88 protein-coding genes and 1 rRNA gene (1 of these 89 running past the window's edge) are annotated in these 115343 nt (G+C 45.0%); 3 read left to right on the top strand and 86 right to left on the bottom strand.

What is annotated here, in order from left to right; genetic code table 11:
• The 7 genes from AC50YO_RS17845 to AC50YO_RS17875 form a co-directional block, all read right to left on the bottom strand.
• A 16S ribosomal RNA gene (locus tag AC50YO_RS17845) occupies positions 1-206 on the bottom strand; the annotation flags it as partial.
• 380 nt (positions 207-586) lie between these two features.
• Complete coding sequence (ligA, locus tag AC50YO_RS17850) at positions 587-2581, bottom strand: NAD-dependent DNA ligase LigA (RefSeq protein WP_494849576.1); 1995 nt, start codon at positions 2579-2581, stop codon at positions 587-589.
• 68 nt (positions 2582-2649) lie between these two features.
• Positions 2650-4992 (bottom strand): DNA helicase PcrA, encoded by a 2343-nt coding sequence (gene pcrA, locus AC50YO_RS17855; protein WP_494849276.1) that lies wholly within the window; start codon positions 4990-4992, stop codon positions 2650-2652.
• A 189-nt stretch (positions 4993-5181) separates the two neighbouring features.
• Positions 5182-5874, bottom strand: coding sequence for a heptaprenylglyceryl phosphate synthase (gene pcrB / locus AC50YO_RS17860; protein ID WP_494849278.1), 693 nt, complete (start codon positions 5872-5874; stop codon positions 5182-5184).
• 64 nt (positions 5875-5938) lie between these two features.
• Positions 5939-8461, bottom strand: a complete 2523-nt coding sequence (locus tag AC50YO_RS17865; RefSeq protein ID WP_494849280.1) for a U32 family peptidase — start codon at positions 8459-8461, stop codon at positions 5939-5941.
• Positions 8462-8638: 177 nt separating this feature from the next.
• Positions 8639-10537 (bottom strand): copper amine oxidase N-terminal domain-containing protein, encoded by a 1899-nt coding sequence (locus tag AC50YO_RS17870; protein WP_494849281.1) that lies wholly within the window; start codon positions 10535-10537, stop codon positions 8639-8641.
• Positions 10538-10581: 44 nt separating this feature from the next.
• Entirely contained in the window at positions 10582-11694 is a 1113-nt protein-coding gene (locus tag AC50YO_RS17875) for a S1C family serine protease (protein WP_494849282.1), read from the bottom strand.
• Between the two features lie 384 nt (positions 11695-12078).
• On the opposite strand from AC50YO_RS17875, the gene AC50YO_RS17880 reads away from it, so the two are divergent.
• Positions 12079-13047, top strand: coding sequence for a sugar phosphate isomerase/epimerase family protein (locus AC50YO_RS17880; protein ID WP_494849283.1), 969 nt, complete (start codon positions 12079-12081; stop codon positions 13045-13047).
• A 178-nt stretch (positions 13048-13225) separates the two neighbouring features.
• Here AC50YO_RS17880 and AC50YO_RS17885 read toward each other — a convergent pair whose 3' ends face one another.
• The 8 genes from AC50YO_RS17885 to ftsE form a co-directional block, all read right to left on the bottom strand.
• Complete coding sequence (locus AC50YO_RS17885) at positions 13226-13447, bottom strand: hypothetical protein (RefSeq protein ID WP_494849285.1); 222 nt, start codon at positions 13445-13447, stop codon at positions 13226-13228.
• A 407-nt stretch (positions 13448-13854) separates the two neighbouring features.
• Positions 13855-16740, bottom strand: coding sequence for an excinuclease ABC subunit UvrA (gene uvrA, locus AC50YO_RS17890; protein ID WP_494849286.1), 2886 nt, complete (start codon positions 16738-16740; stop codon positions 13855-13857).
• Between the two features lie 28 nt (positions 16741-16768).
• A complete protein-coding gene (uvrB, locus tag AC50YO_RS17895; protein WP_494849288.1) occupies positions 16769-18760 on the bottom strand; it encodes an excinuclease ABC subunit UvrB in 1992 nt (663 codons plus the stop codon).
• 259 nt (positions 18761-19019) lie between these two features.
• Positions 19020-20318 carry a PDZ domain-containing protein gene (locus tag AC50YO_RS17900; RefSeq protein ID WP_494849289.1) on the bottom strand — a complete coding sequence of 433 codons (1299 nt, stop codon included), beginning with the start codon at positions 20316-20318 and terminating at the stop codon, positions 19020-19022.
• 94 nt (positions 20319-20412) lie between these two features.
• A complete protein-coding gene (locus AC50YO_RS17905) occupies positions 20413-21864 on the bottom strand; it encodes a S41 family peptidase (RefSeq protein WP_494849290.1) in 1452 nt (483 codons plus the stop codon).
• A 135-nt stretch (positions 21865-21999) separates the two neighbouring features.
• The gene (locus AC50YO_RS17910; RefSeq protein ID WP_494849291.1) at positions 22000-23172 is read right to left on the bottom strand and encodes a murein hydrolase activator EnvC family protein; all 1173 of its coding nucleotides are present in this window, start codon (positions 23170-23172) and stop codon (positions 22000-22002) included.
• A gap of 11 nt (positions 23173-23183) precedes the next feature.
• Positions 23184-24101, bottom strand: coding sequence for a permease-like cell division protein FtsX (gene ftsX, locus AC50YO_RS17915; protein ID WP_494849292.1), 918 nt, complete (start codon positions 24099-24101; stop codon positions 23184-23186).
• Positions 24091-24777 carry a cell division ATP-binding protein FtsE gene (ftsE, locus tag AC50YO_RS17920; RefSeq protein ID WP_494849294.1) on the bottom strand — a complete coding sequence of 229 codons (687 nt, stop codon included), beginning with the start codon at positions 24775-24777 and terminating at the stop codon, positions 24091-24093. Before ftsE ends, ftsX begins: the two co-directional genes overlap by 11 nt.
• A gap of 264 nt (positions 24778-25041) precedes the next feature.
• Between ftsE and AC50YO_RS17925 the strand changes: the two genes are divergently transcribed.
• Positions 25042-26475, top strand: a complete 1434-nt coding sequence (locus tag AC50YO_RS17925) for a VanW family protein (RefSeq protein WP_494849296.1) — start codon at positions 25042-25044, stop codon at positions 26473-26475.
• A 92-nt stretch (positions 26476-26567) separates the two neighbouring features.
• On the opposite strand, the gene argH is transcribed toward AC50YO_RS17925, so the two are convergent.
• The 61 genes from argH to fabZ all read right to left on the bottom strand — a co-directional run bounded on the left by argH (position 26568) and on the right by fabZ (position 103833).
• Positions 26568-27983 (bottom strand): argininosuccinate lyase, encoded by a 1416-nt coding sequence (argH, locus tag AC50YO_RS17930; protein ID WP_494849297.1) that lies wholly within the window; start codon positions 27981-27983, stop codon positions 26568-26570.
• A 95-nt stretch (positions 27984-28078) separates the two neighbouring features.
• On the bottom strand, positions 28079-29314 hold the full coding sequence (locus AC50YO_RS17935; protein WP_494849299.1) for an argininosuccinate synthase: 1236 nt from the start codon (positions 29312-29314) through the stop codon (positions 28079-28081).
• Between the two features lie 45 nt (positions 29315-29359).
• Positions 29360-30316 carry an ornithine carbamoyltransferase gene (argF, locus tag AC50YO_RS17940; protein WP_494849300.1) on the bottom strand — a complete coding sequence of 319 codons (957 nt, stop codon included), beginning with the start codon at positions 30314-30316 and terminating at the stop codon, positions 29360-29362.
• 39 nt (positions 30317-30355) lie between these two features.
• The gene (argD, locus tag AC50YO_RS17945; protein ID WP_494849301.1) at positions 30356-31552 is read right to left on the bottom strand and encodes an acetylornithine transaminase; all 1197 of its coding nucleotides are present in this window, start codon (positions 31550-31552) and stop codon (positions 30356-30358) included.
• Positions 31553-31575: 23 nt separating this feature from the next.
• Positions 31576-32361 carry an acetylglutamate kinase gene (gene argB, locus AC50YO_RS17950; protein ID WP_494849303.1) on the bottom strand — a complete coding sequence of 262 codons (786 nt, stop codon included), beginning with the start codon at positions 32359-32361 and terminating at the stop codon, positions 31576-31578.
• Between the two features lie 27 nt (positions 32362-32388).
• Complete coding sequence (argJ, locus tag AC50YO_RS17955; RefSeq protein ID WP_494849305.1) at positions 32389-33627, bottom strand: bifunctional ornithine acetyltransferase/N-acetylglutamate synthase; 1239 nt, start codon at positions 33625-33627, stop codon at positions 32389-32391.
• 30 nt (positions 33628-33657) lie between these two features.
• Complete coding sequence (argC, locus tag AC50YO_RS17960) at positions 33658-34707, bottom strand: N-acetyl-gamma-glutamyl-phosphate reductase (protein WP_494849307.1); 1050 nt, start codon at positions 34705-34707, stop codon at positions 33658-33660.
• Between the two features lie 142 nt (positions 34708-34849).
• A complete protein-coding gene (locus AC50YO_RS17965) occupies positions 34850-35749 on the bottom strand; it encodes a YitT family protein (protein ID WP_494849309.1) in 900 nt (299 codons plus the stop codon).
• Positions 35750-35864: 115 nt separating this feature from the next.
• Positions 35865-36972 (bottom strand): peptide chain release factor 2 gene (gene prfB / locus AC50YO_RS17970; protein ID WP_494849310.1). Its coding sequence is split into 2 segments (ribosomal slippage): positions 35865-36899 and positions 36901-36972, totalling 1107 coding nucleotides; the frame shifts between segments, so codons are not numbered across the junction.
• Between the two features lie 131 nt (positions 36973-37103).
• Entirely contained in the window at positions 37104-39611 is a 2508-nt protein-coding gene (gene secA, locus AC50YO_RS17975; RefSeq protein ID WP_494849311.1) for a preprotein translocase subunit SecA, read from the bottom strand.
• Between the two features lie 220 nt (positions 39612-39831).
• Entirely contained in the window at positions 39832-40377 is a 546-nt protein-coding gene (gene hpf / locus AC50YO_RS17980) for a ribosome hibernation-promoting factor, HPF/YfiA family (protein ID WP_494849313.1), read from the bottom strand.
• Between the two features lie 227 nt (positions 40378-40604).
• Positions 40605-40802, bottom strand: a complete 198-nt coding sequence (locus AC50YO_RS17985; protein WP_028608231.1) for a cold-shock protein — start codon at positions 40800-40802, stop codon at positions 40605-40607.
• Positions 40803-40937: 135 nt separating this feature from the next.
• The gene (locus AC50YO_RS17990; RefSeq protein WP_494849314.1) at positions 40938-41645 is read right to left on the bottom strand and encodes a phosphocholine cytidylyltransferase family protein; all 708 of its coding nucleotides are present in this window, start codon (positions 41643-41645) and stop codon (positions 40938-40940) included.
• Between the two features lie 12 nt (positions 41646-41657).
• On the bottom strand, positions 41658-42809 hold the full coding sequence (aepY, locus tag AC50YO_RS17995; protein ID WP_494849316.1) for a phosphonopyruvate decarboxylase: 1152 nt from the start codon (positions 42807-42809) through the stop codon (positions 41658-41660).
• Entirely contained in the window at positions 42810-44111 is a 1302-nt protein-coding gene (aepX, locus tag AC50YO_RS18000; protein WP_494849318.1) for a phosphoenolpyruvate mutase, read from the bottom strand.
• A 15-nt stretch (positions 44112-44126) separates the two neighbouring features.
• On the bottom strand, positions 44127-45254 hold the full coding sequence (locus AC50YO_RS18005; RefSeq protein ID WP_494849319.1) for a phosphonoacetaldehyde reductase: 1128 nt from the start codon (positions 45252-45254) through the stop codon (positions 44127-44129).
• A 36-nt stretch (positions 45255-45290) separates the two neighbouring features.
• Positions 45291-47357: a sulfatase-like hydrolase/transferase gene (locus AC50YO_RS18010; RefSeq protein WP_494849321.1), complete on the bottom strand. Its 2067-nt coding sequence runs from the start codon at positions 47355-47357 to the stop codon at positions 45291-45293.
• 35 nt (positions 47358-47392) lie between these two features.
• Entirely contained in the window at positions 47393-48562 is a 1170-nt protein-coding gene (gene neuC, locus AC50YO_RS18015; RefSeq protein ID WP_494849323.1) for a UDP-N-acetylglucosamine 2-epimerase, read from the bottom strand.
• Positions 48562-49224: a class I SAM-dependent methyltransferase gene (locus tag AC50YO_RS18020; protein WP_494849325.1), complete on the bottom strand. Its 663-nt coding sequence runs from the start codon at positions 49222-49224 to the stop codon at positions 48562-48564. The genes neuC and AC50YO_RS18020 overlap by 1 nt, the downstream gene beginning before the upstream one ends.
• Before the next feature lie 28 nt (positions 49225-49252).
• Complete coding sequence (locus tag AC50YO_RS18025; protein WP_494849328.1) at positions 49253-49933, bottom strand: WbqC family protein; 681 nt, start codon at positions 49931-49933, stop codon at positions 49253-49255.
• A complete protein-coding gene (locus AC50YO_RS18030; RefSeq protein ID WP_494849333.1) occupies positions 49930-50967 on the bottom strand; it encodes a DegT/DnrJ/EryC1/StrS family aminotransferase in 1038 nt (345 codons plus the stop codon). The genes AC50YO_RS18025 and AC50YO_RS18030 overlap by 4 nt, the downstream gene beginning before the upstream one ends.
• Before the next feature lie 59 nt (positions 50968-51026).
• Positions 51027-51716, bottom strand: a complete 690-nt coding sequence (locus AC50YO_RS18035; RefSeq protein WP_494849334.1) for an acylneuraminate cytidylyltransferase family protein — start codon at positions 51714-51716, stop codon at positions 51027-51029.
• Positions 51717-51718: 2 nt separating this feature from the next.
• The gene (locus tag AC50YO_RS18040; RefSeq protein ID WP_494849336.1) at positions 51719-52768 is read right to left on the bottom strand and encodes a nucleotidyltransferase family protein; all 1050 of its coding nucleotides are present in this window, start codon (positions 52766-52768) and stop codon (positions 51719-51721) included.
• A complete protein-coding gene (locus tag AC50YO_RS18045) occupies positions 52765-53397 on the bottom strand; it encodes an acetyltransferase (protein WP_494849338.1) in 633 nt (210 codons plus the stop codon). Before AC50YO_RS18045 ends, AC50YO_RS18040 begins: the two co-directional genes overlap by 4 nt.
• Positions 53397-54467 (bottom strand): N-acetylneuraminate synthase, encoded by a 1071-nt coding sequence (gene neuB / locus AC50YO_RS18050; RefSeq protein WP_494849340.1) that lies wholly within the window; start codon positions 54465-54467, stop codon positions 53397-53399. The genes AC50YO_RS18045 and neuB overlap by 1 nt, the downstream gene beginning before the upstream one ends.
• Positions 54464-55135, bottom strand: a complete 672-nt coding sequence (locus tag AC50YO_RS18055) for a PIG-L deacetylase family protein (RefSeq protein ID WP_494849342.1) — start codon at positions 55133-55135, stop codon at positions 54464-54466. Before AC50YO_RS18055 ends, neuB begins: the two co-directional genes overlap by 4 nt.
• Positions 55136-55178: 43 nt before the next feature.
• Positions 55179-56354 (bottom strand): LegC family aminotransferase, encoded by a 1176-nt coding sequence (locus tag AC50YO_RS18060; RefSeq protein ID WP_494849344.1) that lies wholly within the window; start codon positions 56352-56354, stop codon positions 55179-55181.
• Positions 56355-56376: 22 nt separating this feature from the next.
• A complete protein-coding gene (locus tag AC50YO_RS18065; RefSeq protein WP_494849345.1) occupies positions 56377-57384 on the bottom strand; it encodes an NAD-dependent 4,6-dehydratase LegB in 1008 nt (335 codons plus the stop codon).
• Positions 57385-57393: 9 nt separating this feature from the next.
• Positions 57394-59655 carry a motility associated factor glycosyltransferase family protein gene (locus AC50YO_RS18070; protein WP_494849347.1) on the bottom strand — a complete coding sequence of 754 codons (2262 nt, stop codon included), beginning with the start codon at positions 59653-59655 and terminating at the stop codon, positions 57394-57396.
• Positions 59656-59772: 117 nt separating this feature from the next.
• Entirely contained in the window at positions 59773-62028 is a 2256-nt protein-coding gene (locus tag AC50YO_RS18075; protein WP_494849349.1) for a motility associated factor glycosyltransferase family protein, read from the bottom strand.
• Positions 62029-62131: 103 nt separating this feature from the next.
• Entirely contained in the window at positions 62132-62461 is a 330-nt protein-coding gene (gene fliT, locus AC50YO_RS18080; RefSeq protein WP_494849351.1) for a flagellar protein FliT, read from the bottom strand.
• On the bottom strand, positions 62458-62850 hold the full coding sequence (fliS, locus tag AC50YO_RS18085; RefSeq protein WP_494849352.1) for a flagellar export chaperone FliS: 393 nt from the start codon (positions 62848-62850) through the stop codon (positions 62458-62460). Before fliS ends, fliT begins: the two co-directional genes overlap by 4 nt.
• 15 nt (positions 62851-62865) lie before the next feature.
• Positions 62866-64353: a flagellar filament capping protein FliD gene (gene fliD / locus AC50YO_RS18090; protein WP_494849354.1), complete on the bottom strand. Its 1488-nt coding sequence runs from the start codon at positions 64351-64353 to the stop codon at positions 62866-62868.
• A 15-nt stretch (positions 64354-64368) separates the two neighbouring features.
• The gene (locus AC50YO_RS18095; RefSeq protein WP_494849355.1) at positions 64369-64722 is read right to left on the bottom strand and encodes a flagellar protein FlaG; all 354 of its coding nucleotides are present in this window, start codon (positions 64720-64722) and stop codon (positions 64369-64371) included.
• A 168-nt stretch (positions 64723-64890) separates the two neighbouring features.
• Positions 64891-65688, bottom strand: coding sequence for a flagellin N-terminal helical domain-containing protein (locus tag AC50YO_RS18100; RefSeq protein WP_494849357.1), 798 nt, complete (start codon positions 65686-65688; stop codon positions 64891-64893).
• A gap of 121 nt (positions 65689-65809) precedes the next feature.
• Positions 65810-66046, bottom strand: coding sequence for a carbon storage regulator CsrA (gene csrA / locus AC50YO_RS18105; RefSeq protein WP_494849359.1), 237 nt, complete (start codon positions 66044-66046; stop codon positions 65810-65812).
• Between the two features lie 2 nt (positions 66047-66048).
• The gene (fliW, locus tag AC50YO_RS18110) at positions 66049-66495 is read right to left on the bottom strand and encodes a flagellar assembly protein FliW (protein WP_494849361.1); all 447 of its coding nucleotides are present in this window, start codon (positions 66493-66495) and stop codon (positions 66049-66051) included.
• Between the two features lie 92 nt (positions 66496-66587).
• Positions 66588-67499: a flagellar hook-associated protein FlgL gene (gene flgL / locus AC50YO_RS18115; RefSeq protein ID WP_494849363.1), complete on the bottom strand. Its 912-nt coding sequence runs from the start codon at positions 67497-67499 to the stop codon at positions 66588-66590.
• A gap of 35 nt (positions 67500-67534) precedes the next feature.
• Positions 67535-69067 (bottom strand): flagellar hook-associated protein FlgK, encoded by a 1533-nt coding sequence (gene flgK, locus AC50YO_RS18120; protein ID WP_494849365.1) that lies wholly within the window; start codon positions 69065-69067, stop codon positions 67535-67537.
• Between the two features lie 15 nt (positions 69068-69082).
• Positions 69083-69580 carry a flagellar protein FlgN gene (locus AC50YO_RS18125; protein WP_494849367.1) on the bottom strand — a complete coding sequence of 166 codons (498 nt, stop codon included), beginning with the start codon at positions 69578-69580 and terminating at the stop codon, positions 69083-69085.
• Between the two features lie 16 nt (positions 69581-69596).
• Complete coding sequence (gene flgM / locus AC50YO_RS18130; RefSeq protein WP_494849369.1) at positions 69597-69875, bottom strand: flagellar biosynthesis anti-sigma factor FlgM; 279 nt, start codon at positions 69873-69875, stop codon at positions 69597-69599.
• A gap of 121 nt (positions 69876-69996) precedes the next feature.
• Positions 69997-70404 (bottom strand): flagellar protein, encoded by a 408-nt coding sequence (locus AC50YO_RS18135; protein WP_494849371.1) that lies wholly within the window; start codon positions 70402-70404, stop codon positions 69997-69999.
• Positions 70405-70497: 93 nt separating this feature from the next.
• A complete protein-coding gene (locus AC50YO_RS18140) occupies positions 70498-71127 on the bottom strand; it encodes a ComF family protein (protein WP_494849374.1) in 630 nt (209 codons plus the stop codon).
• 300 nt (positions 71128-71427) lie between these two features.
• The gene (locus AC50YO_RS18145) at positions 71428-73824 is read right to left on the bottom strand and encodes an ATP-dependent helicase ComFA (protein WP_494849378.1); all 2397 of its coding nucleotides are present in this window, start codon (positions 73822-73824) and stop codon (positions 71428-71430) included.
• 140 nt (positions 73825-73964) lie between these two features.
• Entirely contained in the window at positions 73965-74429 is a 465-nt protein-coding gene (locus AC50YO_RS18150; protein ID WP_494849381.1) for a hypothetical protein, read from the bottom strand.
• Between the two features lie 235 nt (positions 74430-74664).
• A complete protein-coding gene (locus AC50YO_RS18155; RefSeq protein WP_494849383.1) occupies positions 74665-75393 on the bottom strand; it encodes a response regulator in 729 nt (242 codons plus the stop codon).
• An 8-nt stretch (positions 75394-75401) separates the two neighbouring features.
• Entirely contained in the window at positions 75402-76562 is a 1161-nt protein-coding gene (locus AC50YO_RS18160) for a sensor histidine kinase (RefSeq protein WP_494849385.1), read from the bottom strand.
• A 75-nt stretch (positions 76563-76637) separates the two neighbouring features.
• On the bottom strand, positions 76638-79358 hold the full coding sequence (locus tag AC50YO_RS18165; protein ID WP_494849387.1) for a stalk domain-containing protein: 2721 nt from the start codon (positions 79356-79358) through the stop codon (positions 76638-76640).
• A gap of 170 nt (positions 79359-79528) precedes the next feature.
• Positions 79529-83929, bottom strand: coding sequence for an Ig-like domain-containing protein (locus AC50YO_RS18170; protein ID WP_494849389.1), 4401 nt, complete (start codon positions 83927-83929; stop codon positions 79529-79531).
• A gap of 127 nt (positions 83930-84056) precedes the next feature.
• On the bottom strand, positions 84057-85259 hold the full coding sequence (metK, locus tag AC50YO_RS18175; RefSeq protein ID WP_494849391.1) for a methionine adenosyltransferase: 1203 nt from the start codon (positions 85257-85259) through the stop codon (positions 84057-84059).
• 160 nt (positions 85260-85419) lie between these two features.
• Complete coding sequence (locus AC50YO_RS18180; RefSeq protein ID WP_494849393.1) at positions 85420-85695, bottom strand: alpha/beta-type small acid-soluble spore protein; 276 nt, start codon at positions 85693-85695, stop codon at positions 85420-85422.
• Between the two features lie 114 nt (positions 85696-85809).
• Positions 85810-86295, bottom strand: a complete 486-nt coding sequence (locus tag AC50YO_RS18185; protein ID WP_494849395.1) for a hypothetical protein — start codon at positions 86293-86295, stop codon at positions 85810-85812.
• A gap of 91 nt (positions 86296-86386) precedes the next feature.
• Positions 86387-88474 carry a COG1361 family protein gene (locus tag AC50YO_RS18190; protein WP_494849396.1) on the bottom strand — a complete coding sequence of 696 codons (2088 nt, stop codon included), beginning with the start codon at positions 88472-88474 and terminating at the stop codon, positions 86387-86389.
• 260 nt (positions 88475-88734) lie between these two features.
• Entirely contained in the window at positions 88735-91320 is a 2586-nt protein-coding gene (locus AC50YO_RS18195) for an S-layer homology domain-containing protein (protein ID WP_494849398.1), read from the bottom strand.
• A 522-nt stretch (positions 91321-91842) separates the two neighbouring features.
• A complete protein-coding gene (locus tag AC50YO_RS18200) occupies positions 91843-95988 on the bottom strand; it encodes an S-layer homology domain-containing protein (protein WP_494849400.1) in 4146 nt (1381 codons plus the stop codon).
• Between the two features lie 288 nt (positions 95989-96276).
• On the bottom strand, positions 96277-97419 hold the full coding sequence (locus AC50YO_RS18205) for an MraY family glycosyltransferase (RefSeq protein ID WP_494849402.1): 1143 nt from the start codon (positions 97417-97419) through the stop codon (positions 96277-96279).
• A 103-nt stretch (positions 97420-97522) separates the two neighbouring features.
• A complete protein-coding gene (locus AC50YO_RS18210; RefSeq protein ID WP_494849404.1) occupies positions 97523-98284 on the bottom strand; it encodes a WecB/TagA/CpsF family glycosyltransferase in 762 nt (253 codons plus the stop codon).
• Positions 98285-98291: 7 nt separating this feature from the next.
• A complete protein-coding gene (csaB, locus tag AC50YO_RS18215) occupies positions 98292-99443 on the bottom strand; it encodes a polysaccharide pyruvyl transferase CsaB (RefSeq protein ID WP_494849406.1) in 1152 nt (383 codons plus the stop codon).
• Positions 99407-101530 carry a DUF5693 family protein gene (locus tag AC50YO_RS18220; protein ID WP_494849408.1) on the bottom strand — a complete coding sequence of 708 codons (2124 nt, stop codon included), beginning with the start codon at positions 101528-101530 and terminating at the stop codon, positions 99407-99409. The genes csaB and AC50YO_RS18220 overlap by 37 nt, the downstream gene beginning before the upstream one ends.
• A 69-nt stretch (positions 101531-101599) precedes the next feature.
• Positions 101600-103315 carry a phospho-sugar mutase gene (locus AC50YO_RS18225; protein WP_494849411.1) on the bottom strand — a complete coding sequence of 572 codons (1716 nt, stop codon included), beginning with the start codon at positions 103313-103315 and terminating at the stop codon, positions 101600-101602.
• Positions 103316-103401: 86 nt separating this feature from the next.
• Positions 103402-103833, bottom strand: a complete 432-nt coding sequence (fabZ, locus tag AC50YO_RS18230) for a 3-hydroxyacyl-ACP dehydratase FabZ (protein WP_494849414.1) — start codon at positions 103831-103833, stop codon at positions 103402-103404.
• A 482-nt stretch (positions 103834-104315) separates the two neighbouring features.
• On the opposite strand from fabZ, the gene AC50YO_RS18235 reads away from it, so the two are divergent.
• Positions 104316-106499 (top strand): hypothetical protein, encoded by a 2184-nt coding sequence (locus AC50YO_RS18235; RefSeq protein ID WP_494849417.1) that lies wholly within the window; start codon positions 104316-104318, stop codon positions 106497-106499.
• Positions 106500-106618: 119 nt separating this feature from the next.
• On the opposite strand, the gene AC50YO_RS18240 is transcribed toward AC50YO_RS18235, so the two are convergent.
• The 10 genes from AC50YO_RS18240 to AC50YO_RS18285 form a co-directional block, all read right to left on the bottom strand.
• Entirely contained in the window at positions 106619-106939 is a 321-nt protein-coding gene (locus AC50YO_RS18240) for a DNA-directed RNA polymerase subunit beta (protein WP_494849419.1), read from the bottom strand.
• A gap of 14 nt (positions 106940-106953) precedes the next feature.
• Positions 106954-107781, bottom strand: coding sequence for a flagellar hook-basal body protein (locus AC50YO_RS18245; protein WP_494849422.1), 828 nt, complete (start codon positions 107779-107781; stop codon positions 106954-106956).
• Between the two features lie 32 nt (positions 107782-107813).
• Positions 107814-108680 (bottom strand): flagellar hook-basal body protein, encoded by an 867-nt coding sequence (locus AC50YO_RS18250; protein WP_494849424.1) that lies wholly within the window; start codon positions 108678-108680, stop codon positions 107814-107816.
• A 160-nt stretch (positions 108681-108840) separates the two neighbouring features.
• Positions 108841-109842 (bottom strand): rod shape-determining protein, encoded by a 1002-nt coding sequence (locus tag AC50YO_RS18255; protein WP_494849425.1) that lies wholly within the window; start codon positions 109840-109842, stop codon positions 108841-108843.
• Between the two features lie 136 nt (positions 109843-109978).
• Positions 109979-110266 carry a sporulation transcriptional regulator SpoIIID gene (gene spoIIID / locus AC50YO_RS18260; protein WP_494849427.1) on the bottom strand — a complete coding sequence of 96 codons (288 nt, stop codon included), beginning with the start codon at positions 110264-110266 and terminating at the stop codon, positions 109979-109981.
• Between the two features lie 159 nt (positions 110267-110425).
• Positions 110426-111178: a peptidoglycan DD-metalloendopeptidase family protein gene (locus AC50YO_RS18265; RefSeq protein WP_494849428.1), complete on the bottom strand. Its 753-nt coding sequence runs from the start codon at positions 111176-111178 to the stop codon at positions 110426-110428.
• A 58-nt stretch (positions 111179-111236) separates the two neighbouring features.
• Positions 111237-112361 carry a stage II sporulation protein D gene (gene spoIID, locus AC50YO_RS18270; protein WP_494849429.1) on the bottom strand — a complete coding sequence of 375 codons (1125 nt, stop codon included), beginning with the start codon at positions 112359-112361 and terminating at the stop codon, positions 111237-111239.
• A 97-nt stretch (positions 112362-112458) separates the two neighbouring features.
• The gene (locus AC50YO_RS18275; protein ID WP_494849431.1) at positions 112459-113631 is read right to left on the bottom strand and encodes an ABC transporter permease; all 1173 of its coding nucleotides are present in this window, start codon (positions 113629-113631) and stop codon (positions 112459-112461) included.
• Positions 113573-114328: an ABC transporter ATP-binding protein gene (locus AC50YO_RS18280; protein ID WP_494849578.1), complete on the bottom strand. Its 756-nt coding sequence runs from the start codon at positions 114326-114328 to the stop codon at positions 113573-113575. The genes AC50YO_RS18275 and AC50YO_RS18280 overlap by 59 nt, the downstream gene beginning before the upstream one ends.
• Positions 114328-115343, bottom strand: the 3' portion of a protein-coding gene (locus tag AC50YO_RS18285) for an efflux RND transporter periplasmic adaptor subunit (protein ID WP_494849433.1). Its footprint extends 376 nt past the window's final position; only the last 1016 of its 1392 coding nucleotides appear in the window; its start codon lies beyond the right edge, outside the window; its stop codon occupies positions 114328-114330. The genes AC50YO_RS18280 and AC50YO_RS18285 overlap by 1 nt, the downstream gene beginning before the upstream one ends.

The following is a 115343-nucleotide window of genomic DNA, read 5'->3' on the forward strand; positions in this document are numbered from 1 at the left end:
ACTCGATCATGCGACCAAGTTGTGTATCCGGTATTAGCATCCGTTTCCGAATGTTATCCCAGTCTTACGGGCAGGTTACCCACGTGTTACTCACCCGTCCGCCGCTAGATTGATTGAAAGCAAGCTTTCAATCAATCCCGCTCGACTTGCATGTATTAGGCACGCCGCCAGCGTTCGTCCTGAGCCAGGATCAAACTCTCCATTTAATCGAGTCTTCATTTATCAGCCAAAAGCTGATACGAAGATCTCGGAAGTGTTGATTGCTCATAACTTAACTAGCTATGTTAAAACTTTGTTTGGATTCGACGTGATCCATTTGTTCAGTTTTCAAAGAACTTGTTTGTCACATTTTGTCGGTGACAAGATGTTATACTATCAGGTTTCTAAGACGTTGTCAACAACTTATTTCACATTTGTTTGTGTGTTTGTTGTTAATTTGTTTGTCTCAGAAGCGACAAGAAATAATATACCATGCCTGTCCTTGAATTACAAATTGTAAAATTTGACAAACGATATCACGTATTTACTTGTAATAAAAAAAGCGCCTTATCTGCTCGAATAAGCAGACAAGACGCCCTTTCTATCATTACCCTTGATTTAATAATTGAAGCAGCTCTGCCTCATCCTCAATGATCGTAATACCAAGCTCACGTGCCTTAGTCAGCTTGCTTCCAGCACTTTCGCCCGCTATAACAAAGTCCGTCTTCTTGGATACACTGCCTGATACTTTTGCGCCACAGGCCTCTAGCTTCTTAGCTGCCTCGTCTCTCGACATTAAAGAAAGGGTTCCCGTCAATACAACTGTTTTCCCGCTAAATAGATGATCTTGTCGAATGACGGCTTGCTGCTCAGCCTCCGCCTTAACGCCATATTCAAGCATACGGGAAATGCTGTCTCGCATGATCGGATCGTTGAAATAAGTCACGATACTCTCTGCAACAATCCCTCCGATATCCGGCAACCCTACGAGTTCATCAACCGATGCCTCCATAATAGCGGTTAAATTGCCGTAGTGATCAGCCAGCATCTTTGTAGTTGCTTTTCCCGTGTTCGGAATACCTAGCGCGAACAAGAATGCGGCCAAATCCCGCTCCTTGGACTTCTCAAAGGCAACGATCAGCTTCTTCGCTTTCTTATCGCCGAATCGCTCCAGCTTAATAAGATCGTCATAATCCAATGCATATAAATCAGCTGGGTCTCTTACACCGCATTCCCCATACAGCTGCTCAGCTGTCATAATGCTAAAGGTCTCGATATCCATCGCATCACGCGAAGCAAAGTGCGTAATCCGGCCAATAATCTGCGGGCGGCAGCCTAGCTTATTATGGCAGAATAGATGAGCCCCACGCTGGACAAGCTCCGTTCCACAGGAAGGACAGATTACAGGAAACACGATTTCTTGTCCCGGCTCCTCATCTACTTTACCAAGAATCTCAGGTATAACATCATTCGATCTACGGATGGAGACGAGCGTTCCTAATGCAAATTTGAGATTCTTGCGCTCAATATCACCAATATTATTAAGTGTACAGTTTTGAACCGTAACCCCCGCCAGTTCGACAGCTTCAACTCGCGCGACTGGAGTTATTTTGCCCGTGCGCCCTACCTCCCATGAGACGGACTCCAGCACTGTAGCCGTTTCTTCCGCCTCGAACTTGAACGCAACTGCCCAGCGCGGGAATTTATCTGTATAGCCAAGCGCCTCTCTCGTACGCATATCTACGACCTTCACAACAGCACCATCTATTAAGTAATCAAGGCCTGAACGGCGCTCTGCTATCGTAACCAGCTCATTCTGAACCTCTTCTATCGTATCTGCGTAGACCGCATAGGGATTTACCTTAAATAAATTACGCTGCAGAAATTGATGCATCTCTTGATGGTCTGTGAACGAGATGCCGTCCGCATAACCAACGTTATAGAAGTAAGCATCAAGCTTCCGCTCAGCAGTAACTTTGGGATTGAGATTGCGAAGGGCGCCTGCTGCGGCATTGCGGGCATTCTTAAGCGGCTCCACAGCCGTCTGATTATAACGCTCCAGAACAGACAGATTCATAATGCCTTCACCCTGCACCTCAATAATGCCTTCTGTAAAAGGAATAGAGAGCGGCACCGAACGAATCGTACGCACCTGCGCTAGAATGCCTTCGCCTACTGTACCATTGCCGCGAGTGGACGCCTGAACAAGCTGACCATCCTCATAGGTCAGATTAAGCGTCAAGCCATCGAATTTCTGCTCAATAACATACTTTGGAGCTGGGAGAGGCTCCTCCTCAGGATGCTTGGCGTTATAATCTGCTATTCCTTTCAGTACACGCTGATTCCATACGAGCACATCTTCTACGCTCTGTGCCTTATCCAAACTCCACAAGCGCGCACGATGCTTATACGGCTCAAAGCCTTTCAGCAACTGATCGCCTACTCTTAGTGTAGGTGAGTCAGGCAGAACAACACCGCTGCTCTTCTCAATTGCGACCAGTTCATCATACAGCTTGTCATAATCTGCATCATTGATTGAAGGCTGATCAAGCGTGTAATATTTATAGTTATGTGCGGATATCTCCGCTGCAAGCTCTTTCATACGCGCTAGCTGCGCTGTTGTTGCCGTTCCTTCCAAATGAGCGTCCACGGAGGCTCCCCTTCCTATAATTAAACTTTCGTGATCGGCGCAAATCCGGCCAACAGCCTTTTAACTCCAACTGGAGCTGGAAAAGCAATCTGAAGCTCCATATCATTGCCTGAACCTTTTATTGATACAACTACGCCTTCGCCCCATTTGCCATGAGCCACTCTGTCACCAGCTGCGAACTGTCGATCACCTAAACCGCTGGCAGCACTGCCACCTTGCGCGGCTTTTGCTGCCGCATCAAGCGGAGTACTCACGCGAACACCTGCACCGGCAACTCCCGGTGCGCGTACTCCTGCTCCCGGAGAACCAAAGGATCGTCCTGATCCGAAGGAGCTGCCCGAGCTAGCTGCACTGCGGCTTCCGCCAAAGCTTGCACCCGAACGGCCAATCGTGCCAGCAGGAGATACGCCTGTTTTTACGCTATCAGGGATCTCTTGAAGGAATCGCGAAGGAAGGTTCGAGCTGGTACGGCCGAATAAAGTCCGCATTCTTGCGCATGTAAGAAACAGTTGCTTCTCAGCACGAGTAATACCTACATAAGCAAGACGGCGCTCTTCTTCAAGCTCTTCATTATCATTCAGTACGCGACTGTGCGGGAATACACTTTCCTCCATGCCAATAATAAAGACAACAGGGAATTCCAAGCCCTTGGCACTGTGCATCGTCATGAGTACGACGGAGTCCTTAGCAACGGCATTGCCTTCTTCGTCTGCTTTATCCATTGAATCAATATCAGCAATAAGCGCCAGATCCGTTAGGAAAGCGATTAACGTCTTATCCTCATTGCGCTTCTCGAATTCCAGCGTCACAGACAGGAACTCATCAATATTTTCTAATCTCGCTGTTGATTCCAACGTTTTCTCACGCTGAAGCTCCATTCGATATTGGGTCAATTCCAGCATTTTCTCAGTCAGCTCGGTTACAGACAAATAATCAACCATTTGTGTCAGGTTATCGATCGTATCCCGGAACTCGTGAAGAAGCCCTTCGGTTCTTGCATTAATGTCGATGCCCTGCATATTTCCTAGCACTGAATAAATAGAAGTTCCACGGCGGAAAGCCTCCTCTGCCAGCTTGCCGACAGTCGTATCGCCAATTCCACGCTTAGGAACATTGATAATACGCTGCAGGCTGATATCATCATCCGGATTGGAGATCAGCCGCAAGTAAGCAAGCAGATCCTTGATCTCTTTGCGATCATAGAACTTAATTCCTCCGACAATCTGGTAAGGGATATCCGACTTAATCAAAATTTCCTCTATAACCCGAGACTGGGCATTCGTACGGTACAAAATCGCATGATCCTCGAATTTGCTGCCGCCATTCACATTTTTACGAATCTCGCTGGTCACGAAATACCCTTCATCATGCTCAGAGTCCGCCATATATACATTGATCAGGTCGCCTGCACCTTGATCTGTCCACAGCTTCTTCGGCTTGCGGCCAGTATTCAGATTAATAACGGCATTCGCAGCATCCAGAATGTTGGAGGTCGAGCGATAGTTTTGCTCCAGCATAATCGTCCGGGCTTCCGGGTAGTCGCCTTCGAAGTTGAGAATATTCGTAATATCAGCACCGCGCCACCCGTAGATGGATTGATCGCTATCCCCTACTACACATATGTTATGATGCTTGTCAGCCAGCATGCGGCATAGCATGTATTGCGCTCTGTTCGTATCCTGATACTCATCTACATGAAGATAACGGAACTTGTTCTGATAGAACTCCAGCACTTCCGGCACTTCTTCGAATAGTTGAATTGTCAGCATAATCAGATCATCGAAATCGAGGGAATTGTTGCTCTTCAGCCGCTTCTGGTACATCTTATATACTTTGGTCACAATATCTGTAAAATAATCGCCAGCCTTCTGTTCATAGCGCTCTGGCGTTAATAATTCATTCTTCGCTCCGCTCATCGCAGCCTGTACCGCTTTGGGCTCGAATTTCTTCGTGTCGATATTCAGATCCTTCATGCAATTGCGAATGACAGATAATTGATCAGCCGAGTCCAATATAGAGAAGTTAGAGGTGAATCCGATACGATCAATATCTCGACGCAAAATACGGACGCACATCGAGTGAAAGGTCGATACCCAAATATCCTGTCCGCTTGGCCCGATCAAGGTTGCAACCCTGGCCTGCATTTCCCGTGCTGCCTTATTGGTAAAGGTAATCGCAAGTATACTCCAAGGAGCGACACGCTTCTTTTCAATTAAATAGGCTATACGATGAGTCAGCACGCGCGTCTTGCCGCTGCCCGCTCCCGCCATAATCAACAACGGCCCATCTGTTGCCTGAACCGCATCCCGCTGAGGGGGATTCAACTTCTGAACCGCCTGTTCGATACTAATTGGATTAAACATAATCGTACTCCTTTAAAGGTTTGTTCGCATTTGTTCGCCTACTTCCAGTGTAGACAACGGCCTGCCTAGTGTCAATTTGAGAAATGAAAAAAATAATGGCAGAGGGCACTCAAAAAAAAGCTGTACCAGCAAGCATCCGTTTATCTCTTGATGCCTGCCAGAACAGCTCTCCTTTCCCCTACTACTGAACTACACGCGCACCGCGGCAACTGTAGATAACGCCGCTTCCAGGTCGGTATAGATCACATTTCCAACCACAATCGTATGTGCCGCTTCTGCTGCTTCCTTTGCTTTTTCAGCGCTGTCGATACCTCCGCCATAGAACACTTTTGCTTGACGCACTGTGTTCCGAGCTTGCTGTACGAGCCGCAGATCTCCGAAGCAGCCACTATATTCAATATAGACGACGGGCAGCCTCATTAATCGATCCGCCATCTGGACATGAGCAATAAATGCGGGTTCATCCAGATTCGCTTGGGCACCCGTAATTCGTGCTGCAGTAGACTCGCTATTCAATATAATATATCCTTGTGCTGCCGTCTCTTCCCATGGAATAAAAGCACCGTACTCCTTTAGTCCATCCGTCTGACGGCCTGTAATCCATTCAGAGCGATCCGTGTTCAGCACGATAGGGACGAAATAACCATCAAAGCCTGGAACGGCCCCCTCCATAGTGGACACTTCAAGTGCACAATCAACCTCATATCTCCGAATACGGGACATAAGATCAACCGTGTTCTCAAATGTTACACCGCTGGAGCCCCCTACAATAATCGCATCTGTACCCGACATACATATAGCATCTAACGCTTCATCCGATATTTCCCGTTCCGGGTCCAGCTTAAACACATGTCTCCAACCTGCAAACCATGCTCCGTCCATCCGCTCTTGTACCTCACTTCATAGGTTCATGAATCAGCCATTTATTCGCGGCCGCCCGATTGTCTTACTTCTTCACCAGTTGTCCGCGCGTTACGCCTAGCTGGTTCGTTGCTTTCAACGTCTTCCATACCTTTGTTCCGCTAATGCGTCCATCAAGGGCATCCCGGTACAACTCAAGCACCTCGCGTACCTTTTCCGGCGTCTCCTCCAGGAATTCAACGCGGTAAGATGGCACTCCCAGCTCTAGGAAATTGCGAATATATTCAGCGCCCGATTGCTCGATCGCATTGTAAACCGTGTTACGGCAGCCTTCATCGACACGTACAGGATGAGCCATACCGATCCGATCCTGAAGGGATGCGTGATGGTCCTCACATGGACGGCCACAGTTCGTAAAGTCTGTGCCTTCGCTCATGAACGTACAATAGACGCAGTGCTCTGTATGGAACATCGGCAAATGCTGCTGAATAACAACCTCTAGCTGTGATGTATCCGAATGAGTAAGCAGGTCTACCATCTGTTGAATATTCAGGTCATAAGAAGGCGTGATCATATCTAAGCCCGCTTCTGCGAACAATTCGACTGCCTTATGATTCGCCACATTGAGCGAAAAATCACCAATCAAACGTGGGAACGGCTGATCCGGATTGGCAGTCCGCGCACGCAGGTAGTAGTATAAAGCACCTGTGTTACGAACAAGCACTGCGTCTGGCTGAAGCTTCAATATATTCGCATGGTAGCCATTCTCTCCGGGCATATGAATGCGCGGCGTTGCCAGAGCAATCGGCTTACCAGCAGCTCTTGCTACTTCAATAGCTGCCGGGAACTGCTTAATAAATTCAAAATCAGCATAAATCATCTCGACATCCGTCAGCACGGCTGCGCGAACCTGATCCACATTACGGCATAACGCCGTTAGCTTTGGAGCCGCAGCGGGTTCATTCTTAGGAGCATGACTCGCCAAATGGCTGTCATCCAATGGATCAATCAGATTCTTCACATAAATAGGAGGCTTCGGACGTTCTCCTGTCAGAAGCTCTACCGCTTCGCGGCGCATCCTGTTCAGCTCACGAATCGGGACGATCAGATCACCCTCAAGGGTAACCTCCATATGATCCAATTGATAGACCGTTCCACCCAATCTGCCGAGCTGATCCTCAAGCAGTGCCGCATCCATCGGACGCTTCGCCGCTTGCTCAAGCAATAGCTCAGAAGCTACTTCCACCGTCGTACCCTTTTGCACATCCGTCCACCAAGTACGAAGCGGCTCCCCTAACACGCCTTCTACTTTCAACTGCAGAGGGAATACACGGTATGGCTTCTCTGTCTCGAAGGAAGCCCGGAGCCGCTTATCGAGGGCAGGGTCATTGGTTTTCCACACACGGTCACCCACATGCACCTTGCGCAGATCAACGTCGTTGCGTCCGGGAACGAGCTCAAGCAGCGTGCCTTCCTGCGCTTCGCCTTCAATCTTGACGCCCTGTCTGCGGATATCATAGACACGTCCGCCTTCTTCCTTCTTCGTTGGATCGCCCGCATCGAACACAATGCCATCACCGCGTTTGAGCGGCGCATCCAGACGAACGGTTACTGCATCGCGCAAAATACGCTCTACTCGGCCGATATAGACGCCACGGCTTTTGGGGAATGTTCCCTCAACAAGCATCTTATTGTTCGTTCCATCCAAGAAGCCATGCGTGAAGCCGCGCGAGAAGCTCTGCTGCAATTCACGAACCTCTTCCTTCGAAGGGGCAGATAAATCGCCATCAAAATATTTATCAATCGCCTTGCGATATTTGCTTACAACGTTGGCTACGTATTCTGGGGTTTTGAGACGCCCCTCTATCTTGAAGGAGGTCACTCCCGCTTGTATGAGATCAGGTACAAGATCAATAGCGGCCAAATCTTTTGGCGACAGCAAGTACGCTACGTCACCCATTGGCTTAACCTCTCCATCAACCATCAGGTCATAAGGCAAACGGCAAGCCTGAGCACACTCGCCCCGGTTGGCAGAACGTCCTCCCCACATCTCAGAGGTTAGACATTGTCCCGAATAGGACACGCATAAAGCGCCATGTACAAACACTTCCATAGGAAGCTTCGCCTGCTCGCCAATCTTGCGGATCTGCTTCAAGTTGTTCTCACGCCCAAGCACAACACGCTCCAAACCAAAAGGCTTCGTGAATTCCACGGCCTCTGGCGACGTAATCGTCATCTGGGTAGAGCCATGAATCGGGAAGTCCGGCGACAGCTCACGAATAACTTTAACAAGACCCAGATCCTGCACAATAACAGCATCTACACCTGCATCTATGCACATCTGAATGAGCTGCTTCGCATCGCGAAGCTCGTCCTCAAATACAAGTATATTAAAAGTCAAAAAACCCTTCACACCATAGCTATGCAAAAAAGCCATAATCTCTGGCAGTTCCTCGCTGCGGAAGTTGTTCGCACGAGCGCGGGCATTAAACTTCTCTACGCCAAAAAAAATCGCATCCGCGCCATTAGCTACCGCCGCACGCATGCAATCCCAATCGCCGGCTGGTGCCAGCAGCTCAATATCTGCTCTCTTTATATCAATAGTCATTCTTTATTTCATCCTCCAATGTTACACCTGTTACTGCTAGTGTAACAAACCGAAGCGTCAGATGCCACCACACATTACTGGCAGATGCTCATACTTACTATGAAAATAAAGACAGCCAGCCCCTGTTATAGGGCCAGCTGTTTTTATTAGTAGAAGATAATAGACTTCAAAGCATTATTAAAAGAGACGAACTGATTTCAACGCATCATCAATACGCTGCAATGCGCTTGCTGTCGCATTGGAGTCATTCAGGATGAATCTGAACATCAATACATTTCCTTTATGCTCCACCATGTAAAGATATTCTGTCTGAGGAACGCCCGTAGGTTCTAACTGGGCAACGACCAGCTTGCTTGCTGTTACTCCGGCAACGCTCGCAATGCCATTCTCCTTAATCTGGTAGCCTTCCTTCGCCAGCTCTTTTGCATAGAATGCCGCTACACTAGCGCGATCTGCGTCCTCGAATACTTCAACGTTCAAATAACCAATATTGTAGGTATACCATACGCTTTCTAGTTCAAAGTTGTTCTCCACACCATACCAGTAAGCAGGAATTTCGATGGAGTAACCGTAGGTATTGCTTTTTTTCGTTACTTTTTTCGAACGGTCCACATTGTCATAATCATCTTCAACTAATCCAAAGTTATCTTCTACATACTTTGTATCAATATCAAGGGACGCCATAATTTGTTGGAAAATGGTATTTCCTTGCGTTCCCAGCTTACTAGGGTACAGATAGAATACAGAGTAACGGTATTCGCCAACAATTAGAAATACTTCATTAGTCGTGAACCAGTTCTTTTTGTCTGTTGTATACTCATAGCTCAATACCTGTGCTGTACCATCTTTTAAAGCAATGGTGGATTTATTAATGTTACGGATATAATCCGATTTGAAATCCTGCGTCACATTCGTCTCCCGACGAGCCGCCCATTTCTCCGAAGTATCATTATCAGTTAGCGAAGAAATATCAAAAGCTAAATACCCATTCGCACTAACAAACTGAGGATTAGTTTCATTTCTATTAACATACCAACCTGTAGGCAATTTAACCGTCAGACCATAATCCTTGTCATGAATAGTTAATTGTCCATCTACTACCTTCGTAATATCCTTCAATGTCTTGTCTGAGTTATCGAAGGAAGGAGTGAAGCTGTTCAGCAACGATTGATAAGAATCAAGCACGGATTTATTCGTTCCGCTTACGCCGCATATCACGATATAAAGCATGTCATCTTTTTGAATCCCACGGTACTCATACACGACTTCATCTTTTTTCACTCGTGTAACCAGCTTCTCAAAGCTGAGTCCGCCCACGTTAATGGTACGCTTATCAAGCGTAATCTCATCTTCATCTGTCCATGCGTACAGCTTCTCACGGATTTCCTCAGTCGTTAGTTCACCGCTAACCTGCTCGCTCGCTACAATAACGCTAGATGAACTTTTGGCATTCGACCATAGGACGAAGCTCCCATCATCCGCTTGATCCAGCAGGACCAAGCCCGGAGGGTAGTTCATAGACCAGCCTAGGTAGCTGTCGCCTACTTTTGTTTTACCGTAATCAGAATCAATTGTCGTTTCTCCTGATCCTGTTTTCTGTGAAGCCACGCCAGTAATAACGGTTTCTTTCGTCGCATTGTCCTTCGTGATAGTCGCACCGAATGCCTCTACAATGACCCTTACCGGAACCATTGTAGTCCCCTTCAAGATAACAGGAGCTACCGCTACCGTCTTCGCTGAACCATTTACTTTGACTGTCTTGCTGCCAATCGTTACGATAACTTTCTTATCGTTATAAGTTAAAGTAATCACTTTATTATTCTCAAGCTTCAAGCCTGCGCCAAATGCCTTTGTAATTACACTCAAAGGAACCATTGTTGTACCATTCTTCTCGAATGGAGCTTGTACCGTTATAGATTCACCGTTAATGGTTACAGAGGATCTTCCTGTTTTCAATCTGACTTCAACCGCCGTGCTCGATGAATCAGCCGCGAATGCTGCTGCTGGCAGCATCGTGGCAACCAGCATAACAACAAGCAGCAAAGCCAAAAGTGATTTCTTTTTAATCGTGTTCAATTAAAGCAACTCCCTTAGTTTGTATTAGATCAAATAGTGCAATTTTATCCAGCTGACAACGTCAGCTTGCGTGTTACGAGATCGCCATCAATCATCATCATGATGTCAATCTGCTGTCCAGGCAGGTAGCCCTTCAAAATCTCATTAAGCTCTACGATGGAGGAAATTTGCTTGCCCGCCACCGAATATAAGACATCGCCTACCTGAATGCCCAATTTCTTGGCCGATTCGGACTTCACTGCTTCAACCGTTAACGGATCAGAGGTAGGCAGCCCGACGATCGCCGACCAGCTCTCTTCCAGATCCATTCCGAGCGATGCCCGCTTAACCGTACCGTATTTGAAGAAGTGATCGGTTACATACTTGACAGTGTCCATGGGAATAGAGAAGCCCAAGTTATCAATGCTTGCATCGACAAATTTCATCGAATTAATTCCGATAACCTCACCTTTCATGTTCACTAGCGGTCCACCGCTGTTACCTGGATTAATAGCTGCATCGGTTTGAAGAAGCTTATAATAAGAAGATACCGACCGATTCATGCCGCTTAAAATTCCCGTCGTAGCAGTGTTGCGCAAGGTGAAGGATACTGGCGTACCGATCGCAATGACCGTTTCGCCCACTTCAGATTTCAATGGCGTAGATGCAAACTTAGCCACAGGCAGCTTCTTTGCATTAATTTTGACAAGCGCCAAATCACTGATTTCATCTATGTTCGATTTCTTACCGCTGTATTGCTTGCCATCCGCCATAACTACGGTAATGTTCGTCATATCCTTAACGACATGTGCATTGGTCAGAATCCAACCGTCCGCTTTCATTACAACGCCCGTGCCATGCGACAGAGCGTAACGGTCGTCACCTCCACCGCCTGATGACTTCCCAATAATCGCTACTACAGAAGGCGATACCTTCTTCACGACAGAGGGGACATCGTCCGGCTTGTACGTATAAGTTTTGCTAGAGGCATTGAACGTACCCGAGCCTCCCAAGGTGCTGGTCAAAGACGAGGCCTTTACATAAACCTCTCCATTAATTTTGACCGCCTTCATAGATACGGAGCCCGTGCTTGTCCCTCCAGCTGCCAATGCTGTTCCTGCTGCTAGTACTCCTCCAATAACAATAATGGCACAAGCGCGAAGCAAGCCTTTTCTCACTCTCTCACTCTCCTAAATTATTCTTTAATTTATCATGATTTAACATAAACTTTTGATAGTATATCATATATTTAACATGGATAATGATAGAATTTTTGGAATGTCGACATTATGTGAGTATTTTTCTGTCAGCACCCGCTTGAGCGCACCCCATATTCGCCTGCTTCCATTCATAACCTTTAGCGGCTACCGTGAGTATTATAGTTGTAGCTGCATTTTGATACAGAACGATTCGTCATTTAACTAACCTGCATAGCATTTGTCTAGTTTATATGTGATTTTGGCATTTCTTTCGTAATCATAAGGTAAGAAATAAGAGTGAATGATATAATAACGCCAGATTAACCATTTCGATTGATGCATATATAGGAGGATGAATAAATAATGAAATTAGGGGTATTCTCAGTTTTGTTCGCACAAAAACCATTCGAGGAAACACTGGATTATATTGCTGCCAAAGGACTTGATGCAATAGAGATTGGCACTGGGGGCTATCCAGGAAATGCACACTGTGATCCTGACACATTACTTGCTGATGAAGGCAAGCTGAAAGCGTTTAAACATGCTGTGGAATCCCGTGGTTTAATGATAAGTGCGCTGAGCTGCCATGCTAATCCACTCCACCCGCAAAAAGCACTAGCAGTTCCCGATGACGCTCTAATTCGTAAAACAATTGAGCTTGCTAATCGTCTGGAGGTGCCTGTAGTTAATACGTTCTCTGGATGTCCAGGTGATCATGAGGATGCGAAATATCCGAATTGGCCGGTTGCTCCTTGGCCTAATGATTTTCAAGAAGTGCTTAAATGGCAATGGGAGCAAAAAATTATACCATATTGGTCTGAGATCGGATCAATCGCTGAACAAAGTGGTGTGAAAATCGGCTTAGAGCTCCATGGCGGCTTTTCCGTTCACAGTCCGGCTACTATGCTTCGCCTTCGTGAAGCAACAGGCAAAGCGATCGGCGCCAACCTTGATCCTAGCCATATGTGGTGGCAAGGTATTGATCCGGTGCAAGCTATTCATATTCTCGGACGAGAAGGAGCGATTCATCACTTCCACGCGAAGGATACAACAATCGATCCGATCAATGTTAATCGTCACGGTGTGACTGATATGCAATCTTATTCCCTGATGCTTGATCGTGCTTGGCAGTTCCGTACAGTCGGTTATGGACATGATATGAAGGTGTGGGCTGACATTATTAGTGCACTTCGACTTGTGGGGTATGATTATGTGGTTAGCATCGAGCATGAAGATGGCTTAATGTCCGTAGATGAAGGCTTCACAAAAGCTGTCCAAAACTTGCAGCAGGTATTAATTAAAGATCCGATTGGTGAAATGTGGTGGGTTTAGTTCTGCGAACGGCTCTTATATAGTTACAACGAAAACCCTTCGAATTGAATTCGAAGGGTTTTCGTTATAGAGATGATTAATGAGTAGCTGATCGAATTGCTTTTTTAATATCTTTGTATAGTGTTCGCTATACAACAAAAAAAAGCCTATCGACTAAGCCGACGGGCCCTTCTTGTTCTTATGCCAACCAGAATTTGAAAATCATGATGTAATCAATGTAGAGGAACAATCCCAACGATACAACCGTAAAACCGATCGCAAAAATATTCTTCTTCGAACGATCGGACAAAAGCCGGAAAAGACCGATTGCAATAAGGATTGTAAACGCAAGCATAAACCAATCGAACGTATTGATATTGCTAGTCGACTGTGCCGCCGCCTCTTCTGCTGCCAAAAACATCGAGTGACCCCCTTTTATTCGCACGTAGCCTATATTACTTCTATGTTAGCTTCAACTTGCTTCCGATGCAAGTCCGATTCTGCTTTCGTAACAAGTTTGTCACGATTTGCTAATTTAACAATTCATTATGATGAACTGCCAAGCCTAAGGATCTTCTGAATAGCTGCTCTCCTGACCCCGATTAATCTGCCCTGCAAATATAAAATGTCCATCTCTTCCAACATTTATAACAGCATCCATACACAAATCAATGTTTGGTCATTTAGACGCGCTATTCCCATTTCAGTTACGCCAAAGAAGTTAATAGGGTTAGCACCAATAAACAACCAGGTTAACGTATAAAAAAACCTTGGTACTAGTGATTTAATACTAATACCAAGATAACTTTTTGTACATATTCAACTAATCTATTCTACTGCTCCAGCGCCTACGCCTATTTGCGACTTATGCTTGGCTACAGTTCGTTCGTAATCACGTGCCATAATGGGCTTCAAGTATTTGCCCGTGTAGGAGCCATCAACTTTGATTACTTCTTCTGGTGTTCCGGAAGCAACGATCATTCCTCCGCCATTGCCGCCTTCTGGACCAAGATCGATCAAATAATCAGCTGTCTTGATGACGTCTAGGTTATGCTCGATAACAAGTACAGATTCGCCTGATTCAACCAGTCGATGCAGAACAGTGAGCAGTCGATCTATATCATCCACATGCAAGCCTGTTGTAGGCTCATCAAGAATATACAGTGTCTTGCCTGTGCTGCGACGGTAAAGCTCTGAAGCCAGCTTAACGCGCTGCGCTTCCCCACCAGACAGCGTAGTAGCTGGCTGTCCAAGCTTCATATAGCCTAATCCAACATCCAGCAGCGTCTGAAGCTTACGATGAATGCGTGGAATATTCTCGAAGAACTTGCAGCCATCTTCGATGGTCATCTCTAGCACCTCGGCAATATTCTTGCCCTTGTACTTCACTTCAAGCGTCTCGCGATTATAGCGTTTGCCCTTGCAAATCTCACATGGCACATAAACATCAGGCAGGAAATGCATCTCGATCTTAATAATGCCATCTCCTCGACAGGCCTCACAGCGCCCGCCCTTCACATTAAAGCTGAAGCGTCCCTTCTTATAGCCACGCACCTTGGATTCATTCGTCGTCGCATACAAATCACGTACATCATCGAATACTCCCGTATACGTGGCAGGGTTCGACCTTGGAGTACGTCCAATTGGAGATTGGTCAATATCAATAACCTTCTCCAAATGCTCCAAGCCGCGAATTTCTTTGTATACGCCAGGGCGAGTCCTCGCTTTATTCAAGTCGCGCGCAAGCGTCTTATATAAAATTTCATTCACAAGAGTCGACTTGCCTGAGCCGGATACACCTGTCACCGCTGTAAATATTCCGAGTGGGATCTTTACATTGACTCCTCGCAGATTGTTCTCCTTCGCACCACGAATCTCCAGCCATCTATCGCTTGGCTTCCGGCGTTCAAGCGGTACTTCGATGAACTTTCGGCCGCTCAAGTATTGTCCCGTAAGGGAATTGTCATCCTTCATAATCTCGGCAGGGGTACCCTCAGCAATCACCATGCCGCCGTGAATACCGGCTCCGGGACCAATATCAATAATATAATCAGCAGCAAGCATCGTATCTTCGTCATGCTCGACGACGATCAGCGTATTGCCGAGATCCCGCATATGCTCCAGCGTCTCAATGAGACGGTCGTTATCCCGTTGATGCAGGCCGATGCTTGGCTCATCCAATATATACAAAACGCCCATTAAGCTCGAGCCTATCTGTGTTGCCAAGCGAATCCGCTGTGCCTCGCCGCCAGATAATGTACCAGCTGCACGACTCATGGACAAATACTCCAGCCCTACATTAACAAGGAATCCAAGGCGGCTGTTGATTTCCTTAAGGATTAGTTGACCGATTTGGCGTTCTCTCGCATCAAGTGACAAAGAGTCAAAGAAACGTTGTGCTTCACCGATCGAGAGCGACGTCACATAAGCAATATTCTGAGTATTGATTGTGACGGCGAGGCTCTCCTTCTTCAGCCGCTGGCCTTTGCAGCTGCCGCATGGCTTCGCACTCATATAGCCTTCAATATATTCACGCATCGAGTCAGAAGCCGTATCGCGATAGCGACGCTCCAAGTTGTGTACGATGCCTTCGAAGGGCACATAGGCTTCCTTCCGATGACCGAAATCATTCTCATAAAGAAAACGTACCCGTTCCCCGCCAGTACCATACATGAGCTTCTTCATTTGCTCTGCAGTAAGCTCTTCCACCGGCACATCCTTAGGAATGCCATAGTGCTCACAGACAGAGCTTAGAAATTGCGGATAATAATTGGATGTACTGCCTGCCCAAGCCGAAAAAGCCGCCTCATTAATTGATTTGGTGCCATCCGGGACGAGCAAATCTGGATCGACGACCATCTTGACCCCTAACCCATCGCATTCCGGACAAGCGCCATAAGGGCTATTAAAGGAGAACATTCTCGGCGCCAGCTCTTCTACGCTGAAGCCGCATTCCGGACAAGCAAGATTAGAGCTGAACAGCAGCTCCTCTTGATCCATGATATCAATAAGAACGCGGCCATCCGCCAGCTTAAGCGCTGTCTCTATCGAATCCGCCAAACGGACTTCTATATCTGATTTGACAACGATACGGTCAATAACCACTTCGATGCTGTGCTTTTTGTTTTTCTCCAGCTCAATCTTCTCACTGAGCTCTCGAATCTCACCGTTCACTCTTACGCGGACATAGCCCTGCTTCTGAATATCCGACAGCAGCTTCAGATGCTCGCCTTTACGCCCGGAAATAAGCGGCGCTAATATTTGGAGCTTCGTCCGCTCAGGGTATTCCATAATCCGGTCGACCATCTGCTCAACGGTCTGTGAGGTAATTTCTATTCCATGCTCAGGGCAATGGGGCTTGCCGATTCGAGCAAACAGCAGTCTTAGGTAATCATAAATCTCGGTTACAGTACCGACTGTAGACCGAGGATTACGGCTCGTCGTCTTCTGGTCAATAGATATAGCAGGGGATAAGCCCTCTATAGAATCGACATCCGGCTTCTCCATCTGTCCAAGAAACTGTCTGGCATACGCAGAGAGTGATTCTACATAACGGCGCTGCCCTTCTGCATAGATAGTATCAAACGCCAATGAGGATTTGCCAGAACCGCTAAGCCCTGTAAGCACAACAAATTTGTCGCGCGGTATGGTAACATCAATATTCTTCAAATTATGGGCGCGCGCACCCTTTACAACGATTTTGTCGCTAGCCAATCTAATGTCCTCCTCCTACTACCCTCGTCTAACCTTCAACACGCAGTTCAAGCAAAGCGTCACGCAGCTCGGCAGCCCGCTCGAATTGGAGATTCTTCGCGGCATCCTTCATCTCTGCTTCCAGCCTTTGGATCAAGGATTGGCGATCCTTCTTCGACATTTTGTCGGTGCCAACCCCGGTCAAATAATCCGCCTTCTTCTCCGCGACCTTCGTCGCCTCGATCACATCATTGACCTTCTTGCGAATCGTCTGCGGCGTTATGCCATACTTCTCATTATGGGCTAACTGGATCGTTCTCCGCCGCTCCGTCTCTTTGAGTGCTTTATCCATGGAATCCGTTATTTTATCGCCATACATGATTACGCGGCCTTCACTGTTACGTGCCGCCCGACCAATCGTCTGAATCAGGGATCGCTCCGAACGCAAGAAGCCTTCCTTATCCGCATCAAGAATAGCGACAAGAGATACCTCTGGCAAATCAAGCCCTTCCCGCAACAGATTAATACCGACCAGCACATGGAAGGTACCTAGCCTTAAATCACGTAGAATAGCGATCCGTTCCAGTGTCTTAATATCCGAATGCAAATAACGCACCTTGATGCCGATCTCTTTGAAATAGTCCGTTAAATCCTCCGCCATCTTCTTCGTAAGCGTCGTTACGAGTACACGCTCATCCTTCGCTATCCGATCCCGAATCTCTACAAGCAGATCATCGATCTGGCCTTTCGTAGGCCTCACTTCAATAATAGGGTCAATTAGACCAGTTGGCCTGATAATCTGTTCCACCATAGTTGGACAATGCTCCAGCTCATAAGGTCCTGGCGTAGCAGATACGTAGACAAGCTGTTTTACCTTTTTCTCGAATTCTTCAAACTTCAAAGGCCGATTATCCATCGCCGAAGGGAGACGGAAGCCATGATTGACCAGCATTTCCTTACGTGCTCGGTCACCATTGTACATCGCCCGAATTTGCGGCAGCGATACATGCGACTCATCAATAACGACCAGCATGTCATCCGGAAAATAATCCATCAGCGTGTAAGGCGTTGCCCCCCGCTCTCGGAAGGTCAATGGCCCTGAATAGTTCTCGATCCCGGAGCAAAAGCCCATTTCTGCCATCATCTCCAGGTCATAGCGCGTCCGTTGCTCCAGTCTTTGCGCTTCAAGCAGCTTGCCATCCTCTCTTAGCTCAGCCAGCCGTTCCTCTAATTCTCGCTCTATATTCACAAGAGCAACCTTCATCGTCTCTTCTTTGGTAACAAAGTGAGATGCCGGAAAAATAGCGACATGCTCGCGCTCGCCAACAATCTCGCCAGTTAATACATCGATCTCTGTAATCCGTTCAATCTCATCCCCGAACAATTCAATTCGCATCGCCCGCTCATTATTGGCAACAGGAAATATCTCAACAATATCACCGCGGACACGGAACGTTCCGCGAACAAAGTTAATATCATTGCGCTGGTATTGAATATCGACAAGCTTATGAAGAATCGCATCTCGAGACTTCTCCATCCCTACTCGCAGGGAAAGGACCAGGCTTCCGTACTCCTGCGGCGAACCGAGGCCATAAATACACGAGACGCTCGCTACAATAATAACGTCACGCCGATCGAATAATGCACTGGTCGCTGAGTGGCGAAGCTTATCAATTTCATCGTTAATGCTCGAATCCTTCTCAATATAAGTATCCGTCGATGGGATATAAGCCTCTGGCTGAAAATAATCATAATAACTGACGAAATATTCAACGGCATTATCCGGAAAAAACTGCTTGAACTCACTGCATAGCTGAGCAGCAAGCGTCTTATTATGTGCAATCACCAATGTAGGCCGATTCAATTCTGCGATCACGTTCGCGATGGTGTAGGTCTTGCCTGTACCTGTCGCACCGAGCAGCGTCTGATGTCTTTCGCCGCTTTGGACGCCTGCCAAAAGCTGGCGTATCGCTTCAGGCTGATCGCCTTGTGGTGTATATTCCGATTGCAAATCAAATTTCTTGGGTATTGGCTCCACCATTATTTCCATCCTCCGTCCCCATATTTCTCTATCCATCATTATAGTCAAAATTCCGCAAAACAAGCAGAAAAAGTTATTTAAAGCAGTTCGAAGCGAATGTTTGTTCCCACCAATATTATAGTCTCATAAGAGTGCGATTGCAATTCTTAGTTATAAGACCACACTTACTAGGTTTGGATGGGCTAAACATAGTTCATAAAAGGGAAAAGGCTCGTTCCTAAGCGCTTGCACTTAGAACAAAGCCTTTCCTATCATCTATTTAGTGTGGTTTGGAAGCTCCATTGTTATCTCCAAAAGGGGATGCTGCTCCTCGACGATTCGCAGTCCTTCTTGTGCGAAGCAGATCAAATAATGAAGAAGGCTCAGCCGAAGCGTAATAGTTCGCTTGCTCATCCGGTACCAAGATTACGCCAAGCTGATGATGCTCTCCCGCATAACGTGCCCGCTGAACAAACTTCACTTCGCCTGCAAGATTGAGCACCTCCAGCTTGCAAAGCGCAGAATTGCTTTGCAAAGCTTCATGCAGGTCTTCCTTTGTAAAGACACGATTGCCGTTGACCTTGGCAATAATTTCACCAGCAGCCAGGCCTAATGCCTCTGCAGGCGTTCCCGGAACAATACCCAGAATGCGCAGGCCGCGCTGATCATTCACGAACAACGGACTTTGCCGCGCTTCGAATGAACGGCTTCTCCATATAATGACTTCATGAAGCAATAGCGAGCAGAGTGCCGTGAGCGGCAGAAGTACCGGCAGCCACCATGCCAACAATGCAGCGCCTGTAAGCAACAAGCTGAACAATAGCAGCCCTTTGGCTGCATGGCGTGCTTTCTCACGCGGCAGCATAGAACGGGTCAGTTCGCTAAAGCCTATAATCATTGGCAGGGCAATCACCGCCCAGCCTTGTGATCCATTCATTCCAAGGAGAGTATCCCACGGCAATCCGCTAGCTTCACCGCTTGCAGAAGGAACTAGCAGCAGTAGCGGTACCGGCCAGAATCCTTGCAGCATATAACCGCCGACCAACTTGCCTCTTTTGCCTTCCAGAAATAACGGAGTTGCGAGCTTATCCCCTTGCTGTTTAACCAGAAGCGCTTCAGCAAGGTGGAGCAGAGCAACCAACAGAAAGAGGCCGACCATGTCAATCTGCTCTAACGACCTTGCCATCGCACCTAACCAGTTGCTTTGATCAGCTAGAGCCGTCCAGCCCACTATCCATTGCAGCAGACCAAGAACACCAGCGCCATAGGCAAAACACAGATAGCGGATGCGGAACAGCATGAGTATGAAAGCCGTGCACCAGAGCCAAATTACGGCTTCTGAAGTTAAGCTTATGCCAATAAATACACTAATAATAGATGCGCCTATCCCTACTCCCAGTCCAGCGAGCAGAGCACGGCCTAATAGTCTAGGCCATTGATGGAGCTTGACGGCAAATAGCTGCCTCTCAAGGCGAATCTGCCGGGTATATTGCAAAAGAATAAATAAAACTGAAATATAGTAGAACGGCTGCGCCAGCATTTGTATGGCCGCCCATTCAAACTGTCTCAGTAACGCCATTGCTGTATCCACCACTTACACTCCCATCCCTTGCAAAAATAAAAGGCTGACTCCGAAGACAGAGTCAACCTTCTATTCATTCGACATGAGCACTCTATTTCCTGCCAACCGCCTTGAACGCTTCATGCAGCTGCTTGTCGTTCTTCTCATCCTTCAGCCACTTGATAACCGCTTGCTCCAGCGCCTCTGCCGTCTTCACATCAATAGCTCCTGTTGCCGGCAAGCCAGCATCGCCTTGGAACCGTTGAAGCGCAAGCTCCGTCTCCAAACTGAAATAACCGTCCTTGCGCTTAGGCTCATAACCCAATCCTTCAAGCATAACCTGTGCGCTCCGGACCTGATCGCCCAGCATATCTTTATGAAGCGTATTTGCAATTGAGATTCGAGCTGCCGTATATAACTCTGACGGAAGCACCTCTATCGTTGGTTTGATGCCTTTCTTATGAATCCAATTCCCATTCGGCGTTAACCATTTGGCAATTGTCATCTTCACTAGGCTTCCGTCTCCAAGCGTCTTGTTATAGCTAACCTGAACGGTTCCCTTGCCAAAAGTCGTCTCGCCGATCAGAACGGCATTGGCTTTCTCCTGCAGGGCCCCTGCTAATATTTCTGACGCGCTGGCACTGCCCTTATTAATTAAGACAGCAAGCGGATAAGGCTTCTTCTGTCCTTGGGAAAGGGTGCGTTCACGTTCTCCATCCCGATTCTCAACCTGCACGACCGGCTCTCCGTTTGGCAAGAATGTTTCAGCGATCTCCACAACGACCGGTAAAACACCCCCAGGATTATTGCGCACATCAATAACGAGACCCTTGAGCCCCTTATTTTCTAGCTGTGCCAGCTCCTCCTTGAAACGTTCTGCGGTATTCAAAGAAAACTGCCTTATTTCAATAAGGCCTATTCCATCATTGCCAATACGGGCATATACCGTCTCAACGTCAATATCATCTCGAACTAGAATAAGCTCGATTGCCTCTGCGAAGCCCTCTCTCTGAATTTGCAGCTTGGCTTTCGTGCCTTTCGGGCCGCGAATTTTCCCCACTGCATCATTCAAGGTTAGTCCATCGAGCTTATCTCCGTTCACCGACAAAACAACATCCTTGGCGCGAAGTCCCGCCCGTTCTGCAGGAGATCCTTTAATAGGAGCAACGATAACGACCTTCCCTGTCTCCAGAGTTACCTCAGCTCCAATGCCTGTGAAGGAGCCTTCAATAGATTCAGAGAAATGCTGCGCGGTGTCCTTTTCCATATATACGGAATACGGATCCTGAAGCGAGGTCATCATTCCTCTTACCGCACCGTCAACCAACTCGCCCCGATCTATTTCTTGAAAATATTTCGTTTCAATTAAATTCAGAACCGCGTTAATTTTGGATAGCTCACCTTTATTTAATCCCGTCCGCTCGCTTGTAGCCGCGGTTGCAGTTAACCGATGGGCTTCCCCGCTTTTCAGGATCGGTTGGTCGGTCACGACCAACGTGACTAACACAGCAGCAATCATTCCCATTAGAACGAAAGCGATAACTGTACGTCCTCTAAACTGCATGCTCGATACCACCTTCTTATTTGACCTGCTTTTTCGTGAACCATCCTAGTATATGACAAGCCCTCCATTTTTATTTGCTGTATGCGGCAAATAAGGCAGCCAAAATGGCTGCCTCTAGTTTGTGAAATCGCTAATTTATTTCAAATATGAGCTTGGATTAGTCGGAACTTGATTCTTACGAACTTCAAAGTGAAGATGAGGACCTGTTGAGTTGCCGGTGCTGCCTACTTCTGCAATCTTCTGGCCTTTCTTAACTGTTTCACCTTTTTCCACTTTAATACCGCCATTGCGAATGTGCCCATACAACGTCCACAAGCCATTGCCATGATCGATAATGACACAGTTGCCATAACCGCTCCAAGTCTGTGCTACGATCACAACGCCTGCCTCAGCGGCGTAAATATCCGTACCCTGCGGTGCTGCAAAATCCATGCCTGCATGAAGCTTTTTACCGCCGGATATTGGGTGAATCCGATAGCCGAAGCCTGAGCTGACCCGATAATTATCCCGAATCGGCATGCCCAGCTTGCCGCCTGTATATGGATTTTTAATTTTATTCTTTTCCTTTTGAAGCTGGGATACTTTGGCCGCCAGTTCAAGCAGCAGTTTTTCCTGCTCTTCACTGATGTCCTCTAGATCCTCTAGTTCCTTGTTGTAGCTTGCGATCATAACTTCTTTTTCTTTTTCTTTATTTACAAGCTGTGCTTTGTATTTCTCCAGCTTCGTATACATCGTCTTCACTTCACCCAGAGCTACCTCAACCTGCGCCTTCTTCTCTACGACCAGCTCTTTGTCTTTCTTATGCTGCTCAAGAATATTGCGGTCCTGACTCAGGATAGACTGCAGCGCATCGAAGCGATCAATGAAATCCGTAAAGCTTGTGGAGCTAAGAAGCACGTCCAAATAGGAGACGAATCCATTCTCATACATCAGTCTTAGCCGCTGCTGAAGCAGTTGGTCACGATCTTCAACACGCTGTTCAGCCTCGACGAGATCTGTACCTGCCTGCTGGAGCTCAACTTCTTTATCCTCTACTTGGCCTTCGACACGTGTCAGATTAATAACAACGTCATCCAATTCCTTCAATAGCTTCTTGATGGCTTGCTCGGCATTTTCTTTTTGAACAACAATTCTTTCTTTTTGGTTCTCGGCATTTGCTGCCTCTTGCTGCGCTTGCTTAATTTGTTTTTTGGCGGACGCCAGATCCTTATTGATCTGATCCATCGATGAAGCGGCATGACTGCCTACAGGCTGCAACATAAATACGGTCAACATCGTTATGACAATAAATAGTTTCTTCACTCTCACCTAGCCGCCACCTACACTTTCAAATATTTTCTTACGGATAAGGTACTGCCCCATACACCGATCACTGTACCAAGGGCGATCAATAATGCACCGACCTGGAAACCGTACTGTTCAACGGTAACCAGCTTCATCATCATTAGCCCCAGCTCCACCTGAGTTAGGCGAACCAGTTCTCCATACGATACCAGGAGAGCTGCCGCAGTCAGTACCGATGCAAATATGCCTATTAATGCACCTTCTATAAAGAACGGCCAGCGTATGAACGAATTTGTCGCTCCAACCAGCTTCATAATTCCGATTTCTCTACGTCTAGCGATAATTGTCATCTTAATCGTATTGGATATAAGGAACATCGCGGTCACTCCAAGCCCAATCACAACGACCAGACCGATATTACGAACGGCATTCGTTATTTTGAACAGCGTCTCAACCGTGCCTTGGCCATACTTCACACTTGTTATAGGCAGCATATCGTCAGCCTTGTTAATTTCGTTGATTCTCGTAGCTGCTTCATCAATCGTCTGAGGGTCGAACACTTCTACCGTGAAGGAATCCGGCAAAGGATTACTTTCCTTATCATAGCCGTCAAGCAAATCATCGCCATCGGCTCCTAGATTGTCACGCAGCAGCTCTAATCCTTCTGCCTTCGAGACATAGATTACTTTGCTTACCTCAGCCAGATTGCCGATCTTGTTCTTGAGCTCACTTACCTTCTGTTGATCTACACTAGTCTGCAAATACACCCGTATTTGCACCTGACTTTCAATATCTGAAGCCAAGCTGTTGACATTGAGTGCCAGCAGCATGAACACGCCTAGTAAAAAAAGTGAAATAAAGATGGAACTAATTGAGGCAAATGACATCCATCCATTGCGAATGACATTCTGAACCCCTACTCGAAAGTGACGAAGTAAGGTTCTAAATTTCATAACCATACTCCCCTCTTGCTTCATCGCGGACAATATCGCCATTCTCGATAGCAATAACTCGCTTGCGCATCGTGTTCACTATTTCCTTGTTGTGCGTTGCCATCACAATCGTAGATCCTCGGAAGTTAATCTCCTCAAGCAGGTTCATAATTCCCCAAGATGTCTCTGGATCCAGATTCCCGGTAGGCTCGTCCGCTACAATAACCGAAGGATTATTGACGATCGCCCTTGCAATTGCTACCCGCTGCTGCTCACCGCCAGATAACTGCGCAGGCAAGCTGGCATGCTTATGCTTCAAGCCAACAAGCTCCAGTACTTCCATCGTTCTTTTCTTAATAATGCGCCGAGGCGCCTCGATAACTTCCATTGCGAACGCAACATTCTCATAAACGCTGAGCTTAGGCAATAGCCTGAAATCCTGAAAAATAACGCCGATATTACGGCGAACATATGGGATTTTGCGAGGCTTCAGCTTGCCTATATTGAATCCATTTACGGATATTTGACCTTTCGTTGGAACCTCTTCGCGATAAATCAGCTTCATGAATGTAGATTTGCCGGCGCCGGATGGACCAACCAGATAAACAAACTCATTGCGATCTATGCGAACGGATACTCCCCGCAGGGCGTGTGTGCCGTCGGTGTACGTTTTCCAAATGTCTTGCATCTCTATCACATTATCACATCCTGTTTTTTGTCAGTCTTACTAATTCGACAGGAATGTATCAAATCCTTCACAATGGGGTTTATTTCCTCGTTTTTCACAATTCTCATAAACAAATATTCTCAGTTAATTGGAATTATCGAACAGGAATTTCGACAAACACATGCTGTAATTCAACGGATTGAACTCTTAAAAAGAGAAGGGGAAATTTGGACCAGCCAGCTGCATATAGATGAAACATTGTCTAATTTATGGTGGAAGAAGGGTGGTCCTCTTTTGAAAAAGTTGCACATTGGATTCATTGTCCTCACAGCATTGCTGCTTGCAGCCACCGTCGGTTGGGGAATGCTCTGGTATTATTCCGAGCAGGAGACCGTTCCAAAGGGAGTAGCCGCAGGCAGCTTGTCCATCGAGGGCAAAAGCATTGATGAAGCTCTTCAGCTTCTGGAGGAATATGAGAGCCTGCTGAATAATCGTAGTCTGACGGTCGAAGCGAATACCGTTGCAGAAGGCAGCAAGCAATGGACAGCCGCGGAGATTGGGTATCATGCCGAATTCTTAGAAGCGAGAGCAAGCTTATTAAAGCTTCGCGAAGGCCATGTGTGGGAAAAGGCGAGGTACCGCTACCGTTTGCAGAGAAACTATAAGCTGCAGCAGAGCTTCAGCCCCTCTGTATTCGAAGCGCTTATCCGCAAGCAATGGGGCTGGATCGATAGTAATGAACCGAGGGATGCGGTACGCCGAATTACAGCGCAAGATCAAATCGAATACGAAGCTCATGTAGATGCCTATCGAATCGAATATGCCAAGCTAACGGAACGGGTTAAATCATGGGTTATAGTTGAGCCTGCTGCGCTCCCGAATCCACCTGATTCATCTCAGGTCATTCCGCTCCCTATTCAGATCAAGCAACCGACAATTACGCTGGAGAAGCTAAAAGAAGAAGGAATCGACCGCAAGATCATTCAGTTCTCCACAAGCTTTGCCTCAAGCGCCGAGGGGCGTGCCCACAATGTATCCTCTGCTGCCAAAGCATTGAATGATTGGCATCTGGCTCCCGGAGAAGTATTCGCTTATAGCGATCTCATCGCCTTAGCTGAGAAAGAATATGGCTTCAAGGAGGCCCCCGTTATTCTGAACGGCAAGCTGGTTCCCGGAATCGGCGGGGGCATTTGTCAAGTATCGAGCACCCTGTACAATGCCGTTCTTCGCAGCGGTCTGGAGATTGTAGAAAGGCGCAATCACTCGCTTCCCGTTGCCTATCTCCCAATTGGTCAGGACGCAACCTTTGCTGATGGCTATATTGATTTTCGATTCCGCAATTCAACGGGCAAGCATTTGATCATTCGTACGGAGACAGACAATCGGCAATTGACGATCAAGCTGTTCGGCACACTGCCGGAGGATATTCGGTATGAGATCGAATCTGTTACCGTCAAGACGATAGAGCCCACTCTCCAGAAGGTAACGAATTCATCGCTGGCAGATGGAAAACAAAGGATTATTCAGCAAGGAAAACGGGGATATGTGGTAGAGACCTACCAGATTCTTTTGAAAAATGGGGAAGTTGTCTCACGCGAACGAATCTCGCGCGATACCTACAAAGCCCAACCGACGATCATTCACGTCGGTCCAGGAACGAATGCACCCGCTGCTACGCCAGCCCCAGCCAAGGAACTATTGGAGGATGGGGTGAACAGCGGCGGCTAGGTGATATGCTCTACAGCTCAGAGATGACATATTACGCACAAATAAGGCCTCAGAAGGAAGAGTTGCTCTTCCCTCTGAGGCCTTTGCTCTTATTAACGACTACGCTCAGCGTATTCGATTACCCATTCGGCTGTCTTCGCTATTTCCAGCTCTGCACGGCCGATAGCGCTCTCCACCTGCGACTTCGCAGTGCCGCCGTATACGTTGCGAGCATTAACAACCTGCTCCGGCTGCAATACAGCATAGATGCGATCATCGAACAGCTGTGAGAACTGCTTGAATTCTTCCAGCGTAAGATCGAGCAAATATTTATTCTGCTCGATGCAATAGAGTACCGTTTTGCCGATAACTTCATGCGCTTGACGGAATGGCAGCCCTTTGCCAACGAGGAAGTCGGCAATGTCTGTTGCATTCGAGAAATCCTGATTCACTGCTTGGCGCATCTGGTCTTTATTCACCTTCATCGTCGCAATCATCGGAGCGAACAATTGCAGGGCGCCTTGCATCGTTTTCACAGTATCGAACATGCCTTCCTTGTCTTCCTGCATGTCCTTATTGTAAGCAAGCGGCAGCGATTTGAGAACGGTCAACAGGCCAACAAGGTTGCCGTATACACGTCCGGTCTTGCCGCGCACAAGCTCTGGCACATCCGGATTCTTCTTCTGCGGCATAATGCTGCTGCCCGTACAGAAAGCGTCATCCAGTTCAACGAACCGGAATTCCGTGCTTGACCATAGGATCAGCTCCTCGCTGAGCCTGGAGAGATGCATCATGATGATCGAAGCATGGGAAAGAAATTCAAGAATGAAGTCACGGTCACTAACCGCATCAAGACTGTTCTCATATACGCGATCGAACTTAAGCTGGCTCGCCACGAAATGACGATCAATTGGGAAGGTAGTCCCAGCAAGGGCACCAGCACCAAGCGGCAGTGTATTAATACGCTTGTAGCTATCCTGCAGACGCTCAAGATCACGCCCGAACATCGAGACATAAGCCATTAAGTGATGCGCGAACAAGATAGGCTGTGCCCGCTGCAAATGCGTATAGCCCGGTACAATCGTATCGATGTTTGCTTTTGCTTGCTCAATAAGCGAGGACTGCAGCTTCTGCAGCAGATCAACGAATTCAACGACTCTCTTACGCAAATAAAGATGCATATCAGTTGCCACTTGGTCGTTGCGGCTGCGTCCCGTATGCAGCTTGCCGCCAACTGGGCCAACGTCGTCAATCAGCGTCTTCTCGATATTCATATGAATATCCTCATCGGAGATCGAGAATTCGAGATCATTGCGCTTGATCCGTTGAAGGACGCGATGAAGCCCATCCTTAATAGCTTCTACATCGTCTGCTGGCAGAATGCCCTGCTTGCCGAGCATCGTTACATGCGCCAAGCTGCCTTGAATATCCTCTTCCGCAAGCTCTTTATCGAACATAATTGAAGCTGTATATTCTTCTACCAACTGGTCGGTCTTCTTCGTGAACCGGCCACCCCATAATTTACTCATTTGCTCGCCACGCTCCCTCCCGATTGCCGCACAGAGCCGCCGCACGAATGGATGGTCCTTCATTCATGCGACGGCTATTAACAGCGCTCGGATTATTATTTCTTGCTTTGTTCCACGCCGGAGGATACTTTCAGACGAAGTGCGTTCAAGCGGATGAAGCCTGTAGCATCGCCTTGGTCATAGGCTTGCGATGGATCTGCCTCCATCGTCGCGATATCCGGGTTATATAAGCTAACTGGGCTTTGTACACCTGCGCCAATTACATTGCCTTTATACAGCTTCAAGCGCACGACACCCGTTACATTCTTCTGGGATTCTGTAACAAGAGCTTGCAAAGCTAGACGTTCTGGTGCGAACCAGAAGCCATTATATACAAGCTGGCTATATTTCGCGATCAGAGAATCACGCAAGTTCATTACTTCACGATCCATCGTGAGCGATTCCATCTTGCGGTGAGCGGTGAACAGGATCGTACCGCCCGGAGTCTCGTACACGCCGCGGCTCTTCATGCCAACGAAACGATTCTCTACCATATCAACCCGGCCGATGCCATGCTTGCCGCCAAGCTCATTGAGCTTATCCATTACGCCAAGCGGGCTTAATTGCTCACCATTCACAGCAACGCAATCCCCAGCTTCGAACGTCAGTTCAATATATTCCGCTTGATCAGGCGCTCTCTCTGGCGAAACGCTAAGCACGTACATCTCTTCATTTTCTTCCGCGCTTGGATCGAACCAAGGATCCTCCAACATGCCGCTCTCAAAGCTAATATGAAGCAGGTTGCGGTCTGTCGAATAAGGCTTGGCTGCCGAAGCAGTAACCGGAATATCATGTTTTTCTGCATAAGCGATCATCTCTGCGCGGCCCGGGAACTCCTCACGGAATTTCTCTTCGCGCCATGGAGCAATAACAGCAATATCAGGTGCCAGAGCTGCAACAGCCAGCTCAAAACGCACTTGGTCATTGCCTTTGCCAGTTGCGCCATGCGCAATTGCTGTCGCGCCTTCTGCACGAGCGATATCTACCATGCGCTTCGCGATCAAAGGACGGGCAATTGACGTGCCGAGCAAGTACTGCCCTTCATACAAGGAGCCTGCTTGGAACATCGGATAGATAAAGTCTTTTGCAAACTCGTCACGAAGATCATCAATGTAGACCTTCGATGCACCTGTGGCAAGGGCTTTGGCTTCCAGACCGTCCAATTCATCCTTTTGCCCGATATCAGCCGTGAATGCAATAATTTCTGCATCATATGTTTCCTTCAACCATTTCAAGATGACGGATGTATCTAGTCCGCCAGAGTATGCCAGTACGATTTTTTCCTTCGCCATTCCTCTTGCACCCCTTCATTCTTATAAGTAAGTTTATCGTTATAACTACATGATTGCTGCCATGATTGCTTTTTGAGCATGCAAGCGATTCTCCGCCTGATCATAAATAATCGAATGCTTCCCGTCAATAACGCCTTCACTTACTTCCTCGCCGCGATGAGCAGGCAGGCAGTGCATGAACTGATAATCTTTTTTCGCATATTTAACGAGTTCTTCGTTTATTTGATAATTCGCGAACGCAAGCTCGCGTTCCTTCTGCTCTTCTTCCTGCCCCATGCTCGCCCATACGTCTGAATAGACGATATCCGCATCTGCGATAGCTTCCTTCGGATCATGAACAAGTTGAATCTGCGCTCCTGTCTCAGAGGCATGGTCCTTCGATTGCTGAATCATGTCGGCATCCGGCTCATAGCCCTCTGGCGTTGCAATCGAAATATTCACTCCAAGCTTAGCAGCACCCATCATCAGGGAGTGTACCACATTGTTGCCATCGCCGATATAAGCAACCTTCAGTCCTTCAAGCCGTCCCTTATGCTCCAGAATGGTCTGGTAATCCGCAAGCGCTTGGCAAGGATGCGAGAGATCAGTTAAACCATTAATAACCGGAATCGTAGCTCCACGAGCGAGTTCTACCACTTTACGGTGGGCAAATGTACGAATCATAATTCCATCGAGATAACGCGACAGCACCTGAGCTGTATCCCAGATTGGCTCGCCTCGTCCGATTTGCAGATCATTGCCGCTAAGGAATAGACCTTGTCCGCCAAGCTGATAGATCCCTACCTCGAAAGAAACACGGGTACGAGTAGACGACTTTTCAAAAATCATGCCGAGCGTCTTGCCTTTGAGCAAGTGATGGGTCTCGCCAGCCTTTTGCATCTTCTTCAATTCAATGGCCAGGTCGATCAAATACCGAATTTCCTCTGGCGTGTAATCAACCATCATTAGAAAATCGCGGCCTTTCAAGCTCGCGGCCAATTGTTCTTTTTGTGTATCCTGCATAGCTATGTTCCTCCTCCAAACCTAATCTAAACAGCCCTGTTACGCACCAGCTTCAGCTAACAGTTCGAACAATATAGCTACAGCCTGATCTATTTCTTCTTTCGTTACCAGCAAATTCGGCAGCAAACGGATCACATTAGGACCTGCAGAAATGACAAGCAGACCTTTGTGTTGGGCTGCGGTAAGAATAGCTCCAATCGGCTCCACGCATTCAATTCCTACAATCAAGCCTTTTCCTCGAACTTCCTTCACGAAGGGATTATCGCTAAGCTTGCTGCTGAGCTGCTCCATCAAGTAATTGCCCATCTCTGCTGCCCGCTCCGGCAGGCGTTCACCGACAATCGTTTCGACTGTTGCTTTGACAGCTGCAGTCGCAATCGGCGTACCGCCAAAGGTTGAACCGTGGCTTCCTGGACCGAATGCGTCACGAAGCTTCTCCTTCGCTACAGCTGCTCCGACAGGGAAGCCGCTTCCGAGGCCTTTTGCCAAGGTGAAAATATCCGGTTCAATGCCATAATGCTCATAGGCAAACAGCTTGCCTGTGCGTCCCATGCCTGTCTGAATCTCATCGACGATGAGCAGAATGCCATTCTTCTGGCATAGCTCTACGAGTGCCTCTATGAAAGCAGGATCAGCAGGATAAATCCCGCCCTCCGCCTGAATCATCTCCAGCATGATCGCTGCTGTGTGATCAGATATGGCTGCCTCTACTGCCGCAATATCGTTAATGGGAATATATTTGAAACCTTCAGGCAGCGGCGCAAAGCCTTCCTTGACCTTCTCCTGGCCAGTTGCCGTGAGTGTTGCCAAGGTTCTTCCGTGGAAGGAGTGCTCGAACGTTATAATTTCATAGCGGCCATTATTCAATACCTTTTGCTGATAACGGCGTGCCAGCTTAATTGCTGCTTCATTGGCCTCTGCTCCCGAGTTGCAGAAGAATACAGCATCGCCGCAGCTATTGGCTGTAATAAGCTGAGCCGCTTCTTCCTGATTAGGAATGCGGAATAGGTTGGAAACATGCCACAGTTCATCCAACTGCTTCACAAGCGCTTCCTTAATCTGACGCGGCGCATGGCCGAGATTCGTAACCGCAATACCGCTCATGAAATCGAGGTAACGGTTTCCTTGATCATCCCACAGCCAGCTTCCTTCACCCTTTACAAGAGCAATCGGATATCTTGCATATGTAGGCAACAGCGATTGGTCTGCTGCTGCGGCTAATTTCGAATCACTCATCATTTTCCCCGCCCTTCATTCAATTACTGCACAATCCTCGTACCAACGCCGCCTTCTCGAACGGCTTTGCTCAGAACACCTGACTCTTCACCGCTGACGATAACTACCTCGCGTACACGGCCCTGAATGCACTGCACAGCTGCACGAACCTTCGGAATCATGCCGCCGTATATTTCACCGCTTGCAATCATCGCTTCGATATCTGCGACCGTTGCGGTTGGCAGAACTTTTTTCACGCCATCAATCGTCCGCATAATACCCGGCACATCCGTTACAACGATCATCTGCTCTACGCCAAGGTGCGAAGCAACAGCGCCTGCCGCAGTATCTGCATTGATGTTGTAGCGTTGTCCTTCGGCGTCGATGCCGATCGGTGCGATAACAGGCATATAGCCCATGGCCATAATGCCCTCAATAATCTCGGCATTCACATCCGTCACATCGCCAACGAAGCCGATCTCTGCCGAATTCGCTACTGGCTGTGCCTGAATGAGCAGGCCGTCGACACCCGATAAGCCGAGCGCCTTCGCCCCATTGGATTGAATTTTGCGCACGATCTCTTTATTGATGCGACCAGCGAGCACCATCTCCACTACGTCTAGGACATCCTCATTTGTTTTGCGAAGGCCGTTCACGAATTCCGTCTCAATGCCAAGCTTCGTCAGTGTATCCGATATGGCAGGACCTCCACCATGGACGATAACGGGATGAATACCGGACTGCTGAAGCTCACGCAGCTCCTCGAAAAAGGATTCTGGAAGTGCGGCCAGCGTACTTCCTCCGCATTTCATTACAAAACGTTGTGCCATTATGAATGATTCTCCTTTATAAGAGCATTACGTGCGGTAAGCCGCATTAATACGAACATAGTCATAGGTCAAGTCACAGCCCCAGGCAGTGGCCTCGCCTTGTTCCATATGAAGATCAACCTGAATGACGACGGTGTCGCCCTTTAGATAAGCAAGCGCTGCTTCTTCATCAAATGCAACCGGCCGGGATTGCTGCAGCGTCACAATGTCGCCAAGCAGCACATCAACCGTTTCCGGATTAACAGGCTGCCCTGCACGGCCTACGGCTGCAATAATGCGTCCCCAGTTGGCATCAGCGCCGAATACAGCTGACTTCACCAGCGAGGAGCCAATAACCGTCTTAGCAATCGCTCGTGCCGATTCATCACTCACTGCTCCGCGCACTTGTACTTCTACAAGCTTCGTCGCACCTTCACCATCACGCGCAATCGCTTTCGCCAGCACCTCGCATACATAACGAAGCGCAGCAGCAAAAGCTGCCCAGCCCTCATGCTGCGGGTTCAGCTCACGATTGCCTGCTAGTCCGCTGGCCATTGCAACCAGCATATCATTCGTACTGGTATCTCCATCGACCGTTATCATATTGAACGTGTAGTCGGTCACTTCACGCAGCAACAGCTGCAGAGAATCACTGCTGATGGCCGCGTCTGTCGTAACGAAGCCCAGCATCGTTGCCATATTAGGATGAATCATGCCTGAGCCTTTGGATGCTCCCGCTACATGGACCAGCTTGCCGTCAATCTCAACAGATACGCATACCATTTTTTGCACGAGATCGGTCGTCAATATCGCTTGGCAAAAACCATCAGCCCCATTGCGGTCTGCCGCCAGCTCCGCAGGAAGCAAATCGATGCCAGAGCGAACCTTATCCATCTTCAAATTCTCACCAATGACACCTGTAGAAGCAACAGCTACATGCTGTGCCGGTACACCGATCGATTCAGCAAATCTCGAACGCATCTCATAAGCATCGTCTTCCCCTTGCTTGCCTGTCACCGCATTGGCATTGCCGCTATTAACAATTACAGCACGCAGTTTGCCTTCGGCACCGAGACTTTCGCGAGTCACCTTCAAAGGCGCTGCTTGAAAAGCATTGGTTGTATAAACGCCCGCTGACGCTGCCGGAACCTCACATACGATAGCACCCAGATCATGACGTGTAGATTTTTTTAGACCGCAGTGAAGTCCTCCGGCTTTGAATCCTTTAGGAGTCGTAATCGATCCTTCTGCGACAACCGAATACGGCGTTGATTGCACCTGTCCCATGATACATCCTATCTCCTTCGCTCTATTTACTTATGGATAAACCGGAACAAACTGCAAGCCCAGCGTCTCATCCCAGCCCATCATCATATTCAAGTTCTGAATGGCTTGACCTGCTGCACCCTTAACCAGGTTGTCGATAACCGATACGATGGTCACCCGACCCGTCCGGTCATCTACAGCAAATCCGATATCGCAATAGTTGGAGCCCCATACTTCCTTCGTCGCCGGCCATTGGCCTTCTGGACGAATTCGAACGAATGGACGACCTTCATAATAATTCTTATATAAATTTATAAAATCCGCTGTGTTGTGTTCCCCTTGCACAGTAGCGTATGTCGTTGCCATAATCCCGCGTGTCATTGGAACAAGATGTGTTGTGAATGTTGTTACAACCTGTTGTCCAGCCACGTCGGAGAGAACCATCTCGATCTCAGGAATATGCTGATGCTGATTCAGCTTGTAAGCTTTGAAGTTTTCGTTAAGCTCGGAATAGTGCGTGCCAAGACTGGCCCCGCGTCCCGCTCCAGACACGCCAGACTTCGCATCAATAATAATGGTTCCCGGATCAATCCAGCCCGCTTGAAGGGCAGGTACAAGTCCAAGTACAGAAGCTGTTACATAACAGCCTGGATTGGAGATAAAGGATGCACCCGGTACCTTGTCACCGTACACCTCAGCCATGCCATAAACGGCTTGCTTCAAATAGCTCTCGTCAGCAGCTTCTTTCTTGTACCATTTCTCGTAAAGGGCAGTATCTTGGAGGCGATAATCCCCAGATAAATCAATTACCTTGAGCCCAGCATCCAGAAGCTGAGGTGCAAGCTTGGTCGCTATGCCAGCAGGCGTAGCTGTGAAGACAACATCTGCCTTCTCCTTAATGGCCTGAGGATCAATATCATCAAGCAAAGCCGTATGAATATTCGTCAAATGCGGATAGCCTTCCGTAATTGGCGTTCCCGCGCTTGACGAGGAAATAACGGATGTTACCTCTACTTGTGGATGAGAGGCCAACAACCGAATAAGTTCAACGCCGCCATAGCCTGTTGAACCAATTATCGCAACCTTTACTTTCTCGCCCATATGCATCTTCTCTCCCTATGAGAATCATCTAATACTCTATTCTACATGATTCAACAGCTCATGAAAATATCGTTTATTTCGTATTATTATACATCGCAACTTATATTAATACAATGCAGAAAAAGCAGCTTTTTGCATCCATTTACTCCAGCTTGAAGCCTTGCCCTATCACTTCCGACGTACTGCTAATAATTACAAAAGCCGAGGAATCAACAGCCTTTACAAGCTGCTTGAGCTTCGCAACCTCTGTCTGTCCTATAACGACCATAAGAACGGTTCTGCCTTCTCCTGTATATCCCCCATGTCCATCCAGCTTGGTAAGACCTCGATCAAGATCATGCAGAATGACCTCAGTCAGCCTCTCTGCTTCTGCGCTAATAATAAAGGCTACTTTGGAGACAGGAAGGCCGCTCTGAATAATATCGATCGTCTTGCTCGTAACATAAAGCCCAATCAAGGCATAGAGAGCTATCTCTGGAGATATGATGAACCCGGCCGCAATAATGACACAGCCATCGAAGCATACGACAGCGAGTCCAAGCGGCAGCCCCGTATAACGATGCAGAATCTGTGCCGCCAGATCAAGGCCCCCGGTAGAGCCTCTCCCGCGGAATACTAAGCCCAGTCCAAGGCCTACACCTATACCGCCATAGATCGCCGCGAGCAAAGGGTTATCCGTCGGTGCGGGCCAGTTAGATGTAACCAGAACAAATAACGGCAGCAATATAGAGCCAATTGCCGTCTTCAATGCAAATCTTTTGCCCAGCAGCCATAGACCTGCTAGAAACAAAGGGATGTTGAGAGCCCATTGCGTCAGGGCTGGTGTAATGCCGCTTACTTTCTGGACGAGTATAGACAGGCCTGATACGCCTCCTGAGGCGATACCGTTCGGTACGAGAAAGAGATTGAAGCTGATTGCCACAACCATTGAACCAAGGACGACCTGAAGCCCTTCCCAGATTTTCTGCGCTCTTGCCCCCTTAGGACGTCCGTTCCACTTTCTTCTTGCTGCAGCGTTGTCGCTGGCGTTAGGCTTTGCCATCTTGCTATCTCCTCGCGAGTTCTTCTAGATGCTAACTATTCGAATTTTTTATTCAAAAAAGGAAGAGCTCTCCACCCTATCTGTGTGGGAGCTCTTCCTTTTACCTATTCAGCTCTTACTCCTGACGAATCTGGCTGCGCAGATAGCCGTCGATGAAGGCATCAATGTCGCCATCCATAACAGCACCAACATTGCCTGTCTCGACTTGCGTCCGATGATCCTTCACCATGCTGTAAGGATGGAATACATAAGAGCGTATCTGGCTGCCCCAGGCGATATCCGATTGCTCGCCCCGAATTTCAGCCAAATGCTTCCGCTGCTCTTCAATCTTGCGTTCATAGAGCTTCGAACGAAGCATATTCATCGCCCGTTCACGGTTCTGAATCTGCGAACGTTCCTGCTGGCAGGCAACTACAATTCCCGAAGGAATATGTGTAATCCGAATCGCAGATTCTGTCTTATTGACATGCTGACCGCCGGCGCCGCTTGCACGGTACGTATCGACCTTCAGATCCTCACTGCGAATTTCGATATCAATATCATCCGTAATCTCAGGAACTACATCACATGATGCGAATGAAGTATGCCGACGACCTGAAGCATCGAACGGAGATATTCGGACAAGCCGATGTACGCCTTTCTCAGCCTTCAAGTAGCCATAAGCATTATATCCCTTGACCGCAATAGTTACGCTCTTGATTCCGGCCTCATCACCATCCTGGTAATCCAATACCTCGACCTTGAATCCTCGCTTGTCAGCCCAACGGGTATACATACGATAGAGCATTTGACCCCAGTCCTGCGACTCTGTGCCGCCCGCACCAGGATGAAGCTCAAGAATGGCATTGAGCTTATCATAGGGCTGATTGAGCAGAAGCTGCAATTGAAAGCTATTCACCTTCTCAACAAGTGCTGCTATGCCAACCGTGAGATCCGCTGCCAGCGACTCATCACTCTCTTCCTCAGCCAGCTCAACCATCGTCTGCAAGTCTTCCTGCTCGCTGTTCAGCCGTTCGTATTGATCAACCACAGACTTCACGGCATTCATCTCAGCAATTAGGGCTTGAGCCGATATATTATCATCCCAGAAATCGGGATAAGTCATCTTCTCTTCAAAGTTCGCAATCAATTCGAGCTTAATATCTAAGTCAAAGAGACCCCCTGAGTTCTTGGAGTCGCTTCGCTACTTCGCGCAAATCTTGTTTTATCGAAATGTCTATCATAGTGCTGCTTCACCTCAATCTTAAGTATAATCATGCTAGGAAAGCATGATGGAGACTGCACGAAACGCGCCATGTCGGCGCGTTTCGTTGTTGTATTACGATATGCTTCTCCGAAGCTTCAAGTGACAGGTTTATTTATTGATACCATGGCACTGCTTATACTTCTTGCCGCTGCCGCAAGGGCAAGCATCATTGCGACCTACACGCTCTTCACGCTTCACAGGGCGCTTCTCTTGATCTTCCGGGCTGTTCGTTGTCGTCTGGCCTTGTGCTACCTCTTGACGCTCAAGGTTGCTCTCCACGCGAGCCTTCATAATATATCTTGCGACTTCTTCCTGAATGCTCGCGATCATTTCCTTGAACATCTCGAAGCCTTCGAATTGGTATTCGCGAAGCGGATCTGTACCGCCGTAAGCCCGCAAATGAATACCCTGACGCAATTGATCCATCGCATCGATATGATCCATCCATTTGCTGTCTACAGCACGCAGAACGACGACCTTCTCGAATTCACGCATCGTCTCAACGCCCATCTCTTCTTCGCGTTGATCATAATAAGCGACAACCTTATCATAGATAAGGTCGATGATCTCATCCTTCTCTTTGCCCCATAGCTGTTCCTTCGTGAACGTATCTTCTGGAAGCAGTGTTGCATGAATGAAATCAACGATGGCTTGCAGATCCCACTCTTCAGGAATATCCTCCGCTGTATGGGCTTCAACCGTATGATCAATAACCGGCTTGATCATCTCCATGACAACCTCGCGAATATTATCCGAGGCAAGAACATCACGGCGCTGCTTATAAATAACCTCACGCTGCTGGTTCATAACATCATCATATTGAAGGACGATTTTACGTGTATCGAAGTTATTACCCTCTACTCGTTTCTGAGCGGATTCAACAGCACGAGAAATCATGCGGCTCTCAATTGGCTGATCTTCATCCAAACCGAGGCGATCCATCATGCTCATGATATTCTCGGAACCGAAACGGCGCATTAATTCATCTTCGAGAGAGAGATAGAATTGCGACGAGCCTGGGTCACCTTGACGTCCCGCACGTCCACGAAGCTGATTGTCGATTCGACGGCTCTCATGGCGTTCTGTACCGATAATATGAAGACCGCCAAGCTCTGCCACACCGTCACCAAGCAGAATGTCAGTACCACGGCCCGCCATATTGGTAGCGATCGTTACGGAGCCCGCTTGTCCTGCACGAGATATAATCTCTGCTTCTTCCGCATGGAACTTGGCATTCAATACTTTATGCGCGACGCCGCGACGCTTGAGCATATCAGCCAGCTTCTCTGAGTTCTCGATCGAGATTGTACCAACAAGTACAGGCTGGTTCTTGCTATGGCGTTCAACGATTTCTTCCACAACCGCTTTGAACTTGCCGCCCTCGCTCTTATAGACTACATCCTGCAGATCCTTACGGATCATCGAGCGATTCGTTGGCACCTGAATAACATCAAGGCCATATATACGTTTGAATTCTTCTTCCTCTGTCTTCGCCGTACCGGTCATGCCGGAAAGCTTGCGATACATCCGGAAGTAGTTCTGGAATGTAATAGTTGCGAGCGTCATGCTCTCGTTCTGAACCTTAATCTGTTCCTTCGCTTCAATCGCTTGATGCAATCCATCGCTATAGCGACGTCCTGACATCAGACGGCCAGTGAACTCATCAACAATGATAACTTCTTCCTCTTGCACGACATAGTCTACATCACGCTTCATAATAACATGAGCTTTCAGCGCTTGTTGAATATGATGGTTAAGCGTAACGTTAGCATGATCGAATAAGTTCTCAATATGGAAGGCTTTCTCTGCTTTGTCGACACCGGCTTCTGTCAGCATAACTGTACGAAGCTTCACATCAACGGTGAAATCCTCCTCTGCCTTCAAACGGCCAACTAAACGGTCAGCGGCAAAATAAAGCTCTGTCGACTTGGCAGCTTGTCCAGAAATAATAAGCGGCGTACGCGCCTCATCGACGAGGATGGAATCCACTTCATCTATAATCGCATAATAGAGCGGGCGTTGAACCAATTGCTCATTGTAGAGCACCATATTGTCACGCAAGTAGTCAAACCCAAACTCATTATTCGTTCCGTACGTAATATCGCATGCATAGGCTTCCTGCTTCTCGTCATGAGACAATCCATTTCTGTTGCAGCCGACTGTCAAGCCAAGGAAGTTGTACAGCTGTGCCATCAGCTCGCTATCCCGCGATGCGAGATAATCATTGACCGTAATAACATGAACGCCCTTGCCAAGCAAAGCATTCAAGTAGACAGGAAGGGTCGCAACGAGCGTCTTACCTTCACCGGTTCTCATCTCGGCAATTTTACCTTCATGAAGAACCATGCCACCCATCAATTGGACGTCAAAGTGGCGCATTCCCAACGTACGCTTTGAAGCTTCACGAACGACAGCAAATGCTTCTGGCAAAATCTTCTCAATTGCCTCGCCCTTCTCCAGACGTGCTTTGAATTCTTCTGTCTTGTTTCTTAGCGCATCATCCGATAAAGCCGATACAGTGGACTCTAATCCGTTAATTTCTTCTACCGTGCGCGTGAGGCGCTTGACCTCGCGCTCGTTCGCATCACCGAATATTTTTTTCACTAGTCCGAGCATGGTCTTCCCCTTTCGTATAACGCCTGTTTGCCTTAAATTGTAACAGTTTGTAGAGCCCTCCGCAACGAGTCCTTCTCATTTCCAGCATTAAGCATTTGCCTCGCCTCGCTATTAACCGCGCTATAAGCAATAAAGAAAATAAAGAGCCCCTTCTCCGACTGGAGAAAAGGCCCGGTTGTTTGTATGGTAATATATATCATATGCCTTAATAAGTATCAAATTAGTCCTGCTCAATCAATCCGTATTTCCCGTCGCTCCGTTTATAGACCACGTTTACTTCCTTATTGTCCACGTTGGAGAATACGAAAAAGTTATGTCCAACCATGTTCATTTGCAGAATCGCTTCTTCAACATCCATTGGCTTGAGTGTGAAGCGCTTCGTACGAACAAGCTCCAAATCATCCTCTTCCTCCAGAAGTCGTACAGCAGAGGAACCCTCATCCTTAAACAGTGATTTCACACCGCCTGCATGACGAAACTTACGATTGATCTTCGTCTTATGCTTACGGATCTGACGCTCTAGTTTGTCCACTACAGTATCTATTGAAGCGTACATATCCTCACTTTTATCTTCCGCTCTCAATAGTACACCTACTAGCGGAATCGTAACCTCTACCGCATGCTGCCCTTTTGTTACCGATAATGTAACAGTAGTCTCGGAGACTGGATCCTCAAAGTATCTCTCCAAGCGGCTCAGCTTCTTCTCGGCGTAATCTCGTAATGCCTCTGTCACCTGAAATCGTTGACCTCTAATGATGTATTGCATGGGGCATTCCTCCTTTACATATTCTTATTATAGCATAGTCAAAAGCTGAATTCCAACTCGTTTTCAGTTTATTGTGAATTTTCTGAAAACATTTCTGTCGAACGCTGTAGATACTATACTTACCCTAATAATCCATTATGAAAACACAAAAAAGCTCCGGGTTACCCGGAGCTTATCGGCACTTGTCAATATGAAACCATATAATGTGGCTGTACCAGCCTGAATGATTACAGTTTGACTACGTTTGCAGCTTGTGGACCGCGAGCGCCTTCTACGATGTCGAATTCAACCGATTGGCCTTCTTCGAGTGTTTTGAAGCCTTCAGTCTGGATAGCGGAGAAATGAACAAATACGTCGCCGCCTTGCTCAGTCTCGATAAATCCATAACCCTTCTCTGCGTTAAACCATTTCACTTTACCCTGCATTCATAACAGTCCCTTCATCTTCAAATACTGTGAGGCGTCTTATAAGGTATGGCCCACAATTCGAATATATCACCTAGGACACAAGATTGTCAATATTTCCTTGTAAGCGAATTCATTTTGAATACAGAACTTATCTTAGTACTGATTTAAACAGGCAGAATAGTCCGCTTTTGTATCGATTTCCTGACAAAATCCATCAAAATAATGGGGCTTCAACTGTATCGTAGAACTCAATAGTTCGTTTAGAGCATTTTCCGCATATACGTTCATATCCCCACGTATAATGTAAGTTTCGATACGATCCATCCATTGTGTTATTGCAGTAAAATCCAGCTTATAAATGGGTAATAGAAACCTGCAGTTATCAAAGATATCAATAGAGATTTGTAGAACATATTCACTTACAATTCGAGCCTTGAAATCTTTATCAGGCAGTTCATCACCTGAATCAACCAATACCTCATTCTTATGAGGAGACGAAAGAAGCGCTCCTACAATCTCAGAGTCGTAAACTAAATCTCCATGAAGAAGTAAACAATCTGAATCTATGTACTCCTTGATCAAGTACATCGAGTAAATATAATTTGTCGTGCTGTACTTCTCATTACGAACAAATTGAAAATGACCGCGATCAGCATAATTACGCTGCACGTATAGCTCAATCTCTTGATGATACCGCCCGGTCGTTATAATAAAATCTCGTATATTATTATGAAGCAAAGAGTCAATTTGCCTGCTCAATACGGTATGTCCCTCACCCAGGGGAAGCATGCACTTTGGCTGATTTTCAGTTAATTCCTCCATTCGAGAGCCTGTACCGGAATTAAGAATAATGGCTTTCATTAAACACCTCTGTTAATTATGACTTGCAGCAGACGCAATAAATTTCATGAATTCTAGTTTGTTCTCTGCAGGGGTAGCTTCAGGTCTGCCCAGCTCTTTCCTAGATGCGGTATTTACTTTTATCTCTATTAAACAAGAGCCGATATGATCTCGTAATTGTTTAATTACTTTACCTAGCTGCTCTTCTCCTTCTACCGAAAAGACCCTCTCATAGCCACATGCTTTTGCTATTTCCTCTATCAGGATATTGCCCCCACTATTTGGTTGTCCACCTACCGATTCATGCACACCATTATTAATAACAATATGGGTATAAGCATTACCGGCAAATTGGCCGTTCACCGCTAATGCTCCCATATGCATTAGCATAGCTCCTTCGCCATCTATACAATAGACAGGGAGACTCGGCTTTGCAAGAGAGATGCCTAACGCAATCTGGGAGCTGTGACCCATTGATCCGACTGTAAGAAAATCGCGATTGCTTTCCATCCCCTTTTGCTTCCTTAACTCATACAGCTCTCTTGATGTTTTGCCCGTTGTAGATACAACCACAGCATCTTCTTCGATGGAATCTAAAATAACTTCAATAGCTCTTTCACGAGTCATTGACAAGTCATTTCCTGCACCCGCAGTTGCAACAGCCGTGGCAGTAAACGTGTTCTTCTTCACAACAAGCGCATACGGTTGCTGCTGCTCCGTCATATATTTCAGAGCCCCGTCAACTATTTCTTCAACTTCTTCCATTTCCATTTGAGAATCAATTACTGAATAATTAACACCAAGTAATTGAAGCATTTCTAGTGTGAGCAGTCCTTGCCGCTTATGCTGCGGCTCGTCCTTCATATTAGGCTCAGCTCTCCATCCGATTATCAGCAATGCGGGAATTTGATATACCATAGAATCAGTCAAAGAAACCAATGGATTAACAATATTGCCAAGTCCAGAATTCTGCATATATACAGCTGACACCTTCGATGTTGCTAAGTAATAACCAGCTGCCAATGCAAGCGCATTGCCTTCATTAGCAGCGATAACGTGTTTAGATGGAGCAGACCGCCTGCCTATAACCTCACATAAAGGCTGTAATAAAGAATCGGGTACTCCGCTAAAAAATTCAATCCCAGCGTCCTTCAACCGATTATAGAATTGCTCAGGACATAGCATCTAATTGCCTCCCGGAATCAACGTAAGTATCTTTTGAATAGGCATACACACCTCATCACATTCCAACGATCTCTCATGAGTGAGAATTTTGGTAGCAGCATCCATCATCGCGGGATATGCACTTCTAATCAAATGATTCGCATATATAACTACGTTAACACCAAGCTCTTTGAGTTCTTCCTCGTACATATGATTAAAGCTTGTCGGTACAACAACAAGAGGAACGCGATTAGCAAATTTGGCATACTCTCTACAAAACGCTTTAATTTCTTCGCCATCCTTCTCTTTGCTGTGAATCATAATTCCGTCAGTACCCGCTTCAATATAGGCCTGGGCTCTTGCGAGCGCGTCATCCATGCCCGCTCTAAGAATTAAGCTCTCAATGCGTGATATGATCATGAAATCGTCAGTTACTAAAGCTTTCTTACCTTCTCGTATTTTATGTGAGAAGTTTTCTATTGTATCTTGACTCTGTTCAACGTCTGTACCGAATAAGGAGTTTTTCTTCAAGCCGATCTTGTCTTCTATAATAATCGCCGAGACCCCGAGACGCTCCAGCGTCTTAACTGTATATACAAAATGCTCTACCAATCCGCCTGTATCCCCGTCCAGAATAATAGGCTTGGTTGTTACTTCTAATACATCATTAATCGTATTCAGCCTTGAAGTTAAATCGACTAATTCAATATCAGGCTTTCCTTTGGCCGTTGAATCACACAGGCTGCTTATCCAAATAGCATCAAAGCTCTTAGGGCGATTATCTTCCTTAATAACCTTACTATTCTCTACAATTAGTGCCGTAAGGCCATTATGAGCTTCCATTACCGTTACCAAAGGCTTGATCGCCATTAATTTTTTCAGTACGCCTCTTCTAAAATCTGGTGTCGAACCTGATTGCTGCATAAGCTCTTCCAGTCTCTTTATCGATTCTGCTTCTGTATATTCTACTTCAATTAGCTTACCATCCCACAATTGTAGAGTTTCGATAACTCTTGCACGTGTATTAGACTGTACACCTGTTTTCCAATCGTTTCCGTGAATCACATAATCGGGCTTGTATTTCATAAGATTCGGAACATAATCCAATGAGCTTTGTTCAACAACTTCGTTTACACCTTTAATATTTTCAATCATCGTTTTCCGCTCTTCGTAAGAGAGAACAGGCATTTTTTTATAGGATGATACGACTTCATCTGTTAGGACACCTACAATAACATTTCCGTATTTTTGAGCTTCTTTGATTACATTAATATGCCCGTAGTGAATAATGTCCGCACTCATAGCAAGGTAAACGGTCTTCATATTGATTGCCCCATTCTAATAGATGTAGTTTAAAATTTGAATGATCTCTTCTTGCGAAAGTGCATAGGGATTATTATCTATTCGCCCTTTGGTGAAGCATTCTGAAGATAGAGGATAAATATCTTCTTCTAGCAACCCATAATCCCTGAGTCGTATAGATATACCTGCCTGCTCTGTAATAGCTTTTATTTTTCCCTCTAGTTCCTGAGGGGATTGTATTTGAAGTGCAGCGTATAGTGCCTCCTGGTCGGCTAAATAAGGTAGGTTGTAACTAAGCAGAGCCGAAAGAGTCATTGTTGTCGCTATACCATGCTCGATTCCATATCCTAATGTCAACGGATAAGCTATCGCATGACAAGCTGTTGTTCGTGTATGAGAGAACGCGAAGCCAGCGTTGAGACTACCCAGCGATAATCCGATTCTAGCCTTCTCCCTACAATCTTCATTAAAAACATAGTCTATGTTAGCCATAATTAAAGTAATAGCCGTCAATGAGTACGCCTGGGAACAAGGGTTACTCCCTTTCGCCCAATAAGACTCTACAGCATGACACAACGCATCCAATGAACTAATTACGGACGACCGCAGTGATAAACTAGATGTTAGTAAAGGATCTACAATGGCATAATCCGGATAAAGCAACGGATATTCCACCGAATATTTTTTCTTGTTTTCCTTATCCCATACCGTTGCCCATTTAGTCATTTCGGAACCTGAACCGGATGTTGTTGGAATCGCAACAATGGGCACCTTATCCGGCTCATAGCCTCCAGTGGCAATTATATTCCTTAGATCTGCAACCGATTGAATATCCATCTTTGCTATAGCTTTCATAACCTTCGCCATATCTAATACGCTACCGCCGCCTACTGCAATAATGGTATCGTATTTGCAATCTTTCGTTATAGCGTAAATATTCATTACATCCTGCAGATCAGGATGACTGGGGATATGATCTATTATTCGATAATCATAAGCCTCTAATATAGGCAGCAGGATGTCCTTACAGCCAGACTCTTCAAAGCTCCGATTGCCGCAAAAAACCGCTATTCTTTTACTAGATAATCCTTTAATGATATCTTCTAGCTTTTCAATCGATCCTGGGCCCCATACTGCTCTCACCGGATTATAGTAAATATCCATTTGATTGTGTCCTTTCTAAAAAGGCTATTACGGCACTTACGGCTGTTCCATGTTCATATCGTTTTTGATATGCTCATAGACAATTTCTTCAAACCTCTTAACCTTTTCTCCATACATGCTCGTTTCATCTATATCGGTCTTTCTATTGATTAATTTAGAATGATAATTCAAAAGATTTACCGATCCATCCACATGTACATTTTCCTTCGTCTCGAATCTGTACTCATGCTGTTCATCCGTAATAACCGCTTTATAGGTCTGATTGGGATGCAGTGATTCACTAAAGACATATTTTCGTTCCTGATGGCCTCCAAATACTATCGGTAATCGTCCATCTATACCGTTGATCTGACGATCCGTTATCCCACTAAGCTTCAATAGGGAAGGTAGAATATCTACCGTCTCCATAAACTCATTAGAATTCCCTTTTTGGATCCCTCTGCCTGTGATCATAAGCGGGACTCTTCTTCTACTTACGTGAAGGGTATAATCTTCTTCTTCCAGGAAGGACTGACCATGATCTGAATACAACATAACAAGAATTTCATCCTGGCTGTATTTTTTATTTATATAATCAAATAACATGCCTAAGTAGCTGTCTATTCTCTTAATTTCCAAACCGTACTTTACAATTTTACTAGGATCGTACTCCGTTAAAACTGTAGTTGGACCTTTTTTATTATTGTTCATACGCAAGGCGATATCCGTTTTCGTCTCTGTAGATAGATTAACTTCTATTTGATCAGGCACATGGTGAAGGTCTTCTAGGCAGATCCATAGAAAATTATTTTTGTCAGGGAAGGTTTCTAAATGCTCTACGGCGTCCATAATAACCTCTCGACAGTCCATTCCACCCAAAAAATTCTTGTATAGCATTCGATCAAAGCCTTTAGAATAGCCATATGTCGGGGTTACCCGCCAATTATTACAAATCTGGGCTGTGAAATATCCATTTTCTTTGAAATACTCTTGCATCAATTTCGTATCATTATCGAAGCTGCAGTTATAATACGGATGGAACAATCCATGATTCATCGTATATTGACCAGTCGTGATGCTTGCAACGCTTGGCAGAGTCCACTCGCTATTCGCATAACAATTAGCAGAACTAAATCCATTCTCAAAAAATGAAGCTACATTGGGCATTGCTTCTTGCATACCTTGTTTCTCTAAAAAGTCATACGCCAAACCATCTATAAAAATATTTAATACCAATGTGGGCTTCTTAACATTGTCTTTCATCGGGATTGGCTTTCCGATAAATATATCTTTATCAGATCGGACTTTCAAAGTCCCCTTTTCATTAAATCGCAAATAATGGTATTTGTTCAATGCGAGCTCATTTGTTTTAAAAGTAAACGTACGGCTATTCCATTCAAAATGAGCATTAGTTCCTTCAGTTATTAAAGATACAGGAACAATAGAAGAAGCCTCAAGCTTCAGTTCAAGGTCTGACTGGCATTCTAATTGCTCGCCTTTGAATATTTCGGTTTTGAATAAGTATCGGGTACCCTGATCTATATTAGTAGCAAACAGAGTGCCATTCATATTAACAAGCGCCTCTTCATTGGTACCTTTATTCATTGTTTTGCGAATAAGGCTTTCATTATTTTTATCGAGAGGGAATACTCTAGCATCACCCTCCTCTAGTATTCTAGTGATTTGCTTGATTCTACTCTGTACGGTATTGAATTCATCGCCTGCCATACTAAGCAAGCTCAAACTATTCTGGTCGAAGACTTCTTTTGCAGACTCTTTTTGCTCGACATGACTCGCGTATTTGATAGCAAGAGCACAATACTTTAAACTATTCCATTGGTCCCCCATCATCGAGTACACAATACCGCAGTTGAGATTCAATTCGCAGTTAAAGGGGAATCTGTCCAATCCCAATAACAGCTGCTCTACAGCTTCCTCGTATTGATTGCTCAATACCAAAGAATTAGCTTTCAAGGAGTATAGCGATGCGTCTTGTATGTAACTAGAATATTCCTCGATCTTTTTATTTGCGCGATCGAGTTCATTTTGATTCAGGTCCTGCTGTATGGATTGATTCAACTGTAGCAGCCTTTTAATCGTTTCCTCAATTATGCGTTGTTGCATCCTATAGCTCCTTTCTTGTAAGTAAAAGACTCTTACTAATATGTTATTTTTTTTGCCAGTAATGTACTTCTATCAGGAAGTGATTCTAATATCTCAAGTGTTTTCTCTACGGTATAACCGTCCCCATAGACATATCTGTCCTTTTCTATAGTCTTTCTATATTCTTGGTCATATAATGCTTTTGTAAGTGCATTTTGAACATCCTCTTCTATCGCAGGTACAAATTGAACATTTCCTCCTGAAAGTCTTCCTCTTTGTCTTTCCCCAACATTAATTGCAGGTAAGCTAAGATAGGGAGCCTCATGCAAGGCCAACGAGGAATTCCCAACTAAACATTTGGCATTTCTAAGCATATTTACAAAAGAACGGCGTCCCAGATTCTGATACATATGAACATTGGGATGGTTAGAATATTGCTGTAATATCTGTATAAGATCCTGAGATCCCGGGTCGCTATTAGGTGCCCCAACAAATAACTCCATTCCGGTCTGCATACATTGTTTTAAACAGATCTCCAATTCTTTTGCAGCATTCTCTATATTAGAACTCAGAGGATGATAGATCAGAACGATATAATCTTTCGCAGCCCCATCCCCCAACTCCACTACTAACTCCTCAATTGCCATATGGGGTTCCATCCGTAATCTGTCAATACCAGCACTGCCTACCGTATGTATTCGCCAAGGTTCCTCGCCAAGCTTGGTTATTCTATCTGAATGCTCTTCTTTCATGGTCAAATGAATATGACTTAACTTCGTTGTTGCATGTCTTACTTGTTCATCTACATTGCCGCCCTCAGGGTAGGTATTATCGCCACCCGCAAGATGGATGACAGGAATATTCATATAAGATGCAGTTAATGAACCAATAATAGATTCTTCTCTATCACCAAGAATCAACAAATAGTCAGGAGCTTCCCTCATTAAAGCCTGCGAAAGGGCATCCATAAGGATGGCTGAAGACTTTGCTTTTCCAAGCAATGAGTTAGAATATAACAGATTTTCAATACGTTCAACGATATGAAATCCATCCTTCTCAATTTGTTGAACAGAATAATTATGAAGAGGTGTTAAATGAGCACCCGAAACAATAATGCCCAAATTAAAATCAGGATGCCGATTTATTCCATCGAGTAAAGGATATAACAGATCATATTCTGAACGAATTCCTGTAAGTGCGATAATTTTTTTGCGTTTGTTAGTCATTATTGCTCCCCGCCCTTTACATAACTAACAACCCAGTGTTTTCCGTGAAACTCACCAAAGCTATAACCGAATTGCCCTAATTTTAGCTTCTCATTTGGGAAGCATTTTGTTAATTCCTCTTCTTCTAATATCATTACAATAGCACCCTCTTGCCCGGGAACAGTAGATTCAAACAGGCTATTGCCGAGTGCTTTACTATGAGTATGCGAGTAATCCCCTATAGCGCCCATCGTTCCGAGAAAAATACCACCTGGTTTTAATACACGATTAATTTCTTTCATAGCTGCATTGAAACCAGCCCAATCATTATAATAAAGTACCTGCCATGCAACTACAGCGTCAAAATGTCCATCTGGAAAAGGAATACTTCCATCTGATATTAATTTTAGATCTGCGGACATATCTAATGTTTCTAACACATTTTCCAAATTAGTAATTGCGCTTTGACTAATCTCGACACCAGAAACAGTGAAGCCTTTTCTACAGAAATGTAGAAGATCTGCTCCTCCACCAAATCCATATTCTAATAGTTCATTGTGCGTTGTACTACTAAATAAGCGATGAGAAATTCTTACAAGCACATCATTGGGATAAGTCATGCCAGCGGATGAACGATTATAAATATTATCCCATACATTGATATTTCGTTGTCTTGTATTCATAAGTCCCCCTAAAGTTGTTACAAAATAGTCAGCTTTCAAATAAATACGCGCTTATTTTAGACTCCTCCGTGTTCAATAGCATATCCAGCATGGACAATCCGCCAATAAACTCTCCATGAACTTGTTGATAAGCAGGAGGGGTTGATTCTAAATAGTCAATTTTAATATGGATATCTTCAAATGAGCTTTCATCTAAATATCCCTTCGAGCCGAATCCACTTATATAAATATTCGCATCTAATGTGCGGCAGATATCTAACACTAGATTTGATTTTGTTCCTGTGACTTGAAGATCTGATAAATTAACAATTTGAGTCGCAATATTTAACTGCTTCAGAAAAAATAACAAAAAGGCTTCATTGACTTCATGTAAAGTTTTATATTCTCGTTTATATAATGATTCTAGTTCCGCCTCATAGATTCCCCAGTTTGGAGAAGAGCTATAAGAACTACATATCGATTTCCAATGTTTATTTCTCCATTTGTCTGATGTTAATTTCTTATCTGCTATTGTATCTGTAAGCTGTCCTGAGACCGGGATGGTTAACCAAAATTCATTTGCTTTATTCCTAATTTGATTTCGGTTTTGAACACCATTTTTTTGAAATTGCACAGTATCCATAATCACAAAAACATCGGACATAGCTATTTTTCTAAAATAAGGCGGCCAAGGTAAATACTGACTTTGATGAATCGAAATCTTCCTCATATATACCTCCGTACCCTTTCACTTATTGCAGCAATATCGTCAACTGTTAATTGTTCATGTAATGGTAGTGATAATACCCGTTCGTTCCACCATTCCGCATGATCAAAGCTTCCTTCAAGGTGAAACACTTTATGCAATAATTGTGAACCAAGTGCCCATGCTCCAATTCCCTGTTCTCGCAAATGCTGAGCAATATCTGGTGCAGACCCTTGATTAAGAATTAGCTGATAACGAAAAGGAACCTCTGGCATAAGACGGGCTGGATAACCCAAGTGTAGATCATATTGTTCTACAAGTTGATCACGATAATTAATGATTTGCTTATAACGCTCTAACTGTACAATCAGCATAGCGCATTGAAAATCGGATATTGGGGCATGTATACGAAAAGGTATTTCCTGATTATGAGCAAATTCAGCATAGTCGGGATCAAAAAAGGTAGCAATTTTTCTATTAAAATGTTCATGATCAGTAACAACAGCACCACCATAACCAATCGTGAACAATTTAGTCGGAGAGAAGGACATGACTGCCAAATCGGTTCTGGGGTTTTTGGCTGGAAGAAACCTTTGGGCCATATCCTCAATCACGAAGAAGCCATGATTATGAAATAAGTCAACATCTTGTGACAAACCAAACATATGAGGAATGATAACAATTGACTTAGATTTCTTTGCTAATCGTTTTTGCAAAGCTGATTGAAGGCTGATCAATGGAAGGCTATCCTCCACATCAACAACGATTGGTTCTGCTCCTAGTGAACAAATAGCCTGATAAACAGAGGGACAAGTTATTGTCGGAATGATTACTTGCTTGCCTCTCCCTACTCCAGCAGCAATGAGAGCCGATTGAAGTGCAGCAAAACCAGAATTAGTAATTTTCCCAAATTTACTCCCCATAAACCTAGCCAAGGAGATTTCAGCGTCCACTTTTTTTTGGCGGCCGGAAAAATCACCTGCTTTTAATGACTCGATTGCCGCTTCCACACTTCTATCATCAAAACCAGGGAAACTATGACTAATTATTTTATTCATGTTAGCCACCAACTTCATTTGTATAATATTCTATTCACTATGGGGAATAACATCGTTCCTCAACTACGATTAGATGACATTAACCATTCACACAGTTGAAAATCAGCTAACGTATCAATATCTATTGATCTTTCTCTAGGCATGATATGTCCAATAGTAGCTGATGTTAAAAATGACTCATCTCTTGTAAATTGCTCAGTTGCAGCAACATAGACAGCCCCATTCAACGAATAGGCAGCAGGGAGATCCTGTCTAAGTATCCCCCCGATACTGCCCATTATTGGCTGCAGCTTATTTTCTTCACCAAGCTGAAACATCCAATAGGGGCTCTTATCAGGTTCCGTTACCGTAACAACTGCTCCAGATTGAGAAGCTTCACATAATTCAATGCATCTATCGATATCCTCAACTATTCTAAGAGGCGTCGTAGGCTGGAGAACAACAACATAATCATATCCTGGCACTTGTTCAATTGCGTGCAAAATAGGTGCCGTACCTGGTGTGTCATCTTGTGCCAGAGCTGCAGGACGTCTGAACGGTATGTCGCATCCACTTTCTAATGCTGTATTCATTATCATTTCGTCGTCTGAGGTTAAAATCAATCGGTCTAAATATTTGGACTTTTTAGCTTCCTCTATCGTCCATGCAATGAGCGGTTTTCCAGCTAGAATACGAAGGTTTTTTCCAGGTACCCCTTTTGATCCTCCTCTAGCCGGAATGATTGCCAATACCTTCTTACTATTTATCATTGTTATATCATTCCTTCTACATATTCCATATTGGCACGCTCAAAGTCATCCGTTCTCCCAATATCCATCCAATATTCCCGAATCGGGAAGGCTGCCGTAGGCTTATTTAATTCGAGAAGTTTCTCAAATAAGGAAGGCATATCGAAAAAGGTGCTTTCAGGAATATGCTGCAGTACTTCTGGCGCAATTACATAAATCCCACCGCTTATAAAAAACCGCTGAAGAGGCTTTTCCTCAATACTTTGAAGACGGTGATCCTCCACTGTTACGACGCCATAAGGCACTTGAAACTCATATTCTCTAACACACATCGTCGCTAGTGCTCTTGTTTCTATATGAAAATCAAGCAATTGCTGAAAGTTTACTTTTGTAAGTAAATCTCCATTCATAACTAAAATCGGTTTATTCGGCATAAAAGGAAGTAAGCTTAGTGCACCCGCAGTGCCTAATCTTTTCGTTTCCTGAATATAAAGAATTTCCACTCCCCACGTAGATCCGTCCCCAAAATACTCCATAATCATTTCTGCTTTGTAATTGACCGAAATTATAAAACGATAAAATCCATTGGTAATAAAGTTCTCTAAAATAACTTGAAGAATCGGCTTACTTCCCACTTTCAATAATGGCTTGGGACAGTCTCTTGTTAATTCGCCTAATCGAGTCCCTAAGCCGCCTGCCATCAGTACAACCCAATTATCGCTGCGATCATGTTTAATAATCTCATCAAGTAAATCCAGTCTTATAATAATGCCATCTAGATCCACTACAGGAATTTGTTTGAGGCCTAAATTTTTCATTTTAGAAAATATAATTTCGTTACTTTCTTCCACGTTTGAAGTAATTGGATTCGTATTCATAATCCGTCTAACTGCATCATTCAGGTCTATTCCCTGCAAAATCCCTCTACGGATATCTCCATCCGTTACTGTACCAATCAGTCGTTTATTCTGGTCAATAACGAGTGCAATTTGAACAGTACCTTTATCAATAATCTCCAAGACATCCATTATAGAAGAGTATTCCGAAACTAACAGCTGTTCAATATGCTTCATTGCGTGGCCTCCTCTGCAGGTACTCCATACACGATTGACTGATTGGCAACTGGTCTGCGAACCAACGCACCGGCTCCAACAATTACTGAATTCCCGATTGCTATATTTTGAATAACAGTAGCACCAGCTCCTACATGTGTCTGTGTTCCGACAACAACTTGACCGCAAAGAACAACTCCCGGGGAAATATGCGTGTGATTGCCAATGATACATTCATGCTCGATAATCGCTCTTGTATTAATAATCGTATTTTCCCCTATGACACTTCCTGTTTGGATGATGGCGCCAGCCATAACTTGACTTCCCTGCTCTATTACAGCTAAATTTGATACCACAGCAGAATCATGAATGAGCGTTTCAAAAATATATTGATCAGATCTGAATTTTTCATAGATGTGCTGTCTTAGTCGGTTATTGCCGATCATTCCTATTCCGTTCACTAAAGCTATCTCATCGGACATGTATTTATACACAATAGAATCATCACCCAAATAAGGAATTCCACCTGGTAAAGTACCGTAAGAGGTAAGCTCTGTATAACCAATAATGTGATAGTTCTGACGGAGCAATAAGTCCATACAAACCTTGGCATGCCCACCTCCGCCAATAATAATGACTCGCTTATTCATCATTCTATTAAATCGTCTATTTCATAAGCTTTCGAAGCCTCTTTGCCGATAAAATCCCAATAGCTTGAAGGTGGTGCACCATTGCCCGGTCTCTTCAAAGTGATATGAGCATCCGTGATGACTTCTCCCTTTGCTATTGCCTTAGCAGCTACTACACTTTTGCGAGCCGGATTAGCATTAACAAGCTCAGATGCGGTAGGGATTTTGCTTGCTATGCCAAGTGCTTGTTCCACATGGCGAATTTGACTGACCAAAGCTTTTAATTCATCCGGTTCCATAGAAGCTTTATGATCGGGTCCTTCCATTAGCTTATCTATCGTAAAGTGCTTCTCAATGACTTGCGCTCCAAGCGCTACAGCTGCGACAGAAATTTCGGTTCCAGGCGTATGATCCGAATAGCCAGTCTCCAGTCCAAAAGCTTGACGCAATGTAATCATCTTGTTCAGATGTACATCTTGGAACTCAGCAGGATAATTCGTTGTACAGTGGAGGATCTTTACTTTCTCACGCAGCACTGCCTGTCCTTCAGCTGAGAAATAAGCCATTCTAAAAGACTGAATCGTTGGCTGCTCATCCGGTGCTATATAGGCACATGCTAGCGCACCAAGTGCCTCTTCGATTTCTCCGAGTGTCGTTATTCCTGTCGATATAATAACATTGGCGCCACTTCTGCCTGCACGATATAGTAAAGGCAAGTTAGTGATATCGCCAGAAGATATTTTAAGAGTGGTAAGACCGAATTGCTTTGTTAAAAGCTCCAGACTTGGCATATCAAACGGGGTAGATAAAAATGTAATGCCAGCTCGTTCGCACTCCCGCAACAACTCGACATGATCCTCTACGGATAACTCCAGCTTGCGAATCATGTCCAATTGGGATTCTGCCGCATCCGTTGTTTCCTTCTGGTAGGCAGCTTTGCTTGCATGCTTGCTAACAAGCTCTGTAGCTTGAAAAGTCTGAAATTTAACAGCATCAGCCCCTGCTTCTGCCGCTATATGAACGAGCTGCTTCGCCAGCTCTAACGAACCATTATGATTAACACCTGCTTCGGCAATGATATATACACTCACTCTATGACCTCCTTTAACAGCACAAACGCTTCCGCAGCCCTATACCCAGCAGCAGACCCTCTATATCTATAGAGTGCTTCTATGCTTTCTCTGCTTCTAGGAAACGGGAATTCGCCGATTTCAGATTCAAATATTTGCATGATTGTCCATTTCTCTTCTACATATGGCTCAATATTTATAAATACAGTTGGTCTGAATCCCCCAACCATTGGATTAATTCCAAATTCCGTTTCGGATACAGTCTCGTAAGCAAGCACTCGTTTGACTGACGGATATCTAAATGACTTGGTGCATGCAGCAGCTGCATCAAATACGTATTTATGATCAGAATGAATGTCATCTCTAAATGGTAGATAGACCACTTCAGGTCTTACTTCCTGAAATACATTCGAGAAGCTTTGTACTAAATGATTCATAGGAATAATATCCAATTCCATTGTCGGCCAGTTCAACTGATAGGTTTTATTGAAGCCGTAAAGAATAGCTACTTGATCGATCTCTGCCTGTCTAGATGCAACTCTCTCTGCTGAAAAGCCCTGCTTCTCACTAATTCCCGTAACAATTAACCAATAGATCTCATCACCATTGGCTCTATGCTTCAATAAAGCTCCGCCGCATCCTAGAGTCTCGTCATCTGGATGGGGAGCAATCACTAATACTTTCTTCATAGGTATATCCCCTCTCCTACTTGGTCGTCTTGTCTAATGCGTACTAGCTAATAAGTGTAGATCCACTTGGAATATTAATAACACGGAACTCTAGTTCCTCTGTAACACTCAGATCCATGCGAGGGCAATCGCTATACATATCCATCCGATGCATCGGGGTCCATATAGGCCGAGTCATAAAAGCTTTGTCATTCGTTAAATCAAGAATACGATCTCTTAACTGCTCATCAGGTTGATCAAGCAATATGGCATTCAGCCAATAGTTGCTTGAGCTATGTTTTTTTTCTTTAAAGCAATTCACGCCTGCTACTTCTGCGAAAACTTGATTATAACGTTCAGCAAGCCTTCTCTTTTTATTCAAAATATCAGGCAACTGCTCAAGCTGGGCACAACCTAGAGCTGCATTCAAGTTGGGCATTCGATAGTTATAGCCAATCTCATCATGATGGAATGACCAGCGATGAGGCTTCTTAGCAGTCGTCGTTATATGCTTGGCCCTTTTTGCAATACGCTCATCAGCGGTTAATATAGCCCCGCCTCCGCCAGTCGTAATTATTTTATTGCCGTTAAAGCTCACAGCAGATAATTTCCCGTATGTTCCAGTATGTCTTCCTTTATAGGAGGAGCCTAGCGATTCTGCTGCGTCCTCCACTAAGACAAGACCATGCCGTTCACAAACCTCTATAAGATAATCCAACTCAACCGGATGTCCAAATGTATGCATGGGAACCACAGCGGCTATTCGTCGACCCGTTATGCGGTTATAGGCATTTCCATCCGATTTTATTTGTACGATATCATTCAGGTAATCTCCCAGCTTAAGAGGATCCATTCCCAGCGTATCATTCGCTACATCTGCAAAATGAGGTACTGCTCCGATATAGGAAACGGCGTTAGCCGTTGCTATGAAGGTAAGTGAGGGGATCATTACCTCATCACCTGCTTGTACACCAGCAATCAGCAGACTAACATGCAGCGCCGCCGTTCCATTCACCACAGCTATTGCATATGGTGAACCCGTATACTCCGCGAGATCACGTTCAAAGCGATCCACATACTGGCCTACGGAAGACACCCATCCTGTATCTAGACATTCTTTTACATATGCCCACTCCTGTCCCCGAAAGACAGGCTCATGCAACGGGGTGAAAGCTGTCTGATCCGGCAGCACCCGCTTAAGAGCATCCACGATTTGGTAAGGTAGTTGCTTGTTATTCATCTTAATACCTCCATCGGGACTCTTATAAATTATATTGATCCGCTTTGTATTTACTCAAATTCTCCGGATTGGTAAACCATTGAACTGTTTCTTCTATACCTTGTCGGAAACCATCGAGCCCACCGTATTCTGGCGACCAATTCAACAAGCGTCTTGCTTTGGAATTATCTGCCCATAAGCGCTCAACTTCACTATTCTCTGGACGAAGACGAACCTCATCACTCACAATTTCAATCGGTTGATTCATCACATCACTAATAAGCGAAGCAGTATCTCCAATCGAAATCTCATAATTGCTACCGATGTTGATTTCTTCACCGATACTATTAGGAGATTCCAGCATGCTTATAAAGCCTGAAACCGTATCTCTCACATAATTAAAATCTCTAGTCGGGAGAATAGCACCCAGTTTAATCTGCTTCTGTCCTGCTGCAATTTGGGTGATAATCGTTGGTATAACCGCCCTTGCAGACTGACGTGGACCATAGGTGTTGAACGGTCGAATAATACCCACTGGAGTCTGGAAGGAACGATAGAATGACATCGCTAATTGGTCAGCTCCGATTTTTGTTGCCGAGTAAGGAGACTGTCCTTGCAAAGGATGCTCCTCTGTTATCGGGACAAAACGTGCCGTCCCATATACCTCGCTAGTAGATGTATGAATGACTTTGGAAATATTCAATTCCCGAGCTGCCTGCAATACATTCAGTGTTCCCTTAATATTGGTATCCACATAGGTATCTGGCGAATGATAGGAATACGGTATGGCAATTAGAGCCGCCAAATGAAGAACAGCATCGCAGCCCTTCATAGCTTCTTTCACACCATGAGCATCCCGAATATCCCCAGCAAACACCTCGAACTCCCCTCGTACTTCATCTGCACATTGATCCAGCCAGCCCCATGTGTTAAAGGAGTTATATAAAGTAAAGGCACGTACATCATAGCCACGGCGTACTAATTCCTCTGTTAGATGGGAGCCGATGAAACCGTCTGCCCCGGTGACGAGTACTTTGCGCTTATTGTTCATAATCTTTCCTCATTCCATTATGTCTTTTACGTTTATCTCAACTCTTCGATTTGTCTCGTTGACAATCTCCATTAATTCGGGTGTAACTTCGATCATTTTTCGAATAAGCGGCTGCATAGATTCCCGAATTAATTGCGCCTTCTGGCTGCTATTTAATTCATTGGTAACTGCTGAGACTGCGCTACTGAAACTACTCCATTCATTTCTGCACACTCTTAAGTAAAGACCCTTGAATGCACTGCTATTCACAATAGATTTCCACAATATATCTATTTCTTGGATAGAAGCAGCATATTGAACCAACTCTTTTTTAGTGAATTTCTTAAACCATCCTATATGATGGATAATCTCTCTTAAGCTTGCTTCGATCCGTTGCATTTGCTCAGGTAAAGCGGCCAGATGTGTACGTACACTCTTAATTCGCAATTGGTCCGTTGCAGCGGCCTGAGCAATCTCGCTAACTAAGAAATTACTCTCTATGCTAATCTCCTGCATCCTTAAAAGTACATCTTCCATCGACTGCCACTTTGTATGCTTGATAACGGCTCCCCTCTGTGTCGAATTAATAAATTCGACATCAGGATAACCTTTTATGATATCCTCCAAATCGGATAACGTTAATTTCATCGCTACATCAGTTCGATTCGTACTGCCTTGCACATTCTCCACTCTTAATGAAGCAGCCTCAATAATAGAATCGTTGTCCAATTTGGATAGATGCTGTGCTCCCGCTGCATATATATGTTCACTTGGGAAGGACAAATCTTGGCCAGTGAACACAATCTGTCTACAACCCATAAATATGGCAGCTTGTATAGCAGTCCCTGTAACAGACAAGCTTGATTGAAATTGAACATCTTCCTCTGTTAGTTCCATAAAGTACTTCATAATGGCATCATTACTCAAATGTACATGAACGGAATGCCGAGGCCTATTCTCTATAATACGATAATGAAGCATTGGAGCGAATAATAGCGGAATAGTGGAAATCTTTATCTTATCAAAAGCCCTAAAGTTAGCTTCTGACCCATCAATTGAAACAATCAGATGAGGCTCTACACCATAATGGAGCAGGGACTGAATCGTTGAACCTGCCGCAATAATAAAAGCATGGTCTTTAAGCTTACGAAGATAACCGATATCCGCTTCTAACGAAGGACCTGCTCCGACAATAATGGCGGTTAACCCTTTCGCCTTATCCTTCAGCCCTTTTATCGACGGGGTCGCTAAAGTTTTACCCATGTTATACATGCTGTTTCTCATCCATTCCATAGCGAACCGATTATAATTATCAACCGAATTGTGATAATTCATAATCGCCATTTCAGCATGATTGAAAAAATCCTGTACTTCCAAAGCCCTCGTTCTCATATAGGTCGGAACTACAAGAATTTCTGAATGTTCCCTTTTATTTTTCATGAATTTGTATATCAGTCTATCTCGTTCGTCTTTATCTGGTCCGACAACAAGGTTCCTAATCTTCATTCGAGTCAATAAATCCGCTATATTCAATTCATTCATTGCTGCAAAAAATATTTGTTCGTCCGGCTCATAGATATGTATACAATGGTCTGGATAAAGTTCCGCATAGCACTGAGCATGATAGCCAAAGCCTAGCCCATACAATAATACATCAGCCTCTTTTGGTTGCTCGCTAGTTAACTTCCCAAGCCAATGCTTCGCTTCATCCATAGGGTCGTACTGACTATACAAATAAACAGGTTTGCTGTCTTCCTTCACCATGCATAGATTAGGCAATCCTATTCTGGAATTTATAACTTGATAACGTTCATGGTCTCCAGCAACAGAGCTCATCTGTTCATATAGTTTCGGATAATGAAGCTGGAGAAAAATCATATTGCTATAAAACCGCTGTTTTTGCGTATCGCTAGTCTCGCCCAATACAATAGCTACTCTCTCAAATAACGGGATATGCTTATACTTAATATAATCACTTGCGCTTATATAATCTTCCTCATCCATATAAGCATTCATTTTTTGAAAATAGTCACTTAGCCCGGTAAGCACTTCTATAATAAAAGAATGTAGTACGTTGAATCGAGACGTACTTTCCATCTCAACGAGAATACCATTCAAGGTTATGTATAAATCATTCATGCCTTCTACCACATCGCCAAATTGCTCCCAAGCTTGCTCTGTCATCGGCTGATGAAGCATTTCACTGACCTGCGTACAGGCTAATATTAAATTCGGCATAAAAATCTTTATTTGATCCATGAGTTGATTATTTTCATATTCCTGCTGTTCCATTCTCATGCCCCCTAGCCTAATACTCTATATATCGGATAATTGCCCCTAATAAATAAGAAATACCGCCAGAAACTAAGCGGTATCACTCGGTATATTATTCCATATTGTGTCGAAGGCCTATTTCACCCTACAATTCTTTACTCTTTGTTCCGTTTCATGAACAAGTTCCATTAAGCTTGGAAAATGTCGCTTCATATTGTTAATAAGCGGCTTCATGCTATTGTGATAAAATTCTGTTTGCTTAATGACATTCGGCTCTTTCAGAAACTCCGGCAAATCACGTTCAAATATACTGATGTCATGACCGCATACTTTCCAATATAGCCCCTTAAATGGACTGCTATTAATGACCTGCTCCCACTTCGAGTCAATGTCCCTCATCATCTTTAGGCACTTGTCTGGCTTTATGCGGCTTAACTCAGAGAGCTTGCCTATGCTGCGTTCAATCCAATTTATTCTTTCTTCTAATAAAAGCATGTCTTGGGGTAATTGTTCGATACTCTCATAAACCTTTTTAGTACGTTGATCACTATACCTCTCCAGTTCAGACACTAATTTTATCAATAACTGATCCTCTATATATTTTTGTGGCTGCAAACGCTCCACAACCTTTTTCATCGATTCCTCTGTCGTATGTTTTATTTTCGCCCCCATCTGCGTTGTATTAACAATTTTCACGTTTGGATACTTACTGATTAACTCTTCAATATCAGCCAACGTTATTTTCATCGCGTATGAGGTTCTATTCGTACCGCCTAGAACATTATCTACGGTTAATATTGCGCTTTTAATAATAGAATCTATTAATTCAGATGAGAAATGAACAGCCCCCGGGGCATATAAATTTTCATTTGGATAAGATAAATCTTGACCTGTAAATACGATCTCTTCACACCCCATATAGATCGCCGCCTGAATGGCTGTACCGGTTACAGAATGAGTAGCTTGAAAGACCGGATCATCCTTCATATGCCCCATAAAGTGATCTGTCGTGGAGTCTACATTCGTAAAAACATGAAACAAATTTTCTTTTTTGTTTTCAATAATCTGATACTTAATCATAGGTGAATATAGGAAGGGGATATGATCCGTCTGAATATCCTTGAATACCTTATAGTTCGCTTCTGATCCATCCATGGACACAATTAGATCGGGTTCAATTCCATAATGTAGTAACGATTGAATCGTCGACCCTGCTGCAATAATAACAGCATGGTTCTTGAGCTGCCGCAAGTATTCTATATCTGCCGCTAAGGAAGGACCTGCACCAACAATGACTGCCGTCATTCCTTGCAATTTATTCCGCAAGCCTGCAATAGAAGGCGTCGTTATATTTTTAATCAGGTTGAACATGCTATTTTCTACCCATTCCATCCCATATATTTCATGCATATTGATGTAGTTGGCATAGTTAATAATAGATACTTGAGCTTCTTGGCAAAATTGTTCTTTTTCTTCTCGCTTCATTTTATCATAGACAGGTAATGCAATAATCTCAGGATCACCTTTCATATGCCTAATAAAGTAATGCAATACTCGATCAACATGCTCTTTTCTGGTCCCCACCACAAAGTTCACGATGTGCAATCGCTCAAACATTTCTTTTAAGTAAAATACTTGCATAGCTGCTAATAATATTTGCACATCCGGTTCATAGAGATGCACATTGTGATCCGAATATTTTTGCATATAACTATGTACATGATAGCCAAATCCAAACCCGTACATCATAATACTGGATTTATTCTCAACCTTATTAGCTATTTGTTCCGTCCAACGCTCCGCTTCATAGCTTGGATCAAACCGACTGTACATATAGACAGGTTTCTCCCCATTAACTATGCAAAGATTAGGAAGTCCCTTTCTTGTATACACAATCTGATAGTTATCGTATTCTCTCTTCAACGAACTGATTTGGGAATATACATGAGGAAAAGCTTTATTTAGATACTCCATATTAGCGATATAGCGTTGTTCCATAACCTCATGCTCTTCGCCTATTTCAACAGCTAGCTGTTGAAATAATGGAATTAACTCGTATTTCATATAATCACTTGCACCGATGTAGTCTTCTTCATCCACGCTTGCATTCATCGCTTGGAATTTCTGGCTCAAGCCGCTAACCGCTTCAGCAATACAAGGTTGCAAGGCATAAAAACCTTCCCCTTGTTCCATCTCCGTGTTAATTGTATATAAAGACTTATATAAGTCATCCATACCTTCAACCACTTCACCAAACTGCTGCCAATCTTCTTCACTCATAGGCTCATATAGCAGCTCTGAGACATGCTCAGAGGCCGCAATAAGCTTAGGTAAGAAAACAATTATATCTTGGACCCAATCGTCAATATGAGATCTCTTTTGGTTCATCATCAAGCCTCCTCATGCTTCTACTATATATATCGAAAATAACCTTCCACAAAATAAGAAAGACCGCCATCGAATTTATGGCGGTCAGCAACCTATAAAAGCTGCTTTATTTACTCCTAGTGTCGATAAAATAACTTTCACCCGCATAGGTATTTTCGTAGCGTTGTTTTTGCATACGCTGGCTGTTTATTTTACCAAGCCCTTGAGCTGCCTCTTCTTTCAGATCATTCATACGAGCTATGATAATATCATCGAATTCCATCAACTGCCGAATTATTTGCTTATCCTCACTCGCTATAGCAGTCTGAGACTCTAATTCATGAATAGCCTGATCCCTTAAATCGGTTAGTTCGGTCAACTCATCACTATCCGTCTCATGTATTCGCTCAACAAGCTCAACAGTTCTCTCAAACACTTCTCTAAGTATCTCTGTCATTTCGCTTCCATTGTAACAGGAGAAACCGGACTCTTCATGGCCTGCTTCCAAGTATCCCGAAGCTCCGACAGATGAGTTAATACTTCATTTGCGTTCGTGATATCTTTCTTAAGGTTAGCTTCAATTAGCAGTCTCAACAAATATTCATAAATGCGGACTAGATCTTTTGAAATAGCATAGCTGTGGTCAAGTGAAGCTATTAGTTCATTGATAACCGCTTGCGCTTTTTTGAAGCTATTATTTGCTAATTCGTGATTTCTTTGCTGTATACCTTCTATAGCCGCTTTAGTAAAGCGAATGGCACCTTCGTACAACATAATGATTAGCTGGCCTGGCGTAGCCGTTTGGACAGAGGAACGTTGATAAATTTGATATGGTGAATTAAGCAAGCTCTTTCACTCCTTTTAACTACCCGATAGATTAGCCAGTGCTGATGATTGCGAGTTGAATTTATTGATTGCTGCTTCCATCGCAGAAAATTGCTTATAATATTGTTTTTCAATTTTGTTAAGACGATCTAGAGTAAGGGATTCCATTGTTTTCATATCTCTTATTTTCTTGCTTAATACGGAATTCTCCAGGAAGCTTCCTGTCGTTTCCATGCTGCTTGTTGAAGTACCTGCCTTCTTAGAAAGACTCGTCAAGGCCGTCATTGACGAACTAATCATTTTACCAAAAACACCATTCGTGGGTTCTGTGAATAATCTAGTGACTTCTTCGGGATTAGAGTCTAATGCACTGCGAAGCTTCTTTTCATCAAGAATTAGCTTGCCCTTCTCTGTATAACCTGCAGTAGTTATTCCTATAGAAATGCTATTGCCATTCGAATCCTTAATCCCAGCCACAAGATCAGTAGTTGCTGTGCGCAGTTCTGATAATAATTGGCTTAGTGTGCTGTCGTTGCGAAGAGATCCGCTTCTAGCTTTCTTCTCCCACAGCTCAACCTCACTGTCCGACATCTCGGCCTTTTCTTCAGATAGCAGCGGCTTGAAATCCCGATTCTTCGCTTCGCCAAGCTTGGAATTGATTGAACTGATCAAGCTGTTATATTCCGTAACGAAGGATTGAATTGTTTTTACAATGGCTTCTGTATCTTGTACAGCAGTTACTGTCGTGATACCACCCGTGGCTGTCTTTGCCTTAACTGTGAAATCAAAACCATTTACTTCAAATCGATTGCTCGATTGCTCATAATTGATCCCATTCACTATTACTGTAGCATTACTCCCTTTATTACTATCGTTCACAGTAATCGTGTTACCAGCTTGGTCAGCCGCAGGAATATTGCTAATCGTTAATCCATTGCCATTGCCATCTGTAAGTCCTGTCTTAGTAGCGGTAATCGAGAACTTACCTGTATTGAAATCATACAGTGCCGTTGCTTTAGCAGCACTACTCTTAGCATTAATGGCTGATGCCAAGCCGTTTAATGTTTCATTCTTGGAAACTGTGATATCGACATCATTTATTCGAACAACAACATTACCTGTCGTTCCGACCTCAGTGAATCCGAGTTCACTTAATGTCTTCTCTCCTCCACCCGCCGCTTTATTGCTGAATTGGTAGATACTATTTGCTGCTGTTGCAACTTTAGTAACCTCCACATTTAATGTTCCCACTGCTGTTGGATTCGTTGCATTCATTGTCAATGCATTGGTATCTCCGCTAATCTGAGAAGATTTAGCTCCCATAACCTTTGACATATTGAAAGATTGAAGCTTATTATTCCGAAAATCAACGATCTTAGAGCTCATAGAACGGTAGTCTTCTTGCTGCCATTCTGACTTGGTCCGATTCTTAATCATATTATTATACGTTGTCTTTCGGGCCTTCATCAATTCCTTAACCATGCTATCCACATCTAAGCCGGATGCTAGTCCCGTCATTCTCATCTTCTGGATCCTCCTTTAAATTTTCTCGTCAATCATCAAACCATTCAGTTCCATAAACTTTGCTGCCATGTCAAGCAGCTTCTCCTCGGGAATCTCTCGCAGCACTTCCCCTGTCACTTTATCCTTTACTTTATAAACAATGTGATTGGTCGCTTCATGCACGGAACGTTCAATCATTATATTGGAATTCGGCTTCGAGGGAGTAGCACGCTCGGCTGTTTTCATAGACTGCCTTGACTCATCCGAAGCTGCTGCTACCCCTCTCTGATCTGGTAGAATAATAGTGCTAGCTATTTCTTTAACGGGTCCGCTGCTGAAGCTCTCTGATGTTTTACTCACCGTGGTGTTAATTGATGAAATATTCATCATTAGTTTATCCACCTCGTTCAAAGTTTCTTATATCTATTAATATCGGACTAAACCCTTACCTTTGTTAGTTCAAATTACTGCATATATCATATTTATATAAAATGAATTTCTCAAAAACAGAAAAAAGTGGCCTTAGAAAATCTAAGGCCACTTTTTTGTTGCAAGAAATTATTGAAGCAGGGACAATACGCCTTGTGGCTGCGAATTCGCTTGTGCAAGCATCGATTGGGAAGCTTGAAGAAGAATGTTGTTCTTCGTAAGGTTAACCATTTCCTTCGCCATATCAGTATCACGGATACGCGATTCGGAAGCAGTCAAGTTCTCAACTGTAGTTCCCAAGTTGTTGGAAGTGTACTCCAGACGGTTTTGTTTAGCACCAAGTGTTGCGCGCTCAGTCGAAACACGTTGGATTGCACTTTCAACAGTTGCCAGAGCAGATGTAGTCGTTGCAGTCGATGTAACTAGTGATTTAAGACCAGTAATACCTGAAGTTTTTACACCATCGATGCTAATGCTTTGCGTGCTATCATCCGTTTGGATTTTAACAGCAGCAGTTGTGCTGATGTTGATACCATTGAACGTAGTATCAGCCAAGATGCTGTCGATTTGGGAAGTCAATTCGCCCAATTCCAGATCAATGTTGCCTTTGTCAGAGCTTGTGTAAGTACCGTTCGATTTTTGAACAAGAAGCTCTTTCATACGAGTAAGCATGGAGCTAACTTCGTTCATAGCACCCTCAGCTGTTTGTACGAAGGATACTCCGTCTTGAACGTTCTTTTGAGCTTGCTCTAGACCACGGATTTGGCCACGCATTTTTTCGGATACAGCAAGACCTGCAGCATCGTCAGCAGCACGGTTAATACGAAGACCTGAAGAAAGTTTCTCCATACTTTTACCAGCAGCAGCGTTGTTAAGGCCCATGTTACGGTGAGTGTTCAAAGCAGTAATGTTGTGATTAATACGCATTGTTATTTCCTCCCTGAAATGGTTATTTAGTCCCACATCCATGTGGTAAAGCAAAATCCGGTTTCCCTTGATCAGCTCTAATTATATTATCGGTATCTCCCGCCAATTGTTTATAGCAAATTTATTTTTTTTTGATTTGTTTAAATTGATTGATTAATTCCTTCGCCGATATAATCGACTTCTCTGCATGTACATTCGTATCTTCTACTGAGACATAAAGCTCCTTACGCAATATACCTACTTCAGAAGGTGCTTTAACGCCAATTTTCACACTATCTCCCACTACTTCTAATATACTGATCTCAATATCTTCTCCAATAAGAATAGACTCGCCTTTTTTTCTCGTGAGCACTAGCATTATTATTCGCCTCCTGTCGATGAGCCTTCCGCAAATAACGGCTGATGTATGGGATAGCCTCCATCCGACAATATCAACTGTGTACCAACGCCCTTACTTCTATTAATGATAATAGGAGCTGCTAAATTAATAGTCGCTGAAGTGAGTTCTCCTGATATGCTCACGATATTATAAACGAGCAAGTCACCCTCGCTCTGAATGCTGAGCTCCATCTTTATCTGGGCAGGAAGCTCAAATTCGTATTCTGAGAAAAACTCAAATGGAGATACCAGAATAAAAGCTAATGAGCCTTCCTCCAAGGATTGAAGGTATAAAAAGGGGCTATCCTCTACAGTTACGAGCATATAGCTATGATATTGCTTAAATCCAGGAATCCCCGATGGGAATGTGATCTTTTGCTCCTCTTGACATTCTAACGCCCCAAATCTACTTGTATGTATTAGCATCATGCTCACGCTCCAATTGTTGTTATGATGAAAAAAGCTACGGTATCGTTGTCGATTCCATAGCTTTTTTTGCCTACTTGCTATTATTCCATTATCTAGTTCAAGAAATCAACTAAAGATCTGCTAATCACCTTCGCACCAACAGAGAGCGAAGCCTCGTATATCGTCTGAGCTGTCGTCGAATCAATTAGCACTTGCTCCAGATCTGCATCCTCTACCTTAGACTGCATGTCGGTAAGGCTTAATTTGAAGTCAGCCAAGCGGCTCTGCATCAGCTCCACACGATTCACCTTGGCACCAACCTCGGCACGCGAGTTCAACATACGATCGAAGCTGCTTTCTAAATTTGGAATTTCATTTGCCACGGCATTATTATTTCCTGGGTTGGTTAAAGCGGCATTCAGCCGGTCAAATACAGCAAAAACATTATCTGCTGCTCCCGCATTGCCGAACACTTCATTACCTGTAAGGCTAATACCCACCGTCACATTCGCACCAAGGGCATATTTCACAGTACCATTATCCGTTGTAACCTGCTTCGCATCGAAACCAGCTGCAGTTATATCATAAGGAACTTGATCGAATTTTTCCCCGTTAAAAATGTACTTGCCGTTCATTTTGCTATTCGCAATATCGACAAGCTGTGTCTTTAACTGATCCATCTCACTCTTAATCGCATCAAGTGCCTCTTGCGGGTTCGTACCGTTGGAAGCAAGCGTAGCTAGCTCCTTCGCCCTCTGCATAATTTCACCAGCTTGACCAATTACGGTATCTGTAAAATCAAGCCAAGAAAGACCTTGATCCGCATTTTTCTCATATTGCTCAGTGGAAGCCAATTCAGACCGATAGCGAAGCGAGTAGGTAATACCCACCGGATCATCTGACGCCTTGTTCAGCTTGCGGCCCGAAGAGGCCTGGGTCTGAATATCCGCCATCGATTTGAGATTGTTGTTAATATTCCTAGTTAGCTGCGAATGCATCATGCCCTGAGTAATTCGAAGTGCCATGGCTGTTAACCTCCTCTAGATCCATTATCTAATCCTTAACGCCCTACAGTACCCGTACCATTAATCAGCTTGTCCAGCATCTCATCAAACGTCGTCATGAACCGGGCAGCTGCCGTATAGGCATATTGATATTTGATCATATCGGACATTTCCTCATCCAACGAAACACCGCTTACCGACATTCTGCTGCCATCAACTTGAGCCAATTGCGCTTCTGCGTTTCCATTTTCCCGTGCTGCCGATTGCGTCTTCACACCCAAAGCCCCTACTACAGCACTGTAGAAATCACCCACGGTAGCCGTCTTAATACTGCCGCCATTTGCTGTTTCATCGAATGTGAATTTGGCATCTGATAACTGTGACATTAGCAATGCCAATCCATTGTTACCTTTAATAACCGTAGTAGCACCGCCTGCATCCGTTGAAGTTCTCAGTGAGGTGGCCAACTGATTCGAGTCATTGGCGATTACGGTATTCAATTGAATACTTCCAGCGGTAATTTTTCCAGAAGGGTCGTTTGAGGTGAACATAGCCACACCAGCAGTTGCTGGATTGCCGAGTGTGTAACCGAGCTGATGCAATCCATTAATACCTTTCACGATCATTTTCTGATCAGCTGCTAGAGGAACAGTCGTTCCTGGCAAGACAGATCCTGCTGGGACGGTGATTTCGATATCTCCATTAGCAATCGTATTCGCAAGTGTGTCTAATTGGCCTACGAATTCCTTCACATTGTCTAAGGAAACGAACATGCCATGAACTTTCCCGCCTGTCAGGCCGCCTGTTGCATATGCTGCTTCCAGAGCCGCAGAGTTCAAAGGTGTCGTTCCGCCACCCTCAACCAGATTCGTTCCATTCATCGTGATCGTATAGCCATCATTGGAATCGGTGACTGACACATTAACGAGTCTGGACAGCTTGTCGGTTAGTAAATCCCGCTGATCTCGCAAATCATTAGCATTGTCCCCAAGCGATTCGATCTTCTTAATCTGGTCATTCAAGGCCGCAATTGAACTCATATAAGAGTTCGCTTCTTCTGCCGTAGTCACAATGGTTGAGTTAATATCTGCATCCAGATCAGACAACTGCTTGTTCAATCCGTTGAATGTATCCGTCAGAGCTTGTGTTCTTTCTACCAGAATTTCACGCGCCGTTACGTTCTCTGGGTCCTTACTCAGATCTGACCAAGCATTCCAGAAGCCCTCCAGTACCGTTCTTATCCCCGTATTGGAAGGTTCATTCACGAACGACTCCAGCTTGCTTAAGGTGTCAGCCTGAATCTCTGTACTGCCGGCAATCTTGGATTGATCCCGATATTGCGAATCAAGGAACGCATCACGTATACGAGTGATTGATGTATATTCCACACCAGTACCAATCTGTCCGGGAGCCGTTGATTTCTGCATGCCATACGCTTCCATCGGTCTTGTAGCCGTCATCGTTACTTTCTGTCTGGTGTATCCCGGCGTATTAGCATTGGCAATGTTGTGGCCAAGCGTGGCTATAGCAACCTGCTGTGTGATTAGGCTCCGCTTCGATGTCTCTAAGGAATGAAAGGTTGATCTCATGAACTAGCCTCCTGATTACGCTCTATTATCGAATAATCCATTCCGTCTATTGCCTTGCATCCTCATAGGATGCTGATAAGTGACATCCTCATTCGGATCATCCTCCACCATTAAGCTGATAGAAAAGTCCAGATAAGACAGCGATTGATTCGTTAATTGCTGATTTAATGCATTGACCTGTTTTAACTCCGTGAGAAGGCTCGTTAACTGCTGATGAAGCCGCAGAAGCTGTTCCTTCTCCTCATGATTGCTGATCGAACGAATCATCTCGGACAATAAGCTCGTTCTAATCCTGAAGCCCATATCTCTAAAATAGCGGGAGGTAAGCTGCTGCCTAACATGCTCGAGCTCTTCCAGCTTGGCGACGAACAGCTTCTCCTTCTGCGTCAACACGTTCAATTGCAAAATATCATTTTTTATAATTAAGTTTTTTTTATTCTTCTCCATCTCCAGCAGTACCTCATAGATCTTTAACTGATGCTGGAGCGTCTCTGTAATTTGTGCAATGGACATCCGATTTCACCTGACCTTATTCTGGCTTCTTGTTGCTCAGATACGGCAATAGCTTCTCGGCGATCTTGCCTGCTTCCACATGATAAGAGCCCGTTGCAACAGATTGCTTCAACTGCTCAATCTGCTGAGCACGCTCTGCGCTGGTTGTCTTGCTGGATGACAGCATTTCCTTCGCTGCCGCGGAAATTTGCACATCGTCCTTTTGTTGTTTTTTTACAGTACCGGTTGCACGGGCTTCGTTCTGCCTCTGATAATGATTCAATGCTCCAATACGTCCAGGTTCGTTTATTTTCAATGGATTCACCTCATCTTCTTAACTACATAAAAACAAGCCGATTACTCGTTAAAAGTATTATCGGCTTTTGTGTGTCCATATTTTATAGGGTTATGATGACTATACTAGAATTCATTGCCTATTACCGATCTTTTATACGATAGGCATTATGCGCAGAGTTAGATTGAGATCCCTCATTCGGCTTGCTGGCAAAGGTCGACTTCAGCTTATTCGCCTCATTCACAAAACGTTGCCGGCAGCTTTCACATATATTGCTTTCTCGAATCAGCGTGCCGCATACCTCACAAGGATAAGACATATTCGGAGCATTAATTAGCGAAATCCGCCCCTCGCGAATAAACTTTGTAATCTGTCTGACGGTTACGCCTGTCGCCTCAGACAGCTCAGTGATGATCGCGCCTTTATTCTCGCGCAAGTATGTGGAGCAGGTCTCATATTCTTTATCAATTTCCCTAATACACGCAGGGCAGACTTCACGGAAGTTCTTGGCAAACAGCTTGCCGCAACGAGGACAATTATCCAGGTTCATTATTTCATCCCCCATTCATCTTATAAGTAGTTGACTCTATTTTAACGGATAACTATCTATTTGACACTATCAATCTTATACTCACTTTGCCGATTACGAGCGAGCCCATGTCAAAGAATAAATATCCAGAGGAATAACGGATGCAAAGTGAAGCACCTTTGCGCATGCTTGTACCGTACTGCCTGTCGTATAAATATCATCAACAAGAAGCACTTGTAGAGGGCGATTCGGTTGCTTATTGCTCCCAATAAGCTTAGAGAGTTTCCCTTGCATTCCTACGGCAGCTTGAAAAAGATTGACCGTATTCTGCATCCTCTGTGAACGCGTTTGAAAGCTTTGCTTCTCGGAGTGACGCTCGCGAGTGAGGAGATCAGCCAAAGGAATTCCAAATTGCTGTGATAGTATTCGTGCCAATCGCTCTGCCTGATTAAACCCCCGCTCCTCCGCTCGCTCATAACTAATGGGCACATAAGTAATCGCGTCCCATTGGAAAGGCAGTGCCGTGGAGGAAGACAGCCTGAACGGCTGCTCTTGAAAGGAAGCGCCCGTTAGAATAAAGGCTCTTTGCGACAAAGCATATAATGCAGGAACCAGCATCTGCGCGAAGAGCGGCTCAAGCTGCTCATTCCCGCGATATTTATATTGCGCCAGTAACTCTCTCATTCTGCTGCTGTACCGAACCGCACTGCGATTCGCGACTAGACAGGAATTGCTTCGGCGCACGCAGTCACCGCATAGCTCCCCCCTCCCGCACATTTGGCATAGAATAGAGGATAACCACGGTATTTGATTATAACAGGTGGTGCACAGAGATCTCTTGAGAGAATCAGGAGTCACCCTGTGAAAAACTGAAGAGAGTCGACGTGAATTTGATTGATCATTCCTATAGCTGCTCCCACACATCGGGCAAGCATTATTGACAGGGGAAAGCAACTGCAAGGCGCGCCCTACCTCACCGGATGAACGTTTAAGCAGCTTGGCTAGAAAGGCTGGGAACAAAGAAACACCTCCTTAGCGATTTTTTTAAAAATATCCTTGTTTGCGAGCAATTCTATTCATGGTTCGAATATGGCGAACAGCAGCCATTTGTCCTTGCGTGCGCTCCCTGCCACAGAAATAGACAAAACCATGAGGATCATCCCCTAAGCGCCCAGCCCGGCCTGCCATCTGCACCAGTGATGCCTCGTCGAATAAACGTCCATCAGCATCCAGAATATAAACATCACTTCGGGGGATAGTCACACCACGCTCTAAAATGGTTGTCGTCACGAGTACTCTTATCTCGGTTTTTCTAAATCTCGCCACCTTATCGGTTCTCTGCAAATCTTGAGAGGATGTGCCTTCCACTTTCTCAAGCTGTAATATTCTGCGTAATAAGAGTGCCATAGGCTCTACTTGTGCTATTCGCTGCACAAAAACAAATAATTGCGCTCCGCGTCCGAGGGAATGCTTCATTGCCTTCAACATAGGCGCCGGCAGCTTTCTGGCAGCCAGCATTTGCTTCACAGTTGGCGTGTGGAGCAGTCCAGGTACTGGCAAGGGCTGGCGATGATACCTTACTGGCACACGGGCATGAGGTAATGCTCCACGCTTGGCCAGCTTTTGAAGCTCAAGCGGTGGTGTGGCCGAGAGAAGCAGCCTAACCGCATCAGGTGCCGCACATTGCTCTGCTGCATAATGCAGCATGGGATCATTCACATAAGGGAAGGCGTCAAGCTCATCGATAATAACGAGCTCGAACATCTGCTGAAAGCGCATTAGCTGGTGGGTTGTGGCTATGGTAATATCACCCGCTTCCCAGCGATGCTCGCTCCCTCCATATAGAGTGACAACTGTCGCCAAAGGAAAGGCCTTTCGTATCCGAGGATCAAGCTCAATGACCACATCCCTGCGCGGCGTAGCGATGAGTGCCCTGCCGCCTCGGCGCAGTATAGATTCAACGAGCGGGAAGATCATCTCAGTCTTGCCCGCTCCGGTGACTGCCCATAATAAGAAGTTTCGCAGAGCCCCAGCAGGAGGAGGCGAAGCCTCCATGAAGCGGAGCGCCGCTTCAGTGGCTGCAGCCTGAGCGGGACTAAGCCCCCAGCGACCGAGGCTTGCTGGGGGCAGCGGTGCTAGGCTGCTCCTGCTCTGGGCAGGCCGGCCCAATACAAGCAGCTCGCATTCGCGGCTGCGCCCCATAGCGAGGCAAGCCGAGCAATACGCGCACATGCGCCCGCAAGCCGAGCATAGCGTGCGGTGCATGTGCGCTTCGCTGCTGCCGCAGCGCAAGCAGCGGCACTGGCGCTTGCCGCGCCGCCCAGCTGTGGCGGCGACAGCGCCCTGCCAGCGCAGCCAGCCTAGCAGCTGCGCCAACTGCAGTACGCTGCCCGTATCGGCGGCGGCGCAGCCCAGCAGGGCATGCGCTTCGCTGCGAAGCAGCGCACGCCCCTGCAAAGCGCCTGCGGCCTGCTTCGCAGCGGCCGCAAGCGCCTCAGCCTCCGCGCGGCTCCTCGCGCGCTCCAGCCCGCTGCGCTCGCCTCCCTCCTCGCTGTCGGCTCGCGACCAGCGCTCCACCCTCGCGCGCAGGCTATCGCCTGTCTGCGCTCCCGGGCGAACGCGCCCTCCAAGCACGCCGCTTGCCGCCTCGCGGCACGCTTGCTCTATGCAAGCCGCCAGCAGGCCCAGCGGCTCCATCTCTTCTATACAGCGCAGCTCAATGTCCTTCATACGCTGCTGCTCCTTCTCCTCTATATGGCTCTGCACCATCTCCTCATCCCTCACAAACTCCTCACCGCTATTCTCCAGCCGCAGAATAAGCATAGACAGCCTCAAAAGCAGTCTGCTCCCTAAACTTGTCTTATTTTTCTCATTCGGTTTACTCCCTCTTTTTATCTTAATTTGTTCATCCCATCCACACTCTCTCATTGTCTTACTTTCTTCATCTGATTCACTCTCTCTCCTTATTTTATTTTGTTCATTCGACCTGTTTGCTCTCCTTTCCTTATTTTGTTCATTCGACCTAATCTCTCTCCCTGCCTTATTTTGTTCATCCCGTTCACACTCTCTCCTTGCCTTATTTTGTTCATCCGATCCGCTTTCTCTCTTATTTCTTTCATTCACCCAGCTTCCTATCCCACTCTTCTTTCTATCATTCGAAATACAAGCTTGCTCCCACAGCTCCTTAACCCGGCATGCATCGCCTAAAGGAAGGGCTTCTCTCCACAGCAGCAATATTTGCGCTAATTGCCCATGCGTATACTCCTCCAGTTCTTCCGCGGTTCCGTTCTTCCCAGCAATACCCTTCCTTCTGTCATGCAATTCCCTAATAACAGCCTGCCACTCCCTTCCCAACCAGAAGCATCGATCTATGGTCGGCATAATAGTGACATTTACATGCCATTGATGGGACAGCCGTACCAGATAAACATAAGCCTTCATCCAGTTCCCTCCTTTTCATCTCACAACATCAGTGGAAACGACAAAAAAGCACACCCAGACGCAAATTGCGTCATACGGGTGTGCCTCACTCCGAAACAATTAATCTTTCATCATTCATTACTCATTACTCATAGTATAGTCTAAAATGGTACCTTCGACAAATCCGCCGGATTCTGCAAATCAATCAGAACCGCCTTATCCGCTGATGCTACAATCCCTTCCGATTGAAGCAACCACAGTAAGTGAAGCGATTTGTCCCCGTTAGTCTGATCTGGCTTTCTCCCGCATCTATTTTCTTCATCCCTCGCAGACTCGCCTGCGTGTACAGAGATTAGGCTTCCGTCCCGACCAAGCCGCTCCACGATCGCTGTTGTCTGATCCATCGAGCCTTCATCTACTACGGTCAGCTTCACTTCTGCTCCCATACGGCGGGAAAATGTAAAAAACGAACGAACAAACCATTCTAAGCGCATATGCTGATCATGAGCAACAAGCACATAATGCTTGCTTGCCTTCACTTTATTGCGTTTCAACCAGTAGACCAAATGGACCGATGCCGCAGCTAAAGCATAGCAGCCAACAACAACTAGCATTACTCCAATCATAGCGGCCACCTCCTCTTTGCTACAATATATGCCGCTAGAAGCCCAGTGGTTCCGGGCAAATGGGACGAGGCTTATAAATGTGTAAAGAGGAGGTCTATAAAATAGAGACTGATATGCGAGCTCTCGTTACTCAGAGATGCCTTACCTAATAAAATCCCGTATCACCGACACGGGATCTATCTTTATGTATAAGAACAATCACTGAACGCTGCTATAAAGCAACATCAAAGGCAAGCTATAGCGTTACCCAACCGAACTTAATGGATTGAATAACCGCTTGCGTCCGATCGTCAACCTCCATCTTTTGCAAAATGCTGCTGACATGGTTTTTGACGGTCTTCTCGCTAATAAAGAGAAATTCTCCTATCAACTTATTGCTCTTGCCTTCGGCCATTAATCGAAGTACTTCTGCTTCACGACGTGTCAGCGGATTGTCTTCTCCAGCGATAAACTTCACGCCTGGCTCCTGCGCAGCTGCCGCTCCAGAAATAACCCCCATCTCGTCCAAATAAGTCATTCTGCGAAGCTGATTAATAAGCTTGCCCGTTACTTTCGGATGTATGTAGGCATGGCCATTTACAACCGAACGGATTGCATTAATAAGCGCCTCCGCTTCCATATCCTTGAGCAGGTAGCCTGTCGCTCCTTTGCGAAGCGTCTCGAACACGTAGCTCTCATCATCATGAATAGACAGTATAATGACTTTCACATCGGGAAAAATCGTCTTTAACCGCTCAGTCGTCACGACACCGTTCTCAATCGGCATATTGATATCCATGAGTACAATCTCCGGTACAGTATGATTGCAAAATTCCAGTACCTGAATACCATCTCCACATTCACCAATCACTTCAAGATCTTCTTCCATATTCAATATTCGCTTTAATCCTTCACGGAACAGCTGGTGGTCGTCTGCTAGCAACACTCTAATTTTGTGTTTAGCGGTTGGTGTATTTGAATTCATTCGTCATCTTACTCCTTTCTATTCTCTGCTGAAATAGGGATATGAAATATAACTTTCGTCCCTTGTCCGATTTTTGAGTCGATTTCCATCCTCCCTTCGAGAAGATCCACCCGCTCTCGCATGCCGATTAGACCAAAATGGGAGTTACTGCTTGCTTGATGCTCAACAAGTTCACTTTGAAAACCTACCCCGTTGTCCGTAACGACAATCGTAACTCTCTCCTGCGAGAAAGCTACCTCCAATGTAACAAATGAAGCGCCTGCGTGCTTGTGGGCATTCGTATAAGCCTCTTGCACCAGACGGTAAATAGCTGCTTCTATTGGAGACGGCATCCGAACTTCTTTCCCTGTCAGCTCAAATATAGTACGTATCTTGGTTCTTTCTTCAAAGTCATGCACGAACTTCCGAATCGCAGGAACTAGACCCAAATCATCCAATGCCATCGGCCGCAAGTTAAATATAATTTTGCGGATTTCCTCCAGGCCTGAACGTACTTGGCCTTTCAAATCTATTAATTCGTCCTGCACTAGTTGAAATTCCTTCTTAATCAACATTCTTTCTGCAATTTCAGTCCGCAACACGATATTGGCCAGCGATTGAGCAGGTCCATCATGAATTTCTCGCGAAATTCGTTTCCGCTCCTCTTCCTGAGCTACTATAATTTTGAGACCAATCATTTGTCTAGTTTTGGCTGATTCCAGAATTCGCGACACTTGGTTCAGGTCGCCGGATAAATACTCCAGCACCACATTAATTTGCGAGGCTATCGTCTCTGCACGTGCTATAGACAGCTCCACATTGCGCACTCGCTTCTGCAGATCGTCTCGGCGTGTTTTCAGATAAGCTTCCTTCTCGCGGTATACCATAAGATCAAGCTGGATTTGCGTTGCTTTCTCATAGGCTGTCTTAATATCTTCTTCCTTATATCGGACAAAATCCCGGCTGACCTCCGTCAGCCGGATTCTCGCATTTCTATACTCCTTCTCAAGCTGATCCACTTTTTCAATCGTCTTAATCGTTTCTTGGAGCACGATCTCAAGCTCTTGTCCAAGTGCTTCCATCTCGGCCCGAGCTGTTTCACAGATTTCGAAAATTTGAATTTTACTGTCCTCCATAACGGAGACCGCATTGGAAATAACACGGTTGATATCGATTATATGTTGGTCCACGACGGATCGGCAACCTTTCTCATAGCAGGTTATACCATTCTATCATACCACACTTTGGAGGCTTGACGTCCACACTTAATCAATGGTAATCTTTTTCGTTTTATTCTCATAACCCACCTTTAGACCTAGTTTTTCAGAGAATAAACGAATAGGAATGAGCGTCCTTCCATTCCTTATAATTGGTGCAACCTCAGTGTCAGATAGCGCGCCATTTACAACAACTTCCTTTTTCCCTATGAACATTTCTACCATTTGAGAGCCATTCAGAACGGTCACCCGATTGAGCTTATTGTCCCATTTCAATGTAGCGCCCATGGCATCCGACACGAAGCGAATTGGTACATAAGTGGTACCTTTAAGCTCAAGAGGAGCAACATCAAGCGTCATCGCTTTACCAGCGACAGAAGCGTTTTTCTTGCCTATCGTCATCTCAATTTTCTTGTTTTCCTTGGCTACAGTTGATCCCGGATATTGCAGCTTCAGGTTATCAATTCCGATAGTCCCTGTTGCTGACCTCTCATCCTGACCATCAGCTATCGTGACGACATACACACGCTTCAGCTTCACTGGATACTGCATCCCATAAGAAGAAAGGTCCGCTTTTACCGATTTCCAGCCCTTCCAATCTACCTGCTTAGCCAGATCGACCAAGTGGACTTTTCCAGCCGCATCAGTAAATTCCGCTCGTAGCCAATTCAAGCTCGCATCTCCATGAACATCAAGAGTCAGGCTAGTAGGAGAACCCTCGACCGTCTTGCCACTTGTTCCGTTAAACACGGCATACACAGCTTTGGTCCCAGTTCCTGAGCTAAAGTCATAGGTAATTTGAAGTGCTTTTCCTGAGCTTTGTCCCGGGAAATCCGAGACAAGCTTTACGCTTCCGGTAGTCGTAGCGGCAGGGGTCACCTGGGATGTGATTGCATAACCGACATTCTCGAATGTTTCCAGTGTCTTCTCCGTGCTTCCTTGCGTGAAAGGCAGCATCGTCGGATAACCATCATAGCGTCCAATTGCATAGCCGTTCTTTGCTCCAGACTCTACGGATTGGACAGTCATCGTATTATCCTTCTGCGTTGCGCTGAAGCCTGTATATTCCCATTTCAAAGAGTTTCCTGATAATTTATATGCTTTACCGTTTTTGAGTGTCACCGTTACGGGTATAGATACAGTAGCACCCTTCGCAAGCACGCCGGCTGCCGTATCAATCTTGAGGCTCGCTATTTGCTCAGCCCCGATTACTTCAATCTCTTGCTTCGCTGTGACCGATCCTGACTTAACGGTGATCGTCGTTTTACCGGCCTTAGTAGCTGTGAACGTATTGCCGCTAATGGTACCAACGGCTTTTGAACTGCTCCATTGTCCATTCGAGGCATCAACCGTGTACGGGTTGTAATAAGTATCGTAACCTTTTACCGAATAGGAAGCTTTCTGACCAATAAACAGTACGCTTGAGCCGCTGATCGTAATGCCCTTCAGCTCACCTTTAGGGGCTGTCGTAAATACACCTATAGCATTGGAAATACTGCGCTGAGTCGTATTATATTGGGTGGAATGGGATAGCTGAACGGCTGTTTCTCCGAGTGGGCGATCGATCATTGTCGTAGAACCGCCGCCATCGAGATTAATTCCTTTATAGACACCAAGCTGCACCATGATTTGCTGCAGCTCCTTGAGGTTAATACCTGAGCTGTCGCCGAACTTTTCACTTGTTATGAGGTATACCTTTTTGCCATCTTTAGAATAGCCTACAGCAGAACGAGAGACATAAGAGGAGCCGCTGACACCCGTAATATCACGTGAGAAAGCTGCTGCTGCTCCGTTGTTCACTAAGATAGTATGGCCTCCTACCATCATCTCGAATGAAGAAGGATCTACCTTCTGGCCTGTTGTCTGAGAGGTTAGCGAATAATCGGATTGCACGGATTGCCCTACCTGCAGATTCGCTGTAATAAATTTAGCTGCATCTCCATGCCCTCTTAAAATATAGCCATCCTTAGGGATGCTGCCGCTCAAAGGAGCCTTCTCCGAAATCTGCTCCACGACGCCATTGCGTACAAGCACCTCTGTTGGCGTTGCACCCGAGTTTTTAGGGCGCTCTGCGCCGCCCCAGGCACTGGTATACATATATAGCGTGTTCACATGGCTATACTTCGCACCACCGACCTCTGGAAAGTTGGCGGACTGATTCATACCGGCCAGCTTGAAGGATACTCCGGTTCCAGACGTCACCGTTCCATTGAACGTATAGCTGTCAATGATCGGCTTGCGGTTCTTATCGACTGCAAAAGCATACATTCCCTTTAGCTGCATAGGGCTGGCAATTAAACTGCCACTCGTAACCTGTGCGCCCATAGGCGAGCCTTCTGTGTTCATAATGAACACATCTGCATTAATGCCTGCTACCGCACCGTTCTCCTTAGTCATGTTCAGAACTGTATTAAGCTTACCTACATTATTGTTACGACCGCTCATCGTGTTTAACTGCACATGAGGATTCGAAAGATCAATCTCAATAACATGAACGTTTGCCTTCGCTGACTTCCCGTTTCTCGTAGTCGTCCATAGGTAATCGATTTTTTGTGCTCCTGCTGTTATGTAGGACTGCTGTAACAGACTTAGCTTCGGACTCGTTGCTGCCGCGGCAACCGTTCCCGCTTTAATCGGATTAAAGCTAAGTGGAATAGCGGAAGCAAGCGGTTGGATGAGTAAAGTTCCTCCTAGCATGACGATCACTAATTTCTTGCCTAATTTATTCTTATTCTTATGTCGGCCATAGTTGTTCTCTATCTTGCGCATGGTTTTTACAACTCTCCCATCTATCAGTCTATTTATTATAGACTACTGGATTGGAAGAAAAGTTCCGTCTGAGAAAAATTAATAATTATTAATGCTGCGCGACAGTAGCATATAACAAAGAGGCAGCCCCCGATCATCCATGATCGAGGGCTGCCTGTCCTTCTTATCTATTACATATCAAGAAAATTAACTGATTCCAACAAACGCTTGATCATAACAACGGCTTCAGCACGAGTAGCATTGGTCGTCGGGCTAAAGGTGGTCGTTGTTTTTCCAGTAATAACCCCAGTGTACACCGCTTTAGCTACATCATTCTTCGCCCAGCTGCTGATTTTGCTGCGGTCATTGAATTTCTGCAAATAAGATGAAGCGGATGAAGGCAGTGTTACTGTTACTCCTGCTGTAGCTGCCGCACGAGTCATCATGACCGCCATCTCTTGACGCGTAATCGGACTATTAGGCTTAAAGGTTCCGTCCGTGTTCCCCATTACAATGCCTGCTTCTGATGCAGCACCAATATAGGCTGCCATTGCAGTACCTGTATTAACGTCTTTAAATTTGGAAGCAGCAGACTTATTGCCAGAGAGACCGAGACCTTTGGCAATATACGTCGCGAACTCGCCGCGTGTAATTGATTTCTCAGGCTCAAACTTGGTCGTCGTACGACCTTCTACAATATATTTGCGAGCCAAGGCCTGGATAGTCGTTCCCGCCCAGTGCTTACCAATATCCGAGTAATTTGCAGAGCCTTTCACTAAGGCATAGGCACCATTGCTATTGCTTTTAAAGGTGGCTACCGTCTTGCCGCCCGTAGTCGTGAATAGCGTAGGCACATATGACAATGCACCAGCTTCAGGATCGTACCGTACAACCGCTGAGGACTTTGCGTCTACCGACATTCCTGTCTTCATAGAACGGGTTATATAGCCGCTGAAGCTTGTTACTTTCTTTTCCGTCGTTCCATACGCTGCTGCAACCTCAAAGTGGGCAGGGCCTACTAGAATGGATGCATTCAAACGATTAATTGCAGACGTTAGTGAACTCGTGAGACTCGATCCCCCTTGATCGATCTTAATTAGAAGGTCACCTACCACTCCGCTTGAGCCTAGCATTCTGGCTATTTCCGAATAATTCAAAGAATTGATCGGAATTTCATACGTAATATCATTATGCTGAACCGCAAAGCTTGCTCCTTTGCCATAGTAGGTAGCGTTCTGCAACGCACTAAGAGGCACAGCTACGATTGCTGCCCGCTCGGTATCCGGAACCTTAAATACAACGCGCAGCTTACTTAGACCCGCACTTCTGGCCGCTTCATAAGCATTAATGATTTGTTGTGTCGAAATCGAATATTTATTCGTATACGTTCCTGCTGGAGATACAGCTGAAGTCGTCGTAGCCGCGGAAGTTTTTAGTCCGATGCCACCTCCATCAGCTTCTGTGTAATCCCCATTCAAGGAGTCGATTAATGTTGTCTGGTTAGCAACTGATGTGGATGTGAAGCCTTCAATCGTCTTTCCGCTTGTCGTGCGAATGCCACTGGAGCTTGTGTAATAGGTAATATACACAGCTTCACCGATTTTTGGCGAGGCACTCAGTGTTAATGTAACTACAGAACCGCTTATCGCGACTTTTTCAACGGACAGCATGACATTCTGACTCATGACTACGAAATAATTAATAGAAGGAACATAGCTCGTATTCAACGTCTCATTGAACGTAAGGGTTAATGTCTTGCCTTTTACAATTGCGCCGTTCAAGGAGCCTGTTCCAGTGCCGACTGGCGCATATAACGAGCTGAACGACGAGGCCGCATTGCCGGCCAAATCCATTATTCTAGGCGAACTCGACGTATAGGTAACATAGATCGTATCACGGGCTGCTACTGATGAGCTGAGTGTTAGTATTACACGATCACCGGATACGGCCACCTGAGTCACTGCACGCAATGTATTATTTACAAGCACGCTGTAAGAGCCTGTATATGGCACTGAGGTTGTACTCAAGCTTTCACTATAATTCAACGTAATCGTAGAGCCGCTGCTATATGCACTTAGTACTGTTGGTGCAACAGCATCTACGTTGTTCGTCAAGCTATAGCTGCTGAATGCTGCGACTTTAACACCAGCAGTATCAGTGATAGGATAAATACTCGGCGAATAAGTAAGGTATGCGGTTTGCCTGTCCGTTATGGTCCCATTAAAAGTTAACGTCAGATTTCTGCCGCTTGTATAAAGCGAGTTCGCACTATAATAATTGCCGCCTACATAAATACTGAACTGTTGATAGGCATAGCTGCTTGCAGTAGCCAGCTCTTTATTGAACGTCAAGGTAACCGTACTTCCGGAAACCGAACCGCTAACTAATGCAGGAGCTGTGGCATCCACTAATGGCGTTACATCTCGATTAGAGATGTCCAAGGCCTGATTCTGCAATAGATCCTGAATTCCGCCACTCGCCGGCTTGGAATAAGACAATTTGACGATTTGTCCATTAATAATGGCACTAGACAACGTTAGCTTGACTGTTGCTCCTGCGACTGATACAGCTGTTACGGGACGAGATACGCCATTTACCGTAATATAGAAGTTGCCTACCACCGGAATAGAGGAAGCATTTAGGTCTTCATTAAATGTCATAGTAATTGTGCTTCCGCTGTATTCCAGCTTTGTTACAGCTGGCGGCACAGTATCATTGCCGATCGTTTTAAAAGCCCATTGGTATTGATTCTGAATCCCACTAAACGTATTACCGGCTAAATCTATAATAGCATTTGATGAAATCTCCATATAATAGTTAGTGTTGCCTTCCAACGTTACTCCGTCGGGCAGGGTAATATAAACTAATTTTGTATTCGTACCATCCACATGGAAATTTGTTTTTACATCTTGTGCAGTCTTACTGCCAATAGGTTTTATCCAGATAGAGCCTGCGCCTTTCACTACTGTTTCACTAAACTCCACAGCAAAATAACTATTAGTCAGTACGTTTGAAGTATTGTTAACAGGATACGTCGATACTATAGTTGGTTTAATCGCATCCTGCGTCACACGAAAGTTCCATCCCTGAGCAGGTACCCCTGCAAAGAAATTACCTGCAGCATCCCGGAATGCACGATTCCCTATAACGATATAATATTGCGAGTTGTTAACAAATGGTTTGGCAATATCTCCATAATATAATGCTTTATTTGGATCAATAGTTATTTTAGTCGTACCGCCACCAGTAACATTGTCTGAAGTTACTGGAATTGATCGAAATAATACATTATTAACAACATTACGTATTTCAATATTCCCGGCATTCGGATAAACAGGCTCATTAAAAGTAATTTCAAGCTTTGAATTAAGCGTATTTATTATGCCATTATGTGCCGGAGCAAATCCAGTCACAAGAGGAGGTATCGTTTCATCTCCCGGATCTGTTTTAAAATTCCAGGTGGAGGCATTAGAGATGCCATGGAACCATTCACCCGTCCATTTATTTTTGAAGGCACCTGCATCAATAAGGATATAATATTCAGTATTAGCTCGCATCTTCTGCGGTGTAATGGTCACAGTCGATCCATTTATAGATACTCTGGTTGTATCAGCAGGGTTTATTTTCTCATCATAGTTATCATCTACACGTACTAAATGAATATATCTTCCAACTCCGTCCACATTCGCCGCTATTTCCTTGTCGAAATTAATCTGAAAGGATTGGGCTACAGGAACCGAAGTTGCATTATCGACCGGATATAGTTGAACCGCATTCAAAGGAGCTGCAGCAGTCTTGAAACTCCAGCTATAACCCGGATATTTATTTCCTGCACTATCTTGAATAACTCCATTTGGTATAGAAAGTGTGTATGTCGTATTTGGATATAATGCTACTGATGGTGTAATCGTAATGGTATTGGAGCCGCTACCTGTCACCTGATTAGATGTAACTGGTATTTGTCTATCATCATAGGTAGTAGGGGTTACATCTGATACCAAACGAAAATCTCCACTAGCTACATATATGCCTTCATCAAAAGTCATTGAGAACGATGTCGTAATAGGTATATCCAATGCCCCTGGGGCTGGAGAATGAGCTTGAAGCACAGGTGGAATGGTATCTACTTGAACGACCGTCTTAAAGTTCCACTCATAAGTCGTAGCAATTCCATTGAAATTTGCGCCGTTAGAAACGTTAGCGAATGCGCCTGGCTCAATAATGACATAATACTCCGTATTCACTTGAAAGGGTCTGCTTGGTTGTATCGTTACATTTCTTCCTGACCAATCGATCGTAACTGCTCCACTAGAGGCAACTACGAAGCTTTCGAACACCTTATTCGTTTGGTATTCATAAATAATTATGGACGCCGAGCCATTTACTTTTGTAATGCTTTCATCAACTGTAAAGGAAAGTTGAGCGCTTGGCGCTACGCTTTGAAAGTCATCGGCCGGACTTTTGCTTACAATAACAGGACCCAGGGCTGCCGCTTTAATAGGCTGCGACATTGTTAGCCACTCTGGCAATGAAATTTGAAGTAATAGTACAACAACTAAAACAAGGCTTATCTTTTTAAAATATCGGCTCATTCCATTCACTCCCTAAAAATTTACACTCGTACTATATTTGTCGGCTTCAAGGCCTCAATAATTAAGGGTAAATAAAAAAACAAGCTCTGAATCTTAAAGATTCAGAGCTTGCCTTCTGTAGTTATATTTAAGCCAAAGCTTCTGCTTTAAGCTTGTCCGCTTTATCAACGCGTTCCCAAGGAAGGTCGATATCCGTACGGCCGAAATGGCCATAGGCTGCTGTTTGTCCATAAATAGGACGGCGAAGATCGAGCATTTTGATAATGCCAGCAGGGCGAAGATCGAAGTTGCTGCTGATAACCTCAACAAGCTTCTCTTCGGATACTTTTCCCGTACCATAAGTATCCACGCTAATGGATACAGGCTGTGCAACACCGATTGCATACGCTAACTGAATTTCGCATTTGTCAGCTAGACCAGCTGCTACGATATTCTTAGCCACGTAGCGGGCCGCGTAAGCTGCCGAACGGTCAACTTTAGTCGGATCCTTACCGGAGAAAGCGCCGCCGCCATGACGAGCGTAGCCGCCGTAAGTATCAACGATAATTTTACGACCTGTTAGGCCTGCATCACCTTGTGGTCCGCCGATAACGAAGCGGCCAGTAGGATTAATGAAATATTTAGTATTCTCATCAAGCCATTCAACTGGAACAACTGGCTTAATAACATGCTCAAGGATATCAGCTTGGATTTGCTCCAATGTGATTGCTTCTGCGTGCTGGGTGGATACAACAATTGTATCTACACGAACAGGCTTGCCATCCAGATATTCAATCGTTACTTGCGTTTTTCCATCTGGTCTTAAGTATTCTAAAGTGCCGTTCTTACGAACTTCAGCCAAACGACGAGCGATGCGATGCGACAATGCGATTGGCAAAGGCATAAGCTCAGGTGTCTCATTCGTCGCGAAGCCGAACATTAGACCTTGGTCGCCTGCACCGATATCTTCATTTTCTTGCTGAACATCTTTACCGTCACGGCTTTCTAGAGCAGCGTTTACACCCTGCGCTATATCAGCGGACTGTTCGTTCAAAGAAGTTAGTACTGCACAAGTACTGGAATCGAAACCGTATTTCGCGCGCGTATAGCCAATTTCTTTGATCGTACGACGTGCAATTGCGGAAATATCAACATAATCTGCGCGGCTGCTTATTTCTCCAATTACAAGAACAAGCCCTGTTGCAACCGATACCTCACACGCTACACGTGCATAAGGATCAGCCTCCAAGAATGCGTCAAGGACAGCATCCGAGATTTGATCACAAATTTTATCCGGGTGGCCTTCTGTAACCGACTCTGATGTAAATAAATGACGACCTTTTAATGACATCCGTATCTACCTCCTACAGCCTTAGTATTTAATAAGTGCAAAGGTTCTACACAAAAAATGAACCTTTCCCGTGTGGGAAAGGTTGTTAGACAACTCTCTAGTTCAGTATAATACCGAAAATGTCTCTTTGTGTCAATGGATTAACTCGCTAATCTAATGCTTAATTATATCCGCGCAGCACTTGCTCAGCTTGTGCTATTAATCGTTTCGTAATCTCGCCGCCGACTGATCCTGCTTGGCGAGTTGACAGCTCCGACCAATGTACGCTAGGATTTGAACCCGCATAAGAAGCACCAAGCTCATTCGCAAATTCCGTATCTTCACCTTCACTTACTGCATAAGAGGAGCTTAAGCCAAATTCTGCAGCAATTTCATACTTCATCTGATGTAAGGCGGCACGACTTCCTGGTACAACTACTTTATTGGATCGACTCATAATAAGGACACCTCCAAGGAATATAGGAACATGCCTTATTGTGTGTTCGCACACCATTTCTGAAGCGTATAATCTTTTGTCATATAGAGAAAAATATAGCACATACAGCAGAGTTTACTGAATCTTATAGCTTCCTCTAACAAGAACCGTCAATGATTTCGTGTACGCCGGATCTGTTGTGATGCCTCGACCACCTCGAGGAAATATAATCAAATGATTGGCAGGAACAGTAGTTCCTTTACTAAGATCTTTCCCTGCTGTCACATCAGCAATTCCATTCGTATCGGTACTATAGGCAACAGCCTTGCCGCCCCTTACAATGATTTCAGCGCCATCTGCTGCGATTAATATCTTACCGTTCGGAACAGTGACAACCTCCAGTGTTGAGGAACCCCCTGTACCAGCCTCAGGCTTCCCTCCACCCGATGCTTTTGCCACTTGCTCATCAACATAGCTCTTCGTTACAACGGGATCATCAATGGACCCAGGCACGCTAGACACGCTATCAGCATCTATCGCATTAGGGTTCAAATAAGCAATTCCGAATCCTCCTGTGACAAGCAAGGCTCCTACAGCAATTCTAGTAATCCATTTTTTCATTCTTATTGCTCCTTCCTGCAAAAAAAATCAGGTATCTTAAACTAAGATACCTGATTGCGTTGCATTGGTCTACCCTTTTAGTGGAAATCTCTTAATTAGTTATAGCTGGATCTGCCCAGTTCAGGTAAGGCGACCAAGTAATGTTTTTTGAAGCAATTTTCTTCTTGTAGCCATTGAGCTCTTCATAGATATTGAAAGAAAAGGTCTTGGACACTAATTTTTTCGACACATTTTCATTAACTACGGTATAGTTACTTCCTGTTTTCCAAAGATAGGTGCCTGTTGCTGCATCTATTTCAAATCCTACTTCCACCATCTTATTATTAGTTGACTCATCTTCAAGTACAATCGTAAATTTCTTATTGCTGTATCCGTCATAGCCTTCATCCTTTGTAACATTTCCTTTAAGATTCATAGTAACATTTTCGTTAAATTCGCCATGTAAATGAGCAATGATCGACGTATAGCTAACTTTATACGGACCGAATTGAAGATTCGTCAAGTCAGACGTGCCTTTCTTATCTTCAGGCAGGTTGAATTTTGCTGCATCCATAAAGCCTACAACTTCACCTTCATCAGTGTGGACCAGGCCTTTATCATTAAAAGCTAGCCCTAAGAGGAGCTTGGCTCCAGTCATATCCACATTTTTAGGAATTTCGGCTGTAAATATGACTTGTTCTTTTTTAGATGGATTAATAACATTCGTTGTTTTGATAAGCTTTGCTTGATAAATATTGCCGTTCGCTGTCTCCAAATAACCAACAAGCTTAGTTGTAGCTTTAGGGCGGTTTTGCTTGTTCGTTACATCCATATATACTGCGTATAAGTTTTTAGTTTGTCCATCATATAGACGTACATCTGTCACTTGCGCGGCAAATTTCTCGCCTTTTGCTGCTACACTATGATTATTACCCAAAGTAATAATCTTTGGAAGCAAAGGAGTAGTGGTTCTTAAATCCGCAAGCTCTGTCTTCTTCTCTCCATCAATCTCAAATAGTTTAACCTTCAGATTGTTAATGCTGTAGTTGTTTGGAACCGTACTATAATAATACACCTCTGCAGAGGATTTAGATGCAATTGAAATTTCTTCTCCTAGTGGCAGCAGCTTAGTTTCAATCTGAGCACTATCATTCACGTAGAATGCTCCTGTGATTTTAGGAAGTGGTGCAGGCTTCGTACCTTTATTCGTTATTAATAATTTACCTATAACAACATCGTTATCCTGCCATGGATATTTCTGAATAGAAGCTACCGAAATATCGTACTTATAGTCCCCATTAGTATATTCATACTTATTAGCCGTTCCTGTTACTGTAGGGGCCTTCATACTAACGAGAAATCTCGCTACAGGTACATTAATCGCTTCTTTGCCTTCCGTAGCAGAAGAGGACTGAACGGCCAGCAACTTCATACCGGATGTCTTAATCGTTGTAGGAAGCTCTAGACTTAATTTAACCGTTTCTAATATTTGTGGACGTAAAGTAATTCCCTGTGTAGCATCTGTACTGTTAATCTTTGCTTCATATAAGGAACCAGAAGCAGACTGTAAGAAGAATTTGAAGTTCGTTAATGTAACATCGAATAGTCCGGTATTACGCATAGCTACTTCTATGTTGATCTTATTCTCCTTAGTTGAAGGTGTTATTGTCGACTTATTAATTCTCATATTTACACTTGAGTTATTGATCTTAACCGATTTGTAACCATATAGTTTCACGTCATTATTATAAGTGCTAGGGAACATAAATTTCCCTATAGTGCGTTCGTAACCAGAAACACTAAAATCGAATTTAATAATCTTGAGAACTAGATTAGATAGTTTCACATTACTCGATAATTCACTATAAAAAGTTAATGTTGTACTGGATTTTGGGGCAATGCTTTTTTTGGATTTATCAGTATCTAATAATTGCAAAGTATATTTATTGCCGCTTACGGAAGTCAATCTAGCCCAATAATCTTGTAAGTTCATCGAACTAGATCCGCCATTATAAAAAGTAACAGTAAAGCTCGCTGTGCTTCCTTTGCTGCTTGGAATAATATCAGCGCTTTCAAGCTTAACGTAAGAATTTCCACTTATGTATACTGGCTTTATTGCTGTAGAGCTTGCAGCATGAATTACATTGTTCAACATAGGGGCCAATAACGATAGAACTAATGCCACTACGAGTGTAAACATACCGCATAATCTTACAAATCGTTTTGACTGTAGTACCTGCACTCTGATCAACTCCGCATCTTTTTTTATTTAGACGTAAACAAGCAGGAAAAAGTTTCGTTTGACTTACATAAAAATGTAAATCTTCTCTATTTATTTTAGCAGAGTACTATGAACGATATATGAATAGAAGCGTATTTCCTCAATGCTGCATGTTATATAGCAAATAAAACAAAAAAAGAGCTCGATGAGTTTCCTCATCAAGCTCTCTTTCTTTGAAATTAGTTGAATTTTTTGATTGTTACTGCTTTAGCCACTGGTTTGCCAGCGATAGTATTAAGACTATCAGCACCTACGAATACATCGTAATCAGCAGCAGCGCTGTAAGCAGCGGAAGTCAGATCATAAAGACCGCCAATTGTAACATTGTTGTCTTTATCAACTACATAAACAACTGTATCAGAGTTGATTACATACTCTTGATCAACAACCAATTTGTTAGCTGCAACATCAATAGCAACGATGAAGTCACGAGCAGTTACTGGGTTGATATCATCATGTGTACCGAACTCTGGACCATTATCAGTAAGAGCTACGAATGTTTTGTTAGCAGCTTTGTAAGTTGTATCTTTACCAGCAATAGCTTTTTGGTAAACATTCTCAGTTACTGTAATAGTTTCTTTAGCACCATTAACGTTAATTACTGCTTTGTAAACAGTGCTTGAAGATACTTCAGCATATGCACTTTCGAAGATACCGTATTTAGTAGCCAATTGGTCGCTAGTCGCTTTCTTAACGATAAAGATATACTTAGCGAAAGTACCGTCAGTTACTACCACTACTTCGGCATTCTTGGCAACTGCAGCATAATCAACTTTCTTAACAGCGCGATCTTCAGGTTTGATGTCATTAGACACTTTCACATTAGAAGCATCAAATACAATCGTGTTAGCATTTACATTGTAAGTAGTAGTACCAGTGGTACCATTTACAACATAATCTGTTTTCAAAGAAGTATCGGATTTCTCTTTAACTGCTACTTTAGCGCCAGCAAGACCTACGCTGGATATAATGCCTTCGATTTCACCGTTAGTTTTGAATTTCCACTCTACGAAAGTACCTACACCAGTAACTTCATCAGCAAACGTTGTAGCTGGAAGGTTAATAGTCAGAACTTTATCTTCTTTGATCGAGTAGTATTTAACTTGATCTTTAATACCACCTACGAGACCATTTTCAACTACTTGAACATCGTTTTTGATAGACAAGATTACAGCGTTTTTGTTGTCAGCTGCGCCTGGAACAAGCAGTTCAGCTTTAACGATTTTGTCGCCTTTGTTAAGAACCAGTTTGTACTCAGCATCTTGTGTAAGAGCCAATGTGTTGCTAAGTGCTACATAGTTAGTTCCAGCAACTTTGTAAACTACAGAACCATCAGATTGTGGCAATTTAGCTTCAACTTTACCAGTAACAACTTTACGAGTTGCTTCGATTTTCGAAGTCAATTTCGAAGAGTTGTGAACGATGTTCAGAACATCATCTTTAGCAAGGTCAGCGATAGCTTTAACTTCATCGTTGATTGTTACAACAGTAGAAGCGTCAACATCAACAGCACCTTGGTTAGTGATAACGCGAGCTTTTGCAGTTGCGTTAGCATCTACATAAGTTTGGTAAAGAGCATCTTTAATATCGTATTTAGTAGCTACGATAGCACGAGCGTTACCAGCTTTGTTCAAGAACACAGTTACTTCTGTATCAGCAGCAATTGTGTAAGTAGCAGTGTTAACTACGTCACCGTTAACTGCGATGAAAGCAGTTGGCTCGATGTATACACTGTCAAGAACTGTAGTACCTTGTTTAACAACTACGCCAGTAGTAGCTTGAGTTACTGCATTTTTCAGAACGCCTTCGATAGTGCTGTCAGCGCTTTGAGCATCAGTAATAGCCAATACTTTCTTAGGATCTTCGTTGTTATACAATACGTTTACAGAATGACCTTGAAGTTCGCTAAGTTTCTTACCACCAGTGATGATGTAGTTAGAAGCAAGCGTTTTTTGGCCAGTAGTAAAAGTTACTTTGTTGTTAGCAACAGTGCTGTTTTTAACAACTTCAGTAGTGGAAGTACCCAATTTGGAAATCAGAAGAACTGGGTTACTTTGTTTGTCATAAACGCCTACGAAGCGCTCAGAGTCAGCATCCCACTCAACCAATTGCTCGTTCAAGCCATTGTTAGTGATTTGTGCAACGATACCACGAGTTGCAAGCGTACCTGGTTTGATGTCAACTTTGTTGAACAAGCCAATGTCTTCAGCTTTAACCAGTACGTTGTAAGGCCAAGCGCCCAACAGGTTTTTATCGTTGAAACCAACTGCACGGATGATGATTGCTACTACTTCTTCAAACTTGATGTTGTCGTTAGGACGGAACTTGTTAGTTCCTTTGTCACCAAGGATGAAACCTTTTGTTGCAGCAACGTTGATGTAACCAGTGTACCATTGGTTAGTTTTAACGTCTTTAAATTGTGGCTTAACGGAGTTCATAAGCTCTGCAGCTTTAGCACCGCCAGTTGCCGATACTACGATTTTCGCGAGCTCAGCACGCGTAATTTTGTTTTCTGGTTTGAAAGAACCATCTGCATAACCATTAATAATTTCGAGAGCCATAAGCTCCTCAATTGCGCTTTGTTCTTTCTTGCCTACCACGTCAGCTGGCGTTGCAGCAAATGCTGGAACCGCTACGGAAAGGACCAATGAGAAAGCAAGCACGAATGCTAATAAACTTTTCTTCATAACCTTTTTTTCTCCTCCTCTAAATTGCTTCGGTTGTTGAGAGTTTTGTTTGACTAATGAATTGCTCGTTTCCCTCATAGCCGTTTCACCCCCTTCCCAGAGTTGAGCAGTATTTAGTATAGAAAATGTCTGCTGCCATGTTTAACCCTATGTAATAACATGTCGCAGAAACTTGTAAACGAATCTAGGTAAATATAGTAGAGAAGCCATACCACTTTAACATTATACAATGGGCTACCCTCACCGTAAAGAGAAAGTTGAGAATTCATTCCAACTTACCCGAAAAAGAAGTAGGTCCTTTGTATGATGCCGTGGCGATTATTGTAATGACATGTAATTAAACGCATAGCTGAGCAAAAAGTTGCGATATGATCCAAAAAACTTTAAAAGTTTTTTTCGGGCTTCCATCGCGCTACACAAATAACCAAATTATGTATATTACCTCTTCCCACTTTGACTACATTATGGTTCTTTTACACATAAACTAGTATAGCCTGTACGAGACTTTACGTCGATGCTAAAGTTTTTCCATGGATAATGTTGCAGTTCTCTATCTATATTGAAGGGAGCCAGCTCTTAGCCAGCCCCCTTCATCATGCATTAATTAGCGTAAATCTTAGGAAGCTTCTTCTGATCTGCCATTACTTTCGCAATAATGATAGCTGCATCAGACCGCAATAGATTAGCTTTTGGATTGAAGAGATAGCCCTTCTTCGGATCGGCAGGATCAATTATAGATCCTTGTATGAAGCCCTTCTTCTGAATGGCAAGCACTGAAGGCATTGCATAATAATCGAATAGCCCTGAATCCTTAAATGCTTTATCCAATCCCGCCTTAACTTTTGTCGGACTTGTGTCCAATTTCATATTTAAAGCCTTAGCCATCATTACCGCCGCATCCTGACGCGTTATAGTATTGCCGGCATCGAAGAAGTTCGGCCTCGTTCCTTTAATGAAGCCTGCACGAGCTGCCGTCTCAATATAACGATAATCATACAATGCATCACGGCTTATATTGGTAACCGGCGGTACATCGAGGAAATGTGTCTCTCCCGTGTAGTTTAATGGAAGCTCCAAAGCTCTTACAAGCATACGAGCGAATTCACCGCGTGTAATACGACGATCTGCCCCGAATAGACCGCTCGGGTCAACTGCGTTCATTACACCTTTGGCATAGATCGCTTCCATAGCCTCGCGTGCATAAGGATGGTCAATAATATCGTTGAAGCTGGTCGATAGCTTTACAACAACATAATAACCGAAGTCTCTAAATGGAACTTCAATCGTATTTTTTTTGGCATCTACTACACCACCGATATTCTCCCACACTTTATCGTAGATATCGTAGCGCAGCACTGCAATCGTCGTACCAGCAGCCTGTGTAACACTCTTATCATAAGAAAGCGTCAGTGAGCCCTCTTTGGAAGGCATCAGCTCTTGGCTTGGGTTACGCAAGAAGTAAGGCTGCAAGTCTTTGCCCTTCTCATAGGACATCGGATATGGATCGAAACCAGTAGTGATTGGATCATAGATATCTTCTGTGATCATATCATCCGCTAATCCTCCGTCAATCCAGAAGACGCTGCTCACTTTATTGAATCTGCTTGGGAATTGGGCAAAATAGTTTTTTCCCATCAGCATACTCAATCCATATTCCGCACGTGTCGTTTCAAACTCATGATAGTCGATGACACCGTCGAACGGATTGGCAATTGCGAATAATAGATCATTGCCGTTATAAACTTGGTTCTTGAATTTCTGTGGAACATTAAAATCTGTTCTGATCAAGTTCGCACCTTTCGGGAAGGTCAATACCAGTTTATTATCAAATAGCTTATGGGAGCTTTTCATCGTATCCATAATTTGCGCACCCGGGATGTTCTCCGGTACGTATTTGACTTTAAAGGAATCCTTCACCTGATTCTCGCCATTCGTAATCAGAAGATCGATCTTTGTCTCTTTATTCGCTTTCAGCTTTTTAATCGTTACCGTATAGGCGACTTTTTCTGTCGGCTGCCCATTGACTAGGGACGCATAGTCCAAATAAGTCATCTTCCTTGCTTTTTCCTTATTAATTGTAACTTGTTCCGCTCCCGGAGAAGTTAGAATAACTTGAACATAATCCTGATTCATAGTGCGCTTCTCGATGATTGGCGCCAAGATCGTGTATGGAATAGAAGTAGGATTCACTTCCAAACGATAGGTTGCTCTTGGACCCGATTCCCCGCTATTAAATACTGTAATGTTGTAGACGCTGGAGCTCCCGTCAGCTGACAGCTCTTGTTTGGTTAATATGAAATAAAAATACTGTCCGATCGGGTTGTAGACGACATTAATTCGGTTATCTCCAGCCCCTTGATTAATAGTAATGCTAGTCCCCTGAACTGAGAATTGATTAGATAAATTCCATTCAATATCACGTTCGCCTGAGGTAGATGCAATGCGGATCTTATATCCGCTTTTATCATTACCTAGCCCCGCAAGCTTATTTTCAATTATGCTCCTAAATGTAGCGTCATCTTGACCCTCTGTTTTTTCTCCCAAATCAATAAAATCGAAAGTACCATATACAAACATCTCTGCTTCGCTTGTTACAAAAATGCTGCCATCCTGCTTGAATGCAGGATCATTAGGCATTGGCTTATCACGGTTAGTACTGTACGGATACACACCGTCAGTTCCCGGAGCTGGAATGACCGGTAGGTTCGTTGGAATTATCGTTACTTTAATCGTGTTCTCATAGCTATTAGTTGCAGATTTAAATGAAAACGTAATTTTGTTATCACCTGTAAGATTCAGCGATCCATACATTAACTCAGAATAACTAATTTCAGTATCGGTACTGCCATTCGTATTCAGATGTTCATTAGATGCATTTTTATCCGCCCACTTTATATCATTAATAATGAATTTTGATTTGCTTGACGGGTCTGCCTTAAGCGGAATCTCTACATTATTAACAAATAGAAAGGCATTTTTAATTTTAGTGCCAGTTGAATTACTTGTTGTTTCATAGATAATGTCATCGACATTAGGAATGTTAATGAGTTCACCAGCCAGATTACCGAACTTAGTCAGGAACCATGCGGCTCGATCGCCCTGCATCGTTGTATCAAATGGAATCTGCATGCCATCAAACATAGAATTATACTTGACATATGGCCCATATAACAAAGTGATCGTTGCCTTTTTGGTTGCAGCCTGGCCCTCTATTTGAAATACTATTGTCTGTGTACCTGCTGCAGGTAACTTGTTTACCTCAAGTATTACTCTAAGAAAACGAGTGGGTATTCCATTAACAGTCCTCGTTACTTCCGATGAATTAACAAATTTAGAGTCAGCCTTAAAAGAAACATTAGCTGAATTCAAAATTTCTTTAATTTTAACAAATTTATCATTACCCACATCACCTGCAGAATAATTCGCTACCAGAACTTCAACGCCTAACGGCAACTGAAGAATTGTCGCATTCTCAATATCTGAGCTTGTCAGACCCGCTAATTGGCTAGGTGTTGTTGATGCCGTATATCCGGGCAAATAGTTGATATCATGAATGTAAGGCAATCCACTGTTAAGTAGCTTGATCGTGTAAATCGGAGATAAATCGGTTGTTGGTGTCGGTTTAACATGATTTTGTCCCTGCAGTCCAAAATTGTGAACCGTATCATAAACAATATCAGTTCCTACTTGCCCTAGATTTGCTTCAAAATTAATCATAACGAATTTTTCGTCTTCCACTACAATGTCACCTGGTGCTGTTGGCTGTGTAATAGAAGTCGAAAGGGAATTCAGCGTATACTTCAATCCGACGTTATTCCAATCTATTGTATTAGAAGGATCTCGCAAATCGGGCGTGAACGTTCCATTACCATTGTTTTTGCGAGGAACGATAGCTTTACCTTTCACTTTCAACGACTTACCATTACCGGCTGAGAACTCTCTTGTGGATTCAATAGATCCCAACAACGTTGAATCTTCATAAAGATTCAAATCATAAAACGTAACGCCTCCGTTATAGAAAGCAATTTCTCTAGTTGTCTCAATAGCCTGATTGTTATTATAGATCTTCAATGTCAGTGTATTCTTGCCTTGCTTAACCCGAAGTGGAGCTGCAATGAACTTCCATTCCACGTTATCGGATATTGTATACGTATACGTCTGGCCATTCATGACAACATCAATCTTGTCTGCATTTGGAGCTATACCTGTAATACTAATATCTTCAGCATTCTTGCCATTAGAAGCATCTGAATAGAGAACCGTAGTACCTGTGTCTTTAATATCAAAGACAGCACCTCGAATATTAGCCTGCAAGTTGGATAGCATTGGACTGTTGCGGTATTCAATATAAATTGAGCTGCTAACCGCACTGTTCCCTTGAATGCCTTTGAACGTAATCTTGTTCAAGCCCGGGAACAAAAGAATACCTTGGACGGAGATCGATCTGCCATCGTCAATAATAATATTGCCCGTTTGGTTATTGTTCGCGTTCAGTTCATCCTCGCGCCCTGTTGCTGCATCATATGTAATCTGAGCAACATCATAGCTGATCGAAAGACCGTTAACACCATTGACGGTACCAACTAGGTCTACCCTCTGCGTGGTTACAATCTTAGGCGTGGCTGGGTTGTATTGCTGATTATCAAAAGCAAACGGTGCCGTAGCTGCAGTTACGGGTCCTCCAAAATTAGGCACAAGTGTAACCAGCAGCGCTAATGATAAAAGTAAAGATAATAGCTTTTTCAAAATGTTTTCCTCCTTTATATAGGTGTAGCATAAATATCAGATCGAATGGATGAGAGCGATTGGACAATTGCCGTTCAATGCTTGTATAGCTTTCCTCCCTTGTCTTCGCTGTCGGTACTAGAAACGTATCGCTTGGATGGACCAACTGCAAAATAGTTCTGTATTGTAGTTATCGGTTATTATGATGCGGATATTTAGGGTAGATAGGGAAATTGAAGCAAAAAAAGGGTTGCTGCTCTGTCATATTACTGACAAAACAACAACCCTTCCTTATATTCAACGATTGATTTACGATTTGGAACGATCCGTATCTACCTTCAAGCGAAGGCGCATCCGGTTCAAAAAGTTAATTAGTGGTCGACGCGTCTTATCAACAATCCCGATAAGCTCAGCCCCAATCTGAAGCCCAAACATTAAGAAGCAAATAACGATGAAGGTAATCCAGTTAGCCGCATTTGATTGTACGACCGTGGATTGAATAATCGCAAAACCTCCGAATATCGCAGCTACACTCCAGATGATGAGTACCGTGCGGCGATGGCTGAAGCCAAGCTCCTGCAAGCAATGATGCAAATGTCCTTTATCTGGAGCAAAGATCGGACGCTTATTAACCAAACGGCGAATAATTGCAAAAAAAGTATCAGACAACGGTACACCGATAATTAGAAGCGGTGTGACAAACGACACGATCGTAATCTGCTTGAAGCTGATCATCGACAACGTTGCTAGACAGAATCCTAGGAATAGTGACCCGGAATCTCCCATGAAAATTTTGGCGGGATGAAAGTTGAAGAACAGAAACCCTACAATACCGCCTAGGAGCAATGTACTCATCAATATGATAGGTACATTCCCCATAATAATCGCCATTACAAGGATAGTTCCTATCGCGATGCCAGATACACCTGCTGCTAATCCGTCCAAGCCGTCAATCAGGTTGATGGCGTTGGTTACTCCAACAATCCAGAAGATCGTGAGCGGAATAGCAAGCCATGCTGCGATCGGCTGCATCGTCTCACCGAAAGGCATCGTGAGAAGGTCAATCTTGATCCCGAAGCCGAATACAACCACACATGCCGCTGCTATCTGGCCAAGAAGCTTAACTTTGGCAGACAACTCGAAACGATCATCGAAGGCTCCTAATATAATGATAATCGTTCCGCCGACAAGCAGCGCACGAATCATATTCATATTAGCCGCACTAAGCAGCCCATCCGGAATAAAAGGCGACAGCAGCAGGAATGACCCTACAAATGCCATATAAATACCGAGACCCCCCATACGAGGCATTATCCGCGTATGTACTTTACGATGGTTCGGTTTATCAATTGCTCCAACCTTAAAAGCGAACTTCTTCACAAGCGGTGTCAAAACTAAAGCTAACAATAATGATAGGATAAAACCAATTGTATACAATAAGCCTGCTGGCATAGTGTGCAGCTCCCCTTTTTCTTCTACCGAAGTGAATTATACTCCGATCGAAAAAGAAACTCCAACCCCGTTTTCACTCAATTTCAACGGTTTTGGGAGGTTTTTATGATATTGGCCTAGGTTTTGTGACGTTTTCCTTGTCGCGAATCACTCTCACGACGAATTTCGGCAACACAAGCATTCTAGGAAGCCTTTTCGGCTCCTGCAATAGACGATAAAACCACTCCAGCTTCAGTCTCTGAAACAAAACAGGAGCTCTCTTCAGCTTGCCGGCAATAATATCGAAGCTGCCTCCAATTCCCATGATAAGGGGTACTCCGAGCTGTTGCTTATGTTTAGCAATCCACGGTTCTTGCGTTTTGGAATCCCTTGCAACAAACAATAAATCTGGCGCAGCTTGACGTATCTCTTCCACGATCTCTTGATCCTGATCAGGTCCAAAAAATCCATTGTGATAACCGACAATTCGCACCTGCGGATATTGCAATTGCAGCTTCTCCGCAGCTGATTCAATAATTTCCTGCGAGGTACCAAGCAAATAGGCTGTCCACTTACGCTTCTCGCCCTCTTGCATCAGACGTTGAATAAGATCAAAGCCTGCCACTCGTTCAGCAACCGGTGTTCCAACATAATTCGCTGCCCACACAACGCCCGCGCCATCAGGCACAATAAGCTCAGCCTTGCGCATCATCGCATAATACTCATTGCTCTCTACTGCTGACATAACCATAATCGGATTAGCTGTAATAACATGGGTCTGTCTGCGTTGTTCAATAGATTCCGTTAAGTAACTGACCGTTTCGTCCATACTCATCTTCGAAAAGGGTATCCCATAAATCGGTACGGTTGGCACATGTTTCGACAAGCGAAAATCACCTCAATAAGTTTTGACGCAATAATTGCGTAATTTGTTGCGCAGGCTGCTGCGATTGTTGCCTCAGTTTTTCTATTGCATCATGATGTGATCTTCTCCAGCCCTCTAGATCATCAAGCAGTTCTTCAAAAGCATTGGCGAAGGCTGCGGCATCCAACATGTCCGCTGTTCCGACTGCACGAAGATCCAGCCGTTGAAGAAACTGATCAATCTTCGGATCGTACGATAAGCCGAGCATGGGAATACGCTGGTTCGCTGCATAGATAAGTGCATGGAGCCGCATGCCGAACATAGCATCGCACCGGCTTACTTCAAGAAGCATTCGCTGAGGATCATCCCCGATTGCTGCAAGCTCCATTACACTTCCATCGCCCATCCTTCCTTCGAGCCGTTCCATAACGAACTTGGATGCTTCAACATCATCCGGTGTATGGAAGGGCAGAAACCGCAACCGAACAGGACGACGGCTGGTCAATAATGCAAGCGCATCAGCAGCCCGAACCATATCGGCTCTATCCGAGCGCCAGAAGCGCAAAGATACGCCAATTGTCGGTATAGCACTCTCTGATGTAGACGCTGCTGTCGGCGATATCGCATCCCCCGGCAGCGGCAATCCCATAACCGGATCAGGCACAACCTGAATCCGGCTCTGCGGAACACCAATTCGAACAAGAAGCTCAGATGATTCTTGATCCCGTACAGACACATAAGCACTACGCTTCATGACATTGCGTATTAACGGGTCCATCCAGCGGCGGTTAACGGGTCCAATTCCTTGCGAATAAATAAAAGTGGGCTTGCCAAGCAATTGCGCCAGCTTTATAACGCCCGTATAGTATGGAATCGTCTTAGTGCCTGTAGCATCCTGCAATAGGCTGCCACCTCCGCTAATCAAGCCATCGCTGCTGCGAATGGCCTTCCAGACATCCCCTGGATGCATACGGCGAACGGCCTCTACTTTGTACAAGCTGCTTGTCCATGCAGGATCAGCAGACAACACAATGGGTACTATTCGAATGCCCGCTGCGGCCCCTTGTTCTTCTAGCGCAAGCAGAATGGAGCGAAGCACAGCTTCGTCGCCGCTATTGCGGAAGCCATAATAGCCTGAAATAACTATTCGGCGAGTTTGCGCTTCAGTGCTGGTGACCATTTACGCCATACCCCTTCCGCAAGCTGCCATACCCCAATAAGAATAATTCCAATAATCGCTCCCAAGCCGAGGCCAAGGAATACACGTATAGCGGAAATGTGAATCGGTGTGTGAATATGAGCAAACGTATCTACCATGGATAACTGGCCAATCGAGCCCACAATAACGAGCAGCCATGCTGCACGATAGCGCAGCGCCAAGAATAGGCCTGCTATAAACAATGGATGCGATAATAGGAATTCCTTGTTTCTTGGACGTACGCCAAATGTCCCCTCCAACCACTCTCGGAATGGCTTTTCAAAAGGAAGCGTCTGACCGGCATTGCCGGTTCTTGATAAATAGTACATACCCGCTGCAACGACGATCAAACCAACGACTACCATAACGACCGTAATCGGCTGTGACAACAGCGTACGTACGCGTTTGAATGGAGCATGTCCTGTGTAGAGCAATACATAAATCGCCGTTAATCCAATTGGAACGAGATGCAGCGCGCTAACGCCACGGAACTGCTCGATCACAAGACTGTACGTAACGTTGTTCAGCAAGCCCACGATATAAGGAACAGCCATTAAAGATATCAATGCCGTTACAATAAACCAATTAATAGCAAGACCGAAACGACGCCCCGTAGAGATGCCTTCGAATACCCATTTCGTTTTGCCATGGCTGTCCGCTTCTCCATCTGGCGATCCCGCTCGAAGCGACCATTCGGCACCCCCGACGAATCGTTGGTTGCCTTCGGTTCTTGAATAAATACGATTCATCACCCAAATAAGTGCAAGTGTAGGGGCACTAATAGCAGCGCCTAGAGCGACAGCTTGCTCCATAAGCGAGCTGTTAAGCACATACAATCCCGCACTTCCTAACAAGCCCAGAAGATATACCGGAATAATGGTTCCTGGCAGGAATGCACTTACCAGCAGAGCGATTAGTGCAATCGCACCCGCTGCCACGATTGCTTTCATTGGCTTCGCATAGGTAGGATGCTCTACTTCGAAAGGTTGGGCAAGATTCGATGGGAAGCCTGCATTAGCCAGTGTAGCAACTATGCCCTCTTCACCCTTCATTGACATATACATATTATCCAGGCCGTTTACAACGGCTGATTTCTCAAGACTGGATTGAACGCCTGCATTCAGGAAGAACATCCGGATATTCCGATCCTTTGCAGCAAGCAAGAAACGATCTGCGATCGCCTCCGGAGTCATGCCAATCGTATCATCCGGTGACAATGAATATAGCCTTACCACATTATAATCTGTAAGATATGCTAATTTATTTATGCCAGCTTGATTTTTTCTTAAATTTTCAATTGTAGCAATGCCCATGCCATATTTATTCAGCAAGCCCGCGAAGGAAACCAAGCTTTTGTCTTCTGCATGGTTGGTGTAGCCCTTTACTTTATCGCCATCAAACAGAATGCGAGTAACCCCATATTCTTTGAGCATAGCCAGTTGTGCATCAACTGCTCCCTCTTCATAAGGAAGCACACGATCACTGAATCGAGCTAAAATATGAAAGCCTGCATCAGACAGTGTCTGAAGCGTAATCGGATCAAAGGAGAGCGGCTTCAACATCACTTCCTGAAGCGGCAATTCAATAACGAGCCCGTCTCGTCCATCAAAAGACCAATCACGGTATACGGCATCCACTCGATCAAGGGCAGCGCGCAGAATTGGACCAATCTCTTCCTTCTCACGCTCGCCTGTGAATAGCACATACGTGAAATTCTGGCCTTTGGGCTCAAGCTTGCCTTGGAGCAGCGCAACATCCTTAGAATTATAATAAGTCAGACGTCCCGCCTGTGACAGCTCTCTAAGCGAACTCTCATACAGAGACATCGTCTTAATGCCAACATACTTCATATTTTCTAACTGCTCCGCAATGAATTGGTGCGGCTTCGCTTGGTATTCTGAAATATCTACTAGATCCCGATAATCGAATACATATTCCACTTGCTTGGATGCTGATTCCATCTCCATGCGATTAAGTCCAAGCGGCACAGCAGCGATTACCCCTACAAGCGTAATAATCCACAGCCATACTTTCGCCTTGCGATTCCATTGCTGCCAACGTTGAAGCACAACCATCCTCCGTTCTTATTGCCTATCAAATTGTGTGAAGAAAGCAACCTCTGAATAATTGAAATCCAATTAAGCCTGTCGATCTACCCGTTCCATTACAGCCTCACGGAGCTGAGTGAGTGACTGGCCTGCCTGTGTGGTCGAATCGCCACGCACCGCCAAATATACTTTGATCTTAGGCTCTGTACCAGAAGGACGCAAGCAGAACCATGAGCCGTCAGCCAGTCGATACTTCAATACATTCTCTGGACGGAGGCCATCCAGTCCTTTAAGATAATCAAGCACTTCTACAACCTTCACCCCGTTAATGTCAACAGGAGGCTGATTCCGCCAATCATTCATAATGCCTGCAATTTTTTGAACCCCATCCAAGCCTTTAAGTGTACGGGACTCCAATCCTTCCAGGTATACACCATGCTGCGCATACAGCTCCAATAATACATCATACAAGGTTTTTCCTTGACTGCTATAGTATGCCGCTGCTTCGCAAATCAATAACGAAGCGACGATCGCATCTTTATCACGTGCATAAGTTCCTGTCAAATAACCGTAGCTCTCTTCATATCCGAATAAGAATGAATAATCTCCTGATTTCTCGTAAGAGGTCATTTTTTCCCCGATATATTTGAAGCCCGTTAACGTATTGGCAACAGCGGCACCATATGACAGGGCAATATCTGCTCCCATCTCACTAGTAACAATTGTCTTCACAACGATTCCGTTAGCTGGCAGCTCACCGCGTTCCTTCAATTGGCTAAGCACATAATTAACCATTAGCGCTCCCGACTGATTACCAGTTAATACGACATACTCACCTTCGTTGTTCTTGACGACTGCACCCATGCGGTCGGCATCCGGATCAGTTCCAATAATAATATCGGCATCAATCTTCTGTGCCAATTGAATAGCAAGCGTAAAGGCTTCGCGTTCCTCTGGATTAGGAGACTTTACCGTACTGAAATAACCATCCGGCTTCTCTTGCTCAGACACAACATGCACATTGCTGAAGCCTGCTTTTCGCAATACTTCACGAACTGGCATCTCTCCTGATCCATGCAGCGGCGTGAAAACAATCTTAAACTGATCGCCAACACCGCTTTTAAGCAGCTCTGCATTCAGGCTCTGTGCAACCACGATATCCGTATATTGCTCATCAGCTTCAGCGCCCAGCCACACTAATAGCCCTTGTGCCTCCGCATCTTCACGGCTCATACGCTTTACCTGATCAAAGCCGCTGACCTGTTGAATGGATGCGATAACCTCTTGGGCGTCCTCCGGTATAAGCTGGCAGCCATCAGCGCCATAAGCCTTGTACCCATTATATTCTGGCGGATTATGGCTGGCGGTAATAACAATTCCTGTAGAAGCGCCGAGAGCGCGTACAGCATAAGAGAGCTGGGGAGTTGCCCGTAATGATGGGAACAAAAAGGTTTTTACTCCATTAGCAGCAAGCACCAATGCGGAATCGAGCGCAAATTCAGGCGATAAGTTTCGTGAATCATGCGCGATAACTGCCGACGGAGCATCCTTATGAGGTCCTGACAGCAACCAGTTAGCTAGCCCTTGTGTCGCTTTACCGACTGTATAGGCATTCAGACGATTTGTTCCTGCACCCATAACACCACGCAAGCCGCCCGTACCAAATTCTAGGTCGCGATAAAAGCGATCTGCGATCTCCTTCTCCTGACCCGCAATACTGCGCAGCTCTTCCTTCGTTGCAGCATCAATTACTGGATCATTCAACCAAGCTTGGTAACGAGCTGCGGCTGTTTCATTGTGACTCATTTGGTTCTCTCCTCTTCATTCCGTAGATCATCGTCTGATCTCGAATTTTTATCTATTACGTTTGTTTAGTATTACTCTATGCTCAACTACGATGGATTCGACAAAGCAAACATAAGCTCGCCTTCCGCTACTACCTTATCTCCAACCTTGGCAGTCCCAAGTCCTTTACCGATGCTGCCTTTCATGCGCGTAATTTGCACCTCTAGCGTCAGTGTATCTCCAGGCTTTACTTGGTCCCTGAAGCGGAAGCCGTCAATACCTGCAAAAAAGCCCAGCTTGCCTCGGTTCGCTTCCACTGTCAGCATAGCAACAGTACCTACCTGCGCCAAAGCCTCTACAATTAGCACACCAGGCATAACCGGATACCCTGGAAAATGCCCTACGAAGTAAGGTTCATTCATCGTCACATTTTTAATACCCACTGCGCGAACGCCTGACTCTACCTCCAGAATACGGTCAATAAGTAAAAACGGCGGGCGGTGAGGAATGATTTCCATAATTTGATTAATATCGAGCATGTAAAAAAAACCCCTTTCTTGAAATAGGATGTATAAAATGATTAGTTTTGACTGAAACTATTGTTATCCTTCATGAAACTGCAGTTCAAGAAGGTTGAGATAAGGGGCCTGGCTATCGGACCTAAAGCGTCCGATGTCAGGTCTCTTTGTGCATGTCATGTAGGTTATTGTCCCGGTCCAGTCAGATAGATTTATTGCAAGTCAGACTTATTAAGCGCTCGGAACAGCTCCACCTCAATACGTGGTTTACAACAATCGTTCCCAACTATTATACAACTACCATTATAAAATGAAAACAGCGCTCCAATATGCCGCGTTTTACCCGAGCAATCTCCCTCTTTTACAAACGTTGATTTAATAAAATCCGTGAAAATCTTTCATTTTCCTTCATTTTTTTCACTTTGCTACCGTTAATAATAGAAGAACAATAATTTTCTAGCAGAAAGGACAGGGATGTAGTGAAATTGAGTTTACGTTGGAATATGTCGTTGCACAATACTAGAAGATACTTCGCAGCTGTGCTTGCATTTGTGCTGATTATGACATCGGTGACGGGAATCGCCCACGCGGCGGAGGATACGGTAACAGGAATTGAGTTCATATATGATTCCGATGACTACGTTAGTTCCGGTGATTATCTTAAAGCACTAGTCGAAGGTGACAAAGTGGATTTATCCGTATTTGCATCCATATCCGGGTCCTCGTCAACAAAGAATGTTACGTCCGAGGCCGTCTGGAAATCATCTAATACTTCTTACGTTAAAGTCGATAAGGGCGTACTTACAGGGGTAGGCAAAGGGACTGCAACTATAAGCGCAACCTATAAAGGCCATACGATAAAAATGGATGCCAAATCGGATTATTTATATGATGAGGTTACGTTGCTAGAAGGCTCTAGCAGCAATAACGCCAAAGACAGCTATGACGTTCAGTTAGGCGAAACTCCCAAGTATACACTCAATGGAACAAAGGACGGCAATACAAAAGACATTACATCGGAAGCAGTATGGACGACATCCAGCTCTACAATAGCAACAGTTGATAAGGGAACCATCACGCTTATCGGTACAGGTACAGTAACCATCACCGCTAAGATGAAGGGCAAATCAGATTCCGTCAAGCTGGATGTGAGCTCTCCTTACAAATCTATCACGATTACACCTAATGAGTTATTAGAAATGGAAGTCGACGGAGCAGATCGCAAGCTGACCGCTGCAGTCGTACCGAAGATTGGTCCCGCCACCCCACTTGATGTAACAGCCAAATGGACAAGCGGCAACTCCAAAATTGCCACTGTAGAGAACGGGGTTGTAACTGCCGTAGGCGCTGGCCAAACAACAATCACAGCAGGCTATATGGGTGTAACTACTTCTATTACCGTTGTCGTGCGCACTCCATATCAATCTATGAAACTATCCATTGAGAAAGAAGCACATCTGCAGCTGCATAATAAGCCGCTCGTCGTTGAAGCTCACGTTCTTGAAAATGACAATAGCACTCCTAAGCGAATAACTGATGAAGCAGAATGGACTTCTTCCAATGTAATTGTAGCTACTGTGGATCATGGTGTCATTGTACCTAAAGCAATCGGTACAACAAGAATTACGGCCACACACAAAGGTGTCAACCGCAGTATTGACGTCACCGTATATCCTAGCATTCAATCGCTCAGTCTCGAAATCAACAAAATCGACGGCTTTGTTGATGGCTCGGAGGCTGTTCCTAAAGTAATGGCTACTACATTCGATGGCGAGAAGATCGACGTTACGAAGCTGGTGAAGTGGTCTTCTGAGAATGAAGATATCGCCGTAGTCAGCAATGGCAAATGGACAGCCAAAAAAATTGGGCAGACTGTGCTTAAAGCACAAATCGAGGATTACTCTGTTCAAACAACACTGACTGTTCATATTAAGCCACTTAAGCTGATTGCAGATACAAGTACGATAAGTTTGATCCTTATGAAAGAAACAAACTTACCTTTTGTCACTGTTATTAATGAAGATGGCGAGGAAGAGGATGTTACAGAGCTAGTGAAATGGAAAGCGTCCTCTGACAACATCGTGTTGAAAGAAACCTCTATGAAAGGACTTGAGGTCTCCAACATAACTCTTACCGCCTCTTATTTGAACAAAACAACGACGGTTAGAGTCAAAATAGAAGAGGAAATCGTTAAGCTTGAAGTAGAGCCAGCCAAGCTGGAGCTCTATCCGGGCAAGACAAAGTCCGTAAAAGTAACTGGACATTATAAGAGCGGTAAAACCGTCTCTCTTGGTTCCAGCATGAACTGGAAGGTATCCTCTGACAAGCTAGCTTCCGTTCGAGGAAGCTCCGTCAAGGCGCTTGATATCGGCACTGGCAAGCTTATCGGCTCCTATCAAGGAAAGACTGTAGAATTGCCGATTGTCGTGACACCAAGATTGAAGACACTCTCCTTGTCTGAGAAATCAGCCAAGCTTGCTCCTGGAGCTTCGATCACTATCCAGCTGCAGGCGAATTATTACACTGGCAGCCCTCTTAATGTAACGTCAGATGCGATTTGGACAACCTCCAAATCAAGCGTTGCAACCGTCAAGAACGGTAAGATCACTGCAGTTGCCAAAGGCTCAGCATCTATTAAAGCCACCTATTCAGGCAAAACGGTAACCTTTAGAGTAACCGTAAAATAAAACAAATAAGCCTCTCATTCCTTAAGGAATGAGAGGCTTATTTGTTTATTAGCATGAAGACGTAAAGAAGGAGACAGTAAGTCCCCTTCCTGAAGGGAACCCTGTCTCCTTGTGTCTGCCTATGAATCGGAATAGACCAGATCATAAAGGTGCTGCCAGGTTGACCATTTGAATACGTCACCGCCAGGCTGCTTGCCCAAGACCGTATAGCCGACATATAACCCTGCCAAGAGCATAATTAACATAATGAAAGGTACAATGCTCTTACGCAGCAGCCAGAGAGTAAGATGAACGCCCTTAGGGCGCTGCTTCTTGCCAGCCGCCGCTGATTTCCTTCTATCCGAAGGCTTCTCACCAGTTGCAGGCTTTTCTCTCTCTTGAATCCCGGATGATCTGCGCGATAATCTCGGCTTGTCGCCCCGTTCATCAGTCATACTCATAACCATCATCCTATCTATCTGCGCAGACTATTAGCCAAGCTCATCATTGTATCGCTTGATGATAAGGCTCTGGCCGCCAGCTGATAAGCACGCTGCACATTTATCATCTCCGTCATCTCATCCGTCAGATTAACGTTAGATTGCTCAAGAGCATTTTGACGAAGTGCAATACCATTCTCACCATTCGGAACTACGCGTTGAAGAACTTCATCCACATTAATTCCATCAGCAATTGTAAATAAATTATCGGCAACCTGAGTCAACGCGGACGGGCGGGAAGCCTGTACCAGCTTAATTGAGCCTAACTCAATCATTGACCCATCTGTTCTTACCCCTTGCACAGAACCATCAGCATTCACACGCAGCTTCGTACCCTCTGGCACAACAATGGGACGTTCCTCCCCAGCTACATTTGCTACAACGGGATAGCCTTCTGCCGTTGCGAGAATCGTATCACCGTTTGCTGCTACCGTCAACTGAAAGGCACCGCTCCTCGTATAGGCACGAGTTCCTGCGCCATCAACCATAACCTCGAATAGCGCATTTCCTTCGATAGCTAGATCCGTTTCCTTCTCAGTAGTCTTAATCGTCCCCTGCTCCAAATTAGGCTGGATCATGGACAGCCTTGCGCCCCAGCCCTGATTGAAGCCGAGCGTCGACAAGCGTCCAGATTGATTGAAAGACTCCGGCTGCTGCCTTGTCGTGTTCAGCAGGTCCTCGAACGTCGCTTCCTTACGCTTATAGCCTACTGTATTTACATTCGCAATGTTATCCGCCAGCACATCCAGCTTCTGCTGGAAGGAATTCATAGATACCATTGCATTAATCATTGAGCTATTCATCGCATGTCTCCTCCATTCCTAGCACCTGTTGTCTAAACACGACCAACCTGATTCACTGCTTTATCCAAGCTCTCGTCATAGAATTGGATGACCTTTTGGTTCGCCTCATAAGCCCGCAAAGCAGACATCAAGTCGATTGAAGCTTGTGCAGCATCTACATTAGAACGCTCAACATAGCCTTGTCGAACCTCTATCCGTTCATTCTCTTCAATCGGCCGTGCCGTTCTGGCATCACCCATAAGCGTGAACTGGCCGTCGCCTCCCCGAGCAAGCTGATTCGGATTGTCCACACGTGTGATTAGAAGCTGCTGGCCGGTATCTTCGCCCGTACTGGAATTAATGAAACGACGGTCCGCTGTGAGGGTCAGCCCTTCCAGACTAATTCCACGTGCGAATCGAATAGGTTGTCCATTCACGCCAAGCACACTCGATCCGTCACTCGTCACCAAAGAGCCATCCTCCGTAAGGGAGAAAGATCCACCGCGTGTATAGCCGGTTTCTCCATCAGGTTTCTGTACAGTGAAAAAAGCCTGAGGCTGGAAAGTCACTTCCCCATCCTCAGAAACGTTCTTGCCAGATGAATCGAAGGAAATGCCCGGTACATCAATATTTGACAGAAGAGCAAAGTCTGAGAATTTATTCGTCTGCATCAAGTCGCCTTGAAGATGAATCGATAAGCTCTCCTCAGCGAATACGCCCATGCCAAGCTTCCCAATTGAACGGGCCTCTTCGTTATTCACTCCTGTCATCGTGAGAAGCAAATCCGGAAAAGAGCGGGCAACTGAATTTGTCTGCTTGTAGCCCGGTGTCTGGAGATTGGATATATTATTGGTAATCGTATCATGTCTGCGTTGCTGCGTGGTCATGCCTGCCGCAGCTGTATAAAGTCCTCTTAGCATATGCGCCTCCTGGTAGCTCCTATTAAGGATATAGCCGTCATCAAACTTCTATTGTCTATATTATCGGCTTGACAGGCAACCGCCATTATAGCAGGCATCTGCGACCTTTGACCTAATTTATGTTTCGGCGCGCTCCCCTAAAGCGCCCTATCTGCATAAATTATGCTCTAGCTTTCTTGCCAAGCTTGTCCAAATGATCAAGAAGTATGCCTGTCCCCTTCACGACACAGTGCATCGGATCTTCCGCAATCAGGACAGGCACCTTAAGCTCTTCGGCAAGCAAAGTATCCAATCCGTCCAATAGGGCTCCTCCGCCCGTCAATATAACGCCGCGATCAATAATATCCGCAGATAGCTCTGGCGGAGTTCGTTCAAGTACAGTCTTGGCAGCAGCTACAATGGACATAATCGGATCCCATAGCGCCTCGCGAATCTCTTCGGAATGAACCGTAATGGTAATCGGCAGGCCAGTTACCATATCACGCCCGCGAATATCCATCTCCGACCGGCGTCCATCTTCATATACTGTACCGATCTTGATCTTAATATCTTCGCTTGTCCGCTCTCCGATAAGGAGACGATACTTATCTTTAATATATTTCATAATAGCGGCATCAAACTTATTACCAGCAATCTTAATGGAAGATGCAGTAACAACATCGCCCATCGACAATACGGCCACGTCCGTCGTTCCGCCGCCAATGTCTACAACCATGTTGCCGCTAGGCTGGAAAATATCCATTCCAGCCCCTATAGCGGCAGCCTTCGGCTCCTCTTCAAGATAAACTTCCTTGGCGCCGCTGCGCTCTGCAGCTTCGCGAATCGCCTTTTGTTCAACAGAGGTAATGTTAGCCGGCGCACAGATCAAGATGCGCGGACGGCTGAAAAACTTCCGGCCTTCAACACGGTCAATAAACGCCTTAAGCATAATTTCTGTTATCTCAAAATCCGCAATAACGCCATCTCGCAAGGGACGGATCGCAATAATGTTGCCCGGCGTCCTGCCTACCATACGATGTGCTTCATCGCCTACCGCCAGTACTTTTTTTGTATCAATCTCAATAGCAACTACTGAAGGCTCGTCAAGTACGACGCCTCTTCCTTTTACATGAATGGATACATTCGCAGTACCCAGATCAATCCCAATATCCTTGCTCAACATAAGGCTTTAGTCCTCCAACGGATAATGTATACGTTACATTCAAAATAGTTCCCATGACATAGAAACCGCTAACGTACATTATTCGCCAAAAGTCACTAAAATCCTCTATTACTTTGTTGAAAAATAATGAATAATATCATGTTTTTCCGGCAGTAATGACTTCACGTTTTTTTGTACTCGTTTTTTTATATTTAATCTTTGTTGCTTCTCCCCCTCTCAGGTGCCGAATGGATTTGTGGTATTCGAGAATGTGCTTAACTTGATCAGCCAGATCGGGGTTAATCTCTGGCAATCGCTCGGTCAAATCCTTATGGACCGTGCTCTTGGAAACACCGAATTCTTTGGCGATGGTTCGCACCGTATGCTTCGTTTCAACGATGCAACGGCCTATTTTAATGGTTCGCTCTTTGATGTAATCGTGCACGTTCCCGCCTCCCTACTCGAGATAGTTTGGTACATTATATGAGGGGAGGAGGTATATATTCTTTGTGGTCAAGCATGACAAGCCTGTTTGGCCAAATATTTTCACCAAAACATGAAACAAGCAGGGGAATATCCCCTGCTCGCACTACTTTAGACCTATTTATTGCTCGCCAATTGCTGTAATGGGATTAATCGCTTTTCCGTCTTTGTGAACAGCGAAGTGAAGGTGGATGCCAAGGTCGCGTTCAATATCATTGCGACCTGCTTTTGCAAGGATAGTTCCCTGCTTCACTTCATCACCTTCAGCGACCAATACATCACTTAGGCTTTGGTATACAGTGACCAGCCCGTCACCGTGATCAATTTCAACCGTATTCCCGTTAGTCGGGTGCTTATCCACGAGTGCTACTTTACCCGAGAGGGCCGCCACCACATCGAAAGGCTGATCATTCGGATGTGTGAAGTCAACGGAGAGATGCGGCGAGAACGTATTGCCTGTTTGAACCAATGCCGCCTGACGCTGCTCCTGGCTTGCATTCGCATCATAGAAAGAAAGCGCTTCTTGCAGCTCATCCTTATTCAATAGCGGCCACGCAAGCTTTTCTCCATTGCTAGTCACTTCTGTTACTGTTTCTTCTGGTTGAGTTGCAGAATCTTCACCTTTAGTGACACCTTCAGTGATTCCGGACTCCTCTGTTGCTGTGGTTGGCTTGGTGTTGTCCGATCCCTGATAGATCCACATTAAGGTTACGATAATTGCTGCCGCGGCCATAAATACTGCTGGCGAAACCCATTTTCGCGATAGCAGTCTCTTCACCCCGTTGCTAGAATTGGCGGCAGATGTTTCTCCCAGTACGTTTTTGGGAGTTTCTTCTGTTTTTTGCTTTGGTTTGTTCTGATTATTGTCATTCATTTCTATCACCTCACTAGCCATTGTTACCAGAACAACTAGCTTTATACGTGAGGTTTTGCTATTTTATAAGTTTTGTTGGAAGTCTCGATGCTTGCTCAATTCTCGTACCCGAATAATAGTGAAGCAGAATGTCATCTGACTGTTTGCCAGCCTTCGCCATCCCATTCGCTCCCCATTGGCTCATGCCTACTCCGTGACCATAACCATAGGTCGTGATTCTGATAGAATCGCCTGCGAAGCTCCAACTAAATTGAGAAGAAGCAAGCCCCAGCCTCTCTCTCACTTCTCTTCCTGTAAAGGTTAGGTCTCCGATTGTAATTTTTCCTATTCGATTGCCCGCCGTCTTCTCTATAATGCGTACACCAGGCCTATCCTCGCTTTTTCTCTTCACTCCTAATTTCGCATAGAACGTCTCTAGACTCAATGCTATGGTCTCTTTATAACGAGGTGAGATCTCTTTGTCCCAAGGGCTTTCTACACTGCGCAAATACGGAATTTTGGACTCCCAATAATCCTCCGAATTCTCTGTGAAGCCATTGCTTGTTGAGAAAAAAGTTGCTTGTATGGGTTCATCGTTAAACGTAATAATTTGCCCCTTTGTTGCTTTTACAGCTTCTCCTAGCTTACTAGTAAACAATTTTCTTTTGTTTTTAGGCCACTTTTGAGCAAGCTCCTTCAATGGAATATAAACTTGATGCTCAATCGTATCCGTTACATCTGCCTGTGCTGCAATTTCCGAAGAGGATAATCCGCTTTTATCATGCAACGATAAACGCCTTATAATATAGGTCCTGGCTGCAATCGCCTGCGCCTTTAAAGCTTCCAGTTCAAACTCAACAGGCATTTCTCCTGCTAGAACCCCTCTTACATAAATCTCTAGCGGCACCTTCTCCACCTTACGCTCTTTTGTTAAATAGACTCGAACAACAGGCTGCTCCTGTCCATTCTCCGCTTCATATAATGGACGATCAGCATCTGGCTTGTCCTCAACTAACATCGGCTTATCTGAATCTGCAACTATTGGCTGCTTTAGATCGGGTACGGGAAGCTGTCTATCTTGCAGCTCAGACAACGATAGCTGCAGCATCACAATCGCAGCGCCTAGCAAAGCGCCAATGCAGAACAGAGTCAGCCATGCCGCCATTCTCGGGCTTAACTGCCTGCCTGCTATCATTCGCCTCATGAATACCTTCCCTCCTCTACGGAATAAGAGGGCCCTCTCTTAATCCAGTTGATGGTTTATTCTATGAGGTCAAATGATAGGATAGAACTGAGGCTGATCAGTCATGTCGCAGAGCGTCGACTGGTCTTAGCCCTGCAGCTTTATTAGCAGGAAATAGTCCGAATATGACACCTACAGCAGCTGAGAACGCGAAGGCTGTAAGAACCGTGTTCAAAGGAACCTCCGTGGCTGTCCCCATTACCTTGCCAATAATAATAGAGGCTGTATAACCAAAGCCTATGCCCAGCAGACCTCCTAATCCGCTAATCGTCACGGCTTCGACTAGAAATTGAAACAAAATGTCGCGACGTTTCGCTCCTAGTGATTTTCGTATACCAATTTCCCGGGTACGCTCTGTTACCGACACTAGCATAATATTCATAATTCCTATTCCGCCTACCACTAGTGAAATAGCGGCAACGTAGAGCAGCATCGTATTCATTGTTTTATTGACCGAATTGAGAGTTTCCATCGCATCTTGCTGATTGAAGATTCGATAGCTGCTCGTATCGCCGCGGAACTTCTCTGATAACTGAATTTCAAGCAGCGCTACGACCGCATCCATCCGATCAAGATTCGTAACCTTCATATATACCGAACGGACACCCGTGCTTTTGAATAAACGTTGTGCAGTGGATAATGGTATAAGAATTTTCTCGTCATTAGAGCCCGTTAATGAGCTGCCTTTAGGCTCCAATAGCCCTACAATTGTAAAACGATAGCCATTCAGAAGAATGATTTGTCCTACTGGATCATTCTGGCCGAACAGCTCCTCTGCAGTAGCCGTCCCAATCAATGCAACCCTTTGAGCATGATTCTCGTCGACTGGAACAATGTACCGCCCAGCTTGCACGCTGAAATCATTAACCAGCTCATACTCTGGCGTAATTCCTTCCACGGTTACATTTACGCTTGTTGTTTTATATTTAACCGTTGAGCTGCTGCTCACCACCGGCGAGACCCCTTCAACGTTAGGAAGCTCGGCGAACGCCATCGCTTCTTCCTTGGACAGCGTCGTACTTGTACCTCTCCCTGTTATCGTAATGGATAGCATATTTGTCCCCAAGCTGGATACCTGCTCCTCCACCTGATTGCTGGAGCCTTTGCCCATCGCTACAAGAGCAATAACCGTAGCTACACCTATCAGTATGCCGAGCATGGATAGGGTTGTTCTAAGCTTGTTCGACCATACGCTTTTGAACGCCATGCTGAAGCCCTGCGTAAGCTTCATGCTCCCCACCCCTTTCTTCACTCAGCACCCCATCTTTAATGACGACCGTTCTTCCCGCTCGCTTGGCTACCTCCATATCATGTGTGATCAGAATAATCGTATGGCCCTCTCGATTCAGTTGCTCCATCATAGCTAGAACCTCTTGCCCAGTCTTAGAGTCCAAGGCACCGGTAGGCTCATCTGCCAATAAAATCGGAGGATGAGCGGCCAGAGCCCGTGCGATAGCAACTCTCTGCTGTTGTCCCCCGGACAACTCGCTTGGACGATGATTCATTCTCTCCGCAAGTCCTACTTGCTCAAGAGCATGTATGGCTCTTGAACGTCTCTCGCGTGCAGGCAGTCCGCGATAAATAAGCGGCAGCTCGCAATTTTCGAGTGCAGTCAGCTTGGGCAGCAGATGAAAGCCTTGAAAAATGAATCCGATTTTGTTATTGCGTATTTCCGCCAGCTTGTTATCACTCTGTCCCTTGACCTCAATGCCATCCAGCTTGTAGCTGCCCTCAGTAGGCGTATCCAAGCACCCGATTACATTCATTAATGTGGACTTTCCGGAGCCGGATGGGCCGACGATTGCTACAAATTCGCCCCTGTTCACTTGAAGAGATACCTTGTCTAGAACCGTTACTAGCTCTCTGCCCATCTTATAAATTTTTGACACTTCATGTATATTGATCAGCCTGTCCATGTCCCTGCTCATCATCGGCTCATACCGCCCCCGCTGCCGCCCGTACGAGTCATCCCGCCAGTTGACCCGCCGCCCGAGAATCCACCGCCGCCATTACCTCCGAATCCGCTGCCACCGGGCAGCATCATCCCCCCTTGCATCTGCTGCTGCCTATTATCGCTTGATGTCCCAGAGATGCCCTGCGTACCTTGCGGCAGCATCACCAATACAGCATCCCCCTCTACTAAACCAGAGACAATCTCTACATTTGACTCGTCGCTGATTCCAACGACAACTTCCTTCATTTGACCACCCATTCCAGATCCGGGCTCACGACTCCCTCCTGTTGTCTTCCCCACTCGACCCTGCCCCTGTTGTCCCTGTTGTCCTTGTTGTCCTTGTGCCTGACCTTGTCCTCCTTGACCTAGTGCTTGTCCTTGTCCTTGCTGTCCTTGACCCTCTGCCTCGCTGCCACTCCTCTGGCTACCTTCTCCTGTTGCCGGGATGCGAACATAGGATTTCCCTCTCATCTCCAGTACAGCAGCCACTGGAACCACCACTATATCTTTTTGGGATGCGATTACGATATCCGCTTGGCCAGACATCCCAGCGATTACGCCCTCCATATCCCCCAAAGCAATCGTTACATCATATGCGGCAACGCCATTAGACGCTGTCCCTTCCTTTGCTAACAATTCGATCTGGCCTTCAATTGTCCGGTCCTCCAACGCATTCAGATGAATCAATGCCGTTTGTCCGACTTTCAGCTGCGGCATATCCAGTTCATCCACCTGGATCTTGAACTTCAAAGAAGAGTAATTAACGATCGAGGCAATCGTCGCATTGCTCTGCAATTCATCGCCCACTGCAATGTCGCTGGCCGTTATCTCTCCATCAAGAGGTGCGACGACCTGCTTGCGCTGCAATTGACGCTCCTCAAGATCTTGCAGGTCTGCCCTATTCTGCTCCATTTCCAGCTTCAGCACATCCATATTCATCTTCACAGATTCCTTCTGCGACGAATTCTCGTCTGCCTGAACAGCCGCTT

It is taken from the genome of Paenibacillus sp. J22P59, assembly GCF_059383895.1.

Bases quoted from the DNA above. Each gene is read 5' to 3' on its own strand.
- flgK (WP_494849365.1), bottom strand. From the start codon at position 69,067: ATGAGATCAACCTTTCATTCCTTAGAGACATCGAAGCGGAGCCTAATC.
- ligA (WP_494849576.1), bottom strand. From the start codon at position 2,581: ATGAAAGAGCTTGCAGCGGAGATATCCGCACATAACTATAAATATTAC.
- AC50YO_RS18245 (WP_494849422.1), bottom strand. From the start codon at position 107,781: ATGAATAGCTCAATGATTAATGCAATGGTATCTATGAATTCCTTCCAG.
- metK (WP_494849391.1), bottom strand. From the start codon at position 85,259: ATGTCATTAAAAGGTCGTCATTTATTTACATCAGAGTCGGTTACAGAA.
- AC50YO_RS18055 (WP_494849342.1), bottom strand. From the start codon at position 55,135: ATGAAGAAAGTATTAGTGATTGCTCCCCATCCAGATGACGAGACTCTA.
- AC50YO_RS17985 (WP_028608231.1), bottom strand. From the start codon at position 40,802: ATGCAGGGTAAAGTGAAATGGTTTAACGCAGAGAAGGGTTATGGATTT.
- AC50YO_RS18005 (WP_494849319.1), bottom strand. From the start codon at position 45,254: ATGGATATTTACTATAATCCGGTGAGAGCAGTATGGGGCCCAGGATCG.
- fliD (WP_494849354.1), bottom strand. From the start codon at position 64,353: ATGAGAATGACGGGACTAGCATCCGGCTTAGATGTGGATAGCATGGTT.
- fliW (WP_494849361.1), bottom strand. From the start codon at position 66,495: ATGATGCTAATACATACAAGTAGATTTGGGGCGTTAGAATGTCAAGAG.
- AC50YO_RS18250 (WP_494849424.1), bottom strand. From the start codon at position 108,680: ATGCTAAGAGGACTTTATACAGCTGCGGCAGGCATGACCACGCAGCAA.
- AC50YO_RS17865 (WP_494849280.1), bottom strand. From the start codon at position 8,461: ATGACTATTGATATAAAGAGAGCAGATATTGAGCTGCTGGCACCAGCC.
- AC50YO_RS18025 (WP_494849328.1), bottom strand. From the start codon at position 49,933: ATGAGGAAGATTTCGATTCATCAAAGTCAGTATTTACCTTGGCCGCCT.
- AC50YO_RS18240 (WP_494849419.1), bottom strand. From the start codon at position 106,939: ATGAGTATGACTGATGAACGGGGCGACAAGCCGAGATTATCGCGCAGA.
- ftsX (WP_494849292.1), bottom strand. From the start codon at position 24,101: ATGAAATTTAGAACCTTACTTCGTCACTTTCGAGTAGGGGTTCAGAAT.
- argB (WP_494849303.1), bottom strand. From the start codon at position 32,361: ATGGCACAACGTTTTGTAATGAAATGCGGAGGAAGTACGCTGGCCGCA.
- pcrA (WP_494849276.1), bottom strand. From the start codon at position 4,992: ATGTTTAATCCAATTAGTATCGAACAGGCGGTTCAGAAGTTGAATCCC.
- argJ (WP_494849305.1), bottom strand. From the start codon at position 33,627: ATGGGACAGGTGCAATCAACGCCGTATTCGGTTGTCGCAGAAGGATCG.
- AC50YO_RS18235 (WP_494849417.1), top strand. From the start codon at position 104,316: ATGTCGTTGCACAATACTAGAAGATACTTCGCAGCTGTGCTTGCATTT.
- AC50YO_RS18195 (WP_494849398.1), bottom strand. From the start codon at position 91,320: ATGAGGGAAACGAGCAATTCATTAGTCAAACAAAACTCTCAACAACCG.
- fabZ (WP_494849414.1), bottom strand. From the start codon at position 103,833: ATGCTCGATATTAATCAAATTATGGAAATCATTCCTCACCGCCCGCCG.
- AC50YO_RS18190 (WP_494849396.1), bottom strand. From the start codon at position 88,474: ATGTTTACACTCGTAGTGGCATTAGTTCTATCGTTATTGGCCCCTATG.
- AC50YO_RS18265 (WP_494849428.1), bottom strand. From the start codon at position 111,178: ATGAATGACAATAATCAGAACAAACCAAAGCAAAAAACAGAAGAAACT.
- uvrB (WP_494849288.1), bottom strand. From the start codon at position 18,760: ATGGTGGAGCCAATACCCAAGAAATTTGATTTGCAATCGGAATATACA.
- csaB (WP_494849406.1), bottom strand. From the start codon at position 99,443: ATGGTCACCAGCACTGAAGCGCAAACTCGCCGAATAGTTATTTCAGGC.
- argH (WP_494849297.1), bottom strand. From the start codon at position 27,983: ATGAGTAAATTATGGGGTGGCCGGTTCACGAAGAAGACCGACCAGTTG.
- AC50YO_RS18065 (WP_494849345.1), bottom strand. From the start codon at position 57,384: ATGAACAATAAGCGCAAAGTACTCGTCACCGGGGCAGACGGTTTCATC.
- AC50YO_RS17935 (WP_494849299.1), bottom strand. From the start codon at position 29,314: ATGGCGAAGGAAAAAATCGTACTGGCATACTCTGGCGGACTAGATACA.
- AC50YO_RS18040 (WP_494849336.1), bottom strand. From the start codon at position 52,768: ATGAAGCATATTGAACAGCTGTTAGTTTCGGAATACTCTTCTATAATG.
- AC50YO_RS18255 (WP_494849425.1), bottom strand. From the start codon at position 109,842: ATGTTGAGCAAGGATATTGGGATTGATCTGGGTACTGCGAATGTATCC.
- AC50YO_RS17965 (WP_494849309.1), bottom strand. From the start codon at position 35,749: ATGGCAAAGCCTAACGCCAGCGACAACGCTGCAGCAAGAAGAAAGTGG.
- argC (WP_494849307.1), bottom strand. From the start codon at position 34,707: ATGGGCGAGAAAGTAAAGGTTGCGATAATTGGTTCAACAGGCTATGGC.
- argD (WP_494849301.1), bottom strand. From the start codon at position 31,552: ATGAGTGATTCGAAATTAGCCGCAGCAGCAGACCAATCGCTGTTGCCT.
- argF (WP_494849300.1), bottom strand. From the start codon at position 30,316: ATGCAGGATACACAAAAAGAACAATTGGCCGCGAGCTTGAAAGGCCGC.
- AC50YO_RS18280 (WP_494849578.1), bottom strand. From the start codon at position 114,328: ATGAGCAGGGACATGGACAGGCTGATCAATATACATGAAGTGTCAAAA.
- AC50YO_RS18020 (WP_494849325.1), bottom strand. From the start codon at position 49,224: ATGAATACAAGACAACGAAATATCAATGTATGGGATAATATTTATAAT.
- AC50YO_RS18075 (WP_494849349.1), bottom strand. From the start codon at position 62,028: ATGATGAACCAAAAGAGATCTCATATTGACGATTGGGTCCAAGATATA.
- AC50YO_RS18205 (WP_494849402.1), bottom strand. From the start codon at position 97,419: ATGCCAGCAGGCTTATTGTATACAATTGGTTTTATCCTATCATTATTG.
- AC50YO_RS17990 (WP_494849314.1), bottom strand. From the start codon at position 41,645: ATGAAAGCCATTATTCTTAATTCCGGTACAGGCTCTCGAATGGAGGAA.
- secA (WP_494849311.1), bottom strand. From the start codon at position 39,611: ATGCTCGGACTAGTGAAAAAAATATTCGGTGATGCGAACGAGCGCGAG.
- AC50YO_RS18275 (WP_494849431.1), bottom strand. From the start codon at position 113,631: ATGAAGCTTACGCAGGGCTTCAGCATGGCGTTCAAAAGCGTATGGTCG.
- AC50YO_RS18035 (WP_494849334.1), bottom strand. From the start codon at position 51,716: ATGATAAATAGTAAGAAGGTATTGGCAATCATTCCGGCTAGAGGAGGA.
- AC50YO_RS18010 (WP_494849321.1), bottom strand. From the start codon at position 47,357: ATGCAACAACGCATAATTGAGGAAACGATTAAAAGGCTGCTACAGTTG.
- hpf (WP_494849313.1), bottom strand. From the start codon at position 40,377: ATGCAATACATCATTAGAGGTCAACGATTTCAGGTGACAGAGGCATTA.
- AC50YO_RS18135 (WP_494849371.1), bottom strand. From the start codon at position 70,404: ATGAACCTGGATAATTGTCCTCGTTGCGGCAAGCTGTTTGCCAAGAAC.
- AC50YO_RS18225 (WP_494849411.1), bottom strand. From the start codon at position 103,315: ATGAGTCACAATGAAACAGCCGCAGCTCGTTACCAAGCTTGGTTGAAT.
- pcrB (WP_494849278.1), bottom strand. From the start codon at position 5,874: ATGGACGGAGCATGGTTTGCAGGTTGGAGACATGTGTTTAAGCTGGAC.
- fliT (WP_494849351.1), bottom strand. From the start codon at position 62,461: ATGACAGAGATACTTAGAGAAGTGTTTGAGAGAACTGTTGAGCTTGTT.
- AC50YO_RS18030 (WP_494849333.1), bottom strand. From the start codon at position 50,967: ATGAATAAAATAATTAGTCATAGTTTCCCTGGTTTTGATGATAGAAGT.
- AC50YO_RS18155 (WP_494849383.1), bottom strand. From the start codon at position 75,393: ATGAATTCAAATACACCAACCGCTAAACACAAAATTAGAGTGTTGCTA.
- AC50YO_RS18125 (WP_494849367.1), bottom strand. From the start codon at position 69,580: ATGTCCATTGCACAAATTACAGAGACGCTCCAGCATCAGTTAAAGATC.
- aepY (WP_494849316.1), bottom strand. From the start codon at position 42,809: ATGCTATGTCCTGAGCAATTCTATAATCGGTTGAAGGACGCTGGGATT.
- AC50YO_RS17905 (WP_494849290.1), bottom strand. From the start codon at position 21,864: ATGCAGTTTAGAGGACGTACAGTTATCGCTTTCGTTCTAATGGGAATG.
- AC50YO_RS18165 (WP_494849387.1), bottom strand. From the start codon at position 79,358: ATGCGCAAGATAGAGAACAACTATGGCCGACATAAGAATAAGAATAAA.
- AC50YO_RS18150 (WP_494849381.1), bottom strand. From the start codon at position 74,429: ATGATTGGAGTAATGCTAGTTGTTGTTGGCTGCTATGCTTTAGCTGCG.
- csrA (WP_494849359.1), bottom strand. From the start codon at position 66,046: ATGCTAGTGCTCACGAGAAAAAAAGGCGAGTCTATTCTTATTGGAGAA.
- AC50YO_RS18060 (WP_494849344.1), bottom strand. From the start codon at position 56,354: ATGAATAACAAGCAACTACCTTACCAAATCGTGGATGCTCTTAAGCGG.
- AC50YO_RS18100 (WP_494849357.1), bottom strand. From the start codon at position 65,688: ATGCGTATTAATCACAACATTACTGCTTTGAACACTCACCGTAACATG.
- AC50YO_RS18095 (WP_494849355.1), bottom strand. From the start codon at position 64,722: ATGATGAATATTTCATCAATTAACACCACGGTGAGTAAAACATCAGAG.
- neuC (WP_494849323.1), bottom strand. From the start codon at position 48,562: ATGACTAACAAACGCAAAAAAATTATCGCACTTACAGGAATTCGTTCA.
- AC50YO_RS18185 (WP_494849395.1), bottom strand. From the start codon at position 86,295: ATGAAAAAATGGATTACTAGAATTGCTGTAGGAGCCTTGCTTGTCACA.
- AC50YO_RS18180 (WP_494849393.1), bottom strand. From the start codon at position 85,695: ATGAGTCGATCCAATAAAGTAGTTGTACCAGGAAGTCGTGCCGCCTTA.
- AC50YO_RS17880 (WP_494849283.1), top strand. From the start codon at position 12,079: ATGAAATTAGGGGTATTCTCAGTTTTGTTCGCACAAAAACCATTCGAG.
- spoIID (WP_494849429.1), bottom strand. From the start codon at position 112,361: ATGAGGCGAATGATAGCAGGCAGGCAGTTAAGCCCGAGAATGGCGGCA.
- AC50YO_RS17900 (WP_494849289.1), bottom strand. From the start codon at position 20,318: ATGGCGTTACTGAGACAGTTTGAATGGGCGGCCATACAAATGCTGGCG.
- AC50YO_RS18170 (WP_494849389.1), bottom strand. From the start codon at position 83,929: ATGAGCCGATATTTTAAAAAGATAAGCCTTGTTTTAGTTGTTGTACTA.
- flgL (WP_494849363.1), bottom strand. From the start codon at position 67,499: ATGGCACTTCGAATTACTCAGGGCATGATGCATTCGCAGCTAACTAGG.
- AC50YO_RS17885 (WP_494849285.1), bottom strand. From the start codon at position 13,447: ATGTTTTTGGCAGCAGAAGAGGCGGCGGCACAGTCGACTAGCAATATC.
- AC50YO_RS18045 (WP_494849338.1), bottom strand. From the start codon at position 53,397: ATGAATAAGCGAGTCATTATTATTGGCGGAGGTGGGCATGCCAAGGTT.
- AC50YO_RS18145 (WP_494849378.1), bottom strand. From the start codon at position 73,824: ATGAAGGCTTATGTTTATCTGGTACGGCTGTCCCATCAATGGCATGTA.
- aepX (WP_494849318.1), bottom strand. From the start codon at position 44,111: ATGAAGACCGTTTACCTTGCTATGAGTGCGGACATTATTCACTACGGG.
- AC50YO_RS18070 (WP_494849347.1), bottom strand. From the start codon at position 59,655: ATGGAACAGCAGGAATATGAAAATAATCAACTCATGGATCAAATAAAG.